92 protein-coding genes (1 of these 92 only partly in view) are annotated in these 83,154 nt (G+C 59.9%); 43 read left to right on the forward strand and 49 right to left on the reverse strand.

Annotated elements, in window-relative coordinates:
* The 6 genes from THS5294_RS04045 to THS5294_RS04070 all read right to left on the reverse strand — a co-directional run.
* A protein-coding gene (locus THS5294_RS04045; protein WP_058122720.1) for an ABC transporter ATP-binding protein crosses the window boundary here: on the reverse strand, nt 1-756 show its 5' portion. The gene continues 321 nt to the left of window position 1, outside the view; the window shows 756 of its 1,077 coding nt (coding positions 1-756); it begins with the start codon at nt 754-756; its stop codon lies off the left edge, out of view.
* A complete protein-coding gene (locus THS5294_RS04050) occupies nt 753-1,550 on the reverse strand; it encodes an ABC transporter permease (protein WP_058122789.1) in 798 nt (265 codons plus the stop codon). Before THS5294_RS04050 ends, THS5294_RS04045 begins: the two co-directional genes overlap by 4 nt.
* 46 nt (nt 1,551-1,596) lie before the next feature.
* On the reverse strand, nt 1,597-2,487 hold the full coding sequence (locus THS5294_RS04055) for an ABC transporter permease (RefSeq protein WP_370736568.1): 891 nt from the start codon (nt 2,485-2,487) through the stop codon (nt 1,597-1,599).
* An 89-nt stretch (nt 2,488-2,576) separates the two neighbouring features.
* Nucleotides 2,577-3,077, reverse strand: coding sequence for a 30S ribosomal protein S9 (rpsI, locus tag THS5294_RS04060; RefSeq protein WP_038002691.1), 501 nt, complete (start codon nt 3,075-3,077; stop codon nt 2,577-2,579).
* A 5-nt stretch (nt 3,078-3,082) separates the two neighbouring features.
* On the reverse strand, nt 3,083-3,541 hold the full coding sequence (gene rplM / locus THS5294_RS04065; protein ID WP_038002689.1) for a 50S ribosomal protein L13: 459 nt from the start codon (nt 3,539-3,541) through the stop codon (nt 3,083-3,085).
* A 137-nt stretch (nt 3,542-3,678) separates the two neighbouring features.
* A complete protein-coding gene (locus tag THS5294_RS04070) occupies nt 3,679-4,113 on the reverse strand; it encodes a PaaI family thioesterase (protein ID WP_058122721.1) in 435 nt (144 codons plus the stop codon).
* 56 nt (nt 4,114-4,169) lie between these two features.
* On the opposite strand from THS5294_RS04070, the gene THS5294_RS04075 reads away from it, so the two are divergent.
* The 8 genes from THS5294_RS04075 (at nt 4,170) to THS5294_RS04110 (ending at nt 10,516) form a co-directional block, all read left to right on the forward strand.
* Nucleotides 4,170-4,952, forward strand: a complete 783-nt coding sequence (locus THS5294_RS04075) for an enoyl-CoA hydratase (protein ID WP_058122722.1) — start codon at nt 4,170-4,172, stop codon at nt 4,950-4,952.
* 166 nt (nt 4,953-5,118) lie between these two features.
* Entirely contained in the window at nt 5,119-5,898 is a 780-nt protein-coding gene (gene surE, locus THS5294_RS04080) for a 5'/3'-nucleotidase SurE (protein WP_058122723.1), read from the forward strand.
* A 3-nt stretch (nt 5,899-5,901) separates the two neighbouring features.
* Entirely contained in the window at nt 5,902-6,540 is a 639-nt protein-coding gene (locus THS5294_RS04085; RefSeq protein WP_038002680.1) for a protein-L-isoaspartate(D-aspartate) O-methyltransferase, read from the forward strand.
* A 90-nt stretch (nt 6,541-6,630) separates the two neighbouring features.
* A complete protein-coding gene (locus THS5294_RS04090) occupies nt 6,631-7,821 on the forward strand; it encodes a peptidoglycan DD-metalloendopeptidase family protein (protein WP_058122724.1) in 1,191 nt (396 codons plus the stop codon).
* 189 nt (nt 7,822-8,010) lie between these two features.
* Nucleotides 8,011-8,247: a twin-arginine translocase TatA/TatE family subunit gene (locus tag THS5294_RS04095; protein WP_038002678.1), complete on the forward strand. Its 237-nt coding sequence runs from the start codon at nt 8,011-8,013 to the stop codon at nt 8,245-8,247.
* Between the two features lie 9 nt (nt 8,248-8,256).
* The gene (gene tatB, locus THS5294_RS04100) at nt 8,257-8,760 is read left to right on the forward strand and encodes a Sec-independent protein translocase protein TatB (protein ID WP_052068273.1); all 504 of its coding nucleotides are present in this window, start codon (nt 8,257-8,259) and stop codon (nt 8,758-8,760) included.
* Nucleotides 8,757-9,677, forward strand: a complete 921-nt coding sequence (tatC, locus tag THS5294_RS04105) for a twin-arginine translocase subunit TatC (protein WP_058122725.1) — start codon at nt 8,757-8,759, stop codon at nt 9,675-9,677. The genes tatB and tatC overlap by 4 nt, the downstream gene beginning before the upstream one ends.
* 41 nt (nt 9,678-9,718) lie before the next feature.
* Complete coding sequence (locus THS5294_RS04110) at nt 9,719-10,516, forward strand: ATP-binding protein (RefSeq protein WP_370736570.1); 798 nt, start codon at nt 9,719-9,721, stop codon at nt 10,514-10,516.
* 179 nt (nt 10,517-10,695) lie between these two features.
* Here the strand turns inward: THS5294_RS04110 and THS5294_RS04115 are convergent, their stop codons facing one another.
* The 6 genes from THS5294_RS04115 to THS5294_RS04140 all read right to left on the reverse strand — a co-directional run bounded on the left by THS5294_RS04115 (nt 10,696) and on the right by THS5294_RS04140 (nt 16,332).
* Entirely contained in the window at nt 10,696-12,018 is a 1,323-nt protein-coding gene (locus tag THS5294_RS04115; RefSeq protein WP_370736569.1) for a branched-chain amino acid ABC transporter permease, read from the reverse strand.
* Nucleotides 12,015-13,028, reverse strand: a complete 1,014-nt coding sequence (locus THS5294_RS04120) for a branched-chain amino acid ABC transporter permease (protein WP_038002673.1) — start codon at nt 13,026-13,028, stop codon at nt 12,015-12,017. Before THS5294_RS04120 ends, THS5294_RS04115 begins: the two co-directional genes overlap by 4 nt.
* A 24-nt stretch (nt 13,029-13,052) precedes the next feature.
* Nucleotides 13,053-13,400, reverse strand: a complete 348-nt coding sequence (locus THS5294_RS04125; RefSeq protein WP_058122727.1) for a hypothetical protein — start codon at nt 13,398-13,400, stop codon at nt 13,053-13,055.
* A gap of 1 nt (nt 13,401) precedes the next feature.
* Nucleotides 13,402-14,115 carry an ABC transporter ATP-binding protein gene (locus tag THS5294_RS04130; RefSeq protein WP_038002668.1) on the reverse strand — a complete coding sequence of 238 codons (714 nt, stop codon included), beginning with the start codon at nt 14,113-14,115 and terminating at the stop codon, nt 13,402-13,404.
* A gap of 53 nt (nt 14,116-14,168) precedes the next feature.
* Complete coding sequence (locus tag THS5294_RS04135; protein ID WP_058122728.1) at nt 14,169-14,948, reverse strand: ABC transporter ATP-binding protein; 780 nt, start codon at nt 14,946-14,948, stop codon at nt 14,169-14,171.
* Between the two features lie 190 nt (nt 14,949-15,138).
* Nucleotides 15,139-16,332 (reverse strand): ABC transporter substrate-binding protein, encoded by a 1,194-nt coding sequence (locus THS5294_RS04140; protein WP_058122729.1) that lies wholly within the window; start codon nt 16,330-16,332, stop codon nt 15,139-15,141.
* 189 nt (nt 16,333-16,521) lie between these two features.
* On the opposite strand from THS5294_RS04140, the gene THS5294_RS04145 reads away from it, so the two are divergent.
* Nucleotides 16,522-17,631: a PQQ-dependent sugar dehydrogenase gene (locus THS5294_RS04145; RefSeq protein WP_058122730.1), complete on the forward strand. Its 1,110-nt coding sequence runs from the start codon at nt 16,522-16,524 to the stop codon at nt 17,629-17,631.
* Here THS5294_RS04145 and THS5294_RS04150 read toward each other — a convergent pair.
* Nucleotides 17,610-17,900, reverse strand: a complete 291-nt coding sequence (locus THS5294_RS04150; RefSeq protein ID WP_058122731.1) for a hypothetical protein — start codon at nt 17,898-17,900, stop codon at nt 17,610-17,612. The two genes, THS5294_RS04145 and THS5294_RS04150, sit on opposite strands and share 22 nt — an antisense overlap.
* Nucleotides 17,901-18,295: 395 nt before the next feature.
* Here THS5294_RS04150 and pyrC point away from each other — a divergent pair, with 395 nt between their 5' ends.
* From pyrC to purF, 10 genes are all read left to right on the forward strand, one after another.
* On the forward strand, nt 18,296-19,336 hold the full coding sequence (gene pyrC / locus THS5294_RS04155; RefSeq protein WP_058122732.1) for a dihydroorotase: 1,041 nt from the start codon (nt 18,296-18,298) through the stop codon (nt 19,334-19,336).
* 39 nt (nt 19,337-19,375) lie between these two features.
* On the forward strand, nt 19,376-20,059 hold the full coding sequence (locus THS5294_RS04160; RefSeq protein ID WP_058122733.1) for an orotate phosphoribosyltransferase: 684 nt from the start codon (nt 19,376-19,378) through the stop codon (nt 20,057-20,059).
* Between the two features lie 245 nt (nt 20,060-20,304).
* Nucleotides 20,305-21,792, forward strand: coding sequence for a replicative DNA helicase (locus THS5294_RS04165; RefSeq protein ID WP_038002651.1), 1,488 nt, complete (start codon nt 20,305-20,307; stop codon nt 21,790-21,792).
* Between the two features lie 180 nt (nt 21,793-21,972).
* The gene (gene alr, locus THS5294_RS04170; protein WP_058122792.1) at nt 21,973-23,022 is read left to right on the forward strand and encodes an alanine racemase; all 1,050 of its coding nucleotides are present in this window, start codon (nt 21,973-21,975) and stop codon (nt 23,020-23,022) included.
* Nucleotides 23,019-23,804: an MlaE family ABC transporter permease gene (locus THS5294_RS04175; RefSeq protein WP_116903991.1), complete on the forward strand. Its 786-nt coding sequence runs from the start codon at nt 23,019-23,021 to the stop codon at nt 23,802-23,804. Before alr ends, THS5294_RS04175 begins: the two co-directional genes overlap by 4 nt.
* An 8-nt stretch (nt 23,805-23,812) precedes the next feature.
* Nucleotides 23,813-24,559: an ABC transporter ATP-binding protein gene (locus tag THS5294_RS04180; RefSeq protein WP_058122734.1), complete on the forward strand. Its 747-nt coding sequence runs from the start codon at nt 23,813-23,815 to the stop codon at nt 24,557-24,559.
* Nucleotides 24,559-25,011: a paraquat-inducible protein A gene (locus tag THS5294_RS04185; RefSeq protein ID WP_058122735.1), complete on the forward strand. Its 453-nt coding sequence runs from the start codon at nt 24,559-24,561 to the stop codon at nt 25,009-25,011. The genes THS5294_RS04180 and THS5294_RS04185 overlap by 1 nt, the downstream gene beginning before the upstream one ends.
* A 9-nt stretch (nt 25,012-25,020) precedes the next feature.
* A complete protein-coding gene (gene radA / locus THS5294_RS04190; protein ID WP_038002644.1) occupies nt 25,021-26,388 on the forward strand; it encodes a DNA repair protein RadA in 1,368 nt (455 codons plus the stop codon).
* A 23-nt stretch (nt 26,389-26,411) separates the two neighbouring features.
* A complete protein-coding gene (locus THS5294_RS04195) occupies nt 26,412-27,002 on the forward strand; it encodes a CvpA family protein (RefSeq protein ID WP_058122736.1) in 591 nt (196 codons plus the stop codon).
* Nucleotides 27,003-27,091: 89 nt separating this feature from the next.
* Nucleotides 27,092-28,579, forward strand: coding sequence for an amidophosphoribosyltransferase (gene purF, locus THS5294_RS04200; protein WP_038002639.1), 1,488 nt, complete (start codon nt 27,092-27,094; stop codon nt 28,577-28,579).
* A gap of 147 nt (nt 28,580-28,726) precedes the next feature.
* Here purF and THS5294_RS04205 read toward each other — a convergent pair whose 3' ends face one another.
* Nucleotides 28,727-29,320, reverse strand: a complete 594-nt coding sequence (locus THS5294_RS04205; RefSeq protein ID WP_058122737.1) for a biotin transporter BioY — start codon at nt 29,318-29,320, stop codon at nt 28,727-28,729.
* Between the two features lie 119 nt (nt 29,321-29,439).
* Here THS5294_RS04205 and THS5294_RS04210 point away from each other — a divergent pair, with 119 nt between their 5' ends.
* Nucleotides 29,440-30,117: an SDR family NAD(P)-dependent oxidoreductase gene (locus THS5294_RS04210; RefSeq protein WP_058122738.1), complete on the forward strand. Its 678-nt coding sequence runs from the start codon at nt 29,440-29,442 to the stop codon at nt 30,115-30,117.
* Between the two features lie 54 nt (nt 30,118-30,171).
* On the opposite strand, the gene THS5294_RS04215 is transcribed toward THS5294_RS04210, so the two are convergent.
* On the reverse strand, nt 30,172-30,549 hold the full coding sequence (locus THS5294_RS04215) for a cell division protein ZapA (protein WP_058122739.1): 378 nt from the start codon (nt 30,547-30,549) through the stop codon (nt 30,172-30,174).
* Nucleotides 30,542-31,183 (reverse strand): hypothetical protein, encoded by a 642-nt coding sequence (locus tag THS5294_RS04220; protein ID WP_052068274.1) that lies wholly within the window; start codon nt 31,181-31,183, stop codon nt 30,542-30,544. Before THS5294_RS04220 ends, THS5294_RS04215 begins: the two co-directional genes overlap by 8 nt.
* Before the next feature lie 236 nt (nt 31,184-31,419).
* Here THS5294_RS04220 and tkt point away from each other — a divergent pair, with 236 nt between their 5' ends.
* Both tkt and THS5294_RS04230 read left to right on the forward strand, forming a co-directional pair.
* On the forward strand, nt 31,420-33,435 hold the full coding sequence (gene tkt, locus THS5294_RS04225; RefSeq protein WP_058122740.1) for a transketolase: 2,016 nt from the start codon (nt 31,420-31,422) through the stop codon (nt 33,433-33,435).
* A 161-nt stretch (nt 33,436-33,596) separates the two neighbouring features.
* The gene (locus THS5294_RS04230) at nt 33,597-34,235 is read left to right on the forward strand and encodes a VPLPA-CTERM sorting domain-containing protein (RefSeq protein ID WP_058122741.1); all 639 of its coding nucleotides are present in this window, start codon (nt 33,597-33,599) and stop codon (nt 34,233-34,235) included.
* A 34-nt stretch (nt 34,236-34,269) separates the two neighbouring features.
* Here the strand turns inward: THS5294_RS04230 and THS5294_RS04235 are convergent, their stop codons facing one another.
* Entirely contained in the window at nt 34,270-35,199 is a 930-nt protein-coding gene (locus tag THS5294_RS04235) for a DUF808 domain-containing protein (protein WP_058122742.1), read from the reverse strand.
* A 241-nt stretch (nt 35,200-35,440) separates the two neighbouring features.
* Between THS5294_RS04235 and gap (THS5294_RS04240) the strand changes: the two genes are divergently transcribed.
* The 9 genes from gap (THS5294_RS04240) to THS5294_RS04275 all read left to right on the forward strand — a co-directional run bounded on the left by gap (THS5294_RS04240) (nt 35,441) and on the right by THS5294_RS04275 (nt 44,331).
* Nucleotides 35,441-36,439 (forward strand): type I glyceraldehyde-3-phosphate dehydrogenase, encoded by a 999-nt coding sequence (gene gap / locus THS5294_RS04240; protein WP_038002629.1) that lies wholly within the window; start codon nt 35,441-35,443, stop codon nt 36,437-36,439.
* A gap of 50 nt (nt 36,440-36,489) precedes the next feature.
* Nucleotides 36,490-36,705, forward strand: coding sequence for a hypothetical protein (locus tag THS5294_RS18195; protein ID WP_139278634.1), 216 nt, complete (start codon nt 36,490-36,492; stop codon nt 36,703-36,705).
* Nucleotides 36,706-36,795: 90 nt separating this feature from the next.
* Entirely contained in the window at nt 36,796-37,800 is a 1,005-nt protein-coding gene (gene gap, locus THS5294_RS04245) for a type I glyceraldehyde-3-phosphate dehydrogenase (RefSeq protein ID WP_058122743.1), read from the forward strand.
* 120 nt (nt 37,801-37,920) lie between these two features.
* Entirely contained in the window at nt 37,921-39,099 is a 1,179-nt protein-coding gene (locus THS5294_RS04250) for a phosphoglycerate kinase (RefSeq protein WP_058122744.1), read from the forward strand.
* An 84-nt stretch (nt 39,100-39,183) separates the two neighbouring features.
* Complete coding sequence (locus THS5294_RS04255; protein WP_058122745.1) at nt 39,184-40,074, forward strand: fructose bisphosphate aldolase; 891 nt, start codon at nt 39,184-39,186, stop codon at nt 40,072-40,074.
* Nucleotides 40,075-40,180: 106 nt separating this feature from the next.
* Entirely contained in the window at nt 40,181-40,483 is a 303-nt protein-coding gene (locus THS5294_RS04260; RefSeq protein ID WP_038002622.1) for an FtsB family cell division protein, read from the forward strand.
* A 143-nt stretch (nt 40,484-40,626) separates the two neighbouring features.
* The gene (gene pdhA, locus THS5294_RS04265; RefSeq protein WP_058122746.1) at nt 40,627-41,625 is read left to right on the forward strand and encodes a pyruvate dehydrogenase (acetyl-transferring) E1 component subunit alpha; all 999 of its coding nucleotides are present in this window, start codon (nt 40,627-40,629) and stop codon (nt 41,623-41,625) included.
* A 27-nt stretch (nt 41,626-41,652) separates the two neighbouring features.
* Nucleotides 41,653-43,014, forward strand: a complete 1,362-nt coding sequence (locus THS5294_RS04270) for a pyruvate dehydrogenase complex E1 component subunit beta (protein ID WP_058122747.1) — start codon at nt 41,653-41,655, stop codon at nt 43,012-43,014.
* Between the two features lie 12 nt (nt 43,015-43,026).
* The gene (locus THS5294_RS04275; protein ID WP_058122748.1) at nt 43,027-44,331 is read left to right on the forward strand and encodes a pyruvate dehydrogenase complex dihydrolipoamide acetyltransferase; all 1,305 of its coding nucleotides are present in this window, start codon (nt 43,027-43,029) and stop codon (nt 44,329-44,331) included.
* A gap of 76 nt (nt 44,332-44,407) precedes the next feature.
* On the opposite strand, the gene cysE is transcribed toward THS5294_RS04275, so the two are convergent.
* The 23 genes from cysE to fabD form a co-directional block, all read right to left on the reverse strand.
* On the reverse strand, nt 44,408-45,226 hold the full coding sequence (gene cysE, locus THS5294_RS04280; RefSeq protein WP_058122749.1) for a serine O-acetyltransferase: 819 nt from the start codon (nt 45,224-45,226) through the stop codon (nt 44,408-44,410).
* A gap of 119 nt (nt 45,227-45,345) precedes the next feature.
* Nucleotides 45,346-49,263, reverse strand: coding sequence for a baseplate multidomain protein megatron (locus tag THS5294_RS04285; protein ID WP_058122750.1), 3,918 nt, complete (start codon nt 49,261-49,263; stop codon nt 45,346-45,348).
* A 12-nt stretch (nt 49,264-49,275) separates the two neighbouring features.
* Nucleotides 49,276-49,728, reverse strand: coding sequence for an NlpC/P60 family protein (locus THS5294_RS04290; protein ID WP_058122751.1), 453 nt, complete (start codon nt 49,726-49,728; stop codon nt 49,276-49,278).
* Entirely contained in the window at nt 49,728-50,588 is an 861-nt protein-coding gene (locus tag THS5294_RS04295; RefSeq protein ID WP_058122752.1) for a phage/gene transfer agent baseplate hub protein, read from the reverse strand. The genes THS5294_RS04290 and THS5294_RS04295 overlap by 1 nt, the downstream gene beginning before the upstream one ends.
* Nucleotides 50,585-51,217, reverse strand: coding sequence for a DUF2460 domain-containing protein (locus tag THS5294_RS04300; RefSeq protein WP_058122753.1), 633 nt, complete (start codon nt 51,215-51,217; stop codon nt 50,585-50,587). The genes THS5294_RS04295 and THS5294_RS04300 overlap by 4 nt, the downstream gene beginning before the upstream one ends.
* Nucleotides 51,218-51,226: 9 nt before the next feature.
* Entirely contained in the window at nt 51,227-51,892 is a 666-nt protein-coding gene (locus THS5294_RS04305) for an RcGTA-type gene transfer agent tail tape measure protein (RefSeq protein ID WP_038002605.1), read from the reverse strand.
* A complete protein-coding gene (locus THS5294_RS04310) occupies nt 51,885-52,100 on the reverse strand; it encodes a rcc01693 family protein (protein ID WP_038002603.1) in 216 nt (71 codons plus the stop codon). The genes THS5294_RS04305 and THS5294_RS04310 overlap by 8 nt, the downstream gene beginning before the upstream one ends.
* Complete coding sequence (locus THS5294_RS04315; RefSeq protein ID WP_038002602.1) at nt 52,097-52,441, reverse strand: gene transfer agent family protein; 345 nt, start codon at nt 52,439-52,441, stop codon at nt 52,097-52,099. Before THS5294_RS04315 ends, THS5294_RS04310 begins: the two co-directional genes overlap by 4 nt.
* Complete coding sequence (locus tag THS5294_RS04320; protein ID WP_058122754.1) at nt 52,441-52,854, reverse strand: phage major tail protein, TP901-1 family; 414 nt, start codon at nt 52,852-52,854, stop codon at nt 52,441-52,443. Before THS5294_RS04320 ends, THS5294_RS04315 begins: the two co-directional genes overlap by 1 nt.
* Before the next feature lie 18 nt (nt 52,855-52,872).
* Nucleotides 52,873-53,286 (reverse strand): DUF3168 domain-containing protein, encoded by a 414-nt coding sequence (locus THS5294_RS04325; protein WP_058122755.1) that lies wholly within the window; start codon nt 53,284-53,286, stop codon nt 52,873-52,875.
* Nucleotides 53,283-53,627, reverse strand: coding sequence for a head-tail adaptor protein (locus THS5294_RS04330; protein ID WP_058122756.1), 345 nt, complete (start codon nt 53,625-53,627; stop codon nt 53,283-53,285). The genes THS5294_RS04325 and THS5294_RS04330 overlap by 4 nt, the downstream gene beginning before the upstream one ends.
* Nucleotides 53,621-54,217 carry a head-tail connector protein gene (locus THS5294_RS04335; RefSeq protein ID WP_058122757.1) on the reverse strand — a complete coding sequence of 199 codons (597 nt, stop codon included), beginning with the start codon at nt 54,215-54,217 and terminating at the stop codon, nt 53,621-53,623. Before THS5294_RS04335 ends, THS5294_RS04330 begins: the two co-directional genes overlap by 7 nt.
* A gap of 160 nt (nt 54,218-54,377) precedes the next feature.
* A complete protein-coding gene (locus THS5294_RS04340; RefSeq protein WP_038002591.1) occupies nt 54,378-55,580 on the reverse strand; it encodes a phage major capsid protein in 1,203 nt (400 codons plus the stop codon).
* A gap of 57 nt (nt 55,581-55,637) precedes the next feature.
* A complete protein-coding gene (locus THS5294_RS04345) occupies nt 55,638-56,192 on the reverse strand; it encodes an HK97 family phage prohead protease (RefSeq protein WP_058122758.1) in 555 nt (184 codons plus the stop codon).
* Between the two features lie 3 nt (nt 56,193-56,195).
* Nucleotides 56,196-56,441, reverse strand: a complete 246-nt coding sequence (locus THS5294_RS04350; protein WP_058122794.1) for a GTA head formation protein, RCAP_rcc01685 family — start codon at nt 56,439-56,441, stop codon at nt 56,196-56,198.
* A complete protein-coding gene (locus THS5294_RS04355) occupies nt 56,434-57,621 on the reverse strand; it encodes a phage portal protein (RefSeq protein WP_058122759.1) in 1,188 nt (395 codons plus the stop codon). Before THS5294_RS04355 ends, THS5294_RS04350 begins: the two co-directional genes overlap by 8 nt.
* A 72-nt stretch (nt 57,622-57,693) precedes the next feature.
* A complete protein-coding gene (locus THS5294_RS04360) occupies nt 57,694-59,037 on the reverse strand; it encodes a DNA-packaging protein (protein ID WP_052068304.1) in 1,344 nt (447 codons plus the stop codon).
* Nucleotides 58,964-59,314 carry a hypothetical protein gene (locus THS5294_RS18515; protein WP_038002585.1) on the reverse strand — a complete coding sequence of 117 codons (351 nt, stop codon included), beginning with the start codon at nt 59,312-59,314 and terminating at the stop codon, nt 58,964-58,966. Before THS5294_RS18515 ends, THS5294_RS04360 begins: the two co-directional genes overlap by 74 nt.
* A gap of 167 nt (nt 59,315-59,481) precedes the next feature.
* Nucleotides 59,482-60,642, reverse strand: a complete 1,161-nt coding sequence (gene mltG / locus THS5294_RS04370; protein ID WP_058122760.1) for an endolytic transglycosylase MltG — start codon at nt 60,640-60,642, stop codon at nt 59,482-59,484.
* Between the two features lie 24 nt (nt 60,643-60,666).
* Nucleotides 60,667-61,923, reverse strand: a complete 1,257-nt coding sequence (fabF, locus tag THS5294_RS04375) for a beta-ketoacyl-ACP synthase II (protein WP_058122761.1) — start codon at nt 61,921-61,923, stop codon at nt 60,667-60,669.
* 200 nt (nt 61,924-62,123) lie between these two features.
* Nucleotides 62,124-62,357, reverse strand: a complete 234-nt coding sequence (locus THS5294_RS04380) for an acyl carrier protein (RefSeq protein WP_038002579.1) — start codon at nt 62,355-62,357, stop codon at nt 62,124-62,126.
* Nucleotides 62,358-62,574: 217 nt separating this feature from the next.
* Nucleotides 62,575-63,312: a 3-oxoacyl-ACP reductase FabG gene (gene fabG / locus THS5294_RS04385; protein WP_038002577.1), complete on the reverse strand. Its 738-nt coding sequence runs from the start codon at nt 63,310-63,312 to the stop codon at nt 62,575-62,577.
* Between the two features lie 66 nt (nt 63,313-63,378).
* Complete coding sequence (gene fabD, locus THS5294_RS04390) at nt 63,379-64,314, reverse strand: ACP S-malonyltransferase (protein WP_058122762.1); 936 nt, start codon at nt 64,312-64,314, stop codon at nt 63,379-63,381.
* A 199-nt stretch (nt 64,315-64,513) separates the two neighbouring features.
* Between fabD and THS5294_RS04395 the strand changes: the two genes are divergently transcribed.
* Together THS5294_RS04395 and THS5294_RS04400 are read left to right on the forward strand one after the other, a co-directional pair.
* Complete coding sequence (locus THS5294_RS04395; protein ID WP_058122763.1) at nt 64,514-65,731, forward strand: cytochrome b/b6 domain-containing protein; 1,218 nt, start codon at nt 64,514-64,516, stop codon at nt 65,729-65,731.
* 255 nt (nt 65,732-65,986) lie between these two features.
* A complete protein-coding gene (locus tag THS5294_RS04400) occupies nt 65,987-66,646 on the forward strand; it encodes a VPLPA-CTERM sorting domain-containing protein (RefSeq protein WP_058122764.1) in 660 nt (219 codons plus the stop codon).
* A 92-nt stretch (nt 66,647-66,738) separates the two neighbouring features.
* Here the strand turns inward: THS5294_RS04400 and THS5294_RS04405 are convergent, their stop codons facing one another.
* Entirely contained in the window at nt 66,739-67,311 is a 573-nt protein-coding gene (locus tag THS5294_RS04405) for a YceI family protein (protein WP_058122765.1), read from the reverse strand.
* A gap of 275 nt (nt 67,312-67,586) precedes the next feature.
* Here THS5294_RS04405 and rpsF point away from each other — a divergent pair, with 275 nt between their 5' ends.
* The 5 genes from rpsF to THS5294_RS04430 all read left to right on the forward strand — a co-directional run bounded on the left by rpsF (nt 67,587) and on the right by THS5294_RS04430 (nt 70,371).
* A complete protein-coding gene (gene rpsF, locus THS5294_RS04410; RefSeq protein WP_038002567.1) occupies nt 67,587-67,949 on the forward strand; it encodes a 30S ribosomal protein S6 in 363 nt (120 codons plus the stop codon).
* A gap of 13 nt (nt 67,950-67,962) precedes the next feature.
* Complete coding sequence (rpsR, locus tag THS5294_RS04415; RefSeq protein WP_038002566.1) at nt 67,963-68,190, forward strand: 30S ribosomal protein S18; 228 nt, start codon at nt 67,963-67,965, stop codon at nt 68,188-68,190.
* Nucleotides 68,191-68,200: 10 nt separating this feature from the next.
* A complete protein-coding gene (gene rplI, locus THS5294_RS04420; RefSeq protein WP_058122766.1) occupies nt 68,201-68,827 on the forward strand; it encodes a 50S ribosomal protein L9 in 627 nt (208 codons plus the stop codon).
* Nucleotides 68,828-68,956: 129 nt separating this feature from the next.
* Complete coding sequence (locus THS5294_RS04425; RefSeq protein ID WP_058122767.1) at nt 68,957-69,271, forward strand: ArsR/SmtB family transcription factor; 315 nt, start codon at nt 68,957-68,959, stop codon at nt 69,269-69,271.
* A 41-nt stretch (nt 69,272-69,312) separates the two neighbouring features.
* Nucleotides 69,313-70,371, forward strand: coding sequence for a permease (locus tag THS5294_RS04430; protein WP_058122768.1), 1,059 nt, complete (start codon nt 69,313-69,315; stop codon nt 70,369-70,371).
* 57 nt (nt 70,372-70,428) lie between these two features.
* On the opposite strand, the gene tig is transcribed toward THS5294_RS04430, so the two are convergent.
* The 4 genes from tig to THS5294_RS04450 form a co-directional block, all read right to left on the reverse strand.
* Complete coding sequence (tig, locus tag THS5294_RS04435) at nt 70,429-71,754, reverse strand: trigger factor (RefSeq protein WP_038002558.1); 1,326 nt, start codon at nt 71,752-71,754, stop codon at nt 70,429-70,431.
* A gap of 256 nt (nt 71,755-72,010) precedes the next feature.
* Nucleotides 72,011-72,535, reverse strand: a complete 525-nt coding sequence (locus THS5294_RS04440) for a MarR family winged helix-turn-helix transcriptional regulator (protein ID WP_081945958.1) — start codon at nt 72,533-72,535, stop codon at nt 72,011-72,013.
* A 182-nt stretch (nt 72,536-72,717) separates the two neighbouring features.
* Nucleotides 72,718-73,011: a succinate dehydrogenase assembly factor 2 gene (locus THS5294_RS04445; RefSeq protein WP_052068275.1), complete on the reverse strand. Its 294-nt coding sequence runs from the start codon at nt 73,009-73,011 to the stop codon at nt 72,718-72,720.
* On the reverse strand, nt 73,008-73,415 hold the full coding sequence (locus THS5294_RS04450; protein WP_038002557.1) for a helix-turn-helix domain-containing protein: 408 nt from the start codon (nt 73,413-73,415) through the stop codon (nt 73,008-73,010). The genes THS5294_RS04445 and THS5294_RS04450 overlap by 4 nt, the downstream gene beginning before the upstream one ends.
* Before the next feature lie 83 nt (nt 73,416-73,498).
* On the opposite strand from THS5294_RS04450, the gene THS5294_RS04455 reads away from it, so the two are divergent.
* Nucleotides 73,499-74,701, forward strand: a complete 1,203-nt coding sequence (locus THS5294_RS04455; RefSeq protein WP_058122769.1) for a pyridoxal phosphate-dependent aminotransferase — start codon at nt 73,499-73,501, stop codon at nt 74,699-74,701.
* Here THS5294_RS04455 and THS5294_RS04460 read toward each other — a convergent pair.
* Nucleotides 74,698-76,068: an MATE family efflux transporter gene (locus THS5294_RS04460; RefSeq protein WP_058122770.1), complete on the reverse strand. Its 1,371-nt coding sequence runs from the start codon at nt 76,066-76,068 to the stop codon at nt 74,698-74,700. The genes THS5294_RS04455 and THS5294_RS04460 overlap by 4 nt on opposite strands.
* 142 nt (nt 76,069-76,210) lie before the next feature.
* On the opposite strand from THS5294_RS04460, the gene THS5294_RS04465 reads away from it, so the two are divergent.
* On the forward strand, nt 76,211-77,047 hold the full coding sequence (locus THS5294_RS04465) for a DUF533 domain-containing protein (RefSeq protein ID WP_058122771.1): 837 nt from the start codon (nt 76,211-76,213) through the stop codon (nt 77,045-77,047).
* A gap of 68 nt (nt 77,048-77,115) precedes the next feature.
* On the opposite strand, the gene THS5294_RS04470 is transcribed toward THS5294_RS04465, so the two are convergent.
* Nucleotides 77,116-77,709 (reverse strand): YceD family protein, encoded by a 594-nt coding sequence (locus THS5294_RS04470; protein ID WP_052068276.1) that lies wholly within the window; start codon nt 77,707-77,709, stop codon nt 77,116-77,118.
* Nucleotides 77,710-77,847: 138 nt separating this feature from the next.
* Here THS5294_RS04470 and THS5294_RS04475 point away from each other — a divergent pair, with 138 nt between their 5' ends.
* The gene (locus tag THS5294_RS04475; protein ID WP_072936675.1) at nt 77,848-78,324 is read left to right on the forward strand and encodes an outer membrane protein assembly factor BamE; all 477 of its coding nucleotides are present in this window, start codon (nt 77,848-77,850) and stop codon (nt 78,322-78,324) included.
* A gap of 39 nt (nt 78,325-78,363) precedes the next feature.
* Here THS5294_RS04475 and msrB read toward each other — a convergent pair whose 3' ends face one another.
* Entirely contained in the window at nt 78,364-78,756 is a 393-nt protein-coding gene (gene msrB / locus THS5294_RS04480) for a peptide-methionine (R)-S-oxide reductase MsrB (RefSeq protein ID WP_038002548.1), read from the reverse strand.
* 178 nt (nt 78,757-78,934) lie between these two features.
* Between msrB and THS5294_RS04485 the strand changes: the two genes are divergently transcribed.
* Both THS5294_RS04485 and THS5294_RS04490 read left to right on the forward strand, forming a co-directional pair.
* Nucleotides 78,935-79,672, forward strand: coding sequence for a GNAT family N-acetyltransferase (locus THS5294_RS04485; protein WP_058122772.1), 738 nt, complete (start codon nt 78,935-78,937; stop codon nt 79,670-79,672).
* Between the two features lie 72 nt (nt 79,673-79,744).
* Nucleotides 79,745-81,574 carry an ABC-F family ATP-binding cassette domain-containing protein gene (locus THS5294_RS04490; RefSeq protein WP_058122773.1) on the forward strand — a complete coding sequence of 610 codons (1,830 nt, stop codon included), beginning with the start codon at nt 79,745-79,747 and terminating at the stop codon, nt 81,572-81,574.
* A 2-nt stretch (nt 81,575-81,576) separates the two neighbouring features.
* Here THS5294_RS04490 and THS5294_RS04495 read toward each other — a convergent pair whose 3' ends face one another.
* Complete coding sequence (locus tag THS5294_RS04495) at nt 81,577-82,638, reverse strand: serine hydrolase domain-containing protein (RefSeq protein WP_058122774.1); 1,062 nt, start codon at nt 82,636-82,638, stop codon at nt 81,577-81,579.
* Nucleotides 82,639-83,154 lie beyond the last annotated feature (516 nt).

The following is an 83,154-nucleotide window of genomic DNA, read 5'->3' on the forward strand; positions in this document are numbered from 1 at the left end:
TGCCACCTCAAGAGTATCTGCGCGCCGGTTACCGGGCAAAAACGTCATAACCCCAATAAATTCCGCGACTTGCCTGTTGGCGGGTCGGGTATACAGCTGCGGTGGTGGGTCCAACTGCGCAATTTTACCATCAAACATCACAGCGATGCGGTCGGACATGATCAGGGCTTCTTCTTGATCATGCGTGACGAGGATAAAGGTGATGCCTACCTGACGCTGCAATCGGCGCAGTTCGGACTGCATCTGCTCACGCATCTTTTTGTCCAGCGCGCTCAGAGGCTCATCTAGCAGCAAAACCTTGGGCTTTAGGATCAAGGCACGCGCCAAGGCCACACGCTGCCGCTGCCCCCCGGACAATGCATGAGCCGCCCGCGCCCCAAATCCGTTTAGTCCAACCATCTCAAGGGCTTCACCAACGGCCGTCGCTTTCTCAGCGCCCGAAAGAGATGATTTCCGCAGCCCGAAACCGACGTTTTCCGCGACACTCATATGGGGAAAAATTGCGTAGGACTGGAACACCATGTTGGTCGGGCGCTGGTTCGCCGGGACCCCAATCATTGATGCACCACCAATGCGCACCTGCCCCGATGATACGTCCTCAAACCCCGCAATCGTCCGCAACAACGTGGTTTTCCCGCACCCTGACGGCCCCAGAAGGGAGAAAAACTCGCCTTGTCCCACTTCAAGGTTGATGTCGCGCAGCGCGTGGTAGTCACCGTAGTGCTTGTGCACATTTTCGATGGAAATCAGGCTCATAGAAAGCCCCCTTTGTCTTTGACGCCCGCCCGGCGCAGGCCCCGGCGGCGACTAATTTCGGCCAGTGTCAGCAGCAACACCGACAGCACGACGAGGATTGTTCCGAGCGCCATCACCACCGGGATCAACCGCGGAAACCGCAGCATCGACCAGATATAGACCGGCAAAGTTGGCTCAGATCCACTCAGGAAGAACGCAATAATGAACTCATCCAATGAGATCGTGAAAGAGATCAGAAGTGCCGCAATGATACCCGGCATGATCAATGGCAGTGTGATGAGGCGAAAGGTTGATGACCGGCTCTCACCTAAATCAACCGCGGCTTCCTCTAGGCTTGGGTCAAGGTTTTGGAAACTTGCGTTAAGGATTGCGGTCGCAAAAGGTGTGCAGATTAACACATGCGCCGCAATGATCGTACCCATCGACAAATCCCACCCCATGATCTGCACCACCACGACCAAGAGCGAGACAGCCACGATAATCTCGGGCAACACGAGCGGCACCATGATCAACCCCAGCGCCGCGGCCTTGCCCGGAAAGCGGTAGCGCACACCCGCGCGCGCCGCCGCAACGCCCAAAGCCGTGGAAATCACCGCCGTCACCGCCGCAATAATCAGCGAATTGACCACCGCTTCGTGCAACGCCTTTGTCACCGCCAATTCTGCAAACCAGTGCAGCGTGAACCCATCCAAAGGGAACGCGATCACCGTCCCGGAATTGAACGCAAAGACCGGAAGAAGCAGGATCGGCGCGTATAAAAACAGCAAAAAGACAATGACATAGGCCCGAAGCATCACAGGGCCCTCCGCCACGTCGTGCGCATCATTTGCTCCAGCCCAATCATCGTCCGCCCCCACGCATCCACTTGCGTGTTGCAGCCAACAATAGCAACGCCATCACCGTGACCGTCGTCATCGCGATCACGGCCAAGGCAGCCCCCATCGGCGCGTTGTTCAACCGCAAAAACTGTGTCTGGATCATGTTCGCGATCATCAATCCGTTTGGCCCACCTACTAGACGCGGCGTCACGTAGTCACCCACCGTCGGGATGAACACGATCAACGTCGCCGCAACCACGCCCGGCATCGCAAGCGGCAGCGTCACACGCACAAACGTCATGACAGCATTTTCGCCCAAGTCACGCGCGGCCTCTAGCAGGGAACGATCGATTTTTTCAAGAGCCACGAAGATCGGCAGGATCGCGAACGGCGCAAAGGCATGCGCCAATGTGATGACCACAGCGTTTGCGTTATAAAGAATAAAGGTCAATGGCTCTTCAATGAAACCAATGCCTTGCAATGAGGTGTTCAGAACCCCGTTGAACCCAAGGATCACTTTCCACAGGAAAATACGCAGCAGATAGCTGGTCCAGAATGGGATGGTGATCAGAAACAACCATAGCGATTTCCGCTCAGGCGCGACGTGGAAGCTGACGAAATATGCGACGGGAAAAGCCAACACCACTGTCACCAAAGTCACGGCCCCCGCAATCCCGATCGAACGGCTCAATAGCTCGGCATACAGCGGCTCACTGAAGGCTTCCCGATAGTTTTTGAGCGTCATCGTGGTGTCGAGCGTCAGAAAGTCTTGGCTCCAGAAACTGAAGACAAAGATCGCGGTCAAAGGCGCCGCCATAAGCAAGATCGTGTAAAAGAGCGGCACTGACACCAGTACCCAACCCCGTTTTGCCTCTTGGTTCACCCGCGCCCCCGTTTCGATTTGATCGATCAAAGCCTATTCCCGCATCCTGCGCAACGATCATATCGACGAAAAAAGGCCACGCGCTGAGCGTGGCCTTTTTAATTCGTATTTCCAAAAGCTTAACGCTTGGAGAACTGGAAGCTCCGGCGCGCCTTGCGCTTACCGTATTTCTTCCGCTCAACCACACGGCTATCGCGTGTGAGGAAACCAGCCGCTTTGAGCGCGCCCCGCAGGGAGGGTTCGTACAGCTGAAGAGCCTTGGAAATGCCGTGCTTAACCGCACCAGCTTGACCGGACAGACCGCCGCCTTTGACAGTCGCCATAACGTCGAACTGATCTTCGCGATCCGTAATCTGGAACGGCTGGCGCAGAATCATCTGCAGCACAGGGCGTGCGAAGTACGTGTTCAGTTCACGACCGTTAACAGTCACTTTACCGGAACCTGGTTTAATCCAGACGCGGGCAACCGCATCTTTACGTTTACCAGTAGCGTAGGAGCGACCGAGCTCGTCACGGACGGGCTCACGGGGGGCCGAAGTGTCCAGCAGCGTTGTCTCGTCGCCCGAGGGGACGCCGGTGGCCGCAGCCAGATCTTCGAGAGTGTTGATTTGATCAGCCATCGGTATCAGCTCCGGGTGTTTTTCTTGTTCATGGCGGCCACGTCCAGAACGTCTGGTGCTTGGGCCTCATGGGGGTGCTCACCGCCTGCATATACACGCAGGTTGGTCATCAGCTGGCGCGACAGTTTGTTGCCGGGCAACATCCGCTTGACAGCTTGGGTCACAACCCGCTCGGGGTGCTTGCCGTCCAGGATCTCTTGCGTCGTGCGCGATTTGATCCCACCGGGGTGGCCCGTGTGCCAGTAGTGTGGCTTTTCACGTTTCTTACCGGTGATCTGGATTTTATCGGCGTTAACAACGATAACGTTGTCGCCCATATCCATGTGCGGTGTGAACGCAGCTTTGTGTTTACCACGCAGGCGCATGGCGATGATGGAGGCCAGTCGGCCCAGCACGATACCCTCGGCGTCGATCAAGATCCACTTCTTGTCGATATCACCTGGGGTCATGGAATAGGTTTTCATATCTCTAACCCTACAAACGTTAAGGCGCACCAAGGTGGCACGCCTGAAGATGCGCCGGGTATATACCCTTTTCACCCATCGTCAAGCGCCACCTCCAGCCCCAAACACAGCAAAAACAATGACTTGTAATTGGGGTTTCATTTTACCCCATCTTTTTTCGGTGGAATTGCATAGGTCAGCGATGCCCGCGCCACGATCGGCCCAGCTTCGCCAGATCGTAGCAACACGTCGCCCACGGCCAGTGTCCGTCCCAGCTTTAGCACCCGCGCTTCTGCCACAATCGGCACGCCTGCCGCGGGTTTGCGCATAAAATCGATGCTGCAATTGGTTGTAACGGCCAATGCCACCGGCCCAATCTGTGCAAGCACCGCAAGATACATCGCGACATCCGCCAGCCCAAACATAGAAGGACCCGAAACAGTCCCCCCAGGGCGCAAGTGCCGCGCCCCCGTGTTCAATTGCACGGTGATACTATCCGCCCCTACACGCAGGATCGTAAATTCGCCCGAAACCTCAGGAAACTCACGCTCCAAAAAGTCCGTCAGCGCGGCCACATCCATCACCAATGCCATTGCACCCTCCCTTTTGCCTGCTACTCTTGGCGCGACCAATAGCGAAGGGCAAGCAAATGTCAGACATTCTTCAGCGCGAAGACACCGGCGCAATCACAACTCTCACGTTGAACGATCCAGCTACTCTCAACTCGCTTTCAGATGATATGCTCGCAGCCCTCAGTGCACAATTGTCAGACATCGCGCAAAGCACGCAAAAAGCGGTCATCCTACGCGGCGCTGGCAAAGCGTTCTGCGCAGGCCATAACTTGCGCCAGATGCAGGCCATGCGCCAAGCCCCCGATGGCGGGGCCGCCGCATTCGCGGACCTGTTTGATCGCTGCACCGCCGTCATGGCACAAATGCGCGACCTTCCCCAACCCGTGATTGCCCAAGTCCACGGCATCGCCGCGGCAGCTGGGTGCCAAATGGTCGCCAACTGCGACATGGCCATCGCCGACACACACACACGTTTCGCAGTGAATGGTGTCAACATCGGCCTGTTCTGCTCCACCCCCATGGTTGCTCTGTCGCGCAACATGCCGCGCAAGCGCGCGTTCGAAATGCTCACAACCGGTGATGCTATCTCAGCCCAAGATGCCACCGAGCTGGGCCTCATCAACCGCGCCGTCGCTCCCGACACCCTCGCCCAAGAAACAATCGCCCTCGCCGAAAAAGTCGCCAGCAAACTCTCCAGTGCGGTCCGCATTGGCAAATCCGCCTTCTACACCCAAATTGAGCGCCCTATTGCCGACGCCTACGCGCTCACCCGCGACGCCATGGTCCAAAACCTCGCCCAACCGGATACCGACGAAGGCATGCAGGCCTTCATCGAAAAACGCGCCCCAAACTGGGACTAACCCCACCTCCTTTGTTCCCCAAATACTCAAACGCGAGGGGCGCCAGCCCCGAGCCACCGCGCTGTGCATCGCACAGCGCACTCCAGGGCGCCCATCACCCCCCACTTCATCTCTGGCTTTCCGCCCCCTGCTCGCCTAAGCACTACGGCAACAAAGAGGACCTCCCATGCGCATTCTCATCACCAATGACGACGGCATCAACGCCCCCGGCCTGCACACGCTTGAGAAAATCGCAGCCACACTCGCAGGCCCGGACGGAGAGGTCTGGACCGTCGCGCCCGCGTTTGAGCAATCGGGCGTCGGTCACTGCATTTCCTACACACACCCCACGATGATCTCGCACTTCGGCCCCCGCCGCTTCGCGATCGAGGGGTCCCCCGCTGATTGCGTTCTGGCGGGTATTCACCACGTTTTGCCGCAAAAACCGGACCTCATTCTGTCCGGAGTTAATCGGGGCAATAACTCGGCGGAAAACGCGCTCTATTCCGGCACCCTTGGCGCCGCGATGGAGGGCGCCCTTCAGGGCGTGCGCTCCTTGGCGCTTTCACAATACTTTGGCCCAAAAAACGCAGAGATCGCCGATCCATTTGAGGCTTCCGCGATCCACCTCGCGCCCCTCATCACGCGGCTCCTCGATACGGCACCTTGGGGCGGCGACGACTACCAAATTTTCTACAATATCAATGTTCCGCCCGTCCCCGCCGATGGCGTCAAGGGGGCTGCGGCCACGGCCCAAGGGTACCGCGGCCACGGCAGGTTCCAGGTTGAGCCGCACAAAGCCCCCTCGGGCCGTCAGTTCATCTGGGTCAAGGGCGGCGCACAGCACGATCCAACTGCCCCCGGCACCGATGCCGCCGCAAACCTTGATGGCTATATCTCGGTCACCCCAATGCGCGCGGACCTAACCGATGCGGACGCACTGACAGCTCTGAAAAACACGCTCTGATCGATGCCAACCGCCGAACAAGCCATGCAATTCGTGTTTCAACTCCGCTCTCGCGGGGTGATGGACAAACGCGTGCTTGCGGCAATGGAGAAAATCGACCGTGCGGCCTTCTTGACCGGCCACTTCGCCGAGCGTGCCTACGAAGACGTGCCCCTGCCCATCGCAAGCGGCCAGACCATCAGCCAGCCCTCCGTCGTGGGCCTCATGACCCAAGCGCTTGAGGTTTCGGCCCGCGACAAAGTCCTAGAGGTCGGCACAGGCTCTGGCTATCAGGCCGCGATCCTGTCGCAACTGGGCCGCCGGATTTACACGATTGATCGCCACCGCTCTCTCACACGGGCGGCAAGCGCGCTGCTGACCAAGCTGGATCTGCACAATATAACAGTTATCTCGGGCGATGGCTCCTTTGGGCTACCCGAACAGGCACCCTTTGATCGCATTCTTGTGACCGCCGCCGCCGAGGACCCGCCCGGTCCGCTCTTGGCGCAATTGCGCATGGGTGGCATTATGATTGTGCCGGTGGGTCAGTCCGACGCGGTTCAAACCCTGATCAAAGTGCGCCGCACCGAAGCCGGGTTTGATTACCAAGAGCTACAGCCGGTGCGATTTGTCCCGCTTGTCGAAGGGCTCGCGGAAACGTAGACTACAGATATCAAAGGGCGCACAGCGCGTCCTGCCAGAGGCGCGCCAAGCGTCCGACCCTTGAGGCCATATATTCAAAGGATCGAGTTCGTGATCGTCATTGCCCCTTCATTCGCCCGTGCAGCACGCCTGCGCTTTCCCCTTTTGGTTGCCTCGGTGGCGGCCCTTTCGGCTTGCGAGCCGCTGAACCTCAGCGCGATTGACTTCGATCTGCGCGGAAATGCGCCGGGCACCCTCGACACCTCGAATGCCGCGCGTGAGGCCGCCACATCTTCGCGCCCGCAGCCCGACCGTAACGGGCTGATCACATATCCTACGTATCAGGTCGCCGTTGCCCGGCGCGGCGATACCCTTAGCGATCTGGCCGACCGGGTGGGCGCAAACCCCGCCGAGGTCGCGCGTTTCAATGGGCGTAGCATCACGGATGAGTTGCGCCCCAATGAGCTGATCGCGATGCCACGCCGTGTAGCCCCCCCGTCCGCGGCGGTTGACGGCGAACGCCCCGACATCGGTGCCATCGCGGGGGCCGCGATCGAGCGCTCGACCCTGCCCGGCCCGGGTGAGGCCCGCCGCATTGACGTTCAAACCGGGCGGGAACCGATCCGCCATCGCGCCGCACGGGGCGAAACCGCGTTTTCCATCGCGCGTCTCTATGGCGTGTCGGTCAAATCCTTGGCGGAATGGAACGGCCTCAGCAGCGATCTTGAGGTCCGCGAAGGCCAATACCTGATCATCCCCCTTATCGTAGAAGAACCCGGCGCCGCCATTGCCGCCGCCCCCGGCCAAGGCTCGGTCACGCCCCTGCCGCCATCGGCCAGTTCGGGCCTGCCCGCGCCAGTGGCCGAGGCAACCTTGCCGCAAAGCCCCGCTCTTAATGACAGCCGCGTGGCCAGCGTTGAGGCCCCGGCCGAGGCTACACCCTCCCCAGCCAGCCCCCCCCCCGGCCGCTTTGCGCAACCTGTTCGGGGTCAACTCAGCAGTTATTCCAGCTCCAAGCAAGGGATTGATATCGCCGCGAACCCCGGCACAGATGTTGCCGCCGCAGCCGATGGTGAGGTGATCCTAATTACCCGCGACACCGATCAAAACCCGGTCATCGTCGTGTCACACCCCGGGGACCTCAAGTCGGTCTACGCCAATATTTCGGGCCTCACGGTCCAAAAAGGCGACCGTGTGCGTGCGGGCCAACGCATCGCCACCGTCGGACAATCCCCATCTGGGCTGCGGTTCTCAATCCTCAAAGGGTTTGAGCCGATCGACCCAACCCCCTTGATGCAATAGGCCTTTCGCCTTTCACATAGGACGGCCGCCCCGCATAAATATGACGAAATCGCTTTTGATACAGCAACAAAAGCGTATTCGTCCTTTTAACTCCCGCTGAGCCGCAATACATTATGGGCGACTGATCAACACAGCTGGTGTCCCACATGTTCCATGCAAGGGCCCGCGACCTATCCAAGGGAGACCCCCATGCTCAATAATATCGGCCTGCCCGGCATTCTTCTCATTGCGATCGTCGTGCTTGTCCTGTTCGGACGCGGCAAGATTTCGTCCCTGATGGGCGAAGTCGGCAAAGGCATCACGTCCTTCAAAAAAGGCATCAAAGAAGGCACCGAAGAGCTGGAAGCCGCCAAAGACGACGAAGCGACGCCCGCTGACGTGGCCCGCGACGTGACCCCCGCCGAGACCGAAAAAGACAAAGTCTAAGCGACGCGCATGTTCGATCTTGGCTGGACAGAGCTTCTTGTCATCGGCGTTGTCGCGCTGATCGTAGTGGGCCCCAAGGACCTGCCCGTGTTGTTTCGCAACGTGGGTCGGTTCATGGGCAAAATGCGCGGAATGGCGCGTGAATTTTCCTCTGCGATGAGCGATGCTGCCGATGAAACCGGTGTCAAAGGCATGGCCAGCGACCTGCGCAAAATGTCCAACCCGTTGGACACCGTGGCCCAAGCCGCCAAATCCGCGACCAACTTTGACGTTGATCCCGAAACCGGCGGCAGCACGCAGGGTCCTGAGACATCCAAGCTGAGCGCGGAACGTCAGGCTGCCAAGCAAAAGATCGAAGCGAAATCCGCACGGATGGCCGCAGAGCGCAAAGCGCGTGAAGCCGCCGATGCCGCGCAAAAGGCGTCCGAGCTGGAAGCCGCCCTTGAGGCCCCATCCGAGCCCACGCCCGCCGACGCCCCCGCCGCGTCCGCAGATGAGACACCCAAGACATGAGCGCCACTGACGACCCCAAAGACGACGAAATGCAGGGCAGCGCCGCCCCGCTGATCGAACACCTGACCGAACTGCGGACCTGCTTGATCCGCGCCGTCATGGCCTTTGTCGTCGGCATCGTGCTTGCGTTCATGGTGGCTGAGCCGATCCTGCAATTCCTGATGGGCCCGATTGAGGCGACGCTGCGCGCGCTCGGTGACCCCTCGCCCACGCTGCAATACACCTCGCCACAAGAATACCTGTTCACGCTATTCCGCATTTCGATGGTGTTTGGCTTCATGCTGGCGTTTCCGTTCATCGGCTACCAGTTGTGGCGGTTCGTGGCACCCGGTCTCTACAAGGCCGAGAAGAACGCCTTTGCACCGTTCATGTTTGCCTCGCCCCTGATGTTCCTGCTGGGCGCAAGCTTTGCGCATTTCGTCGTCACGCCCCTCGCCATGCAGTTCTTTTTGGGATTCGCAGATGTGTCCTCGATCTTTGCCAACCTGATGGGCCAGTTCGTCGGCACAACCGACAGCACATTACCCGCAGATGGCGGCCTCGCGGTCCCCACCACGGACACCGGCGTGCGGATCACTTTCTTTGGTAAGGTGAACGAGAGCCTCGATATCACGCTGAAATTTATAATGGCGTTTGGCCTGTGCTTCCAGCTGCCGGTCCTGTTGACCCTGGTGGGCAAAGCCGGCCTCGTATCGGCCGAGGGCCTTGCCCACGTGCGCAAGTACGCTGTGGTTGGCATCTTGGTTCTGGCCGCACTCGTGACCCCTCCGGACGTGATCACCCAAGGTATCTTGTTCGTAGTGGTCTACGGCCTCTATGAGATTTCGATCCAATTGGTCCGCCGCGTTGAAAAAAGCCGCAAAGCAAAGCTGCGCGCCGAAGGCCTGCTGGACGAAGACGAGGACGAAGACCTGTGAACCAAGACACGTTGGAGCGGATTGCCGCCGCGCTAGAGCGTATGGCGCCCAGCCCCGCGCCCACACCTGACCTCAGCACCGCAGAGGCATTCTTGTGGCACACCGCGCCCGACAGGCTTGTACCGGTTCCAAACATCAGCCGCGTCGATCTGGACCTTCTGGTCGGGATCGACCGGGCCCGCGACACACTGCTCGAAAACACACGACGCTTTGCCAATGGCCTCTCCGCCAACAACGCGCTTTTGTGGGGCGCCCGCGGGATGGGCAAAAGCAGCTTGGTCAAAGCCGTCCACGGCGCGCTGACATCCCAGGGTCTGCCGCTCAAACTGGTGGAACTCCAGCGTGAGGATCTGCCATCCGTAGGCCGCCTGCTCGACGCGCTGCGTGCAAGCCCAGACCTACGCTTTGTGCTGTACTGCGATGACCTCAGCTTTAGCCACGATGACGAACACTACAAGTCACTCAAAGCAGTCCTAGACGGCGGCATCGAAGGCCGCCCCGACAACGTCCTGTTCTACGCCACTTCCAACCGCCGTCACCTCATGCCACGCGACATGATCGAAAACGAACGCTCGTCGTCGATCAACCCTTCCGAGGCGGTTGAGGAAAAGGTCTCACTGTCTGATCGCTTTGGCCTCTGGCTTGGCTTCCACACCTGCGACCAAGACAGCTACCTCAGCATGATCGAAGGCTACTGCGCGGCATATGGCGTCAACGTGCCCGCTGATGACCTCAAGGCCCAAGCCATCGAATGGCAGGCCACACGCGGCTCCCGCTCCGGTCGGGTTGCATGGCAGTTCTTCACAGACCTTGCTGGCCGCGAAGGCATCAAGATCTAGCGATCCCCCAAAACGATCCTATCGCCAAACAAAAAAGGCAGGGCACCACGCGCCCCGCCTCCTTTGTTCTATAAATACTCATAAAATATCGCGAGGGGCACAGCCCCTCGCCAACCGCGACGCCCAAAGGGCGGCGCAATTAACCGCGTCGCGCCCGACCAGGGCGCGACACCGTTACCTTAACGCTCCGGGATCAAACCGCGTGGGCTAAACCGCAGAACCACCAACAAGATAACCCCCATCGTCAACAACCTCATGTGGGCTGCAGATTCCAGCAAATGCGCCTTCAGCCAGCTTCCATCAGCCATGCCAGAGGTGATCATTTCCATTGTCCAAATCCCAATCGGCTCAACCTGAATGTACAGCCAATAAATCAGGAAACCGCCCAGAACCGAGCCCCAGTTATTGCCAGAACCACCCACGATCACCATCACCCAGATCAGGAACGTAAAGCGCAGCGGCTGATAGGTGCCCGGCGTCAATTGACCGTCGAGGGTCACCAACATGGCCCCCGCCATTCCGCACACCGCAGAGCCGAGGATGAATATCTGCAAGTGCCGCTTCGTGACGTCTTTTCCCATCGCAGAGGCAGCAACCTCATTATCCCGGATCGCACGCATCATACGACCCCAAGGCGAATTCAGCGCCATCTGCGTCAACCAGATCAACGCCACGAGCACCGCTAAGAACAAAGCCATATATCCCAACTTGACCGAGATCGTAGACGCCGTGACCGGGTCAAAGCCCCATGCCGTCACGCGCTCCACAAAGCTTGGGTCGTTTTGCAGGTCAATGGCTGCGGGCATTGGCGATGGCACGCCCGTGGCGTTCTTAACACCCCGGCTCAACCAATCCTCGTTCTTGAGGATCGCGATGATAATTTCCGATATCCCAAGTGTCGCAATCGCAAGGTAATCGGACCGAAGGCGCAGCGCACTTTTACCGATGATCCATGCCGCACCCGCCGCGAACAAACCACCCACAGGCCAGCTGATGACGACCGGCAAATGCAGCCCGCCCAGATACCCGGTTGAGGCCGGGTTCACCGCCTCAACACGCGCGACGGCTGGGTCAAACACCGCACGAAAAACGAAGAAGCCTACCAGCAGGATACCCGCAACAGCAAAGCCCCGCGCCCGGCTCGGGGGCATCTTGCCCCACGCCACCACAGCCGCCGCTACGGTCGCAGCACCCAACAGCAAGGCGATGACAATCTGCAAACCGCCAGCGGATACAGCCTCCTCGGTGGGGGGCACCGACACCAGCACAGCCGCCAAGCCGCCAAGCGCCACAAAGCCCATCACGCCCACATTTAACAGACCCGCATAGCCCCACTGCATGTTCACGCCCAACGCCATGATCGCCGAGATCAGCGCAAGGTTGACCATGCCCAGAACCGTGTTCCAGGACTGCACATATGCCGTGCCGATATACAGCACCGCCACAAAGGCAAACAACAACAGGTCGCGCCGCGTCATGCCGCGAAATAGGGAGCCGATCATAGTGATTTCCCCTTAAATAGGCCGGTGGGTCGGAACAGCAGGACGATCAACAGGATCGAGAAACTGACCGCGAATTTATAGTCGGTAGAGAGCAGCTGCACGAGCCCATCGGGCTCTAGGCTTTCGGGCATCCAATAGCCCAAGACGCGCTTCATCGGATAGGTGATCAACACCTCGGAATACGCGATGACAAAGCCCCCTGCGATAGCACCCAGCGGATTGCCAAGACCGCCCACGATGGCGGCCGCAAAGATCGGCAAGAGCAGCTGGAAATACACGAAGGGCTTGAACGACTTGTCCAAGCCATAAAGCACGCCCGCCGTCGTGGCCAACGCCGCAACGATCAACCATGTGTACAGCACAACCCGCTCTGGGTTGATGCCCGACAACAGCGCGAGGTCTTCGTTATCGGAATAGGCGCGCATTGATTTGCCCGTCCGCGTGCGGTTCAGGAACCAGAACAACGCCGCCACAACAAGAACCGCAACCACAACCGTGATGGCTTGGGTCGTCCGGATCGCGAGCCCCTCTGCCAAGCCGGTCATCGCCTTGAACTCACGCACTGAGATCAAGAAGCGCTCGCCATCGGTGAAACGTTGGTCATCGGTGCCGATGATGAACCGCACGAGGCCGTTCAGCACGAACATCACCCCCAGCGATGCGATCAAATAGATCACGGGGGCCGCGCGTTGTTTGCGGTAGAACCGGTAAACCGCCCGGTCCGTACCCACCACCAACAAGGAGGTCGCCGCGATCCCGATGGGCAGGGCCAGCAGGGCCGTGGGCAGCGGGCCAAAACTGATCCCAAGCGCCTGAAAGCCCCATGTGACAAGCACGGTGATCGCCGTGCCAAAGGCCATCGTGTCCCCATGCGCAAAGTTTGAGAACCGCAAAATGCCGTAAATCAGCGTCACGCCAAGCGCCCCAAGCGCAAGCTGCGCTCCATAAGCCGTGGCGGGAATGAGGACGAAGTTCGCCAGAACAATCAGTCCGTTAAGTGCATCAACCATTCGAGGATATCCTTCCTGAGGGGGCTAGAGCCCGCCCTCACATTGACCGATGTAGGTGACCGCGACAGGCCCATCGAGGTGCACGGACAGCCGCGCGCCCTCAGACCCGGTGGTGAGGAAATAGTCCGCCCCCGCCCCAGTCGCGAGGCCCGAAAACGTGCCGATGTCGTCAGACGACCACACCACATCAAGATCACCAAATTCTGTCACAAATTGCAGCGTTCCGGCGTCGGACGTGGTGACTTCAAACCCAAAGCCGCTGTCCATGCAGCCGTCTTGTTCAAAGCACTCAGCCTCAAACGTGCAGATCATCGCCTGCGCGCCGCCCGCCATCAGGGCCATCAAGGCCGCCAGTCCCAGTTGTCTTAGCATGTCAGCCTCCCAAAAAGGATTTGCGCACTTCCGGGTCCGCAAGCAGCGCTTTGCCCGTGTCCGTGTAGGCGTTACGCCCCTGCACCAGCACATAGCCTTTGTCCGCAATTTCAAGCGCTTGGCGTGCGTTCTGCTCTACCATGAGGATCGAGATGCCCGTGCGCGCGACCTCAATAATGCGGTCAAACAGCTCATCCATGACGATGGGGCTGACACCCGCGGTCGGCTCATCCAGCATCAGAACCGTCGGTTGGGTCATCAAAGCGCGTCCAACGGCAACCTGCTGACGCTGCCCGCCAGACAATTCACCCGCCGCTTGGTTGCGTTTCTCGTGCAGGATCGGGAACAGCTCATAAACCTGCGCCATTGTCTGCGCGATGTCGTCGTGGCGCAAGAAGGCGCCCATTTCGAGGTTTTCCTCAACCGTCATCGAGGTGAAAATATTGTTGGTCTGCGGCACGAACCCCATCCCCTTGGCCACACGAGCCTGAGGGGTCAGTTTGGTGATATCCTCACCGCCCAAACGCACCGCGCCTTGGCGTACGTCCAGCATGCCAAACACGGCCTTCATCGCAGTGGATTTGCCCGCCCCATTGGGGCCAACGATCACCGCGATTTCGCCCTTGTCCACGGACACGGTGCAATCGTGAAGGATATCCGGGCCAGAGCCGTAGCCCCCGGACATGGTGTCGCCAATCAAAAACGGCTCGGTCATGGATGCCTCAAGTCTTGTGCAGTGTGTGTGCGGGGCGGGCTTTGGGCGCGCGATCATCCCGCAGCGACCTTGTTTTTGAGCCCCGTGCCCAGATAGGCCTCGATCACCTGCTCATTGGCTTTGATCTCCGCCAAAGTGCCCTCCGCGAGGACTTTGCCCTCGGCCATGCAGATGACGGGATCACAGATTTTACCAATAAAATCCATGTCGTGTTCAATTACGACAAAGGTGTAGCCGCGTTCTTTGTTCAGCCGCAGGATCGCGTCGCCAATGGTGTTCAGCAGCGTACGGTTCACGCCCGCGCCGACCTCATCCAAGAACACGATCTTGGCGTCGACCATCATGGTGCGGCCGAGTTCCAGCAGTTTTTTCTGCCCGCCGGACAAATTACCGGCCTTCTCATCGCGCAGGTGCGAGATAGTTAGAAACTCAAGCACCTCATCGGCTTTGGCCAGCAGCGCGCGTTCGTCTGCTTCAATCTGGCGACGGTTGAACCATGTCTCCCAGAGGGTTTCGCCGCGTTGTGCGCCGGGCACCATCATCAGGTTTTCACGCACCGTCATGGACGAAAATTCATGCGCAATCTGGAATGTCCGCAGCAGTCCCTTGTGGAACAATTCGTGGGGCGGCAGGCCGGTGATCTCCTCACCCGCCATCGTGACCTTGCCGGAGGTTGGTTTAAGAACGCCCGCAATCACATTGAAAAGCGTGGTTTTTCCGGCACCGTTTGGCCCGATCAGGCCTGTGATGGACCCGGTCTCAATCCGGAGCGAAGCGCCATCAACAGCGCGGAACCCACCGAAATGGCGATGTAGGTTTTCTACGACGATCATACGTAACTCCCGCAGGCACGCTTATAGCAGTTTCAGTTCATATCGCACCGTAAATGCCCTGCTGCGCCTTTAGCGCTCTGGGGACATGCGCGATGCTTCTGGCCTCATTGAGAACTGGAACCGCTCTAACTCTCAAAAAATACGGCCCTCGGCGGATGCCAAGGGCCGTACGTTGTTTCTAGCGATCAACTTAGCGGTAGCCGACGACTACCAGTTCGCCGTTTTCAAAGGTGATCTGACGGTAGTTACCGCCTGCTTCACCGGGGCCGATCAGCTCAACCGCGGACGCGCCGCTGTAGTCTACGCCGCCGCCGTCCTTGAGGATCTGGATCGCTTTGGCCAGCTCACCGGGCAGGATGACTTCGCCGGGGGCGTTTGCCACATCCATCAGCGTGTCTTTGTAGTCCGCTGGATCCGCAGAACCCGCAGCCTGCATGGCGAGCATGATCAGGGCCGCTGCATCGTAGCTTTCGGCCGAGAATGGCGAGGTGCCGTCAAAGCCGCCTGCTGTTGCCATGTCTTGGTACAGCTGCGCGCCGTTGCTGTCGGTGCCGGGGTTGGCGCCGAACGAGCCGTCGATTTCACCGGGGAAGTTCAGGCCCAATTGCTCGGATACCATGCCATCGGGGAAGTAGAACGTGTCAAACGCGCCTGTATCCAGAGCTGCGCGCACGATGCCCGACCCACCGGAGTCCACGTAGCCCGCAACAACCAGCACTTCGCCGCCCGCAGCCGCAAGCGCGCCCACTTCGGCCGAGTAGTCGGCTTTGTTGTCTTCGTGTGCTGCGTTGATCGTGACGGTGCCGCCAGCGGCTTCAAACGCGCTCTCGAACGCATCGGCCAGACCCTTGCCGTAGTCGTTGTTGGTGTAGGACACGGCCACATTCGTGATACCGTTTTCCGCAAGGATTTCCGAGATGATCACGCCTTGGCGTGCATCGGAGGGGGCCGTGCGGAAGAACAAACCGTTGTCTTCTGCTGTGGTCAGACCGGGGGATGTCGCCGAAGGGGACACCATGACGATGCCGTTGGGCACAGCCACGTTGGCCAAGATCGCGCCAGTCGCGCCCGAGCACATGGCCCCAACGATGCCAGCAACGCCATCGGACGTCACCAGACGTTCGGCCACGGAGGTCGCGGCGGAGGCGTCGATGCAGGTCGAGTCGCCCTGAACCGCTTCGAACATTTTGCCATCTAGAATGCCGCCAGCAGCGTTAACTTCGCCCATCGCAAGTTCGGCACCACCCGCCATCGCAGGTGCGAGGCTTTCGAGCGGACCTGTAAAGCCGAGCGAAACGCCCAGTTTGATTGCGCCGTGGCCGTCAGCCATTGCGCCGCCAGTCATCAGTGCAGCTGCCACGGAGGCAAGCAGTACTTTTTTCATTCTATTCACTCCCTGAATATAACCTATCAGCGATTGAGATTAGGGACCTCTTTGCAAAATGCCAAGAGGGATTCAGCCATATGACGTTGGGTCGATTTGCCGATTTCACAAGCCCGTGGGGCGCGCTGGACCGATGCATCTGCGCCTCTATTTACAAGGTCAGTAATTTGTCGCCGAAGGACCCCCCAAATGCGCGCCACCGCCCTATTGATCGCCAGCCTTGCGGCCCTTGCCGCATTCACCCCCGCTCAGGCCCGCGAAGTGACGCTCAGCACCGGGACATTCACCCTCACCGAGGTCGTATCAGACTTGGTTGAGCCGTGGGCCGTGGGCTTCCTTCCCCAAGGCGCCCTGTTAATCACAGAGCGGGACGGCCGACTGCTGCACATCGCAGCGGATGGCCGCCGGGTGACAGTGGCGGGCGTGCCGCGTGTGGCCGCCGACGGGCAAGGCGGGTTGCTGGATGTCATGATCCCCGAAGATTTCGCCGAGACGAGAGAGGTGTTCTTAACCTTCGCCAAGCCGCAGGGTCGTGGCGCGGGCACCGCCCTTGCGCGCGGCGAGCTCAGCCCCGATGGCAGCCGGCTGCGCGATGTAGGTGTTGTGTTTGAAATGGCGCGGGGCACCTCGGGCGGGCGGCACTTTGGCTCGCGGGTGGTTGAGGGCGCAGATGGCTATCTCTACCTCACCATCGGGGATCGCGGCGCGCGCGACACCGCCCAAGACCTCAGCATTGAGACAGGCACCGTTCTGCGCATTGCCCGCGATGGGCGCATCCCGACTGACAATCCCTTTGCGGACACCCCCGGCGCACGCCCCGCGATTTGGTCCTATGGCCATCGCAACCCTCAAGGCGCCGCGATCAGCCCCGATGGCACTCTCTATGTGGTTGAGCACGGCGCGCGCGGCGGCGATGAGGTCAACCGCATCACCCCCGGCACCAACTATGGCTGGCCCGTGATCTCCTACGGGCGCCATTACTCTGGTTTTCGGATCGGCGAGGGCACGCAAAAAGAGGGTCTCGCCCAGCCCGAAATGTACTGGGATCCGTCGATCGCACCCTCCGGCGCGGTGATCCACTCGGGCACCGGGCATGCCCCATGGGCTGGGGATCTTTTTGTCGGATCGCTCAAATTCGACTACATTTCCCGCATCTCACTGGGCGAAAACACCCAAGAGATCGAACAGATCACCCTGCCCGAAACCAACCGCGTGCGGGATGTCCGCGAAGGCCCCGCTGGCGGGCTGTGGTTCTTATCGGTGGGAAATGGGGCGCTTTACCGGCTGGCGCCCGAGTAGGTCTTAGTCGGAAGTATATCGTGCAAAACGTGATGCACCACAAAGGCCCGCTCCAGCCCCATCATGTGAAGAGCATCCGGTGACAACATCATCAGACGCTCAATCTCAGCGCCCCTTTTGGCCACCGTCGGATAGGGATTTCGGCGCAAGTCATAGCCGCGCAACACTCGGCACACCAGCCGTCCGGTGGTGGGCGAAAAGTTTGAGTTAGAGACCTGTGCCACGGCACGAGGCCACCGCAGTCGCAGGTCGTGTCCTTGGATTTTCATCATCGCGCCTTTGGTCAAGTGACCGCAAAGTATAAGCGTCAAAGTATTAACATCTTACCATGTCTGCGTCGCGAAAGAACCGTGAACAGGCGATTTGGCTCAATTGCACCCTGCAAGCGAGTGAAAGGCCCAAGGCACCGCATCTGGGTGCCGCCGCAGCAACGCCCTGAAGCCAAGCAAACACGCGCTCACGCGCCAAACGCCATTGAAAACGCATGATATTTTCGACCGAAAGAACCACTACACACCTGCGCACCTCTCCCAACCGCCGCTTATTTCCTATCCTGCGGTTGAGCCGCCCTTGAAACAAACCTCACAAAATCCTGCAAAGGCGGCACCCGTCCAGATGACACAGGGGCTGGCGGCGTCGCAAAAGGCGGTATAGAGCGGGGCCCATGACACGCACACTCACGATCCGCCGCCCCGACGATTGGCACTTGCACCTGCGCGATGACGCGATGCTCCGGGCCGTTCTTCCCGAAACCAGCCGCGACTTTGCCCGCGCAATCATCATGCCCAACTTGGTGCCTCCCGTGGTCACCAGCTCCGATGCCGTAGCCTACCGTGACCGCATCATGGACGCCCTGCCCCAAGGCGCAGATTTCAAGCCGCTGATGACGCTGTACCTGACCGAAGATACGGACCCCGCGGATGTGCGCGCCGCCGCACAAAGCGGCCTGATCACGGCGATCAAGCTTTACCCCGCAGGGGCCACGACCAACTCCGCTTCGGGCGTGAGCAACTTTGACAAAGTGCGCCCCGTGCTCGAAACCATGGCCGAAATCGGCCTGCCCCTGTGTTTCCACGGTGAGGTCACGGACCCAACCGTCGACATCTTCGACCGTGAGGCCGTCTTCCTCGAAACCAAGCTTGACCCCATCCGCCGCGCGACCCCCGGCCTCAAGGTCACACTGGAACACATTACCACCAAGGACGGCATCGACTACGTCGCAGGTGCCAGTGGCGAAATCGCGGGGACGATCACAACCCACCACTTGATGATCAACCGCAACCACCTGCTCGCAGGGGGCATCCGGCCCCATTACTACTGCCTGCCCGTTGTCAAACGCGCGACCCACCAAGAGGCGCTGCGCAAAGCCGCCACCTCCGGGAACCCGCGCTTTTTCCTCGGCACCGACAGCGCGCCACACCTTGATGGCGCCAAAGAAAGCGCATGTGGCTGCGCGGGCTGCTTTACCGCAACCAACACAATGGCCTGCCTCGCCCATGTGTTTGAGGAAGAAAACGCCCTCGACAAACTCGAAGCGTTCACCTCCCTCAATGGCCCCGCCCACTACGGCCTGCCCGTCAATGATGCGACCCTTACCCTAACCAAGGGCGACACACCCACGCCCTACCCGTCCCATATCGACACCCCGGACGGCCGCGTCACGGTGTTCGATCCCGGCCACCCGCTGATGTGGCGCGTGACCTAACCCTCCTTTGTTCCCCAAATACTCCCGCCGGAGGCTTCCATGATCCCAACTTCCTTCCCCGACGCCCGCGAAATCGCGCGCCTGACTGCGCGCATGCTCCTCGAAATCGAGGCTGTCCACTTCAACGCACGTGAGCCGTTTATTCTGGCCTCTGGCCTGCCCTCACCCACCTATATCGACTGCCGCAAGCTGATCTCTTATCCGCGCATCCGCTCGACGCTGATGGACTTCTTGACCGTAACGGTGATGCGCGACGCAGGGTTTGAGGCGTTCGACAACATCGCAGGCGGCGAAACGGCGGGCATCCCCTTCTCGGCGTTTGTTGCTGAACGCATGGCCCTGCCCATGACCTACGTGCGCAAGAAACCCAAGGGCTATGGCCGCAACGCCCGCATTGAAGGCGCTATGTCCGAAGGCCAACGCGTCCTCCTTGTTGAGGACCTGACGACCGATGGCGGCTCCAAGCTGTCCTTCGTGGACGCGATCCGCGAAACCGGGGCGACCTGCGCGCATACGGCTGTCATTTTCTCCTACGGCATTTTCCCCGAAACGGAAAAAACCTTGGGCGATCACGGCGTCACACTGCACGCGCTGTGCACATGGTGGGATGTCCTGGCCGAAGCCAAGGCCCAAGGTTCCTTCGATTCGGAGACCCTGTCCGAGGTTGAAGCCTTCCTCACCGCGCCCCGCGCGTGGCAGGATGCCAATAAGCCTTCCGGCTAACCAGCCCGGAACACGGCGATTTTCGCCCAAACAAATCGATCAGGTCACGGGTGCCGCCCCCTTAGGGCGGCATTCACCATGTTAAGAATTATTACGCCAAAATGCGCAATATCTTGACCCAACACACCGTGATTTGTCATGATGTTGTGCATGCACATTGCCCGACATGTTATCCACAGCTTTTCCACGTTGCCCTGCGCAGGTCCGCTCCGCTATGACAGACCTCACGAGAGGCGAGGTCCACAATGAATGAAATAACGCAAATGAACGCGACGGGAATGCCCGCCGCGACACCAGAAGAACTGCCCGCCAATATTGAGGCCGAACAGCAGCTTCTGGGTGCGATCCTGACCAATAACGACCTGTTCGATCAGGCCGCCTCGATCATCCGGGCCGAGCATTTCTATGACCCCGTGCACCGGCGCATTTGGGAAACCGCGGCTGAGCGGATCCACAAAAACGCACTCGCCTCACCGGTCACGCTCAAAGCCTTTATGGAGGACGATGAAGGCCTTCAGGCGCTCGGCGGACCTGCCTATCTGGTCAACCTCGCGGGGGCCGCGATTTCATCCTATGCAGTGCGCGACTACGCCCAGATGATCTATGACCTCGCGATCCGGCGCGAGCTGATCGGACTGGGGCGCAACATCGCCGCCGAAGCCTCGGACGTGCGCGTCAGCAATGACCCCCGCGATCAGATCGTGGCCGCAGAACAGCATCTGTATGCCCTCGCCGAGCAGGGCAAAACCGAAAGCGGGTTTCAGACCTTTTTGTCCGCCGTCACAGACGCCGTCCAAATCGCCAACGCCGCCTACATGCGCGAAGGTGGAATGGCCGGTATCTCGACCGGACTGGTCGATATGGACAAAAAGCTGGGCGGGCTGCACCGCTCCGACCTTTTGATCCTCGCGGGTCGTCCGTCGATGGGTAAAACCTCGCTTGCCACCAACATCGCGTTCAACATCGCCAAGGCTTACCAAAAGGGCATCCTACCAGATGGACGCGAGGGCGCGGTTGAGGGGGGCGTCGTGGGCTTCTACAGCCTTGAGATGAGCGCCGAACAGCTGGCCGCCCGGATTTTGTCCGAGGCCTCTGAGGTCCCATCCGAGCAAATCCGCAAAGGCGACATGACGGAATCCGAATTCCGCCGTTTTGTGGAGGCCGCAAAGTCGCTCGAAAAGTGCCCTCTCTATATCGACGACACGCCCGCCCTGCCGATTTCCCAGCTCGCGGCCCGTGCGCGGCGCCTGAAACGGACCAGCGGTTTGGACGTGCTGATCATCGACTATCTTCAGCTGGTGCGCCCCGCCTCAGCCAAAGACAGCCGCGTGAACGAAGTTTCTGAGATCACGCAGGGCCTCAAGGCCATCGCCAAAGAACTCGACATCCCCGTGATCGCCCTGTCGCAGCTGTCACGTCAGGTCGAAAGCCGCGAAGACAAACGTCCCCAGCTGAGCGATCTGCGCGAATCCGGCTCGATTGAGCAGGATGCGGACGTTGTGATGTTCGTGTTCCGGGAGGAATACTACAAAGAGCGTGAAAAACCCGGCGATCATGAGCTAGAGAAAATGGCCGCATGGCAAGAGGCGATGGAGCGGCTGCACGGCCGCGCCGAGGTCGTCATCGGCAAGCAGCGTCACGGTCCCATCGGCACCGTTGAGCTCAGCTTTGAAGGGCGCTTCACTCGCTTCGGCAATCTCATCCAACCTTGGCAGCAAGGCCAAGAGGGCTAACCACACAGACTTTTTGGTGCGCCCTTACCCGTGCGCCAAACCGCACCGCTTCGCGCCTAAGGGCCCGAAGGGTCCCGCGCGGACGGCAGAGTGGCAGGCTTGCGCCTGCTCGAAGTCGTCCGCCCGCCTTTTCCACCTGCCCCCTTGACGTTACAGCACATTTTCCGCACCACGAGCGGTATGTCCAACGCAGAACTCTCAATCGACCTTGATGCCATCGTCGCAAATTGGCGCGCCCTCGACACCGCGTCGGGCGCAGGCACGGAAACATCTGCCGTCGTAAAGGCGAACGCCTACGGCCTCGACATCGCTCAGGTTGCGCCGAAACTCGCGGCCAGCGGTGTGCGGACCTTCTTTGTGGCCACAGTCGATGAGGGCGTCGCTTTGCGCAATGTCCTCGGCACTGGCCCTCGCATTTACGTTTTGGGCGGTCACAGCCCTGGCAGTTCCAAGAAACTTGTCGGCGCGGCTTTGTCCCCTGTTATCAACAGCATTGAGCAGTTGACCCATCACCTAGAGGCCGCTCCGGGCCGTGATTTCGCGATCCAGTTGGACACCGGCATGAACCGCCTCGGGATGGAGATTGACGAATGGGCCGCCTGCGCCGAACTTGCTTTGCGCGCCGGGCCAAGCCTTGTGATGTCGCATTTGGCCTGCGCCGATGACCCCAACCACCCAATGAACGCGCAACAACTTGCGGCGTTCCATCATATGACCGACGGCATCGCAGTGCCTCGCGCGCTCAGTGCGACGGGTGGCATTCTGCTCGGGCCTGAATATCATTTTGACATGACCCGCCCCGGCATTGGCCTTTATGGCGGTGCACCTTTCACAGAGGCCACACCGGTTATCACGCTATCGCTGCCCGTAATCCAATGTCGCGATGTCAAACAGGGTGAGACCGTAGGCTATGCCAACAGCTGGACCGCCCCCGGCCCCGCACGCATCGCAACCCTTCAGGGCGGGTATGCCGACGGAATCCTGCGCGCGCTTTCGGGCAAGGTGACCTTGTTTGACGGCGCAATTCCCTGCCAATTGGCAGGTCGCGTGTCGATGGACCTGCTCACCGTGGATATTACCCACCTTGAGCGCGACCCAACTGAACTGACCTTGCTGGGTCCCCACCAAGGGGTTGATGCCGTTGCGGACGTCGCAGGCACGATCGGCTATGAAATCCTAACCAGCCTTGGCGCGCGCTACACCCGCGCTTATGCCGGTGGCGTCGTATGACCGCGCTGTTGACACCTGTCGCGGCACTGGGTCGGGGCACCTTATCCTTGCTAGCGTTGATCGGACGGATCACGCTATTTGCCATCGACACGCTTAGCCACTTAGTGCGCCCCCCGTTCTACTTTAAGGAGTTCGGGCATGCGCTTCTTTATATTGGATATTTATCCCTGCCCGTCGTCGGCCTAACCGCGCTGTTCACCGGCGGTGCGCTGGCGCTACAGATTTACGCAGGCGGGGCGCGGTTCAATGCAGAGGCTGTCGTACCTTCTATCGTTGCCATCGGCATGGTCCGCGAATTGGGCCCGGTTTTGGGTGGCTTGATGGTCGCGGGCCGAGTTGCGGCCTCGGTCGCGGCAGAGGTCGGCACCATGAAAGTGACGGAGCAGATTGACGCGCTTGTGACCCTTTCAACCCACCCAATGAAGTACCTGACCGTGCCGCGTGTGCTGGCCGCAACGCTGTCGTTGCCGGTTCTGGTCGCGGTGGGCGATGTGATCGGCATCATGGGCGGATATGTGGTCGGCGTCACGCGGCTCGACTTTAACGGTGCCGTGTATCTCTCTAATACGGTTGATTTTCTTGAGTTTTGGGATGTCGCATCCGGACTGGTCAAGGGCGCGGTCTTTGGCTTTATCGTCGCCCTAATGGGTTGCTACCACGGCATGAACTCAGGCCGGGGCGCACAGGGCGTGGGCCGAGCCACGACCAATGCCGTTGTATCAGCGTCCGTGATGATCCTTGCGTCAAACTACCTCCTCACAGAGGTGTTTTTCTCCGCATGAGCACGCCAATGATCACTCTCGACAATGTCCATAAAACCTTTGGCACAAACGCGGTCCTGCGCGGGGTAAACCTGTCGGTGGCCAAGGGCGAAAGCCTTGTGATCATTGGCGGATCGGGCACTGGCAAATCCATCACGATCAAGTCCGTGCTTGGCCTTGTGACACCAGAGCACGGCACAATCACCGTTGACGGCAAGAACATCAGCAATGGCGATCGTGATGCGTTTTTGGCCCGATTTGGGATGTTGTTCCAAGGTGGTGCCTTGTTTGACAGCCTGCCGATTTGGCAAAACGTGGCCTTTCGCCTGCTGCGCGGGTCGTTGAAACGCCCCAAGGATGAGGCCCGCGAAATCGCCATCGAAAAGCTACGGCGCGTGGGCCTAAAGCCTGATGTCGCCGACCGCTTTCCGGCGGAACTGTCGGGAGGCATGCAAAAACGTGTGGGGTTGGCCCGCGCGATTGCCGCGGAACCTGAGATCATCTTTTTTGATGAACCAACAACCGGGCTGGACCCGATTATGTCTGGCGTGATCAATGAGTTGATCCGTGAAATCGTGGTTGAAATGGGCGCAACGGCTATGACGATCACCCATGACATGACCTCTGTCCGGGCAATCGCTGATAGCGTTGCGATGTTGCATGACGGCGTGATCCAATGGCATGGCCCCGTGTCTGAAATGGATACCGCGGATGATCCCTATTTGCAGCAGTTCATTCATGGTCGCGCCGAGGGCCCTATCGACGCGGTCCGTTAATGGGTGTTCTCAAGGCGTTAAACCTCACCCTGCTGTTCCTCTTTCCCATCGCATGGTTTGCGCCCCTCCTGCGCGCAGGCATCTTGCCTCTGTTTAGCTTGAACGAAATTTCGATCATGTCCGGGTTACTGTCTTTGTGGCAAAGCGACCCGATCCTTGCGCTGCTCGTCACAGCGCTTGCGATTTTTGCACCTTATGCAAAGACAATCGCCCTCGCGCTGGTGCAATTTGGATTGTTCCCAACCCAGGCGCTGCCCACATTGACGTGGCTGGGTAAACTCGCGATGGCGGATATCTTTCTGATTTCGCTTTATATCGTGATCATCAAAGGCATTGGAATTGGCCGGGTCGAAACCGCATGGGGCCTATGGCTGTTTACCTTTTGCGTCCTGCTCAGCCTTGCGGTGTCGATTTTCACATCGCGGCTTCTCAACGCCACCAAATTGGACTAAAGCAAGAACATGGCAAAACCAATTACCTCCTATTCTTGCTCCGAATGCGGCGCGACACACAAAAAATGGTCCGGGCGCTGCGATGGCTGCGGCGCGTGGAACACCATCAAAGAGGACGTGCCACTTAGCCAAGGGCCGGGCAAAAAGGCTTTAGGTGGTTTAAAGGGCAGCAAAATGGCCTTAACCGACCTCGCGACCGAAGAAACGCCTCCGCCCCGGCAATACTCTGGCATGGCCGAGCTGGACCGCGTGTTTGGCGGTGGCCTCGTGAACGCATCGGCGACCTTGGTGGGCGGCGATCCGGGCATCGGGAAATCCACGCTTTTGCTACAAGCCGCCGCCAGCTTTGCGCGCAAAGGTCTCAAGGTGATCTACGTCTCGGGCGAGGAAGCCACCGCGCAGGTCCGCATGCGCGCGCAGCGTCTTGGGCTGGCGGATGCCTCGGTCCAGCTGGCCGCCGAAACCAATCTGCGCAACATCCTCACAACGCTCGAGGCCGAAAAACCCGACCTCGCCATCATCGACTCGGTGCAAACCGTCTGGCTCGACACGGTTGACAGCGCGCCGGGTTCCGTCAGCCAAGTGCGCGCCTCGGCCCATGAATTAACCAGTTTCGCCAAACGGTTTGGCACGGCTGTTGTGCTGGTCGGTCACGTCACCAAAGAGGGTCAGATCGCGGGCCCGCGCGTCGTTGAACACATGGTCGATACGGTCCTTTATTTTGAGGGCGAACGCGGCCACCAATTCCGCATCCTACGCGCGGTCAAGAACCGCTTTGGCCCCGCAGATGAGATTGGCGTATTTGAGATGACCGGCGCGGGCCTGTCAGAGGTCGCCAACCCTTCGGCCCTGTTCCTGACGGACCGTGATGCACCGGCCCCTGGATCGGTCGTGTTTGCGGGCATCGAAGGCACAAGGCCCGTCTTGGTCGAAGTCCAAGCCCTTGTGGCACCTAGCCAATTGAGCCAGCCGCGCCGCGCCGTCGTGGGCTGGGATGGATCACGGCTCAGCATGATCCTCGCCGTGTTAGAGGCCCGCGCGGGCATTTCCTTTGCCGGACTTGATGTCTACCTCAACATCGCGGGCGGCATCAAAATATCCGAACCTGCCGCCGACCTTGCCGTCGCCTGCGCGCTGCTCTCTGCCCGCGAAGATGCCGCATTACCGCCCACAACTGTGGTTTTTGGGGAACTCAGCCTGTCTGGCGCGCTGCGCCCCGTCTCACAGGCCGAAAATCGGTTGAAAGAAGCCGCAAAACTTGGTTTCACAGCCGCAATCGCACCAACGGGGTGCAAGACCGGAACGTCAGACGACTTGCAGATCAACTTGCAGCCTGATCTGATCACTCTGGTGGGCGAAGTGTTTGGCGCGGGCTGAACGCGACAGACGGAGCGGGATGCATGGACGGCTTTACCATTATTGACGCGGGCGTAGCGGCCGTGATTGTCATCTCGGCGATCTTGGCGTTTTCGCGCGGCTTGGTCCGTGAGGGCATGGCCATCGTCGGCTGGATCGCGGCGGCTTTCCTTGCGTTCACCTTTGCCGGCGCGGCAGAGCCCCTGATCCGCGAAATTCCATATGTGGGGGATTTCATCGGCGAAAGCTGTGAGTTGGCGATCATCGCGGCCTTTGCAGTGGTATTTGCCTTATCGCTCGTGGCCACTTCAATTTTCACCCCAATGTTCTCATCAGCCATTCGCAACTCGGTTCTCGGGGCCACCGACCGAGGCCTTGGTTTCTTGTTCGGTGTGGCACGTGGGGCGCTTTTGGTGATCGTCGCGTTTATCGTCGTGGACCGCGTCACAACGGATGGCGCTATCCCGATGGTCGACGACAGCCGCTCTGCCGCGATCTTTGAGCGCGTCCAACAACAGGTTGAGGCGCAGATCCCCTCGGACGCGCCGGGCTGGATTTTGGAACGCTACCAACAACTGGTTGGGGCCTGTGGTCCGACCCAAGATCCGTTGCAACCCGCCCCCACGGGTAACTAATGTCGCACAAGGCGTCTTGAAGGCGTGACAAGCCTCGGCCAAAGCCCTAAACCCCGACGCAGATGACCACGCCGGATCAAGGACACCCCATGACCGACTCTCCCCTGCCCCAAACCGCCTGGCGCGAGACGCCGTTTGATGACGACAAGCTGAAAGAGGAATGCGGGATATTCGGGGTGAACGGCGTGTCCACCGCCGCAAATTTCGTGGCTCTTGGGCTGCACGCTCTGCAACACCGCGGCCAAGAGGCTGGCGGCATCGTGGTGCATGACCCTGAACACGGCTTCAACTCGGCCCGCCGGTTTGGCTACGTCCGCGATAATTTCACCAGCCAAGCCGTCATGGACACGCTGCCCGGTCCCATCGCGATCGGCCACGTCCGTTATTCGACGGCTGGCTCCAAAGGCGCGACTGCGATCCGCGATGTGCAGCCCTTCTTTGGCGAGTTTGCCATGGGCGGTGCTGCGATTGCGCACAACGGCAACATCACAAACGCCGAAGAACTGCGCCGCGAACTGATTGAGCGCGGCTCGATCTTCCAAAGCTCAAGCGACAGTGAATGCATCATCCACCTGATGGCGCGCTCCTTGCAGAAAAATATCCCCGAGCGGATGAAAGACGCCCTGCGCCGCGTCGAAGGCGCGTTTTCCGTCGTCGCAATGACCCGAACCAAGCTGATCGGTGTGCGTGACGCACTTGGTGTTCGCCCCCTCGTTCTGGGCCGCATCGGTGACGGCTACGCCCTCGCCTCTGAGACCTGTGCCCTCGACATCATCGGCGCAGAGTTTGTGCGCGAAATCGAACCCGGTGAGATGGTCGTGATTTCCTCTACCGGAGAGGTCACCTCCCACCGCCCGTTTGAACAAAAGCCCTCCCGCTTTTGCATCTTTGAGCATGTCTATTTCTCCCGCCCCGACAGCATCCTAGGCGGACGGTCCGTCTATGAAACTCGCGAAAACATTGGCCGCGAACTGGCCAAGGAAGCCCCGGTTGAGGCCGATCTGGTCTGCCCCGTGCCCGACAGCGGCACCCCGGCGGCTATCGGCTTTAGCCTGCAAAGCGGCATTCCCTACGCAATGGGGATCATCCGCAACCAATACATGGGCCGCACCTTTATTGAACCCAGCGAACAGGTCCGCAACCTCGGCGTGCGTCTCAAGCTGAACGTGAACCGCGCCCTAATCCGGGGCAAACGCGTCATCCTCGTGGACGACAGTGTTGTGCGCGGCACGACCTCACGCAAGATCAAGGAAATGATCCTCGATGCCGGCGCGGCTGAGGTCCATTTCCGCATCGCCAGCCCCCCCACGGCTTGGCCTTGCTTCTACGGCGTCGACACGCCTCAGCGCGAAAAACTCCTCGCCGCAACGATGTCCGAAGAAGAAATGCGCACGCATCTCGGCGTCGACAGCCTCAAGTTCATCTCTCTCGACGGGCTCTACCGCGCAGTGGGTGAAGCAAACGGCCGGGACGCCAAAGCCCCCCAATACTGCGACGCGTGCTTCTCGGGTGAATACCCGGTCGCCCCACGCGACAAACTCGCCCAAGGGTTCCAACTCAAAACAGCGGCCGAGTAAGCCGCCTCTTTGGTTCCCAAATATCCTGGGGGCGTCCGAAGGACAGGGGCAAAGCCCCAAAAACCTCGGCAACAATGAATCAGACAAACCCAACAAAAAAGCCGCCTCAACGGGCGGCTTTTTCACAGTCTCATAGTGCCTAGCGCATTAGGCAGATTTCTTGCCCAACGCGGCCCATGCACCCGACACGATCAATGCTGCAATAACCGCTTTCAGCGCATCACCAGCAAGAAACGGCAGCATGAACCAACCCAGCAGGTTTTCCATTGTTGGGGCAACCCAACCGGCTTCAATGCCCAAACCACCAGCAACCAGCGCAGGCCACGCCAGACCGGGCACGTACAGCAGAGCCGAAGCCACGAGTGTCGCGGCCGACAGGCCCAGTACCGATTTAACACCGCGCTCAGCAACAAAACCCGCGAACCATGCCATGGCCACAAAGCCCAGCAAGAAACCAGCCGAGGGGCCAACGAATGCCGCAAGGCCCGGTGCCGTCGTCAGCGTGAACATCGGCAGACCAGCAGCGCCTTGCGCCAAATAGGCAACAAGCGTGATGGCACCAAGGCGCGAGCCGAATGTCAAACCAACAACCAGAATGGCCAGCGTTTGCAGTGTCATCGAAGTCGCGCCCAAGGGCACCGACACTTTGGCGGCGATCGCGATGATAGCGGAACCCGCCAGCACCAAAAGCGCCTGTTTCAGAAGTGTGTTTTGGCCCAGTGTGGCTTGGGTAAGGGTCATGTGTGGCTCTCCGTTCACATATTTCTCAAAGGTAATGCCAAGCTCGCACCATAGAAGTCAAGCGATGCTAACCGCGCATGCCCTTGCACGACGTCGCAGGGCGTGCCACATGCTCCGCCATGACACAGAACACTCCTCCTTCCCTCGCGCTGATCACCGGCGCCTCCCGCGGTCTTGGGGCGGGCATTGCCATCGCTCTTGCGGCTCGCGGCACGCACATCATGGCTGTCGCCCGGACAACTGGCGCGCTCGAAGAACTGGATGACAAGATCAAGGCCGTGGGCGGCGTTGCCACGCTCGCGCCGATGGACATTACAAATGACGGCGCGATGCAGCATCTGTGCCGCTCGGTGCATGAACGCTGGGGCTCCCTGCCCCTTTGGGTGCACACCGCGATCCACACGCCGCCATTGGCCCCGGTCACGCAGATCGACGCAAAGGCCATGGACAAAAGCATCGCCAACAACATCAAGGCCGTCTCGACCTTGATGACTTACGTGAACCCGCTGTTGCAGGCCGCCGCGCCCAATGCCCATGCAGTCTTTCTGGATGACACGTCAGACGCCGCGTTTTCCGGGGCTTATGCCGCGACCAAAGCCGCCACACGCACGCTTGTCCGCCATTGGCAGCGTGAGGCCACGACCCCCTCAGCCCCATCTGTGCATCTGTTGGAGCCGGCACCCACCGCCACGGCCTCCCGCGCGCGGTTCTATCCCGGAGAAGATCGTAGCACCTTGGCCAGCCCCGCTGACGAAGGCGAACGGCTTGTCGCAAGTTTGTTTGGGCCGCGTCCCTAAACTATTGGCGCGCCCGTGGATCACCACGGGCCGCACCAGCTTCAGCCAAAGGCGTCAGACGACGCCTTCGGCTTTTTCGGCCAAGGCCTCTGCCCGGCCTGCAAAATCCTCAAGCCGCTGTTGCAGCCCTGTGTCCGGTGCGGGTGCCGCAGCTGTCGCACCCCGCGCCTGAAGCTCCTCGATCACGCCTTGTTGCGTGGCCAGTTCCGCCTCTAGCTTTTTGACGTCCTCTTGCAGCGAGATAGACTTATCCGCCAGCATCAGACCCGCCATCAACAACATTCGATCCTGCGTCAGCCGCGCCCCTGCCGCCGATAGCTTTTGCGCTTCGGTATCTAAAAGACCCGAGGCGGATTGCAAATAGGGTTCTTCGCCTGGCTGACAGGCCACGATGAACGACCGCCCGCCAATATTGATTGTGACGTCAGGCATTGGCGCTCTCCTCAAGCATGGGTTCCAGCTCTGCCAGCAGCGTCCGCATTTCGGCCAGATCGGCATGACGCGCAACGCGCAGCGCCTCGACCTCAGCCTCAAGGGCGCGGTTGATCAGGCCTGCGTCCGTGGCCCCTTGCGCTGCACTCGCGCGCAAAGCGGCGGTCACTTCGGTCAACTCAGCGAGGGCGGCCAAATCGCCGGGGTCGGCAGCCATCGGCGCCGCAGCAGCCCCCATCGCGTCGGCTTGCACGTGAATACGGTCGATCTCAGCGTCCTTGGCCGCCAGTGCCGCCGCGTGGCTGACACGAAGTGCCTCCATCTCGGCACTCGCGCCGCTTTGCGCCTCCGCCAAAGCGGCACGCAGGTTGGCCAGTTCGATGTCACGCTCCGCCACGATGTGGCTCAGGTCCTCGGTTGGGGCGGCCGCTTCGGTTGCGGCGGCCTGTACCTCAGCCAATTCGTCCTTGAGAGCGGTGATCCGTTCGCTCAGCTGGGCCGTAACGGTCTGTTCCTCAGCCAGCTTGACGGCCAAAGCACCTGCCGACTGCGGCCCCGTCAAAGCGGCCTCCAAACGGTCCAGCGCGCCGGTCAACCGCCGCTCTGCATCCGTGGTCATATCATTTTCACTCATGGTCCATCCATTCAAACGTGAGAAAAACCTAAGACCCATGGAATCGCACGCGCGCCCAATTGTCAAAGCGATAGACCGCAAACAGGCCGATTTCGGCCCTATATCTTGTGGTTAACTCGCAAAACCGGGCCTTTGGGGGCGGTTTCACGCGGCCCGCCCCCAAGAGTGGCTTGCAACGGGGGCCATCCCTGCTATCACGCGCGCAAACACCCCATACCCTTCAAAAAGGACGCCTCATGGACCTCAACGCCCTGCGCACCGCAAACCCCGGCCACTGGCGCCGCGCAACCGCCATTCGCGCGCTGACCCTTGATGCGGTGGCTGCCGCCAACTCGGGGCACTCCGGGATGCCCATGGGCATGGCCGACGTCGCCACGGTTTTGTTTGAGCGTCACATGAAGTTTGATGCCGCCAACCCTGCATGGCCCGACCGGGACCGGTTTGTTTTGTCGGCAGGCCACGGCTCGATGCTGCTGTACTCGCTGCTGCACCTCACGGGCTACCCCGAGATGACGCTGGAGCAGATCAAGAACTTCCGCCAATTGGGCGCGATCACCGCGGGCCACCCCGAATACGGCCACGCCCCCGGTATCGAAACCACAACCGGCCCCTTGGGTCAGGGCATCGCCACCGCAGTTGGCATGGCCATCGCTGAAGAAATCCAGCGCGCGCGCTACACCAAAAAGATCGTTGATCACTATACATACGTGATCGCGGGCGACGGCTGCTTGATGGAGGGCGTCAGCCAAGAGGCCATCGGCCTTGCCGGTAAGCTGGAGCTGTCGCACCTGATCGTGCTATGGGATGACAACGGCATCACCATCGACGGCAAGGTCGAGATTTCGGACGTGACGGACCAAAAACAGCGTTTCTTGGCCTCCGGCTGGGATGTGTTGGAAGTTGACGGCCACGACCCCGAGGCAATTGATGCGGCCATTGCCAAGGCAAAGACCGGCAAAAAGCCTACAATGATTGCCTGCAAAACCCACATCGCACTGGGTCACGCGGCGCAAGACACCTCCAAGGGTCACGGCGCGCTGACGAACGCTGAGCAACTGCTGGCCGCCAAAGCCGCCTACGGTTGGGACCACGGTGCCTTTGAAATCCCCGCCGATGTGAAATCCGAGTGGGAAGCCATTGGCGCCCGTGGCGCTGCCGAGCGTGCCGAATGGGAAGCCCGTCTGGCCGCCCTTGGTGCCAGCAAGCGCGCTGAATTTGAACGCGCTCTGGCCGGCGATGCGCCCAAGCGTCTGTCGGCCACGATCAAGCGCCTCAAGCGTGAAATCTCCGAAGGTCAGCCTTCAATGGCGACGCGCAAATCCTCTGAGACCGTGCTCAAGGCGATCAACCCGATCATGGCCGAAACCATCGGCGGATCAGCAGACTTGACGGGGTCCAACAACACGCTGACCGGTGACATGGGTGTGTTTGAGCCGGGCAACCGCAAAGGCCGCTACATCTATTACGGCATCCGTGAACACGGCATGGCCGCTGCGATGAACGGCATGGCTTTGCACGGTGGTGCAAGGGCTTATGGTGGGACGTTCATGTGCTTTACCGACTATGCGCGCCCCGCGATGCGCCTGTCGGCCCTGATGGGTGTGCCCGCGACCTACGTCATGACGCACGACAGCATCGGTCTGGGCGAAGACGGCCCAACGCACCAACCTGTTGAGCATCTGGCCATGATGCGCGCGACACCCAACTTCAACGTATTCCGCCCCGCAGACACCGTTGAAACCGCAGAAGCATGGGAATTGGCGCTAACGTCGAAATCCACGCCTGCGATGCTGTCGCTGACGCGCCAAAACGTGCCGACTTTGCGCACGACCCACACCAACAAGAACCAAGTCGCCCAAGGTGGCTACGTTCTGGCAGATGCTGAAGGCAAGCGCATGGCGATCCTTATGGCGACCGGCTCGGAAGTGGCCATCGCCATGGAAGCCCGTGACCTGCTGCAACAAGATGGCATCGGCACACGTGTGGTTTCCATGCCCTGCTGGGAGCTGTTTGAGGAAACGGACGAAGCCTACCGCCGCCGCGTCCTGCCCGGTGGCCCGGTGCGGGTTGCGGTTGAGGCCGGTATTCGCTTCGGCTGGGATCGTTGGTTGTTTGGTGAGCGCGGCAAGCGTGAGAAGTCCGGCTTTGTCGGGATGCACGATTTCGGTGCCTCCGCTCCGGCAGATGTTCTCTATGAGCATTTCGGCATCACGCCACAGGCGATCGCCGACAAGGTCAAATCCCTGCTCTAACAAATCAAAAGGCGCTCCAACGGGGCGCCTTTTTTCTACTGCGGTGTCCCTCACCCGCGCCAGCATTCCTGCGCCCTGATGCCTCAGGGTCCACTAAACCCCTTGCTCGAAATGGTTTTTTGCCGCCCCCTAGGGCTTTAGCCAAAACTTTGCGAGCAAAGATGAAACACCTTATTTTACCGACCGCCCTTGCCCTCTCCCTTTTTGCCGAGGGCGCAGAGGCCGGGACAATTACCTATACAGATACGTCTCACGGCGATCGCAGCACTGTTTCCGTACCGAGGTTCGATCCAGCATTGGGCTTCTTGACGATGGTCGAGTACCGCATGACGGGGCGGACATCTTCTATCGATGCAACGGACAATTATCCGCTCTCGGCCTCTGCGAGCGCGCGCGTGACAATAGATTTTCTAAGACAAACAAAAAGCGATAGCGACTACGCCTTTGAGGAATGCAGCTACGCGACCTACAGCAGTTCGTTTGGCTGGGAATGCCAATCTAATTTCCAAGCGTCTGCGTCAGCCTTTGCAGAGATTTCCGAAGTCCTAAGCCTCGAACAGGGGGACAACCTGCCCTTGCGTTTCAATGGTACCGACGTCCTGACCGGCACCGTAAATGGCTATTTCAACCGCCGTTTTGGTGGTATTTCCTCGACCCTCTCCATCACATACACGTTCGCCGATGCACCGCCTGGTCCACTCCCTGCGGCCTATGCGGCCCTGCCTCTTCCGGCGTCTGCCCCATTGTTACTGGCGGGACTAGGGGGCATTGCCGTCCTGCGCAGACGAAAATCGAAATAAATCTGGGACCGTAGCCTCACGACCCGGGCGCGTGCTAGTGCGCCCGGCCCATCAGGGTCAGGGCTTTTTCCACCAAGGGGATCAGCGCGAACCCAAGGATGATGCCCAGCACGCCATCCATAATCGCCTTTGCGGTCCATTCGATCCCGCCGCTGCCTGCGGCGACCGCGTGGGCTGCGTCATCGATCAGGTGTTCGGGCGCGTGCCAGCCCATCTCGGCCCATGCGTGCACGATGATCGAGCCGCCGACCCAAAGCATCGCCGCCGTGCCAACCACCAGCAGCAGCTTCATAAACGTAGGCATACCCTTCACGATCCCACGCCCAATGGCGGCTGAAACACCGCCGCGCGCGGACATGTGCAGCCCGACATCATCCGCCTTTACGATGATCGCAACCGCGCCATAAACCAACGCCGTGATCCCGATGGCCACGACCACCAATGCCGCCCCTTTGAACACAAGGCCCGCCTCCGCAGGCAAAGCCGACAGCGCGATGGTCATGATTTCGGCCGAAAGGATAAAGTCTGTCTTGATCGCGCCCTTCACCTTCTGCTCTTCGAGGTGCGCAGGGTCGCCTTTGACCCCTTTGGCGTCCAGATCAACGTGCCCCGGCCGAAGCCATTTCAGGATTTTCTCCGCCCCCTCAAAACACAAATACGCCCCACCCAGCATCAACAAGGGCGCGATCAGCCAAGGCGCGAATACCGACAAAAGCAGCGCCGCAGGTGTCAGGATCAACAGCTTGTTCAAGATCGAGCCGCGCGCGATTTTCCACACGATGGGCAATTCCCGCTCCGCCGAGAAACCGGTCACGTATTTCGGGGTCACGGCCGCGTCGTCTATCACAGCCCCCGCCGCCTTGGCCCCGGCTTTGCTTGCTTGTGCGATGACATCATCCACCGAGGCCGCTGCGATCTTTGCAATCCCAGCCACATCATCCAATAGCGCCAAAAGGCCCGACATGTGCGAATCCCCCTTCAAGGTTACCGCAGGGTAACGCACGAAATTCCTTACGCAATCCGCACTGGTTAACCACGACTTCCGCACAGTGCCGCCATGATAGCGATATCAGTTTCCGCTAACGGCAACATTTACCGCTAACACACGAAAACTGCGACCGTTTCACCCTTTGTCAAAGCCGCTTGCTCCCGTATATCGGACCCAACGGGCACGGGGCTTGCACCGCTAAGAATTGGAGCGAAAGATGACCATCACTGTCGGGATCAACGGATTTGGACGCATCGGACGGTGCACGCTGTCGCACATCATTGAATCGGGGCGCAATGACATCGCCGTGGTCAAGATGAACGCAACCGGGCCGATCGAAACCAATGCGCACCTGCTGAAATACGACAGTGTTCATGGCCGTTTCGCCGGCGACATCCGGGTTGAGGGCAACACGATGGATCTGGGCCGTGGCCCGATTGAGGTGATGTCGACATACGACCCGACCGAACTGGACTGGTCCGGTGTCGATGTTGTGTTGGAGTGCTCCGGCCAGTTCAACGCCCGCGACAAAGCCGCCGTCCACATGAACCACGGCGCCAAGCGCGTTCTGGTTTCCGCCCCCGCCACAAACGCCGACAAAACCATCGTTTACGGTGTGAACCACCGCGAATTGGATGGCTCGCATCACGTCGTGTCGAACGCGTCTTGCACCACCAACTGCCTCGCGCCCTTGGCAAAGGTCCTCAATGACGCCATCGGCATCGAAAGCGGCATCATGACGACCGTGCACTCCTACACCGGGGACCAGCCCACGCTGGACCGCCGCCACAAGGACCTGTACCGCGCCCGCGCAGCCGCCATGGCGATGATCCCAACCTCGACAGGTGCGGCCAAGGCCATCGGCGAAGTCATCCCGGCTCTGAACGGCAAACTGGACGGCACCGCATTGCGCGTGCCAACGCCAAACGTCTCGGCCGTCGATCTGACCTTTGTCGCCTCCAAGGACGTGACTGTTGCAGACGTTAACGCAGTCGTTGCTGAGGCCGCAGCCGGTCACATGGGCCACGTGCTGTCCTATGACCCCGAGCCCAAGGTCTCGATCGACTTCAATCACACGACACATTCGTCGATCTTCGCCCCCGACCAGACCAAGGTCATCGGCCGCCAAGTCCGCGTGCTGGCGTGGTACGACAATGAGTGGGGCTTTTCGTGCCGGATGGCCGATGTCGCCACCGCGATGGGCCGCCTGATCTAAACTATCGCCCCCATCTGATATTCCAAAGCCCCGCCTTAACAGGCGGGGTTTTGCGTTATGCCCTGCCCCTGCACGACACATGCACGCTTTCCCCCGCATCCCCGCTCTGGCAAGCTGCAGCCATGTCCAACCGCTTTGCCTTTGTTTTCTTCGCCCTGATCTGTGGCTCGCTGGCGTTCGACTGGCTCAATAACGAAGCCCTGGTGATTATCTTCCTCGGCCAACGGCTCTTGGATCTGATCGCGTGGATTGCATTCTGGCGGTAAACAGCCAGCCCAAACACCCAGACTTGCGCGCTCGGTCCCAACATGTTAGCGCTACCATAAATTAGCAATAGACCAGAACGGAGACCGGTTATGACCGTGCGCGTGGCAATCAACGGCTTTGGCCGCATCGGACGCAATGTATTGCGAGCATTGGTGGAACAGGGGCGCACCGACCTAGAGGTCGTCGCCATTAACGACCTTGGACCCGTGGAAACGAACGCACACTTGTTGCGGTTCGACTCGATCCATGGCCGCTTTCCGGGGACAGTCACAACCACCGACAGCACGATTGACGTAGGCCGCGGTCCGATTAAGGTCACGGCCATCCGCAACCCCGCCGACCTGCCATGGGGCGATGTTGACATCGTGCTGGAATGCACCGGTATCTTCACCTCCCGCGAGGCATGCCAAGCGCACCTCGACACCGGCGCGCGTCGTGTTCTGATCTCAGCCCCCGGCAAAGATACGGATAAAACAATCGTCTACGGCGTGAACCACGGCACCCTGACGGACCAAGACATCATGGTGTCAAACGCGTCCTGCACCACAAACTGCCTCGCCCCCGTGGCGCATGTGCTGCACCAATCCATCGGGATCAAACGCGGCTTCATGACCACGATCCACAGCTACACCGGCGATCAACCAACGCTCGACACCATGCACTCGGATCTTTACCGCGCACGCGCCGCGGCCATGTCGATGATCCCCACCTCCACCGGTGCCGCCCGCGCAGTGGGCCTTGTTCTGCCTGAACTCGCTGGCAAACTCGACGGCGTCGCAATCCGCGTCCCAACGCCCAATGTCTCTGCGGTTGATCTGACGTTCGAAGCGAGCCGGGACACTTCGGTTGAGGAAATCAACGCAGCCCTCACTGCCGCCGCGGCAAACGGCCCCCTCAAAGGCATCCTTGCCGCCACCGACGACAAACTCGTGTCGATGGACTTCAACCACGATCCGCACTCCTCCATCTTCGCCACCGACCAGACCAAGGTCATGGACGGCACAATGGTCCGCATCCTCAGCTGGTATGACAACGAATGGGGCTTCTCAAACAGGATGCTCGATACCGCTGCGGCCATGGGAAAACTGCTCTAACGGCCCGACCGCGCAAAAAGAAATGGCAAAGGGGCAAATCGCCCCCTTGCTCCTCCTTTGTTCCAAAAATACTCATCCACCAGACGCAACTGGCGGCAACAGAACTGGCGGAGACCCCTGATGAGCTGGAAAACACTCGACGACATGGATTTGGCGGGCAAACTCGTCTTGACCCGCGTGGATATCAACGTGCCGATGGAAAACGGACGCGTCACCGACGACACCCGTATTCAACGTATCCTGCCCACTTTGCGCGATATTCTCGCCGCTGGGGGCCGTCCCGTGATGCTCGCGCATTTTGGTCGCCCCAAGGGCAAGCCCAATCCCGACATGTCGCTGCGCCTTGTCGCCCCCGCGCTTGAGGCCGCTTTGGGCCAGCCCATCACATTCTTTGAGAAACCTGCCCGCGCCGATCTTGATGCGTTGCCAGAGGGGGCCGTTGCCCTGATCGAAAACACGCGCTTTTCCCCGCAAGAAACCGAGAACGCTCCCGAAATGGCCGCATTTCTGGCCTCGCTGGGTGATGTCTATTGCAACGATGCCTTCTCAGCCGCGCACCGTGCCCATGCATCTACCGAAGGGGTGGCCAAGCTGCTCCCCTCCTGTGCAGGGCGCTTGATGCAGGCCGAACTCAGCGCACTTGAGGCTGCTTTGGGCGCGCCCAAACGCCCGGTCACGGCCGTGGTTGGCGGGGCCAAGGTCTCGACCAAGCTCGAGCTGCTGGGCAACCTTGTGCACCGGGTCGACACGCTCGTGATCGGCGGCGGGATGGCCAACACATTTCTAGCCGCCCAAGGCATCGACGTCGGTAAATCCCTCGCAGAGCATGAGATGACCGACACCGCCATCCAAATCCTCGAAACGGCGCGCGTTGCGGGATGCCGCATCCTGCTGCCCTCGGACGTGGTTGTGGCACGCGCGTTTGAGGCCCACGCCGAGTGCGAGGTCGTGCCCGCCGACGCATGCCCTGCCGACGCCATGATCCTAGATGCGGGCCCCGACGCGACCGCACAGATCGTCGCCGCCTTTGAGGCATCCAAGACCTTGATCTGGAACGGCCCGCTCGGTGCCTTCGAAATCCCCCCCTTTGACACCGCGACCAACGCCGCGGCCCAAGCCGCCGCCCGCTTGACCCGTGAGGGTCGGCTGATTTCCGTGGCCGGCGGTGGCGATACCGTTGCCGCCCTCAATACCTCAGGCGCGGGTACGGACTTTACCTACATCTCAACCGCCGGTGGCGCCTTCCTTGAATGGATGGAGGGCAAAACCCTGCCCGGTGTTGCGGCTTTGCAGGGCTGATGCGCCACCGTTAGCGCGATCATAATTGCGGTCCCTTTCTGAGGCAGCTAAGCCGGTGTTAACGCATTCAGAAAGGCCGCTTCCATGAACGAGACACAAGCCAACCAAGTCCGGACAGGCAAAGGATTTATTGCCGCCCTCGACCAATCTGGCGGCTCAACGCCCAAGGCCCTGCGCCTCTATGGCATCGAAGAGGACGCCTATTCCGGCGAGGCCGAGATGTTCGACCTGATCCACGCTATGCGCGCGCGCATCGTGGATGCACCTGCGTTCTCTGGCGACAAGGTCGTTGGCGCGATCCTGTTTGAAATGACCATGGACCGCGACATGGGCGGCAAGCCCAGCCCCGCCGCCCTGTGGGAAGACAACGGCGTTGTGCCCTTCCTCAAGATCGACAAGGGCCTCGCGGATGAAGCGGACGGCGCGCAAATGCTCAAGCCGATGCCCGATCTGGACGCGCTTTTGACCCGCGCCGTGGCCAAGGGGATCTTTGGCACCAAGGAACGTTCGGTCATTCACGCAGCCAACCCCGTCGGCATCGCCGCCGTTGTGGCCCAACAGTTCGACGTCGCACGCCAGGTTTTGGCCCACGGCCTGATCCCGATCATTGAGCCTGAGGTCACGATCTCCATCGCGGATAAAGCCGCCGCCGAGGATATCTTGCTGGCGGAAATCGCCAAGCACCTCGACGCAGTGCCCGCGGGCCAAGAGGTTATGCTGAAACTAACCTTGCCCGAAAAAGCGAACCTGTATCAGCCCTTGGTCGATCACCCCGCCGTCATGCGTGTTGTGGCCCTTTCGGGCGGCTATTCCCGCGAGGAAGCCAACACACGCCTGTCGCAGAACACGGGCGTCATCGCCTCGTTCTCTCGGGCGTTGACCGAAGGGCTGTCGGCGCAGCAATCCGACGAAGCCTTTAACAGCACGATCGCTGCCACAATCGACAGCATCTACGCGGCCTCTGTCGCGGGCTAAGCCCGCCTAGCCGCAGCAAATACTGGCCACGGGGGATTCCCAAATCCCCCGGGCTCTGCCATACTGCCCCAAAGGCCCATCCAGAGGCCGCACTTCGAGGCGCACCATGGCACGACCCCACCGAACCCGGTCCTTGTTTTCGTTGTTCTTCATCGTTGGCGTTCTCACGCTTGCGGGGTACTTTACCTTTGCGGCGGTACAGGGCGAATACGGCCTGTTTGAACGGATCGAGCTAGAGGCGCAGCGCAGCGAGTTGCAGCAGGAATACGACCAGCTTGAAGCCGATGTCGTTGCCATGGAAAACCTGACCAAGCGAATGTCCGACGAATACCTCGACGTGGATCTGCTGGACGAACGTGCCCGCAAGGTGCTGGGCCTCGTGCGCGCAGATGAGATCGTCATCCAATAAAACCACCCTCTGAGCGCCGTTTACGCGGGTTTCCGAGCAGATTGTCGCGGCATTAACTGTGCTGTAGACAGCCGCGCCGTTGCCGATTACAAGATAGTTCAATACTAAACTATCCGCGAATGCTCGCCCGGAGGAACCCTTACATGGCCACCAAAAGCGCTAAGAGTGCGAAGAAACCGAACGTTTCATCCGAAGAATTGATGGAGCATTACCGTCAAATGCTTCTGATCCGCCGTTTTGAAGAAAAGGCGGGCCAATTGTATGGCATGGGTTTGATTGGCGGCTTCTGCCACCTTTACATCGGCCAAGAGGCTGTTGTGGTGGGTCTTGAGGCTGCCGCCGACGAAGGCGACAAGCGCGTCACCTCCTACCGTGACCACGGCCACATGTTGGCCTGCGGCATGGACCCCAACGGCGTTATGGCCGAGCTGACTGGCCGCGAAGGCGGCTATTCCAAGGGTAAAGGCGGCTCCATGCACATGTTCTCGAAAGAGAAACATTTCTATGGCGGCCACGGCATCGTTGGTGCGCAGGTGCCGATTGGTGCAGGCCTCGCGTTTGCGGACAAATACCTTGGCAATGATCGCGTGTCCTTTGCGTATTTTGGTGATGGTGCGGCAAACCAGGGTCAGGTCTATGAGACCTTTAACATGGCCTCCCTGTGGGAATTGCCCGTCATTTTCGTGATTGAAAACAACCAGTACGCGATGGGCACCTCGGTGCAGCGGGCATCCAAAACACCAGACATCTACACCCGTGGTCTTGGCTTTGGCATTCCTGGCGAAGCGGTTGACGGGATGGATGTTCTCGCGGTGAAAGCCGCTGGTGAAAAGGCCGTCGCGCACTGCCGCGCGGGCAAAGGCCCCTACATCCTTGAGATGAAAACATACCGCTACCGCGGCCACTCCATGTCGGACCCCGCCAAATACCGGACCCGCGATGAGGTGCAAAAGATGCGCGAAGAGCGCGACTGCATCGAGCAGGTCCGTGACATGTTGCTGACCGGCAGGCACGCCAGCGAAGACGAGCTGAAAGCAATCGACAAAGACATCAAAGCCATCGTGAACGAGAGCGCAGAATTCGCCAAGACGAGCCCCGAGCCCGCTTTGGATGAACTCTGGACCGACATCTACGCCGATTGAGCCGACAGAATTTGAGGAGAACTACCAATGGCAACTGAAATTCTGATGCCGGCTCTCTCGCCGACCATGGAAGAGGGCACACTGGCCAAATGGCTGGTAAAAGAGGGCGATACCGTCGCCTCGGGCGATATTATCGCTGAGATCGAAACCGACAAAGCCACGATGGAATTTGAAGCCATCGACGAGGGCGTTGTGGGCAAATTGCTCATCGCTGAGGGCACCGAGGGCGTCAAAGTGAACACCCCTATCGCCATCATCGGTGAAGCCGGTGAGGACATGTCCGCCCCCGCCGAACCCGCCGCGACAGCGCCTGCCGCAGCCGAGGCCCCCGCAGCAGCGCCCGCCACAGCCGCCGCCCCTGCGGCACCCGTTGTGGACAGCAGCCCCGATTACCCCGAGGGCACACCGATGAAAACGCAGACCGTGCGCGAAGCGATCCGCGACGCCATGGCCGAGGAAATGCGCCGCGACGACACCGTCTATTTGATGGGCGAAGAAGTCGCGGAATACCAAGGCGCCTACAAGGTCAGCCAAGGGATGCTGGACGAATTCGGCGCCCGCCGGGTCATCGACACCCCCATCACCGAGCACGGCTTTGCCGGGATCGCGACGGGCTCGTCCTTTGCCGGTCTGCGCCCCATCGTTGAATTCATGACGTTTAACTTCGCGATGCAAGCCATTGACCACATTATTAACTCGGCGGCCAAGACGCTCTATATGTCCGGCGGCCAGATGGGGGCACCCATGGTGTTCCGTGGCCCTAACGGTGCGGCCGCCCGCGTTGGCGCGCAGCACTCGCAGGACTATGCGGCGTGGTACGCTTCGATCCCCGGGCTCAAGGTCGTGATGCCCTACTCGGCCGCAGACGCGAAAGGCCTGATGAAAACCGCCATTCGCGACAACAACCCGGTGATCTTCCTTGAGAATGAAATCCTCTACGGGAAATCCTCCGAAGTGCCGGACATGGATGATTTCACCATCCCCTTTGGCAAGGCACGCACATGGCGCACCGGGTCGGATGCGACGATCGTCAGCTGGGGTATCGGCATGACCTACGCGCTTGAGGCCGCAGAAAAGCTGGCCGAAGAGGGCATCGAATGTGACGTCATCGATCTGCGGACCCTGCGTCCCATCGACTATGACGCGGTCATCGCCTCGGTGCAAAAAACCAACCGCTGCGTGATCGTAGAGGAAGGGTTCCCAGTCGGATCGCTCGCCAACCACATGGCCAGCGCCATCATGGAGCGCGCGTTTGACTATCTTGACGCGCCGGTCCTGAGCCTGACGGGCAAGGATGTGCCGATGCCCTACGCGGCCAACCTTGAGAAATTCGCGCTGATCACAACCGATGAGGTCGTGGCCGGTGTTAAACAAATTGCTTACCGTTAAGGAGCGCGCGACATGCCGACTGAAATCCTGATGCCCGCGCTGTCCCCGACGATGGAGGAAGGGACGCTCGCGAAATGGCTGGTCAAGGAGGGGGACACCGTCTCCTCCGGTGACCTTTTGGCCGAGATTGAGACCGACAAGGCCACGATGGAGTTTGAAGCCGTCGATGATGGTGTCGTCGGCAAAATCCTCGTCGCCGAAGGGTCCGAAGGGGTCAAGGTTAACACCCCCATTGCCGTCATGCTCGAAGACGGTGAAAGCGCGGACGACATTGGTGCAGCCTCTGCGCCCGCACCCGCTGCGGCACCAGCGGCCACACCCACAGAGGCAGCCCCCGCTGCCGCAACCCCTGCCCCTGCAGCCGCCAAGGCCGCTGATGGCTCGCGCCTGTTCGCGACCCCATTGGCCCGCCGGATCGCCGCGGACAAAGGTCTGGACCTGAACACAATTTCCGGTTCCGGCCCCCATGGCCGTATCGTCAAAGCAGATGTCGAAAACGCCACTGCAGCACCCAAAGCTGCGGCACCAGCGGTTGCCGCATCTGCCCCCGCAGCATCCGCCCCAGCGCCCGCCGCCGCAGGCACCGGCCCGACGACCGACCAGGTGTTGGCCATGTACGGGGATCGTGAGTTCGAGGAAGTCTCCCTCGACGGGATGCGCAAAACCATAGCCGCCCGCCTCACTGAAGCCAAACAAAACGTGCCCCACTTCTATCTCCGCAAGGATATCGAACTAGACGCGCTGATGACGTTTCGTGGGCAACTCAACAAAACGCTAGAGCTGCGCGGCGTTAAGCTTTCGGTGAATGATTTCATCATCAAAGCCTGTGCGCTCGCGCTGCAACAGGTGCCGGACGCCAATGCCGTTTGGGCCAACGACCGGGTGCTTTCGCTCAAGCCCTCCGATGTGGCTGTGGCTGTAGCGATTGAAGGCGGGCTGTTCACGCCCGTGCTCAAAGATGCGGACATGAAGTCGCTCTCGGCTCTCTCGGCTGAGATGAAGGACCTCGCCTCCCGCGCGCGGGATCGCAAACTTGCCCCCCACGAATACCAAGGTGGCAGCTTCGCGATTTCAAACCTCGGGATGTTCGGCATCGATAACTTTGACGCGATCATCAACCCACCCCATGCGGCCATTCTGGCCGTGGGTGCAGGTGCCAAGAAACCTGTCGTAGGCGCAGATGGTGAGTTGAAGGTGGCCACGGTCATGTCGACAACCCTATCAGTCGATCACCGGGTGATTGACGGGGCACTCGGTGCGAACCTATTGAACGCAATCAAGAATAACCTCGAAAACCCAATGGCCATGCTGGCCTAATCAGCGGTCCCAGAACGCAAAAAAGGCGGCCCTCCGGTTAGGAGGGCCGCCTTTTTTAATGCAATAGATGCAGGCGCTAGTCCGAGCCGCGCACACCCAAAAGCTGATCCATTGTGACCGAGGGCTGCGAACACCCGGCCTCACCCACGATACGCGCGGGCACACCTGCGACCGTCTTCATCGGCGGAACGGTTTCCAAAACCACTGAACCCGCCGCGATCCGCGAGCAATGCCCAATATGAATGTTTCCTAAAACGTGCGCACCGGCCCCGATCAAAACACCATCGCCGATTTTGGGGTGGCGGTCGTCGTCTTCCTTGCCCGTCCCGCCGAGTGTCACGGAGTGCAGCATCGAGACATTGTCGCCTACCACCGCAGTCTCACCAATCACGATGGAATGGGCGTGGTCGATCATCAGCCCTTTTCCCACACGCGCGGCCGGGTGAATATCGATCCCAAACGCCTCAGAAACACGCATTTGGATGAAATAGGCCAGATCTTGCTGTCCACGGTTCCACAGCCAATGCCCCACGCGGTAGGCTTGAACAGCTTGGAAGCCCTTGAAATACATCAAGGGTTGCATCAGGCGGTGGCAGGCGGGATCACGCTCAAACACGGCTACCAAGTCCGCACGTGCCGCAGCAGCCGTTCCGTTTTCCTCATCCCGCAGAGCCTGATCCGCAACTTCACGCACCAGCTGTTCGGACATCGCGGGCGATGCGATTTTCTCTGCGATACGGAACGCCAAGGCCCCTTCAAAGTTGGCGTGATGCAGGATGCACGCATGCACCATACCACCCAACAGCGGCTCTTGTGCGATGGCCGCACGGGCTTCTTCGCAGATGCGGTCCCAGATCGGATCAATGGAGCGAAGGGGTTTTTCTTGCAATGCCATGGGACCTCCAGAGGTTCAGCGGTATTGCGGCGACCATAGCAGTGCGGCCCCGCGCGCGCCAGATCAAGCGCGCGCGGGGCGTAACACAGCTAAAATTTTGAGAAAAGAGACGTTGCGCCCTAGGACAGCAAAAGAACCGCAGGTAAGCCGAGCCCAAACCGATCAGACAGCTGCACCACATGCACCTCATCACCGGCGCCCAGCGCCATGGCAGCCACATCAGCGGTAGGGACCGTAAGGGCAGAGGTCGCAGTTTCAAACGTGCCAAGCGTGGTTTCACCACGCACGAAAGACACCTGATAGGCCTCACGCGCCTCAGACACAGGCACATCAAGCCCCGCCCATGTGTCACCATCCACGCGGGTCCGCCGTATCCAGCGGACATCTAGCCCCCCATCAGCCATCATTTCAGTCGAAAGATGCGCAGGACGATAGGGTTTAAGTGCGACACCCCGCGTAGGCCAAACCTGTTGCGAATAGGTGCTATCGTCGTATGGGCGATTGGCCGGTCCAACCAGATAATGAATGGGCAAATCCCGCTGTGCTGCATCCATCGGCAGCTTGGTCAAATCCCGCCCAAGCAGAACAACCGTGCTCCCCTCTGGCCAAGCACGCGCGGCCAAACCCTCAGTCCCGTTTTGCCCCCGTAGGCGGAGGGATATCTCATAGGTGTTCGGCCCGACCAGAACCGCGTTCTGGAACTGGAAAATCTCCCATGCGTCGATACTCCCATCCCCAATGGCCATAACATTGGCACCGTTTAGCACTGACAGGCGCTCAGCGCTCGACAGATCTCCACCCGACACCTCTACGCGCAGCGCAGGCCCATGATCCCAAACGCCCGCGCGGGCGGGCTCCAGCACGTTAAGAGTGGTGCCAACAACGGACGGCGCGCTCACGATGCCCTTTAACGCATAGTCGGACTGCTGCATCGAACCAAACACCGCAACGTCGCCGCGCCAAGGCACCGCATTCACCGCGACATGCGGCCCGGGGGCCTCATCCATTGACGCCGCAATCGGCAGGTCCATGAACTGTGCGTAGACAGGCAAAACAGTAAACGTAGGCCGCTGCTTTGGCACAACGTCCAAGATTTCGGCTGGGTCATATGTGCTGACCTCTGTCCGAATGGCCTCGATTTGTTTCATACCCTGATCATCGATCCGGTCCACGCGAAACACTTCCGCCACACCAGCGCCCGCGTCGAACCGCACCAGGTCCCCCGGCAGGATATCATTGCGGGAGGGCGGCAAAGTAAAAGCGACCGTGTCGCGCGACACACGTGATTGCGCTTGCCACCGCTCTGCTACGGCATGCCCTTCCCCTACACTTAGCACCAATGGCAATTCCGTCTGTGACACGGTCGCCGTCCGATCCTGCGGCCACGCCGCCTCCACCGTTTTGGATTGATAGCTACTCGCGGCCTCCACAAAGTCGACCATCACCTTACCCGCAACATCCGTAGACGGTGCAGTTTCGCGTTTAAGCACCTCTTGCCCATCGCCCTGATCGACAAATTCCTCAGGGTCGACATCCACAAGCCGCGCATTCTTGCGCATCGTGAACACCAGCGTCCCCGAAACTTCGGTCACATCAAGGCCATAAGCCATCAATAGCGGCTGAAGGCTGGAACGGATGGATTGGACGTCCCGGATTTCAAAGCCTTGGACCAGCCCCTCTACCCGAGAAACGTCATAATCCACGTACCCCGCACGCTCACACAGCTCGGCTACTACCAACGCAAGCGGTTGCGCGCTTAGGCGACCATTCAACCAATGCCCGCGTTTGTAGTTATCCCCATCAGACCAAAGTGCCGTGTTGTTGGGAAACTCCGGCCAAGGGCGCGCGTCATACGCCCATACATGGGCGCGCGACATATCAATCATAGCGCCATCATAGACGTCCGACGTTGGGTTATGCGCTGGATCAGACCAATAGCGCAGCGTCGCTTGTATATAGCGCATCTGCAAAAAATCATCCCGGCGCCCGTTGGAATAGTGCGGCAATGCACTTTCTGAGGATTTTGCATCAATGAATTTGTTCGGCTGATTGGTGCCCTTGTCGATCGCAGCGCACCCAAATTCCGTAAACCAGATTGGCTTAGACTGAGGCACCCACGCCGTCGGCGAGGCTGACCTTACCCCCCCCACACGCTCATGGTGCGCAAGGCTCCACCAGCTTTTGATGTCCTTATAACGATACACCCAAGGCTCATCAAAGGCACCATCAGTTATCGGGGCTCTCTCCTGCGCATCACGCGCTTCTTGATCGGGATAGAACCAATCATACCCCTCCCCGCCGGCGACATTCGCCATCAGGTAGTCTTCGTTGTAGATTGAGCCGTAGGACGCATCCAAATGATCATCCCCATCCCGCCAATCAGATAGCGGCATGTAGTTATCCATTCCGATAAAATCGAGATTGTCGTCCGCCCACAAAGGATCAAGGTGGAAGAACACGTCCCCCTCTGGGCTTTGATACCCAAAGTACTCAGACCAATCAGCGGCGTAGCCTAGCTTTGCCTCTGGCAAAAGGGCACGTACTTGCCCCAACAGAGCCACCATGCGCGCAACTGCGGGAAAGCTGTTGTTGTCCCCCCGGATCTGCGTCAACGCCCGCATCTCGGATCCGATACAGAACGCATCAACACCACCCGCTGCGGCACAAATCGCGGCGTTGTGAAGAATGAACCGATTGTAACCCCAATCATCCGCGGGCCCCGTGTACGACACGGCACCATTTGCCACGCTGAAATCACCGGCATTAACGGCGCCAAAAAACGCATCCACTTCTGCTTCCGCCGCAACAGTCCCGTTGGTTGATCCATCAACGCCCGGAGCCAGCTCTGTGGTAATGCGCCCCCGCCACGGGAACGAAGGCTGACCTTCCAAACCACTGTATGGATCGGTCAGCGCATTCCCATCCAAGACTTCCATCAGAATAAATGGGTAAAACACCGCTCGCTTGCCGCGAGCCCGAATAGACGCCAACGCCTCAATCACAGACTGGTCCGTGGGGGTGCCCCCATACACGCTCTTGCCATCAACTTTGGGTAATATCTCAGCAGAAAATCGGTCCAAGCCCGCAACCCGCCAAGGCATCTCCTTTGGATCACCTGTGTTCTGATCCACCTTCGGCTTGATCGTGCACATATTGCAGCGCAAATCGCTCCCAAACCAACTGCTAATCAATAGAATGGATTCAAGTGCAGGCATCTCCCCCTCGGCGGCGCGCAAAGACGCATCAAAATCGCTCTCTCCAGAGGGGGTATTCATGTTCAAGGGTGTCACACGCCCAAGCCCCTCATCCACATGCACAGGCGTCGTCGCAAGACTGTATTCGCCCGTCCCCGGGATCAGCGCCACACCAGGCACAATCCGTGCAGGCGCGGGCGTCAGTTCAGGATTTTGCGGATCGACCGCACGGATGACCTCAAAGGAGAATTGCGGCACCCGGTTACCAAAGGGCTTCAGCGGCAGCCGTTCAAACACGACATAGGCCATGCCCCGATACGCGGGCGTCTGATCAATGCCCTCAATCGCTTCAATCGCACTATCCGGCAGCTGATCCTCGGCCCCTGTATAGACCCGAAAGGTAAAATCCTTCGCTTGGATTTCCGTACCATCCGCCCAAATCCGCCCGATCCGACTGATCTGCCCCTCACACACCGAAACCGCGAGGCTCACAAAATACTCATAAGTTGTTGAGGCAGGTTGGCTCGGAGCCCCCTTGCCGCCCCCCCCTGACGTGCTCTTTTCCTCGTTAAACTGAGATGACCAAATGACCTGACCCGGAATACGATAGGCGCCCGCGACACGCGATACGGCTGCACCCTCCGTGGCTCCGTTGATCCGGAACCGGTCGATACGACCGTATTCCACCATGTCCGACCCAGAGCCCATGATCTTTTGGTCGATGACCCGGCCAAGAGTCGAACCCGCTGCTCGCCCCACGACAGCGGCGCTCATCCCTAGAACTGAGCCCCCGATGCTGCCGCCAATTGATGCGCCGATAGCGCCAAGTACGAGAGTGGCCATAATGCAAAATTCCTAGGCGTGAGGGGGAAAGGTAAAGCGCGCTGTCAGCGCGCGCTGCCACGGCGCAGAAAAACTGGTCTCAACGACCCCGTGGCGCGCGTAGGCATGGATAAATCGCGGCGTTTGCCCGACCGTCACAAGGATACCAAGGTGTTTGGCAACGGCGGTCTTGCGCATGCGAAAAAGCAACACCTGACCCGGTGCCAAAGGCGTCTCTGTATCGACATCCTGCAAAACTTGGCGTGCAGAATTCCACAACACCTCAGCCTTTGAGACCTCAGACCAATCATAGGTATAGGCCGGGATGGGAACCGGCTCGGCCCCAACCACATCGCGCCAAACACCGCGTACAAGACCAAGGCAATCGCTGCCCGCGCCTTTGCACGACATCTGATGTTGATAGGGTGTGCCGATCCAAGTGCGTGCGGCTGCAACGACTTTGTCGCTTATCGCAGTCGAACCCATCACAGTTGCCCCCCATCCATCGTCAGTCGGCTAGAGGGATAGCTCATCGCCCAATCCTCACCCGGGATAGTCGGAAAACCACGAAAATTGAGGATGTTGTCGAACTTGACCGCGCATGTGCTCGCAAGACGATTGCACCCCGTCGTCACACGCAAAACACGCCCAGGCTCGATCACAACGTTCGGAGTAAACCATAGCTCAATGTCGCGCCCAGCGTCGGAAACCTTATCGGACTTGATGACCGTCGCCCCCATCGGCGCGCCGCCCTCCATGATCTCAACGGTCCCCCGCTCAAACCAGGCCTCAGGATACGCATCCAAACCCGCCACACGGACATACCGCTGGTCCTTAACACTCACGACGGTCACATCCGTGCGGTATTCCGGCGACGTCAGATCAACACCACAGCGCGCATCACCCAGCGCCGCATCACACGACGGTTGGTAAACACGACCAAGGGGTTGGTTCAACAGATCAGACTTGCCCCGCAATTCCGCGACAAAACTCCCATCCTTGACCTGAACCTCTCCGATCATCGCCTTGAATTGCTCGGACACCAGCTGACCGGCCTTCCAATCGTACAAAAGCACATCAACCTCAGCACTGTCATAGCGACCGTTGATGATGTCTTCGGGGCATATCACAGTCGATTGTAGCGCGCCTAAGGCCTCGGTGTTGTCCACCGACAAACCCGTCGACGTTTGCAGCGCGGCCCCCGTTAACCCAGAAGCCGCTTGGCAGGTCACGCCCTCGTAGGTGATATCGTCATCATGGTTTGTGAACCCGAGAACCGTGCCGTCTGATCGGCGAATAATCCATATGTTACAAAGCGTTGTCGCCTGCTGCCCAACCGCTCTCATAGGCGCAGCTCCACCACAGGAACATCCGGAATTTCACCAGCCTGAAAACTCGCTAAGGACGTGTAAATACGGTCGGTATCAAACCGAACCGGCACATCAAACTCAAAGCCTGCAGTAATCTCCGCATCACTTTCGGGTGGATCCACAAAAGTCACGAGCCCCGTATCAAAGTCCACGCTAAATTCAGTGGTCTCTGCAAGCTCACCGCCCTGCACCCCGACACGAACCGATCCCGCAACAGGCTTTTGCACCCCCCGGGTGTAGCTGTGCGGCCCAGATCGATAAGTCTTCGACAGACCAAACGTGACCGTTTCACCGTCTCCGACCCCTATGGTCTGATCACGAAACGTCGGCGCCTGACTGGGAAGGCACGATTTATAGTCCGACCAATCCTTCCAACGAAACCCGTACAGCCGCCCAGACCGGGCCTCGAAAAACGAAATCAGTTCCTCAATGTCGTCAAGCGACCGAACCCCAACGCCAGCGTCGTAGCGCCGACGCGAGTGTTTCCACGGCGCGTTGCGTTCTTCATGGCCGTTGGCCAATGTAACCACTTCGGTCAAGCGTTCAGGCCCGCCGGATGAGCCAAAGCTCACCGCAGCGGGAAACCGTACTTCGTGAAATGACATGTCCGTCTCCTACCTGTTGCGCTGCCCACGACCCAAGGCCCGGCTCATCTCAGCCGCAACCTGGCTTTGTGATCGCCGGAAGCTTTGCGCATCGGGGGTGCTAATATTCATGACGACGGTGACCGGCTTTGCGCTCCCACCTTCGGTCCGCACACCCAGTTTACCGTCTGGGCCACGGCTCAAAGGCATAATCGCCTCAGGTCCTGCCTCGCCCAACATCCCCATACCGCCACGCATCGGAAATGAGGTCGGCTGAGACGCAATTCCACCCGCGATTGAAGACGCACGTCCTTGCGTGAATGCGCCGCCATCCGCAAATAAACTCAAGTTCGAGCCAATCGAATTGAGCCCTGAGGCCAAGGCCCCACCAACCGCATTCTGAACGGGCTTTATCGCAGCGGAATAGGCCGAGTTGACCATCGACTTACTGATACTTTCCAACGCATCCGACAGCTTCATGCCGTCAAAAACCAGCCCGTCAAACGCAGACCGCAAACCAGAGCCAAAGCTCCGAGATAAGCTTTTGACCTCCTTGTCGGTGTAAGTCATCTCCCCCCTCAACGACCCAAGTTCTCGGGTGAAGTTCGACACGACGGTTTGCGCACCAGATGCTTCGGTTTGCAGTGACTCCAGCATCTCCTTCAAGGTGCCGATGTCTTCATTCAGATCATCCATCAGACGTATCCTTTTTGTCAGGTTGCGGCGCGTCGGGGTACTTCATCAAAAGCGCATCGAGCGCACCGCGCGACATCGCAGCCTCCGCACCCGAATGACCTAGCAACAAAGCCAATTCGACCGGCGTCAGGTTCCAAAACTCCGCGGGCCGCAGGCCAAGCTGCGTCAGCCCGACACGCAAAAGACCGTTCCAGTCAAATGCACTCATCCGCTCAACCCTTCGATGGAGAACGCGCGCCCCAATAGAAGCGCCGCAACACGGGTGGCCTCCACCGGACCACCCCCAATATCACCTTGCAAAAGCGTGTCCCGACTGCCCTGCCAGCCCCCACCCCGAAGGCCTGCAAAAAGCAGTTCAACCACATCAACGGTCGAAAACCGCCCGGACTCGAACCGCTCGACCAGATCCACCAAAGTGTCGGTCTCCATATGCGCCTCAAGGTCGGCCAGCACGCCAAGCGTCAGCTTTAACGTCAATGGCCGCCCATTCAGCATCAAACCCACTTCACCAGCCCAAGGGTTCGCGGTCGGACGCTCCTTGCCGCGCATCAAGCGGGCGTAAAGGTCAAAGCACCCGCAGAAGCGAGCGAAACCTCATATGTAGCCTCCCCATTTAGCGTTCCGGCATATTCCAATGACGTCAGCTGAAAAGTTCCCTCAACAATGCCAAAATCGGGAATTATCACCTGAAATACGGGCATCTCTCCGTCAAAAAACAACTGACGCGCCCGCGCATCGCTCGCATCATCCCGAAACACGCCCGAACCAGAAACAGCCGCTGATTTCACACCGCCACCGGTCAACAACTCACGCCAACCGCCCTCACTGTCCAGCGAGGTGACATCAATCGTGTCCGCGTTGAAAGTTAACCGAGTGGCCCGCAGGCCTGCCAACGTTTGAAACACACCGGCTCCATCCAGATCGACTTTCACCAGCAGATCTTTTCCTTTTTGCACGCTCATTGCGCACCTCCTTTTGACTTAGATGTCGTCGGTCACGCGGGCGCGAAACCACATATCAATACGGCGCGACCCGTCGGTGGTGTCGCGCCGAGCCTTCGCCTTTCGAAACCGCAACTGAACCAGGTTTCCCCGGCTCAAGCTCAGATTTTCGTTGGTCAAAATGTCCGAAACACGCCCAGCCACTTGCTTGGCTCCCAAGAACCCGGTGCCAGTCGTGACGACCGTGACCTGCAAATCATGGTTCGCTCCGGGACTGGTCCCATCGGCTTGCTCAACGACGTCTTCTGGTCCCAAGGCCACAAAGATGTCCGGTGTTGTGCCCGTCGGCATCGTGTCAAACACGGCCGTACCGACCATTGAGGTCAACTCAGCATCTGCCTCAAGGGCCGCGAAAAGGGCGGTTTGCAACGCAGCACTCAAACCGTAGCTCACGTTGTCACCTCCTCTTCCGCAAAGCACATAAGATACCCGCCACGCGGACCGGTTTCATGCACAGCATCAATGGCATAGATGCGTGTGCCCTCCACAAACCTCTGCCCCGGCTTAGGGCGCGTTGTGCTGTCTTGGGGGGCGTAGCGCACGGTGATCTTTAGCCCCAACCGGCTGCGCGTCAGAAACTCCCGCGCCCGCCCCGAACCCGTGCGCGCATCAACCTGCGCCCAATGCACGCCCAGCGCAGACCAGACTTCCGTATTGCCCCCTGCACCATCGGAAACCGAACTCGCCTCCTCCAGCACCAAACGGCGATCCAGTTTGACTTGGCGCTTCAACATCCCGGCCGCCCCCGCAAACGAATGTCACGAAACGGCTCGACCAATAGGCAGACTGAGCATGGCAAGGTATTGCTCCCCTCCACACTTGAATCGCGCTCAAAAAAGTCTTCGGCAAGCATCATGACCGCTTGGCGCAACGCCGCAGGAACACTCGACCACTCCGCCGCAAAACCTGCACGCACCGAAATCTCAGCACTCGAATTCATGCTCAACGCCGGCAACGCTCCGACACGCGATACCAATTCCGGCCGATGCGCGTCCTGTTGAAGCGCATAGGTATTTGGATCAACAATCACTTCATCAGCGCCCGAATGCACCAGCTTGATTTGCTCAACTTCGGTCACGGGTGCCGCAGGAAACTGCAACCGATCCGAGGCAGTCCACTTCTGGGTCCGCACAATGAACTGACGGCTCAAAAAGTATTTACCCAAACGGGCTTCAAGTGCGGCAATCGCCGCCGTCAAACATCCCTCCAAAAGGCGCATTTGCCCCGGCAACGTATCAAAGCCCTCAGCAAGACGCAGGTGCGCTGCGAAATCCGCAATAGGAAGGGCCTCCCTCGGCACGGAATTTAACTCCACCATCATCATATCGATGTCGCTCCTTGCATTCAGCTTTGTGAGTAGAAAAAGGGGGCGCGCGGCCTCGACGCCGCTCGGACGGATCAAATCGGCTGGATAGCGCCGAGGATGATTTGGTCGCGCGCCCACCTCCGTGGAAAGAAAAAACCACGGAGGATAGGTTTCGGGCTTAGGAAGCCGCGAATTTCAACAGCTTGATGGCTGCAAAGTCTGACACATCACCGCCAACGCGTTTTGTGGCATAGAACAGGACATGTGGCTTGGCCGAGAACGGGTCACGCAGCACACGCAAATCGGGCCGCTCTGCGATGGTGTAGCCTGATGTGAAATCACCAAAGGCAATCGCATTCGCGTCCGACGCGATGTCGGGCATATCTTCTGCGATCAACACCGGATAACCCATCAAACGCGCGGGCTCACCTGCGGCTAAGCCATCCGACCACAGGAACCGGCCATCCGCATCCTTCATCTTGCGCACAGCACCCGCCGTCTTGGAATTCATGACAAACGTCGCGTTCGCCCGGTACCGCGCGCCCAGCGCATAGACGAGGTCCACAATGGCATCGACCGCATTGGTACCCGCGAAATCACCATCCTGGCCCGTGGGCACGTACCCGATGTTACTCCACTCCCAGATTTCATTGTCCACGGTCGGATGCGTCAAAAACCCGGTGGGTTTGTCCACACCATCCCCGTTGATAAAGGCCGACGCCTCTGCGCGGGCAAACTTGTCGGCAATACGGCCCGCAAGCCATCCTTCGATGTCAAAGGCGCTATCGTCCAGCAACCGCTGGGAGGCTTTGGGCAATGCAGATAATTCATGAAGCGGGATAGAAATCCGCTCGAGCGCGGGCGTAGCCCCCTCGCTGACGGCTGCGGTCTCGGTGGCCCAGCCTGCACCTACCTCGGTGTGATCCACGAGCACGTCAAAGGACGTCGCCTCAACATTCACGACGTTGGCGATCGTCCGAATAGATGCCGATGACAATAGAACCGACTGAATGGTCTCAGCCGTCTGCGGATCGACCAGAAAACCGCCCTCGGCGGCGACAGCCGTGTTCATCGCTTTGCCCTCAAGCGTCAGGTTGCGAAGCCCCTCATCGTCACCACACCGCAGATAGGCATCGAGTGCCTTTTGATGTGGCGCGTCAGTCGCTTGTGCGCCTTCAAGTGCGGGGCGGCGATGGGTCATGGTTTTGGTGCTCAGCATGGCAATGCGTTCTTCCTGTTGTTGCATCCGTGTGGTGATCTGATCTTGAAAGCCCTTGAAATCAGTAACAAAGCCCGTCAGGGCCTCGGTGACTTCCCGGGCAGCTTGGGTCCCGGCAGACGCACTTGCGCTGCCCGACCCACGCATTGATTGCGTGGTCATGGTCTTGTCCTTCGATAGAGTTGATAGGGGTCTTGCTGACAGTTTCGCCTAACGCGGCTACCCGGTCGTCAGCTGCGCGCGCGCCATTTCCAGCGCACGTGCCATATCACGGAAAAGATACGCTTCAGCCTCATCCGACTTCGCGCCCACCCGTGCCGTAGGAAGCATCGGAAAGGTCACCAAAGACACCTCCCACAGCTCCAGTTCGTTCAAAAGCCGCTGGCCTTTGTCATTCTTTGAGGCCTTTTGCGTGCGGTACCCAATCGACAACCCGTCAATTGCACCCGCTTCAATCAGCGCCGCAGCCTCGCGGCCCTTGGCAACGTCCAAAAGCAGGCGACCTTTTACATAAAGACCCTTCTCGTCCTCATGCACCTCATCCCAAATGCCAATGGGCTGCGCGGGATCATGCTGCCACAACATCTTCACCGAACGGCCCTCAGCGGACAGCGCCTGTAGCGACGCACCATAAGCCCCGCTTTGGACGATATCCCCACCCTGATCGCATGCACCGAAGTATGAGGCGTAGCCCTCAATGCGGGTCCCGTCCGTTACTTCAACGGCCTCCCCCAATCGAGCGAACTTTGTTTCCAATCCATAGTCTGGCGTCATGCCTTACACTCCAATCTGAATAAGTTCAGAAATACCTTTGGCGAGGATCACGCTCACAACACCAAAAACGGCCAACCAAAGGCGCTTTTCCATCCGCTCTATCGCGGCCTCGATACACTTGAGCCGAAACTCCAACCCCTCCCAGCGCTGCTCCATCACACGCTCATTGGCGTCGATGCGGGCATTCGCGACGTCGAAAGGGTCATATAAAAACCGTGATCCGCCTACTCCGGGTTTGCGATCACTCATGACCATCCACCAAGGGGGGCAACCCCAGCATCGCGCGCTTTTCTGAAGCCGACAGAAAATCCGCATCCGCCACGCGGCGCCACTGGGCCTCTCGCTCAACAGATAACGCCGGGACCTGATCTAGGTCCGGCTTTAGGAACAGCCGTTCTTCCGCATGCAGACCCAACCAATACCCAAGGGCGGCGGTCACTTTGCTTACCAACGGCAGAACGGTTAACCGGTAAAAGGCACGGTTCGCCTCTTGGTAATTGGCATAAGTCGCATCCCCCGGAATGCCCAGCATCATGGGCGGAACACCAAAGGCCATCGCGATCTCGCGCGCGGCGGCCTCTTTGGTTTGCTGAAACTCCATGTCTGAGGGCGAAAAACCCATAGGCTTCCAGTCCAACCCACCCTCAAGCAGCATCGGTCGGCCCGCGTTGCGCGCGCCTTGATGGTGCGCCTCCATCTCAGCCGAGAGACGATCAAACTGATCCGCCGACATCGACATACCCGCCTCAGAGCCATTGTAGACAATCGCCCCCGAGGGCCGCGCCGCATTGTCCAACAACCCCTTCGACCACTTTGATGCCGCGTTATGCACGTCAACGGCACTTGCAGCCGCCGTCATCGGTGACAGGCCATAGTGGTCGTCTTGGGGGTGAAACGCCTTGATGTGACACACAGGCGACACCTCACCTACGGTGAACCGATGGGCCTTGGCGCCGACCTTGTAGTCATAAGCAACGGGCCAGCCGTCGCTCCCCGGCACCACCGACATCCGGTCTGACCGCAGCACATGCAACTCAAGCGGAACGCCAAAGTCACCAACCGCCTCGACATAGCCATTCCCGCTCAGCAGAAACTGACCGTACAAAGCCTCCAACAACTCAGCCTGCCCCTGTACGCCATTGGGCCGCCGCACCAGCCCCAGTACCGGATGCTCTGAGAAACGGGTCGCCCCGTCCTCTAGCACCAAGGGCACCGCCGCCGCCGCCTCCGCAATCAACTTTACCGCGCGAAATCCCACCGGGTTGGTGGTAAACCCAACCCGCGTCAGGCTGCCGGTGTCGCGTGCGCTCCATGCTGTCCGAACGCCGCCCCCCGCCAGCGCCGCAACCTTGCCCGTCGCGGAGGCCTTTTGTTCAGGTGCGTTCGCGCGTGCCGCAGCCCCGCCCTCCCGCTTCAAAAAGTCGAACATAGCTGTCTCCGTCATTGGCCGAATAAAAAAGGGCCCCAAAGGGCCCCGAAAAGAAGGTTCGATAACCTGTATCTACAAGGTCCGGATCGCTGCCGCGCCGCCGGGCGTGGTCGGTGCGATCATGCCCTCGAACAATGCCCAAACCAGCGCGTCAACGCGGTCCGGGCTGCCCTTGCCGGCGTATCCTTGCAACGTCATCTGGACCATCTGGTCCTCTAGCTCCGAAAACTGTCCGCAATGATGCACCCGGCCCTGTTCGTACAACGCGGCAATCGGCTCGGCGCGGGCGCTCTTGCCCTTGGTGGCGCGCACGGCCTGATAGCGGATCATCGGGTCCACTTGGCGCACGATCTGTTTGACCATGTCACCGCCCTGGTTCACTTCTGCGACCAGACAATCACCATTATGGCGCTTCATCGCGGCCACCGCCGCCTGCGCCCACTCCAATGGGCTAGACGCCGCAACAGACGCATCCTCAATGACATAGGCCCGCCAAGCCGCGCGCGGCCCCTGATGGGTCACGCCAATCACGACGATCCCACATTCATCCGATCCAGCGTGCCCTGTGACCGGCGGGTCCACCGCAACAATCACCCGGTCCACCTCGGGCAACTCTTTCACCCGACACGCACCCAACATATGAGACGTCCAAAACGCGCCCTGCACATCCTCCAGCAACTCACCATTCAACTCTTGGCGCCCCAGCCGGGACCCCTCATAACGGCTCTCGACCTCGGCCAAGAAACTGTCTGCCAAATAGGCCCGGTTGGCATGGGTCGGGGCATGGGTCTGAACCGTGCTCTCCCGCGCCAGCAAATCCTTCAAAACATCAACGTTGCGCGGTGTCGTGGTCACCACACACTTCGGGTCGTTGCCCAAACGCAGACAAAATTGCAGCATATCCCAAGTATCCTGCGCCTTTTTCCACTTTGCCAACTCATCAACCCAAGCCGCATCAAACTGCGGCCCACGAAGCGCCTCTGGCTCACTGGCCGAAAAACACTGCGCCTCGGCACCATTAGGCCACACCAGCTTGCGCTTAGAGGCCTGCCATTCCGGCTTACGGTCCGGCGGACAGCACGCCAGAATGCCGCTGTCCCCGAAAACCATAACATCCCGCGTTTGGTCATAGGTTTCCCCAACCAACGCGACACGTTTGGCCCGGCCGCTCTCAAGCGGCCGGGACCCTTCTACCATAAGCCGAACCCATTCGGATCCGGCGCGCGTTTTGCCCGCGCCACGGCCGCCCATAATCACCCAGCTGCGCCAGTCCCCACTGGGCGGCATCTGGTGCGGCAATGCCCAAAACTCAAAGAGCCAAGGCAATGCCGCAAGTGCATGATCAGTCAGTTGCGCCAGGAACGTCTCCTGCGTCTCCCGCGGCGCGGAGGCAAGCCAGGCGGACCCGGATCTCAGCACGGGCGCTGTCAAGGTCGAACGTCCCGTTGGACATGCCTCCGTTGGATTTGGAGAAGTCATCTTCAATCCTCCTAGTATGATCCACAGCAGTCGAAATCGCTTTGCTCATGGTCGAGAGCATCGCGTTCACGTCCTTCCCATCGTCTTCAAGGGTCGGTGCAGTTTTCAAGGCATTGATCCGCGCCAGGAAAACTTCGCGGGCCACTTCGTATGCAGCAACTGCATCATTGGCCAGTTTTTCGCTTCTTGCTGCGGAATTGGTGTCAAAGGTCATTTTTGTGCTCCTAGATCAAAAATAGACCCGCACGAGCAGACATGAAAAATGCGACCTCGGGAGTATCATTCCCGGGCCGCCTTACCCACTTCTTCCAGCATGGCACAATGTATGTGTTTGAGCGTACGCTCCGGTCAATCCCCTAAATTCGCAAAAACCGCAAAGCCCTAGTTTTGGCTGTTCGCGCGGTCTCTCTCAATCTGACGCCAGCGGGCAACGTTTTGATTATGCTCAGCTAATGTGACAGAAAAGGCGTGCCCACCGGTGCCGTCTGCCACGAAAAAGATATAGGGGCTCTCGTCGGGGTTCACCGCCGCCTCAATCGCCGCACGCCCCGGATTCGCAATCGGCGTTGGGGGCAACGCGGGAATGACATAGGTGTTGTAGGGCGTCGCAGCCCGCAGCTCGGACCGGCGCAAACCCCGCCCAAGGCTCCCCTCACCTTTGGTAATCCCGTAAATCACGGTTGGGTCGGTCTGAAGCCGCATCCCCTGCCGCAACCGGTTTGTAAAGACGGACGCCACCAACCGACGCTCATCCGGCACCGAGGTTTCTTTTTCGATGATTGAGGCAAGGATCAACGCCTCCTCCGGCGATGTCACCGGGATATCATCCTGACGGTTGTCCCAAGCCGCGGCCAAAATCCGCTCCTGCGAGGCGGCCATTTGCGCCAACACATCCGCCCGCGCGGTGCCACGCACCACTTCGTAGGTATCAGGCGCCAACAGCCCCTCAGCGGGCACAACATCCACATCACCACTCAGGAAATGCGCGGACTTCAGGCCCTCCACAATCTCCCACGAGGTCAAACCCTCAGCGATCGAGACACGATAGATCATCGGCACATTCTGCGCGACCAAAGCGGCATACACCTCAGGCAACGGCTCACCGGCGGCAAAGGTCGCCACATCCGACAACTCATCTTGCCCCGGCACACGCTCACGAACGCGGGTCTCAGCCCCTTGGGCCCGGATGATAAAGGTCGACGTATACCGGAATGTCGAAGGCCCGCCCGCCGTCACAATATCCATGATCTGCGGCATCGTGGCCCGAGCCGGGATCTCATAATTGCCGAACTTCAGATCACCGTCACGCTCATTATAGCGCGCGGCCAGCCGGAAAATGATCCCGCTCTCAATCGCACCCGCGTCCTCAAGGCTCTCGCTCACGGCCGTCAAAGACGCCCCGCGCGGAACCTCAAAAAAGATCGCCTCGTCCAGCGGCCCCTCAGACACATAAGTGTTCTGGCCCCACCCAATCAGCCCCGCAAGCGCGACAATCCCGACGATCAACAGCGTGATCGCATTCGCGGCAATATGGTTCCACATGGGCAGGCCCCGCTGGCGTTGGCGTTATACTTTGCCCAAAATGAGGCTGGCGTTGGTCCCGCCAAAGCCAAAGGAGTTCGACAAAGCCACGCTGATTTCCCGCGGCTCGGCCTCCATGGGCGCAAGGCTCAGTTTGGGGTTCACAGCCGGGTTTTCAAGGTTCAGCGTGGGTGGCGCCACCTGATCACGGATCGCGAGGATCGAGAAAATCGCCTCAACTGCACCCGCAGCACCCAACAAATGGCCCACAGCAGATTTCGTCGACGACATCGTCGCTTTCTCTGCCGCCGATCCCATCAGCCGCTCAACCGCACCCAATTCGATCGTATCCGCCATGGTCGAAGTGCCATGGGCGTTGATGTAATCAATATCGGCAGGCGTCAGGCCCGCACGTTTGATCGCCGCCGCCATGGACCGCTCGCCGCCCTCACCGTCCTCTGACGGCGCGGTGATGTGATAGGCATCCCCCGACAGGCCATAGCCCAACACTTCGGCGTAAATCTTCGCACCACGCGCCTTGGCGTGCTCGTATTCTTCCAACACGACAACACCAGCACCTTCGCCCATTACGAACCCATCCCGGTCCGCATCATAGGGGCGCGAGGCCGCCTGCGGGTCATCGCACCGCTTTGTCGACAGCGCTTTGCAGGCGTTGAAACCTGCGATCCCGATTTCCGAGATCGGGCTTTCCGCCCCACCCGCGACCATCACGTCAGCATCATCCAACGCGATCAACCGCGCCGCATCACCAATCGCATGGGCGCCCGTCGAACAGGCCGTCACAACTGCATGGTTTGGCCCCTTAAAGCCAAACTTGATCGACACCTGACCGGACACCAGATTGATCAACGCAGACGGAATGAAAAACGGCGAAACCCGGCGCGGCCCACGCTCTTTGAGCAAGACAGCCGTCTCCGCAATAGAGGACAAACCACCGATGCCCGATCCGATCATCACACCGGTCCGGCATTTGGCTTCCTCATCGGCAGGAACATAGCCACTGTCGGTCACAGCCTGCGTCGCCGCGGCCATTCCGTACAGAATAAAATCATCAACCTTGCGCCGCTCTTTCGGAGCCATCCAATCATCAGGATTAAATGTCCCGTCCGAGCCGTCACCAAGGGGAATTTCGCACGCATAGGTCGTGGCCAAATGGCTGGCGTCAAACCGCTCAATGGTGCCCGCGCCAGATTTCCCCGCAAGGATCCGCGCCCATGTCTCTTCGACACCGCACGCCAATGGGGTTACCATCCCCAAGCCGGTCACAACAACTCGCCGCATGTCTGCCCCCTCATAGGTCGTTTGAGCGCCTACCTACACCGCCCCGCGCGCACCCTCAAGGGCACCAACTGCGGCCATCCGCACAAAGCGGCCCATAGACACCGCCGGCTCCTTTGTTCCCCAAATACTCATCCCAACCGCACAAACAAAAACGGCGCCCCAATCGGAGCGCCGTTCACCGCCAAATAAGGCGAAATCGCTTAGCTGGCTTTGGTCACGAAAGCGACGGCATCGCCGAAGCTTTGGATCGACTCAGCTGCATCGTCAGGGATCTCGATGCCGAATTCTTCTTCAAATGCCATTACCAGCTCTACGGTGTCGAGGCTGTCAGCGCCCAGATCGTCGATGAAGGAGGCGTTTTCTACGACCTTGTCTTCTTCAACACCCAGGTGTTCCACCACAATTTTACGCACGCGATCAGCGATGTCGCTCATATCTTTTCCTCACTTATGGGGGCGCCTGCCCGTTTTACATGTGTTGAGCCCCATGCACAGGCCCGGTACGCGGCTCTTTGGCCAATACGCCCGAAAGCGGCGAAAGGGTCCCCTCCCCGCAATTGTGCGCCGCCTATAGCACATCGTTTACCCAACGCAAACGATTCCGCGCCCGGGGATCTTGCCGGGCACGGACGCCACCGCAGCGCGCCTTAGATCACAGCATCGCCATGCCGCCGTTCACGTGCAGCGTCGCACCCGTGACATAGCCGGCCTCGGGGCTGGCCAGATACAGCGCAGCCGCCGCGATCTCTTGGGGCGTGCCCATGCGACCGGCGGGGATTTGCACGTTGATCTTGTCTTTTTGCTCATCGGTCAGTTTGTCGGTCATCGCCGTGGCGATAAAGCCGGGGGCGACCGCGTTCACCGTGATCCCGCGTGAAGCGACCTCATAGGCCAGCGACTTCGACATCCCGATCAGGCCCGCCTTTGAGGCCGCGTAGTTGCCCTGACCCGGGTTGCCCGTGGCCCCCACGATCGAGGAAATATTCACGATCCGGCCCCAACGCGCCTTCATCATGCCGCGCATCACGCCTTTCGACAGCTTGAAAGCCGCCGTCAGGTTTACGTCAATCACCGACTGCCATTCGTCGTCAGACATCCGCATGAACAAGTTATCCCGCGTAATCCCCGCATTATTCACAAGGATATCCACAGACCCCATCGCCGCAGCAGCAGCTTTGGGCAACGCATCCACGGCTGACAGATCGCTCAGGTTGCACGGCGTGACATGCGCGCGCTCACCCAGTTCAGCTGCCAATGCCTCAAGCGGCGCCTCACGCGTGCCCGACAGAGCCACCGTAGCCCCCGCGCCATGCAGCGTGCGTGCGATTTCCGCGCCAATGCCACCCGAAGCCCCCGTCACGAGGGCGCATTTACCAGTTAGATCAAACATCTTTGTCTCCTTTATCCGCTCAATACGCGCAGGCCGCCCCTTGGGGGCGTACCGACCGCGCCAGCCTTATCCTTGTGCAACGGTGCGCGCCTGATCGGCAGTGCCCACAGCATGGGTCGCGACACTGCGGTCGATCCGCTTGATCATGCCCGACAGCGCTTTGCCTGCGCCGATCTCCCACACTTCGGTCACGCCCTGTGCGGCCATCCACATCACGCCCTCGCGCCAGCGGACTGCACCCGTCACCTGATCGACCAGCAATCCCCGGATTGTGGTCGCATCGCTCACGCCATTTGCGGTCACGTTCGCCACCAAAGGCACCGCCGGGTCGTTGAACTCAACTTGCGACAGCGCCTCGGCCATCGCCTCTGCGGCGGGTCCCATCAGGGCACAGTGAAACGGCGCAGACACGGGCAGCAACATGGCGCGTTTTGCGCCACGCGCCTTGGCCAGCTCGACCGCGCGTTCAACCGCCGCCGTATGGCCCGAAATCACAACCTGTGAGGGGTCATTGTCGTTTGCGGCCTGACACACTTCGCCCTCAGCGGCCTCAGCGGCGATCCCGGAGGCGGTCTCAAAATCCATCCCCAAAAGGGCCGCCATGGCACCGACACCCACGGGCACGGCCTCTTGCATCGCGCTACCGCGCAGGCGCAACAGCCGGGCGGCATCCGCCACACTCAACGCGCCCGCAGCCGTCAGCGCACTATATTCACCCAGCGAATGCCCCGCGACATAGGCCGCGTGATCCGCCAAAACGACCCCCTCAGCCTCAAGCGCGCGCAGCGCCGCCAGAGAGGTCGCCATGAGCGCGGGCTGCGCATTGCGCGTCAATGTCAGCTCAGCAATATCGCCTTCCCAGATCAGGTCAGACAGCTTTTCACCCAGCGCCTCATCCACCTCATCAAACACGGCCCGCGCCGCTGGATAGGCCTCGGCCAGATCGCGCCCCATTCCGATGGTCTGCGCGCCCTGCCCGGGAAAAACGAAAGCTCTGCTCATAGGGGTCTCCTCTGCGGTCTTGCCCGTTTTGCGCCTTTGGCGGCGCGTTGCCTCTCCCTAGCGTTTCGCTGCGCGCCCCACAACACCCCCGCTCGCGTGCGCACCATACGCGGCCCATCACACAGGGTCTGTGCGCTGGCGCAGCTACTCCTTTTATTCAAGTGCGGTAATGTAGAGCCACCTCAACCCGGAGCCCCCCATGCCCGCCGCAAACACCCGCCAACACTACGGAAGCGTGACCAAGACCTTTCACTGGCTCACCGCCCTTCTGATCCTCACGGTCATTCCGCTGGGGATCGTGGCGCAACGGTGGTCGTTTGACACGTCCGATGCGCTCGCGATCAAGGCTACGCTGTTCTCCATCCACAAAACCGTCGGCTTGACCCTATTTTTCGTGGCCCTCGCCCGGATTGCGTGGGCGGTGACCCAAGCCAAACCCGGCCCCCTGCATCCCGACCGCAAGCTTGAGACTTTTGCCGCCGAAACGGTGCACTGGGCGCTCTATGCCTCGCTCGTGGTGGTGCCTTTGACGGGCTGGATCCACCACGCCGCAACCGAGGGCTTCGCCCCGATTTGGTGGCCGTTCGGGCAAAACCTGCCGTTCGTGCCAAAGGACGTGGACCTCGCGCACACATTCGCCAGCCTGCACATCATCTTTGAACGGGTGCTAATCATCTCGCTCGGGCTGCACATCGCGGGCGCCCTAAAACACGCGTGGATCGACCGTGACGCGACGCTGGCCCGTATGCTGCCCGGCGCCAACCCCAAGGTCCCGAACTACGACCACACGACCACCGCAAGCCCCGCGATTGCGGCCTTCGCGGCCTATGGTCTGGCGCTGTTGGTCGGGGCGGGTTTGGGCATGTTTGGCCACCAAGAAGGCCCCGCCACCCCACAGCTGGAGGCCGTCGCCTCCGACTGGCAGGTGACCGACGGCACGCTCGCGATTACCGTCACGCAATTGGGCGCGCCCGTGACCGGCCAATTCGCCGATTGGACCGCCGCTATCACCTTTGATGAGACCGTTACCGACGGCGTGGCGGGCCAAGTGGACGTCACAATCTCAGTGCCCTCGCTCAGCTTGGGCAGTGTGACGACCCAAGCCCTTGGGGCTGAGTTCTTCAACGCCAGCGACTTTGCCACGGCAACGTTTTCGGCCCCGATCACGGTGACAGATGGCGCGTATTTGGCCGATGGCACTGTCACGATCCGAGGCATCACAGTGCCCGCAACGCTACCCTTTACGTTGGCACTACAGGACGGGATCGCGAACGTTGAAGCGCGCACACAACTCAGCCGTCTCAGCTTTGGTATGGGCGAAACCGCCTATCCCGATGAGAGTTCGGTCGGCTTTGCAGTGGACGTCGCCATATCGCTGACGGCCAGCCGCGACACCGCAACACCCATCGCAAACTAAAGACAATCCGCCGGAAAATGCGCGAACATTGCTGAATTGCAAACAGTGAGCGCCCGGCGGATTTTCACAATTATCTAGCTTATAATCAGATACTTAGGAAACTTCGCACCCTCACCCGCCGCGGAATTGCCCCAAAGCCGCCATTTTTTCCTCGCTCGCGTTAACCTTTTGCTGCTAGCCTCAAAATGCATTTCGTTAACCAGTCATTCCTTTACCGAGCGACGCCGTCAGGCACCATTTATTAGGACTAAAATCATGAGCACAAAATCAACACTTAAGGGCGGCCTTATTGCATCCGCCGTCATGTTGGGCGCGCTAGGTTCGGGCGCATCCGCCTCGACCCTCACGTACAATGGCCTCAACATTTCACCGGCCCAAAAGGTCGACGTCGTCGCCAGCGCCGAGGGCCAGTCGTTCAACAACCTGTCCGCTGGCGGGTTCAACATGTCCGACGGCACCAACAGCTTTATCGCGTGGTGCATTGACCTCTTCGATACGATCAAAACGGCCGCCTACACGCCGGGTCGCCCCACACAAGTCAGCGACGCCGAAGAAGCCGACCTGAACCGGCTGTTCACCCTTGGGCGCGACACCGCGCAAACGGACGCAATCACCGCCGCCGCGTTTCAGGTCGCGATCTGGGAAATCGTCTATGAAACCGACACGGTTTACGCGCTTAATTCGGGGAACTTCATGGCCTCTGACAACGCGACTGTTGTGACGGCGGCGCAAGGGTTGCTCGACAACCTCGGCACGGACGCGGGCACAGCCTCGCTCAGCTTCTTTGCGTCAACAACTTCGCAAGACCTTGTGTCGGGGCAAACCGCAGTTGTGCCCCTGCCCGCCAGCGCGTTGCTGCTGCTGTCCGGTCTGGGCCTGTTGGGGGCTGCGCGCCGTCGGACCAACGCCGACTGATCACCACTACTATATACACACAAAAATGGCGGGCCCCACGCACGGGACCCGCCATTTTTCGTTTCAACCTAGAGCCATCTGGCCCACGGGGCTTAGCCCTCGGCTTGAGCCTCGATCGAAATGATAACATTCACCTCATCACCCACAAACGGCGCAAAGTTGCCCACGCCGTAGTCGGAGCGGATCAGGGTCGTCGTCGCGTCAAAACCCAACCAAGGCTTTTGCGCCATTGGGTGCATGTCGGCTTTGTTCATCTTGGCGTCCAGCACGACGGATTGCGTCACACCGTTCAGCGTCAGATCACCCGTGATCAGGGCGGTGTTGTCGCCGGTGACTTCGATCCCTGTCGAGGTAAAGGACACCATTTCGTCGGCAGAGGCCTCAAAGAAATCAGCCGACATGAAGTGTGCATCGCGCTGTTCCCAACCGGTGAACATCGACATCACGGGCATCGACACGGACACCGAGGATGCGGCGGGGTTTTCGGCATCAAACTGGATTTCGCCCGCAAAGCCGGAGAACATGCCGTAGGTCGTGGAAAAGCCCAAGTGATCGTAGCTAAAGATGATCTGGCTGTGCGAGCTGTCCAATGTGTAGGTTTCAGCGGCAAAGGTGGGGGCTGCGAAAGCAATCAGGGCGGCGGTGGTCAAAAGCGTACGTTTCATGTCAGGTCCTTGCTCTGGATGTGTGGTCGTTCATTAACCCTAACATCGGCTTTCTCGACCAATTAGCAATTTACCTTAACCCCACAGACCCTGTGCGATTGTGCAAATTGTCGTGATCAAGCACATGTGCCACGCACAATTGCGCCCTTGCCTTGCAGGTCCTCGCATCCTATACGGCCCCATCCCGCCACCATATTGACCTGCGTGGCCTCTCGTGACCGAGCGGCGGGATAATGTTCGGTCTTTGAAACACGCGTAACATGACTGGAGACACCATGGCGCTCTACGAGCACGTGATGATCGCGCGGCAGGACCTGTCCAACGCGCAAGCCGAAGGGCTGATTGAACACTTCGGAACAGTACTGGCTGATAACGGCGGCGCACTCGTCGACTTCGAGTACTGGGGCGTCAAAACGATGGCCTACAAGATCAACAAAAACCGCAAGGGTCACTATGCCTTCCTGCGCTCCGATGCACCGGCTCCCGCCGTGCAGGAGATGGAACGCCTGATGCGCCTGCACGACGACGTGATGCGCGTTCTCACCATCAAAGTGGATGAGCACAAAGAGCTTCCTTCCGTGCAGATGCAAAAACGTGACGAACGCGACCGCGGCGAACGCCGTGAACGCCGCAACTAAGGAGACCTAAACCATGGCTGCAAAACCATTTTTCCGCCGTCGCAAGGTCTGCCCGTTTTCCGGCGACAACGCGCCCGCGATTGACTACAAAGACACCCGCCTTCTGCAACGCTACATCTCTGAGCGTGGCAAAATCGTACCGGCTCGCATCACCGCAGTCTCCGCCAAGAAGCAACGTGAGCTGGCCCGTGCCATCAAACGCGCTCGCTTCCTCGCGCTGCTGCCCTACGCTGTGAAGTAAGGAGACAGACATGCAAGTGATCCTTCTGGAACGCGTGGCCAAGCTCGGTCAAATGGGCGACGTTGTTGACGTCAAACCCGGCTACGCCCGCAACTACCTTCTGCCCCAGGGCAAGGCGCAAAACGCAACCGAAGCCAACATCGCTGGCTTTGAGGCGCGCAAAGCCCAGCTCGAAGCGCAGAACCTCGAAACCAAAAAAGAAGCCGCAGCTATGGCTGAGCGTCTGGGTGGACAGCAGTTCATCGTGATTCGCTCCGCATCTGACTCCGGTGCTTTGTACGGTTCGGTCACCACACGTGACGCAGCAGAGGCCGCGACTGAAGCTGGCTTCACCGTTGGTCGTAACCAAGTTGTTCTGCAACGCCCGGTCAAAGACCTCGGCCTGCACCCAATGACAGTGGTTCTGCACCCCGAAGTGTCGTGCGAAATCGTCATGAACGTTGCACGCAGCACCGAAGAAGCTGAACTGCAAGCGTCGGGCAAATCGATCCAAGAACTGGCCGCAGAAGAAGAAGCTGCAGCAGAGTTCGAAATCGCTGAGCTGTTTGACGATCTGGGTTCCGCCGCCGCAGACGACGACGATATGGCTGACAACATTGTCACCACGCCCGAGTCGGACGCAAGCGACGAGGCATAAGGCATCTTAACCGCCTAAAGCTTACGCTCTCAAAGGGCCGCTCCTCACCGAGCGGCTCTTTTTCGTTTGGGATTAATGATGATTGGAGCGAGCGGTTTACATAACTAGTTTTGTAGTTATGATGGCCTTATGTCTGATACACTCGACACGACTGCCAGCGCCCTCGCCGCCCTTGGCCACACCGCACGCCTGAGCGTGTTTCGGCTGCTGGTGCAGGCGGGCCATGATGGGCTCACCGTGGGCGACATCGCGGCTTTTGTTGATCTGCCGCCCTCTACCCTCGCGCATCACTTGCGCACGCTGGTTCACGCCGGGCTGGTGATACAGGAACGCCGCGGCCGGGAGATTTTGAGCCGCCCAGATTTTGCGAAAATGGATGCAACGCTGGCGTTTCTTACCTCTGAATGCTGTCGCGGACTGCCTGCGGCAGTGACCACAGGATAATTTTTTGCGCCTTAAATAACTATAAAACTGGATATATTGTGATGTTTCAGCCAAATACGTTTACTGCCAAAGGACCTCTAGGGTTCGCCTCACATATCTGGTCAGAGCATCGCGTTGGACTGGCGATCGTGGGCATCCTGGGCCTCATCTTTGCAGTGGAACCACCCCAAGCCGTTGAAAGCACTTGGTTTACAATCGACGCTCTTCTTTCAACGGCGCCGTTTCTGGTGCTGTCCATCCTAATGGCAGCCTACGCATCCGCGACGGGCGCCGATGGCCTGATCGCCAAGGCGTTCACCGGGGCGCCGGTTGTGATGATCGTTGCTGCAGCGGCCTTGGGCGGGCTTTCGCCATTTTGCTCCTGCGGTGTCATTCCCTTGATCGCCGCACTACTGGCGATGGGCGTTCCGCTGGCCCCGGTGATGGCGTTTTGGTTGGCGTCCCCTGTGATCGACCCGTCGATGTTTATCTTGACGACGGGACTGTTGGGATTTGAGTTCGCGGTGGCGAAGACGTTGACAGCTGTGGGGCTTGGGCTGTTTGGCGGCGTGGTGACCCATGCATTAACGGCCTCGGGCCACTTTCGGGACGTTTTGAAACCGCAGGCGCGCGGAGGCTGCTGTGGTGCAGCGTCCCTCACCGCGCCAAAGCCTGTCGCGTGGAGATTTTGGACAGATCCAGCCAGACGCAGCACCTTTGCGCGAGAGGCTTGGGGGACCACGGTCTTTTTGGTCAAATGGCTGGCCTTAGCGTTCTTGTTGGAAAGCCTGATGCTTGCCTATGTTCCAGCGGCATGGATATCGGGCGCGTTGGGCGGATCGGGCTTGGCGCCGATTGTGACCGCAACGTTCGTGGGCGTGCCCGCGTACCTAAACGGCTACGCCGCATTACCGCTGGTGTCAGGGTTGATGGAGCAAGGCATGGTGCCGGGCGCGGGATTAACGTTTTTGGTGGCAGGCGGCGTGACCTCCCTGCCCGCGGCGATCGCGGTCTACGCATTGGTGCGGCCACGGGTGTTTGCCCTGTATATCGCTTTGGCCTTGTCCGGATCGTTGGCAAGCGGACTGCTCTATCAGCTATGGCTTGGCTCGGCGGGTTGATCCAAATGAAAAAGCCGCCCCAAGGGACGGCTTTCACACGATACTTTGATTGTAAGCTTACTCGTCTTCGAGAGCTTCAACCGCTGCTTGCAGCTCATCTTTTGTGACTTCTTTTTCAGTCACCGTGGCCAACTCAAGGATGTAGTCGACGACTTTATCTTCGAACAATGGCGCACGCAGCTGTTGCTGAGCTTGAGCATTTTTCTGAATGAACTCAAAGAATTCACGCTCTTGACCGGGGTACTGGCGTGCTTGGTTCATGATCGCTTGGGTCATCTCGGAGTCGGAGACTTCGATTTCGTTCTTTTGACCCAGTTCAGCGAGCAGGAGGCCCAGACGAACGCGGCGCTCAGCGAGTTTGGTGTGCTCTTCGGTTGGCTCGATCTCGGGGTGATCGTGGCCTTGAACCTCAGGGTTTTCCTCGTGCCACAACTGGTGTGCGATCTGACCGGCTTCGGCGCTGACCAACATGGGGGGCAGTTCGAAGCTGACGAGATCGTCAAGTTGATCCAGCAGGCCACGCTTGAGAACCGCACGTGCGGCGCCAGCGTATTCTTGGCCGAGACGGTCCACGATTTGCTCTTTGAGCGCATCGAGGCTTTCGGCACCGAATTGCTGTGCCAGCTCATCGTTCAGCTCAGCGGTTGCGGGTGCTTTGACTTCTTTGACGGTGCACTCAAACACGGCGTCTTTGCCAGCGAGATGCTCTGCGCCGTACTCATCGGGGAACTTGACGTTCACTTCAACAGCGTCACCGGCTGCGGCACCGACCAGCTGCTCTTCGAAGCCGGGGATGAAGGAGTTGGAGCCGAGCACGAGGGGGTAATCCTCGGCGGCACCGCCTTCGAACGCTTCGCCGTCAACTTTGCCAAGGAAATCGATCACAACCTGATCGCCATCTTCGGATTTACCGTCTTTGGCGTCAAAGTTCTGTGCGGACTTCGCAAGGTTGTCGAGCGCGTCTTGGATGTCAGCATCCGCAGGCTTCACGACCAGTTTCTCGATCGAAACGGGTGAGAAGTCGACCTCGGGGATCGTGGGCAGAGCTTCATAGGAAAGCGAGACTTCAACGTCGTCGCCTTCTTTCCAGTCTTCGTTGGTCATTTTGACTTCGGGCTGCATCGCAGGGCGGTCGCCGGACTCTTCGAAGTGCTTAGACATCGCGCCATCGATGGTTTCTTGCATGGCTTCGCCCAGGAGACGCTGGCCAAACTGCTTTTTCAAAAGCGCCATCGGGACTTTGCCCTTGCGGAAGCCCTTCATCTCGATTTCAGGCTGAGCTTCAACGAGCTTTTCGTTCACCTTGGTGTCGAGATCGGCAGCCGGCACGGTGATGGAATAGGCGCGCTTGAGGCCTTCGTTGAGGGTTTCGGTGACCTGCATGTGGGGTTCCCCTTGAGCTGAACGTCCCATTGAACGTCTTGATGCGTGTAAGTCTGCGCCGATGCCATAGCCAAAAGGCCCGCGGCGGCGGCGGGTGTAAATCCAGCGCTTTCTAGGAAGGGTGCGTCCGGGGTGCAAGGGGATTCGCCACTTGTCCCCCTGCGGAGGGCTCAAGCATTGGCATATCTATGAAAAAAGGCCGGACAGCGCACCCGCATGTCCAGCCATTTCGATCTGAGGGAACCGAATGGTCGCCTTAATAGATGTAGCGAATTTGGTCTGACCAATACCGTTCAATCCGTTTGAGCGTCATATTGATGTCGAAAACCTTGTCGGCGTTGATGCCTGTGGCCTCTTCCACCCCGATGGCATGGCGCAGAAACAGGTCTTGGACGACATCGCGCACCTTGCGCCCCTTGTCCGTCAAGCGGACCCGAACCGAGCGGCGATCAATTTCACACCGTTGGTGGTGCATGAAGTCATACTCGACCAGCTTCTTGAGGTTATAGGAGACATTCGAGCCTTGGTAATAGCCCCGCGATTTCAGTTCACCTGCGGTGACTTCATTATCGCCGATGTTGAACAACAGAAGCCCTTGGACCGCGTTGATCTCTAGAATGCCGAGGCGCTCAAACTCATCCTTGATCACATCCAAAAGAAGGCGATGAAGGCGTTCGACCAGGGCGAGGGATTCTAGATACCCCGTCCAAATGGCACCGGGGGCGTCGTCGGCATCCTTTTGAAAGGAAGGAACACCGGTAAAGGCTTCAAGTTTACTCATAATAAGGCTCCGCACATCTGCTTTGGCCCAACATACGTGCGGATTTCTCAACATTCGGTTAAAGGCGATAAGAAATCGTCGAGAATACATCTCTAGTTGCTTGAAACTTGCGCACATTCGCCTAGCACGCATCCTATCGGCACGCAAAACGCGCCGATAGAAACCAGTCATAATCCGTTGATTTATTGGGCCTGTGCAGCTCTGCGGCCCAGATCTGCGATTAAATCTGCGTAGCGCGCGGGTGGTTCAACCTGCCGGGTCACCCATTGCAGGATGTCGTGGTCATTCTCGCCCATGACGGCCTCAAACAGGTCCAATTCTGCGTCACTCATGCCCGCAAGTTCGTCATTTGCGTAGCCGCCCAGCACCAAATCCATCTCTTTGATGCCGCGCCGCCAGGCCCGGATACGCATGCGTTTCAAGCGGACTTCGCGGCTTTCGGGGCCGGCGTTCGGCTCTGTCAACGGCGCGCTCATTGGTCGACCTTTGGGGTCGTCAAAAGGACCCGCAGACGTTTTTCAACATGGCCCAAACGATCCGCCAAACTGGAGGCCTCTGTGCGTAGTTGGCGGATTTCCAACAGCAAATTGCGGCTGTCGGAATTAGGGTCCGCAGCTTCCACCGGGGCATCGACCCCGTCACCTTCGCCGGTCAGCAACCACACGATCGATACGTTCAACAGCCCCGCAAGCATTTGCAGGCGGTTTGCGCGCGGCTCCGCAAGGTCATTTTCCCAACCGCGGAGGGTCTTGACCTTGACCCCCAAACGCTTGGCCAATTCGGCTTGGTTCATGCCAGCGGCATCGCGCGCGGCGGCGAGCCGATCGCCAAAGGTCGCGTTGGCCTCTGAATACCAGTTCGTTTCTGCTCCATCTTCCATGGGCGTCTCCTTGATCCCGGTCTTGACCCTGCTCGGCCCTAATGTAGGACAGTCTTAACCCTATCGTACACTTCGAGGCGACCATGTCCTTTCTCTCTGCGACACTATCCCGCGTAAAACCTTCGCCCACCATCGCCGTCAGCAACAAAGCCGCCGAGATGCGGGCCGCGGGTGCTGATGTGATCGGCCTTGGCGCGGGCGAGCCGGATTTCGACACCCCCGCCCACATCCGCGCGGCTGGGATTAACGCGATTGAGACGGGCAAAACCCGCTACACCGCCGTAGACGGCATCGCGGAGCTGAAATCCGCCATCTGCGCCAAGTTCAAACGCGACAATGGGCTGGATTACACGCCCGCCCAAGTCACCGTGTCTTCGGGCGGCAAGCAGGTTTTGTACAATGCGCTGATGGCCACGCTGAACCCCGGGGATGAGGTCGTGATCCCTGCCCCCTATTGGGTCAGCTACCCTGATATGGTTCTTTTGGCCGGTGGCACGCCGGTGGCCGTGGAATGTGGCATCGACGTGGGCTTTAAGCTTACGCCTGAGGCGCTAGAGGCCGCGATCACGCCCAAAACCAAGTGGCTGATCTTTAACTCCCCCTCCAACCCTACGGGCGCGGGCTACACCCGGTCCGAGCTAAAGGGCCTGACGGATGTCCTGATGCGCCACCCCCATGTCTGGGTGATGACCGACGATATGTATGAGCATCTCGTCTATGACGATTTCACCTTTTGCACCCCGGCAGAGGTCGAGCCCGGCCTCTATCCGCGCACCCTGACAACCAACGGTGTGTCCAAGGCCTATTGCATGACCGGCTGGCGCATCGGCTATGCAGCTGGCCCGGTTGAGTTGATCGCGGCCATGCGCAAGGTGCAGTCGCAAAGCACCTCCAACCCCTGCTCGATCAGCCAATGGGCCGCCGTTGAAGCGTTGAATGGCCCGCATGACTTTATCGCAGAGAACAACGCAGCCTTCGTGCGCCGCCGCGATCTGGTGGTTGAGATGCTCAACAAGGCCGAGGGGCTGACCTGCCCCGTGCCGGACGGCGCGTTCTATGTGTACCCATCTATTGCCGGCTGCATCGGCAAAACCACGCCCAAGGGCACGCTCATAGACACTGATGAGACCTTCGCAACGGCCTTGTTGGAGGAAACCGGCGTGGCGGTAGTGTTCGGTGCTGCGTTCGGGGTCTCTCCGAACTTTCGGGTCAGCTATGCCACCGCAGACGACACCCTGCGCGAGGCGTGCACGAGAATTCAGACGTTCTGTGCGAGCCTAAGCTAGGCGCCCTGCATCAACGGATGGCGCAGGAAGCGGCGGGTCATGAGTGCGCCCGCCACGCTTAGCCCAATGGCAAGCCCCAGCCAGACGCCCGCAGGACCAAGCCCCAGCGGCAGGCCCAGCACATAGCTGCACGGCACCCCGACGCCCCAGTACCCGATCACCGCAAAAACCATCGGTCTGCGGGTGTCTTGGACCCCGCGCAACAGCCCCAGTGCCATCACCTGCGCGGCATCCGCGACTTGGAACAGGGCTGCGACCATCAAAAGAGTGACGCCAAGGCTCAGGATCGCGGGGAACGCCGGGTCGGAGGCATCCACAAAGCCGCGCACCATCACCCCAGGCACCCCAAAGAACGCGGCAACCGTGAGGGCCACCACAAGCGTGGCCAAGATCAGGCCCGCCTGCGCCACCTTGCGCAGGGCAGCCCCGTCTCCGCGCGCATAAGCCGTGCCCGCGCGCACCGTCACGGCGGCCGATAGCCCCAAGTGCACCATAAACGTCGCCGACGTGATCTGAAGCGCGATGCCGTGGGCGGCCAAAGGCACGGCCCCCAATGTCCCGATGATCAGGCCAGACGCCATAAACAGCCCGCTTTCCGCCAGAAGCGTCAGGGAAATCGGCCAGCCAAGCGCAAAGATCTCACGTGCTTCCAGCCAATCGGCCCGCCAAAACCGCACAAACACCTCAAACTGCGCCATCGCGGGGCCGCGCACCGCATAGATCGCCAGCACGGTTGCCATCACCGCATGCACCGAGAGCGACGCATAAGCCGCCCCCACAAGCCCCAGTTCCGGCGCGCCCAGATTGCCGAAAATCAGCACCCAATTGAGAAAGGCGTTCACCGCCGCGGCCCCAAGCGTGGCCCATAAAACAACAGCCGTCCGCTCTAGCCCCGCAAGGTGGCTGCGCAGGCCCGCCACGATCATCGCAGGCACCATGCCCAGCCCCGCGATGCGTAAATAGTCTTGCGCGCCCGCCGCGACATCTGCGTCCTGCCGGAGCATCAGCAAAAGCGGCTCGGCGAAGAAAAAGATCGGATAGGTCAAAAGCGCAAACGCCAGCCCTAGCCACAGCGTCATCCGCGTGATCCGGCGCACGCGCTGCGGGTCATCTTGGGCGGCCGCGACCTTGGGCAAGGCCGCGGCCGAAAAGCCTGAACCAATGATGAACACTGTGAAAAACAGGGTCGAGCCCAGCACCGAGGCCGCAAGGGCGGCAATGCTATACCAGCCCAGCATGATCGTATCGACAATCCCCACAGCCGTCTGCGCAAGGTGGCTGCCGATTAACGGCAGACCCAGCACGAGGGTGCGGCGGACATGCTCACTGACGCTGTGCGCCTGCGGTTGGGGGATGGTTTGCTCCATGCCTCGCTCTACGCCCGCACCGCCGCCTTGGCAATGCATGGGTCCGGCGGTGGCAAGCCGGATGCACGCCAACGCGCCCAACACGCTTGGGGGAATGGCGATGTGCTGCTAGGCTTGCGACGTATTAAATGAGGGGATTCATATGTCATTGGTAAAGACACTGGCCAAAGTGGCCATCGGCGTGGCCATCGCAAAGGGCGTGAGCGCGGCAACAAAGGGCGGCGGCACGGGCGGGATCGCAGGCATGATGCGCGGCACCGGCGGTGGGGGCGCGTTGGGTGACATGATGTCGTCGCTGACCCAAAGCATGCAAAGCGGCGGCGGCGGCGGCGCAGCCCAAGGCCTTCAGGATATTATGGGCAAAATGCAAACTCAGGGCGCGCAGGCGGGGCAATCCGCTATGGGCGCCATGGGCGGTTTGGGCGATATGCTGAGCAAGATGGCCGGCGGCACCGCAGCCGCAGGGGCACCGGGCGGCGGGTTGCAAAACCTGCTGGGCCAAATCGGTGGGACTGGCGGCGGACTGGGCGCGGTCTTGGGTGCAGGCGGTGCGACCGCAGGTGCCGGCGGTTTGGGCGCCCTGCTTGGTGGCGCGCTTTTGGCCGACCCTACGCCCCCGGCCCCATCGGACGAAGAAATCGCCCGCGTCATGCTGCGCGCAATGTTGCAGGCCGCCAAATGTGATGGCCGTCTGGACGAAGCCGAACAGGCCCAGATCACCCAAATGGTCGGTGACGTCAGCCCCGAAGAGGCCGAATTGATCCGCACCGAACTGGCAGCCCCCGTGGACATCGAAGGCCTTGCCTCTGAGGTGCCCCAAGGGATGGAACAGCAGGCCTATATGATGTCACTGATCGCCATTGATCTCGATAGTCAGGCCGAGGCGAATTACCTGATCGATCTGGCCGGTGCGCTGCGCCTGACCCCGGAACAGGTGGATGCTCTACACACCCAAGCGGGTGAGCCAAAGATTACCTAGCCGCTTTGGGCCACGCGCTTACGGGCGCGTGGCTTATGGTATGATGTCGCCGTCAGGCGTCCGTTGGATTAATTATCCTCGGGCTCATCCGCGGCGCCGTCCTGCTCCATCTGCGCCTTAAGGGCTGCAAGACCCGCAAAGGGTTTGACTTTGTCTTCGGTCAACGGCTCCGCACCGGGGGGGGCCGCGACAAGGTCGAGATCTTCAATCCCAGCCGCGCGCGGATAGGCTGGCACCAACAGCGCGAGCGCCTCTTCCATCACCGCGCCCACATCCACGACGGCAGGCAGCGGCTCAACCGTGTCGTCATCGGGCATTTCGGCCTCGGCCTCGGTGACGTCTTGCCAGTTCGACACATAGTGACGGGCAACCTCATCCTCGATCCGCGTGATTACCGGCTCAAAGCTGACCCGGCAGGGTTGCTCGACCGTTGCGCCCAGTTTGCCCGTCAGCCGCCAATCCGACCCGCGTTGCGGTGTCAGTTCCACCACAAACCGCAGTTTGCGCAGCGCGCTCAGCCCCAGCGCGTCCGCAATCGCCGCACACTGCCCGGCGTTCGGCTCCAACACCACGCGCGTTGTCTTTCGCTGGGCCAAGTCGGCCAGTCGCACGGGGTGTGGCACCGTTGCCGACACGTCGCCATCACTGTTCAGATCATTCATCGCGCTCTCCTTCAACCAAGGCACGGGCTTGGAGTGCGGGCATTGCCCGACGCTCCCCTGTTGCGCCGCCCTGTCAGACAAGGTAATCGAGTAGAACGACCCGCCAGATATGGCAAGAGCAGCAACAAGAGGCCGTGCATGTCCAACCTGCCCTCCCCGTCCATGGGCGCCATGACGCGGGCCATAGTAGTCGCCTGTCTGTGTGTGGTCATCTCCGCCTGCACCGCGCAGTTCCAAAACCACGGCTACACCCCGTCTGATGATGATCTGTCTGCCGTTTTGGTCGGTATCGACACGCGCGACAGCGTATCCGAAACCGTCGGTCGCCCCACATCCTCGGGCGTTTTGCAAGACCAAGCGTGGTATTACGTGGGCAGCCGTGTGCGCACATGGGCATTCACCGCCCCCGAAACGATCGAGCGTGAGATCGTCGCGATTTCCTTCGCAGACGACGGCACCGTGGCCAACATCGAACGCTTCGGCCTAGAGGACGGTCAGGTTGTCGCCCTTTCGCGCCGCATCACCGAAACGTCGATCCGTGAATTCGGCCTGATCCAGAACATCTTGCGCAACTTTGGCCGCATTGATGTGGGTGAACAGTTGGCCCAGCAATAGCCACAGCATCGGCGCGCCGCGAAGGGCGCGCCTTTTGGCTTAGTCCTCAGCCTCGAACGTCATCGCAACACCATTGATGCAATACCGCAGGCCCGTGGGTTGGGGCCCATCCGGAAACACGTGGCCCAGATGCGCATCACAGCGGTTACAATGCACCTCTGTGCGGCGCATAAACCATGAGTTATCAACGCTTTCCCCCACTAGATCAGCGTCCAGTGGTTGAAAGAACGACGGCCAGCCCGTGCCACTTTCGAACTTGTGGGCCTGATCGAACAGCGGCGCGTCACAGCACACGCACCGAAAAGTGCCCGGCTCTTTGGGAAAATCATCATGGGTACCCGCCCGCTCGGTCCCGTGCTTGCGGGTGATCTTGAACGCCTCTGCACTCAACTGCGCGCGCCATTCCTCGTCAGATTTGACAATTTTGTCCATCTTGGGATGTTCCTTGTGCTCAAAACCCATTTGTCATGGCTGTGATACAGATTGCATCTAGCCCTGCGTGCAGAAATAGGCGTCACTAGGGCGGGCGCAAGGGTCTGACGTGCACGCACCTTTAACGGAGCTTCACAATCGGGTGGCCCCGAACCCGAAACCAAGACAGAAACAGGCAATGGCTCAGACAGATTTCCTCCTCGACAAAGGCCGGTACCGCGCGCAGGTGGCGCGCACCGACGCAGAGCTGGCGCAGTGCCACGCCCTGCGCAGTGCCGCGTTTCGGGGCGGTGCGCCGGATGTGGATGCGTTTGATGCGCGGTGCCTGCATGTCATGGTGCACGATTACCAAATTGACAGCTTGGTGTGCTGTTTTCGGGTAATGCGCCTGTCCTCGGGGGCGATGATCGGCCAAAGCTATTCGGCACAATTCTATGCCCTTGACGCGCTGGAACATTTTGACGGACCGATGTTTGAAATGGGCCGCTTTTGCATCGCACCCCACGCCCAAGACCCCGATATCCTGCGCGTCGCCTGGGGGGCGATGACGCGGCTGGTGGATGAGGCCGGGGTCAAACTGTTGTTCGGTTGTTCCTCATTTGAGGGCACGCGGGCCGAGGCCTATCTGGACACATTTGCCCTGTTGCACGCGCGCCACCTTGCGCCCAGCCGGTGGCAACCCCGGATCAAAGCACCGGCGGTTGTGCGGTTTGCTGACAGCCCGTCCACGCAGGACCCCAAGCGTGGCTTGGCCAATATGCCCCCGCTCTTGCGGACATATCTGATGATGGGCGGTTGGGTGTCGGACCACGCCGTCATCGATGCCGACCTTGGCACGCTACATGTGTTTACCGGCCTCGAAATTGCGGCCATACCGCCTGCGCGCAAACGCCTTTTGCGGGCTGTCGCGGGCTGATCGCGCGGTTAAACGCGCAAAAAACCCAACGCACCGCTTGACCCGCCTGCCCCCCTCGCTTAGCGCGGGCACATGGCTCGTATCCCCCTTCTTCAATTGTCCGATATCTCGCTCACCTTTGGTGGCGCGCCCCTGTTCAAAGACCTCGATCTGGTCGTGCATCCCGGTGACCGCGTGGCGCTAGTCGGGCGCAACGGATCGGGCAAATCGACCCTGATGAAAGTCATGGCCAACTTGGTTGAGCCGGACACTGGATCGCGCGTTTTGGCCCCTGCCACCTCAACCGGTTACATGGAACAGGACCCCGACCTAAGCGGATTTGAAACCTTGGGCGATTTCGCGCGCAGCGGGTTGGACCCGGCGGAATCTTACCGCGTTGATATGGTGGCAGAGGGACTCAAGATGAACCCCGACATGGCCACCCAAAGCGCCTCTGGCGGGGAGCGGCGCCGTGCGGCACTGGTCAAACTGCTGGCCGAAGCGCCTGAATTGATGCTGCTCGATGAGCCGACCAACCACCTCGACATCGAGGCCATCGCGTGGCTAGAGGCGGAGCTCAGCCAGACCCGCGCCGCATTCGTGCTGATCTCGCACGACCGGGCGTTCCTGAATGCGCTGACCCGCGCGACCCTTTGGGTCGACCGTGGCCAAACCCGCCGCCAAGAAAAGGGCTTTGCCCATTTTGAGGCGTGGCGTGACAAAACTTGGGAAGAAGAGGACGTGGCGCGGCACAAGTTGGACCGCAAAATCAAGGCCGAAGCCCGCTGGGCCGTTGAGGGCATCTCTGCCCGGCGCAAGCGCAACATGGGCCGGGTCCGCGCCTTGGGTGATCTGCGCCAAGAACGCTCTGACATGATCCGCCGCCAAGGCGCTGCCGCGCTTGAACTGGAAAGCGGCAAGGCCTCTGGCAAGCGGGTGATTGAGGCCAAAGAGTTAGAGAAACGCTTTGGCGACAAAGTGATCCTGCGGCCCTTTGATCTGCGCATCATGCGCGGGGACCGCGTGGCATTTGTGGGACCCAATGGAGTTGGTAAAACAAGCGTTCTCAAGATGTTGTTGGGTGAAGTTGAACCAGACGCAGGCACCGTCACCCACGGCATCGGCCTAGAAATCGCAGTGTTCGACCAAAGTCGCGCCGCCCTTGATCCGGAGGCGACCTTGTGGGACAGCCTCACGCTCGACCCGCTGCTGGGTGTGAGCGGCAATTCAGATCAGGTGATGGTGCGCGGCACCGCGCGGCACGTCGCCGGATACCTCAAGGATTTCTTGTTCGACGAACGCAGCCTGCGCGCGCCGGTCAAGTCCCTGAGCGGCGGGGAAAAGGCGCGGCTTTTGCTTGCGCGGATCATGGCCCTACCCTCCAACGTGCTGGTGTTGGATGAACCGACCAACGATCTGGACGTAGAAACACTGGACCTGCTCCAAGACGTTTTGGGCGAATACGACGGCACCGTTTTGCTGGTCAGCCACGACCGGGATTTTTTGGACCGCGTCGCCTCGACCACGATCGCGATGGAGGGAGACGGCCGCGCCGTAGCCTATGCCGGCGGGTGGTCGGATTACCAAGCGCAGCGCGCCAAGATTGCTGCAGAAGCCGCCTCCAAAGTCAAGACCGCCACGCCGAAACCTTCGGGCAGCAAGGTCGCGGACAAACCAGCCGCGGCTGAGCCGAAGCAGGGGCTCAGCTACACAGAACGTCACCGGCTTGATGCGTTGCCCGCTGAGATGGAGCGGATCTCCGCCGAAATCGCCAAGCTGGAGGAGCTGCTGTCGGACGCAGAGCTGTTCACCCGCGAACCGGTGAAGTTCCAAAAAGCGACAGACGCGCTTGTGGCGCGCCACACGAAGTTGGCGGATTGCGAAGAGGAATGGCTCGCGCTGGAAGAAAAAGCCGAAGGCTAGGATCAGCTGGGACGGCAGGTCAGTTCGCGCAGAAAGCAGACCGCGTCGAACAGTTCTGAGAACGCGCGGGCGCCGTCCTGCACGCCGCCATTGAACAGCGCCACCAAGGTGAATCCGTCCGACAAGACGAACACCGCCGAGAAGATCCCCGGCAAGTGGCCAAAGTGCGTCAGATGCGGCCCCTGAGGTCCGGGCCACACCCTCCAACCCAGTGCGTAATAGCTGCCGTCTGCGCCCTCGGGCGCGGCGCTGGTTTGCGCCATGTGGGATTGCACCGCGAACCGCCAATAGGCCGCTGCCGTACTGTTTGCGCCCCCTGCACCGGCAAGCAGGCTGGGGTCACTGTGCAGCGTGTCTGTCGCCGCGAGCGGGAACCGCTTTGCCCCGTCAAACAGCCAATGCGGCTGCGCGATTGCCCCGAAATTCACCCCCGGAGCGACCTGAGCCACGCTCTGGTGTAGATCATGGTCTTTGGCGGCCAGCAGTTCAGATAACAAGCAATAACCGATGTTTGCATAGTGCTCAGACGTGTTTGGGGCGTGGTCCAACGGGCGGCTGGCCCATGTGAGCCGCGCAAGCGCGGGGCATGGCATGTCCGGCGTGCCGCCCACACGTTCGGGCGCAAAAACGGGATCAAAGCTCGCGCGCCAATCAAAACCCGCGCGGTGAGACAGGATATGACGGGGCGTGATGTCCAGCGCGCGCGGATCAAAGGGGGGCGGCAGGTCCATCTGCGCGGCAAGTGATGTGTCCAGCGCGATCACGCCCGCCTCTGCCAGAGACAGAACCGCGGCAGCGGTCAGCGGTTTGGTCAGTGAGGCGATGTGCAGGCGCGCGTTGGCGTCCATTGACGTGCGCGCCTCGGGATCTGCATCGCCGAGGCCATAGACCGAAGGCTGCCCCCCGCGCGGCCCGTACGCAATCACCCCGCCGGGCAGGCTGTGGGCGGTGCGAAAGGCGTCGATCAGTTCGGGCAACGGGTCCCGCGGGCTGCGCGTATTCAGGAACAGCGCGGCGGCGACGGTGACGCAGATTGCGACAAATAGGAGTAGGATTTTGGGCATGGTGACCTCTGTCCCCTTTCCACCATCTTGGCGCAGTCAAGCCGTTGCGGCAAGTATGGAGGGGTCGAGACCGCTGTGCCAAGGGCGGCTAGGGCTCCGGCGAGTGGGGCCCGTGGGTGCTATGCCGCTGGGTGTTGGGTTGTCCCGGATAAGCGCGGGTTTCAGACCGCGATTGGTTGCCGCTGTGCGGAGAGGGTCGCGCCCGATCCGAGGGGTCGAAACCGGTTCGCCGGAGGCGACATAGGCTCCGGGGGAGTCTTTGAGGTCTCGACGGGCGGAGCCCCGGGGATACAGCATTTGGTCAGGCTTGTGGTCGCCGCTAGGAGAGGGCTGCGGCCGGTCCGAGGGGGGTAAGCGCGTAGCGCGTCCGCCCGTGGGGGCGGATCGGACGCGGCCCGGTCTGGCGACCGGCGGAACTGTCCATCCCGTTTCTAAATGTCTGCGAACCAGCTTGAGTTAATCGTAAGCGGTGTTTCCGCCCCACACTTACGGCATAGTGCGTGATCTGCGATTCAG

Source organism: Thalassobacter stenotrophicus, assembly GCF_001458315.1.
Classification (GTDB): Bacteria; Pseudomonadota; Alphaproteobacteria; order Rhodobacterales; family Rhodobacteraceae; genus Thalassobacter; species Thalassobacter stenotrophicus.

Coding starts and splice junctions, on each gene's coding strand:
- THS5294_RS04050 (WP_058122789.1), bottom strand. CDS start 1,550: ATGCTTCGGGCCTATGTCATTGTCTTTTTGCTGTTTTTATACGCGCCG.
- rpsI (WP_038002691.1), bottom strand. CDS start 3,077: ATGGCTGATCAAATCAACACTCTCGAAGATCTGGCTGCGGCCACCGGC.
- rplM (WP_038002689.1), bottom strand. CDS start 3,541: ATGAAAACCTATTCCATGACCCCAGGTGATATCGACAAGAAGTGGATC.
- THS5294_RS04070 (WP_058122721.1), bottom strand. CDS start 4,113: ATGGCATTGGTGATGGATGTGGCCGCGCTGACGGACTTTTTGGAGCGT.
- THS5294_RS04075 (WP_058122722.1), top strand. CDS start 4,170: ATGTCAGACATTCTTCAGCGCGAAGACACCGGCGCAATCACAACTCTC.
- surE (WP_058122723.1), top strand. CDS start 5,119: ATGCGCATTCTCATCACCAATGACGACGGCATCAACGCCCCCGGCCTG.
- THS5294_RS04085 (WP_038002680.1), top strand. CDS start 5,902: ATGCCAACCGCCGAACAAGCCATGCAATTCGTGTTTCAACTCCGCTCT.
- THS5294_RS04095 (WP_038002678.1), top strand. CDS start 8,011: ATGCTCAATAATATCGGCCTGCCCGGCATTCTTCTCATTGCGATCGTC.
- tatB (WP_052068273.1), top strand. CDS start 8,257: ATGTTCGATCTTGGCTGGACAGAGCTTCTTGTCATCGGCGTTGTCGCG.
- tatC (WP_058122725.1), top strand. CDS start 8,757: ATGAGCGCCACTGACGACCCCAAAGACGACGAAATGCAGGGCAGCGCC.
- THS5294_RS04110 (WP_370736570.1), top strand. CDS start 9,719: ATGGCGCCCAGCCCCGCGCCCACACCTGACCTCAGCACCGCAGAGGCA.
- THS5294_RS04115 (WP_370736569.1), bottom strand. CDS start 12,018: ATGATCGGCTCCCTATTTCGCGGCATGACGCGGCGCGACCTGTTGTTG.
- THS5294_RS04120 (WP_038002673.1), bottom strand. CDS start 13,028: ATGGTTGATGCACTTAACGGACTGATTGTTCTGGCGAACTTCGTCCTC.
- THS5294_RS04125 (WP_058122727.1), bottom strand. CDS start 13,400: ATGCTAAGACAACTGGGACTGGCGGCCTTGATGGCCCTGATGGCGGGC.
- THS5294_RS04130 (WP_038002668.1), bottom strand. CDS start 14,115: ATGACCGAGCCGTTTTTGATTGGCGACACCATGTCCGGGGGCTACGGC.
- THS5294_RS04135 (WP_058122728.1), bottom strand. CDS start 14,948: ATGATCGTCGTAGAAAACCTACATCGCCATTTCGGTGGGTTCCGCGCT.
- THS5294_RS04140 (WP_058122729.1), bottom strand. CDS start 16,332: ATGAAAAAAGTACTGCTTGCCTCCGTGGCAGCTGCACTGATGACTGGC.
- THS5294_RS04145 (WP_058122730.1), top strand. CDS start 16,522: ATGCGCGCCACCGCCCTATTGATCGCCAGCCTTGCGGCCCTTGCCGCA.
- THS5294_RS04150 (WP_058122731.1), bottom strand. CDS start 17,900: ATGAAAATCCAAGGACACGACCTGCGACTGCGGTGGCCTCGTGCCGTG.
- pyrC (WP_058122732.1), top strand. CDS start 18,296: ATGACACGCACACTCACGATCCGCCGCCCCGACGATTGGCACTTGCAC.
- THS5294_RS04160 (WP_058122733.1), top strand. CDS start 19,376: ATGATCCCAACTTCCTTCCCCGACGCCCGCGAAATCGCGCGCCTGACT.
- THS5294_RS04165 (WP_038002651.1), top strand. CDS start 20,305: ATGAATGAAATAACGCAAATGAACGCGACGGGAATGCCCGCCGCGACA.
- alr (WP_058122792.1), top strand. CDS start 21,973: ATGTCCAACGCAGAACTCTCAATCGACCTTGATGCCATCGTCGCAAAT.
- THS5294_RS04175 (WP_116903991.1), top strand. CDS start 23,019: ATGACCGCGCTGTTGACACCTGTCGCGGCACTGGGTCGGGGCACCTTA.
- THS5294_RS04180 (WP_058122734.1), top strand. CDS start 23,813: ATGATCACTCTCGACAATGTCCATAAAACCTTTGGCACAAACGCGGTC.
- THS5294_RS04185 (WP_058122735.1), top strand. CDS start 24,559: ATGGGTGTTCTCAAGGCGTTAAACCTCACCCTGCTGTTCCTCTTTCCC.
- radA (WP_038002644.1), top strand. CDS start 25,021: ATGGCAAAACCAATTACCTCCTATTCTTGCTCCGAATGCGGCGCGACA.
- THS5294_RS04195 (WP_058122736.1), top strand. CDS start 26,412: ATGGACGGCTTTACCATTATTGACGCGGGCGTAGCGGCCGTGATTGTC.
- purF (WP_038002639.1), top strand. CDS start 27,092: ATGACCGACTCTCCCCTGCCCCAAACCGCCTGGCGCGAGACGCCGTTT.
- THS5294_RS04205 (WP_058122737.1), bottom strand. CDS start 29,320: ATGACCCTTACCCAAGCCACACTGGGCCAAAACACACTTCTGAAACAG.
- THS5294_RS04210 (WP_058122738.1), top strand. CDS start 29,440: ATGACACAGAACACTCCTCCTTCCCTCGCGCTGATCACCGGCGCCTCC.
- THS5294_RS04215 (WP_058122739.1), bottom strand. CDS start 30,549: ATGCCTGACGTCACAATCAATATTGGCGGGCGGTCGTTCATCGTGGCC.
- THS5294_RS04220 (WP_052068274.1), bottom strand. CDS start 31,183: ATGAGTGAAAATGATATGACCACGGATGCAGAGCGGCGGTTGACCGGC.
- tkt (WP_058122740.1), top strand. CDS start 31,420: ATGGACCTCAACGCCCTGCGCACCGCAAACCCCGGCCACTGGCGCCGC.
- THS5294_RS04230 (WP_058122741.1), top strand. CDS start 33,597: ATGAAACACCTTATTTTACCGACCGCCCTTGCCCTCTCCCTTTTTGCC.
- THS5294_RS04235 (WP_058122742.1), bottom strand. CDS start 35,199: ATGTCGGGCCTTTTGGCGCTATTGGATGATGTGGCTGGGATTGCAAAG.
- gap (WP_038002629.1), top strand. CDS start 35,441: ATGACCATCACTGTCGGGATCAACGGATTTGGACGCATCGGACGGTGC.
- gap (WP_058122743.1), top strand. CDS start 36,796: ATGACCGTGCGCGTGGCAATCAACGGCTTTGGCCGCATCGGACGCAAT.
- THS5294_RS04250 (WP_058122744.1), top strand. CDS start 37,921: ATGAGCTGGAAAACACTCGACGACATGGATTTGGCGGGCAAACTCGTC.
- THS5294_RS04255 (WP_058122745.1), top strand. CDS start 39,184: ATGAACGAGACACAAGCCAACCAAGTCCGGACAGGCAAAGGATTTATT.
- THS5294_RS04260 (WP_038002622.1), top strand. CDS start 40,181: ATGGCACGACCCCACCGAACCCGGTCCTTGTTTTCGTTGTTCTTCATC.
- pdhA (WP_058122746.1), top strand. CDS start 40,627: ATGGCCACCAAAAGCGCTAAGAGTGCGAAGAAACCGAACGTTTCATCC.
- THS5294_RS04270 (WP_058122747.1), top strand. CDS start 41,653: ATGGCAACTGAAATTCTGATGCCGGCTCTCTCGCCGACCATGGAAGAG.
- THS5294_RS04275 (WP_058122748.1), top strand. CDS start 43,027: ATGCCGACTGAAATCCTGATGCCCGCGCTGTCCCCGACGATGGAGGAA.
- cysE (WP_058122749.1), bottom strand. CDS start 45,226: ATGGCATTGCAAGAAAAACCCCTTCGCTCCATTGATCCGATCTGGGAC.
- THS5294_RS04285 (WP_058122750.1), bottom strand. CDS start 49,263: ATGGCCACTCTCGTACTTGGCGCTATCGGCGCATCAATTGGCGGCAGC.
- THS5294_RS04290 (WP_058122751.1), bottom strand. CDS start 49,728: ATGGGTTCGACTGCGATAAGCGACAAAGTCGTTGCAGCCGCACGCACT.
- THS5294_RS04295 (WP_058122752.1), bottom strand. CDS start 50,588: ATGAGAGCGGTTGGGCAGCAGGCGACAACGCTTTGTAACATATGGATT.
- THS5294_RS04300 (WP_058122753.1), bottom strand. CDS start 51,217: ATGTCATTTCACGAAGTACGGTTTCCCGCTGCGGTGAGCTTTGGCTCA.
- THS5294_RS04305 (WP_038002605.1), bottom strand. CDS start 51,892: ATGGATGATCTGAATGAAGACATCGGCACCTTGAAGGAGATGCTGGAG.
- THS5294_RS04310 (WP_038002603.1), bottom strand. CDS start 52,100: ATGAGTGCATTTGACTGGAACGGTCTTTTGCGTGTCGGGCTGACGCAG.
- THS5294_RS04315 (WP_038002602.1), bottom strand. CDS start 52,441: ATGCGCGGCAAGGAGCGTCCGACCGCGAACCCTTGGGCTGGTGAAGTG.
- THS5294_RS04320 (WP_058122754.1), bottom strand. CDS start 52,854: ATGAGCGTGCAAAAAGGAAAAGATCTGCTGGTGAAAGTCGATCTGGAT.
- THS5294_RS04330 (WP_058122756.1), bottom strand. CDS start 53,627: ATGTTGAAGCGCCAAGTCAAACTGGATCGCCGTTTGGTGCTGGAGGAG.
- THS5294_RS04335 (WP_058122757.1), bottom strand. CDS start 54,217: ATGATGATGGTGGAGTTAAATTCCGTGCCGAGGGAGGCCCTTCCTATT.
- THS5294_RS04340 (WP_038002591.1), bottom strand. CDS start 55,580: ATGACCACGCAATCAATGCGTGGGTCGGGCAGCGCAAGTGCGTCTGCC.
- THS5294_RS04345 (WP_058122758.1), bottom strand. CDS start 56,192: ATGACGCCAGACTATGGATTGGAAACAAAGTTCGCTCGATTGGGGGAG.
- THS5294_RS04350 (WP_058122794.1), bottom strand. CDS start 56,441: ATGAGTGATCGCAAACCCGGAGTAGGCGGATCACGGTTTTTATATGAC.
- THS5294_RS04355 (WP_058122759.1), bottom strand. CDS start 57,621: ATGTTCGACTTTTTGAAGCGGGAGGGCGGGGCTGCGGCACGCGCGAAC.
- THS5294_RS18515 (WP_038002585.1), bottom strand. CDS start 59,314: ATGACCTTTGACACCAATTCCGCAGCAAGAAGCGAAAAACTGGCCAAT.
- mltG (WP_058122760.1), bottom strand. CDS start 60,642: ATGTGGAACCATATTGCCGCGAATGCGATCACGCTGTTGATCGTCGGG.
- fabF (WP_058122761.1), bottom strand. CDS start 61,923: ATGCGGCGAGTTGTTGTGACCGGCTTGGGGATGGTAACCCCATTGGCG.
- THS5294_RS04380 (WP_038002579.1), bottom strand. CDS start 62,357: ATGAGCGACATCGCTGATCGCGTGCGTAAAATTGTGGTGGAACACCTG.
- fabG (WP_038002577.1), bottom strand. CDS start 63,312: ATGTTTGATCTAACTGGTAAATGCGCCCTCGTGACGGGGGCTTCGGGT.
- fabD (WP_058122762.1), bottom strand. CDS start 64,314: ATGAGCAGAGCTTTCGTTTTTCCCGGGCAGGGCGCGCAGACCATCGGA.
- THS5294_RS04395 (WP_058122763.1), top strand. CDS start 64,514: ATGCCCGCCGCAAACACCCGCCAACACTACGGAAGCGTGACCAAGACC.
- THS5294_RS04400 (WP_058122764.1), top strand. CDS start 65,987: ATGAGCACAAAATCAACACTTAAGGGCGGCCTTATTGCATCCGCCGTC.
- THS5294_RS04405 (WP_058122765.1), bottom strand. CDS start 67,311: ATGAAACGTACGCTTTTGACCACCGCCGCCCTGATTGCTTTCGCAGCC.
- rpsF (WP_038002567.1), top strand. CDS start 67,587: ATGGCGCTCTACGAGCACGTGATGATCGCGCGGCAGGACCTGTCCAAC.
- rpsR (WP_038002566.1), top strand. CDS start 67,963: ATGGCTGCAAAACCATTTTTCCGCCGTCGCAAGGTCTGCCCGTTTTCC.
- rplI (WP_058122766.1), top strand. CDS start 68,201: ATGCAAGTGATCCTTCTGGAACGCGTGGCCAAGCTCGGTCAAATGGGC.
- THS5294_RS04425 (WP_058122767.1), top strand. CDS start 68,957: ATGTCTGATACACTCGACACGACTGCCAGCGCCCTCGCCGCCCTTGGC.
- THS5294_RS04430 (WP_058122768.1), top strand. CDS start 69,313: ATGTTTCAGCCAAATACGTTTACTGCCAAAGGACCTCTAGGGTTCGCC.
- tig (WP_038002558.1), bottom strand. CDS start 71,754: ATGCAGGTCACCGAAACCCTCAACGAAGGCCTCAAGCGCGCCTATTCC.
- THS5294_RS04440 (WP_081945958.1), bottom strand. CDS start 72,535: ATGAGTAAACTTGAAGCCTTTACCGGTGTTCCTTCCTTTCAAAAGGAT.
- THS5294_RS04445 (WP_052068275.1), bottom strand. CDS start 73,011: ATGAGCGCGCCGTTGACAGAGCCGAACGCCGGCCCCGAAAGCCGCGAA.
- THS5294_RS04450 (WP_038002557.1), bottom strand. CDS start 73,415: ATGGAAGATGGAGCAGAAACGAACTGGTATTCAGAGGCCAACGCGACC.
- THS5294_RS04455 (WP_058122769.1), top strand. CDS start 73,499: ATGTCCTTTCTCTCTGCGACACTATCCCGCGTAAAACCTTCGCCCACC.
- THS5294_RS04460 (WP_058122770.1), bottom strand. CDS start 76,068: ATGGAGCAAACCATCCCCCAACCGCAGGCGCACAGCGTCAGTGAGCAT.
- THS5294_RS04465 (WP_058122771.1), top strand. CDS start 76,211: ATGTCATTGGTAAAGACACTGGCCAAAGTGGCCATCGGCGTGGCCATC.
- THS5294_RS04470 (WP_052068276.1), bottom strand. CDS start 77,709: ATGAATGATCTGAACAGTGATGGCGACGTGTCGGCAACGGTGCCACAC.
- THS5294_RS04475 (WP_072936675.1), top strand. CDS start 77,848: ATGTCCAACCTGCCCTCCCCGTCCATGGGCGCCATGACGCGGGCCATA.
- msrB (WP_038002548.1), bottom strand. CDS start 78,756: ATGGACAAAATTGTCAAATCTGACGAGGAATGGCGCGCGCAGTTGAGT.
- THS5294_RS04485 (WP_058122772.1), top strand. CDS start 78,935: ATGGCTCAGACAGATTTCCTCCTCGACAAAGGCCGGTACCGCGCGCAG.
- THS5294_RS04490 (WP_058122773.1), top strand. CDS start 79,745: ATGGCTCGTATCCCCCTTCTTCAATTGTCCGATATCTCGCTCACCTTT.
- THS5294_RS04495 (WP_058122774.1), bottom strand. CDS start 82,638: ATGCCCAAAATCCTACTCCTATTTGTCGCAATCTGCGTCACCGTCGCC.